This is a genomic window from Deltaproteobacteria bacterium (genome assembly GCA_005879795.1).
Lineage (GTDB): Bacteria > Desulfobacterota > Binatia > DP-6 > DP-6 > DP-6.
Genome location: VBKJ01000129.1, coordinates 1 through 110,514, shown reverse-complemented (window position 1 = coordinate 110,514; position 110,514 = coordinate 1). Strand labels below are relative to the sequence as shown.

At 72.9% G+C, this 110,514-nt stretch carries 115 protein-coding genes and 1 riboswitch (1 of these 116 only partly in view); of the genes, 61 read left to right on the top strand and 54 right to left on the bottom strand.

Annotated features, from left to right (window positions below):
• Positions 1-253 carry the 5' portion of a hypothetical protein gene (locus E6J59_07950; GenBank protein TMB20759.1) on the bottom strand. 1,013 nt of this gene lie to the left of the window's left edge, so 253 of the gene's 1,266 nt are visible here — the first part of the coding sequence; its start codon is at positions 251-253; its stop codon lies off the left edge, out of view.
• Positions 254-349: 96 nt separating this feature from the next.
• Between E6J59_07950 and E6J59_07945 the strand changes: the two genes are divergently transcribed.
• On the top strand, positions 350-1,138 hold the full coding sequence (locus E6J59_07945) for an enoyl-CoA hydratase/isomerase family protein (GenBank protein ID TMB20758.1): 789 nt from the start codon (positions 350-352) through the stop codon (positions 1,136-1,138).
• Between the two features lie 7 nt (positions 1,139-1,145).
• On the top strand, positions 1,146-1,682 hold the full coding sequence (locus E6J59_07940) for a hypothetical protein (GenBank protein TMB20757.1): 537 nt from the start codon (positions 1,146-1,148) through the stop codon (positions 1,680-1,682).
• 43 nt (positions 1,683-1,725) lie between these two features.
• On the opposite strand, the gene E6J59_07935 is transcribed toward E6J59_07940, so the two are convergent.
• Entirely contained in the window at positions 1,726-3,669 is a 1,944-nt protein-coding gene (locus E6J59_07935) for a thiamine pyrophosphate-binding protein (protein ID TMB20756.1), read from the bottom strand.
• 161 nt (positions 3,670-3,830) lie between these two features.
• Here E6J59_07935 and E6J59_07930 point away from each other — a divergent pair, with 161 nt between their 5' ends.
• From E6J59_07930 to E6J59_07920, 3 genes are all read left to right on the top strand, one after another.
• A complete protein-coding gene (locus E6J59_07930) occupies positions 3,831-4,196 on the top strand; it encodes a hypothetical protein (GenBank protein TMB20755.1) in 366 nt (121 codons plus the stop codon).
• 78 nt (positions 4,197-4,274) lie between these two features.
• The gene (locus E6J59_07925) at positions 4,275-4,721 is read left to right on the top strand and encodes a hypothetical protein (GenBank protein TMB20754.1); all 447 of its coding nucleotides are present in this window, start codon (positions 4,275-4,277) and stop codon (positions 4,719-4,721) included.
• Between the two features lie 46 nt (positions 4,722-4,767).
• On the top strand, positions 4,768-5,901 hold the full coding sequence (locus E6J59_07920; protein ID TMB20753.1) for a D-alanyl-D-alanine carboxypeptidase: 1,134 nt from the start codon (positions 4,768-4,770) through the stop codon (positions 5,899-5,901).
• Positions 5,902-5,904: 3 nt separating this feature from the next.
• On the opposite strand, the gene E6J59_07915 is transcribed toward E6J59_07920, so the two are convergent.
• The 4 genes from E6J59_07915 to E6J59_07900 all read right to left on the bottom strand — a co-directional run bounded on the left by E6J59_07915 (position 5,905) and on the right by E6J59_07900 (position 9,638).
• Positions 5,905-6,132 carry a hypothetical protein gene (locus E6J59_07915; protein TMB20752.1) on the bottom strand — a complete coding sequence of 76 codons (228 nt, stop codon included), beginning with the start codon at positions 6,130-6,132 and terminating at the stop codon, positions 5,905-5,907.
• Between the two features lie 226 nt (positions 6,133-6,358).
• A complete protein-coding gene (locus E6J59_07910) occupies positions 6,359-7,390 on the bottom strand; it encodes an adenylate/guanylate cyclase domain-containing protein (GenBank protein ID TMB20751.1) in 1,032 nt (343 codons plus the stop codon).
• 119 nt (positions 7,391-7,509) lie between these two features.
• Entirely contained in the window at positions 7,510-8,223 is a 714-nt protein-coding gene (locus E6J59_07905; protein TMB20750.1) for an HAD family hydrolase, read from the bottom strand.
• A complete protein-coding gene (locus E6J59_07900) occupies positions 8,223-9,638 on the bottom strand; it encodes a hypothetical protein (protein TMB20749.1) in 1,416 nt (471 codons plus the stop codon). Before E6J59_07900 ends, E6J59_07905 begins: the two co-directional genes overlap by 1 nt.
• Positions 9,639-9,954: 316 nt before the next feature.
• Here E6J59_07900 and E6J59_07895 point away from each other — a divergent pair, with 316 nt between their 5' ends.
• From E6J59_07895 to E6J59_07855, 9 genes are all read left to right on the top strand, one after another.
• Positions 9,955-11,175: a transposase gene (locus tag E6J59_07895; protein TMB20748.1), complete on the top strand. Its 1,221-nt coding sequence runs from the start codon at positions 9,955-9,957 to the stop codon at positions 11,173-11,175.
• Complete coding sequence (locus tag E6J59_07890; GenBank protein TMB20747.1) at positions 11,111-11,416, top strand: hypothetical protein; 306 nt, start codon at positions 11,111-11,113, stop codon at positions 11,414-11,416. Before E6J59_07895 ends, E6J59_07890 begins: the two co-directional genes overlap by 65 nt.
• Before the next feature lie 469 nt (positions 11,417-11,885).
• On the top strand, positions 11,886-12,092 hold the full coding sequence (locus E6J59_07885; GenBank protein ID TMB20746.1) for a hypothetical protein: 207 nt from the start codon (positions 11,886-11,888) through the stop codon (positions 12,090-12,092).
• Positions 12,077-12,517 carry a type II toxin-antitoxin system VapC family toxin gene (locus tag E6J59_07880; protein TMB20745.1) on the top strand — a complete coding sequence of 147 codons (441 nt, stop codon included), beginning with the start codon at positions 12,077-12,079 and terminating at the stop codon, positions 12,515-12,517. The genes E6J59_07885 and E6J59_07880 overlap by 16 nt, the downstream gene beginning before the upstream one ends.
• Positions 12,518-12,989: 472 nt before the next feature.
• On the top strand, positions 12,990-13,202 hold the full coding sequence (locus E6J59_07875) for a hypothetical protein (protein ID TMB20744.1): 213 nt from the start codon (positions 12,990-12,992) through the stop codon (positions 13,200-13,202).
• A gap of 24 nt (positions 13,203-13,226) precedes the next feature.
• Positions 13,227-14,339, top strand: coding sequence for a DNA recombination protein RmuC (locus E6J59_07870; protein TMB20743.1), 1,113 nt, complete (start codon positions 13,227-13,229; stop codon positions 14,337-14,339).
• Between the two features lie 18 nt (positions 14,340-14,357).
• Positions 14,358-15,491 (top strand): DGQHR domain-containing protein, encoded by a 1,134-nt coding sequence (locus E6J59_07865; GenBank protein TMB20742.1) that lies wholly within the window; start codon positions 14,358-14,360, stop codon positions 15,489-15,491.
• Positions 15,488-16,276, top strand: a complete 789-nt coding sequence (locus E6J59_07860) for a glutathione S-transferase family protein (GenBank protein ID TMB20741.1) — start codon at positions 15,488-15,490, stop codon at positions 16,274-16,276. The genes E6J59_07865 and E6J59_07860 overlap by 4 nt, the downstream gene beginning before the upstream one ends.
• A 32-nt stretch (positions 16,277-16,308) precedes the next feature.
• On the top strand, positions 16,309-16,614 hold the full coding sequence (locus tag E6J59_07855) for a Rieske 2Fe-2S domain-containing protein (protein ID TMB20740.1): 306 nt from the start codon (positions 16,309-16,311) through the stop codon (positions 16,612-16,614).
• A 40-nt stretch (positions 16,615-16,654) separates the two neighbouring features.
• Here the strand turns inward: E6J59_07855 and menB are convergent, their stop codons facing one another.
• Together menB and E6J59_07845 are read right to left on the bottom strand one after the other, a co-directional pair.
• Entirely contained in the window at positions 16,655-17,440 is a 786-nt protein-coding gene (gene menB / locus E6J59_07850) for a 1,4-dihydroxy-2-naphthoyl-CoA synthase (protein ID TMB20739.1), read from the bottom strand.
• 75 nt (positions 17,441-17,515) lie between these two features.
• Positions 17,516-18,661, bottom strand: coding sequence for a 4-hydroxybutyrate CoA-transferase (locus E6J59_07845; protein TMB20738.1), 1,146 nt, complete (start codon positions 18,659-18,661; stop codon positions 17,516-17,518).
• On the opposite strand from E6J59_07845, the gene E6J59_07840 reads away from it, so the two are divergent.
• The gene (locus E6J59_07840) at positions 18,654-19,922 is read left to right on the top strand and encodes an aminomethyl transferase family protein (protein ID TMB20737.1); all 1,269 of its coding nucleotides are present in this window, start codon (positions 18,654-18,656) and stop codon (positions 19,920-19,922) included. The two genes, E6J59_07845 and E6J59_07840, sit on opposite strands and share 8 nt — an antisense overlap.
• A 3-nt stretch (positions 19,923-19,925) precedes the next feature.
• Here E6J59_07840 and E6J59_07835 read toward each other — a convergent pair whose 3' ends face one another.
• Positions 19,926-21,725: a hypothetical protein gene (locus E6J59_07835; protein ID TMB20736.1), complete on the bottom strand. Its 1,800-nt coding sequence runs from the start codon at positions 21,723-21,725 to the stop codon at positions 19,926-19,928.
• A 53-nt stretch (positions 21,726-21,778) separates the two neighbouring features.
• Between E6J59_07835 and E6J59_07830 the strand changes: the two genes are divergently transcribed.
• From E6J59_07830 to E6J59_07800, 7 genes are all read left to right on the top strand, one after another.
• Positions 21,779-22,828, top strand: coding sequence for an enoyl-CoA hydratase/isomerase family protein (locus E6J59_07830; GenBank protein ID TMB20735.1), 1,050 nt, complete (start codon positions 21,779-21,781; stop codon positions 22,826-22,828).
• Positions 22,825-24,363: a long-chain fatty acid--CoA ligase gene (locus E6J59_07825; GenBank protein TMB20734.1), complete on the top strand. Its 1,539-nt coding sequence runs from the start codon at positions 22,825-22,827 to the stop codon at positions 24,361-24,363. Before E6J59_07830 ends, E6J59_07825 begins: the two co-directional genes overlap by 4 nt.
• Positions 24,360-25,172 carry an enoyl-CoA hydratase gene (locus E6J59_07820; GenBank protein ID TMB20733.1) on the top strand — a complete coding sequence of 271 codons (813 nt, stop codon included), beginning with the start codon at positions 24,360-24,362 and terminating at the stop codon, positions 25,170-25,172. The genes E6J59_07825 and E6J59_07820 overlap by 4 nt, the downstream gene beginning before the upstream one ends.
• A 21-nt stretch (positions 25,173-25,193) precedes the next feature.
• Positions 25,194-25,313 carry a hypothetical protein gene (locus E6J59_07815; GenBank protein ID TMB20732.1) on the top strand — a complete coding sequence of 40 codons (120 nt, stop codon included), beginning with the start codon at positions 25,194-25,196 and terminating at the stop codon, positions 25,311-25,313.
• 69 nt (positions 25,314-25,382) lie between these two features.
• Positions 25,383-25,598, top strand: a complete 216-nt coding sequence (locus E6J59_07810; GenBank protein TMB20731.1) for a hypothetical protein — start codon at positions 25,383-25,385, stop codon at positions 25,596-25,598.
• On the top strand, positions 25,595-26,098 hold the full coding sequence (coaD, locus tag E6J59_07805) for a pantetheine-phosphate adenylyltransferase (protein ID TMB20730.1): 504 nt from the start codon (positions 25,595-25,597) through the stop codon (positions 26,096-26,098). The genes E6J59_07810 and coaD overlap by 4 nt, the downstream gene beginning before the upstream one ends.
• A 47-nt stretch (positions 26,099-26,145) precedes the next feature.
• Positions 26,146-27,282: a pyridoxal phosphate-dependent aminotransferase gene (locus E6J59_07800; protein ID TMB20793.1), complete on the top strand. Its 1,137-nt coding sequence runs from the start codon at positions 26,146-26,148 to the stop codon at positions 27,280-27,282.
• A gap of 76 nt (positions 27,283-27,358) precedes the next feature.
• Here E6J59_07800 and E6J59_07795 read toward each other — a convergent pair whose 3' ends face one another.
• On the bottom strand, positions 27,359-27,598 hold the full coding sequence (locus tag E6J59_07795; protein TMB20729.1) for a hypothetical protein: 240 nt from the start codon (positions 27,596-27,598) through the stop codon (positions 27,359-27,361).
• Positions 27,599-27,866: 268 nt separating this feature from the next.
• Entirely contained in the window at positions 27,867-29,498 is a 1,632-nt protein-coding gene (groL, locus tag E6J59_07790) for a chaperonin GroEL (protein TMB20728.1), read from the bottom strand.
• 287 nt (positions 29,499-29,785) lie between these two features.
• On the opposite strand from groL, the gene E6J59_07785 reads away from it, so the two are divergent.
• Entirely contained in the window at positions 29,786-30,277 is a 492-nt protein-coding gene (locus E6J59_07785; protein TMB20727.1) for a CarD family transcriptional regulator, read from the top strand.
• Between the two features lie 108 nt (positions 30,278-30,385).
• On the opposite strand, the gene larE is transcribed toward E6J59_07785, so the two are convergent.
• The gene (larE, locus tag E6J59_07780; GenBank protein ID TMB20726.1) at positions 30,386-31,195 is read right to left on the bottom strand and encodes an ATP-dependent sacrificial sulfur transferase LarE; all 810 of its coding nucleotides are present in this window, start codon (positions 31,193-31,195) and stop codon (positions 30,386-30,388) included.
• Positions 31,195-32,139 (bottom strand): cysteine synthase A, encoded by a 945-nt coding sequence (gene cysK, locus E6J59_07775; GenBank protein ID TMB20725.1) that lies wholly within the window; start codon positions 32,137-32,139, stop codon positions 31,195-31,197. The genes larE and cysK overlap by 1 nt, the downstream gene beginning before the upstream one ends.
• Before the next feature lie 45 nt (positions 32,140-32,184).
• Here cysK and E6J59_07770 point away from each other — a divergent pair, with 45 nt between their 5' ends.
• From E6J59_07770 to mutM, 7 genes are all read left to right on the top strand, one after another.
• A complete protein-coding gene (locus tag E6J59_07770) occupies positions 32,185-33,159 on the top strand; it encodes a glycosyltransferase family 9 protein (GenBank protein TMB20724.1) in 975 nt (324 codons plus the stop codon).
• A gap of 48 nt (positions 33,160-33,207) precedes the next feature.
• A complete protein-coding gene (locus E6J59_07765) occupies positions 33,208-34,056 on the top strand; it encodes a protease HtpX (protein TMB20723.1) in 849 nt (282 codons plus the stop codon).
• 20 nt (positions 34,057-34,076) lie between these two features.
• Positions 34,077-34,505: a DUF1844 domain-containing protein gene (locus E6J59_07760; GenBank protein TMB20722.1), complete on the top strand. Its 429-nt coding sequence runs from the start codon at positions 34,077-34,079 to the stop codon at positions 34,503-34,505.
• A 23-nt stretch (positions 34,506-34,528) separates the two neighbouring features.
• Positions 34,529-36,004 carry a DegQ family serine endoprotease gene (locus tag E6J59_07755; GenBank protein ID TMB20792.1) on the top strand — a complete coding sequence of 492 codons (1,476 nt, stop codon included), beginning with the start codon at positions 34,529-34,531 and terminating at the stop codon, positions 36,002-36,004.
• Position 36,005: 1 nt separating this feature from the next.
• Positions 36,006-37,031: a tRNA (adenosine(37)-N6)-threonylcarbamoyltransferase complex transferase subunit TsaD gene (tsaD, locus tag E6J59_07750; protein TMB20721.1), complete on the top strand. Its 1,026-nt coding sequence runs from the start codon at positions 36,006-36,008 to the stop codon at positions 37,029-37,031.
• Positions 37,032-37,116: 85 nt separating this feature from the next.
• On the top strand, positions 37,117-37,947 hold the full coding sequence (rsmA, locus tag E6J59_07745) for a 16S rRNA (adenine(1518)-N(6)/adenine(1519)-N(6))-dimethyltransferase RsmA (protein ID TMB20720.1): 831 nt from the start codon (positions 37,117-37,119) through the stop codon (positions 37,945-37,947).
• Positions 37,948-37,949: 2 nt separating this feature from the next.
• Complete coding sequence (gene mutM / locus E6J59_07740) at positions 37,950-38,762, top strand: bifunctional DNA-formamidopyrimidine glycosylase/DNA-(apurinic or apyrimidinic site) lyase (protein ID TMB20719.1); 813 nt, start codon at positions 37,950-37,952, stop codon at positions 38,760-38,762.
• Position 38,763: 1 nt separating this feature from the next.
• Here the strand turns inward: mutM and E6J59_07735 are convergent, their stop codons facing one another.
• The 5 genes from E6J59_07735 to E6J59_07715 form a co-directional block, all read right to left on the bottom strand.
• On the bottom strand, positions 38,764-40,236 hold the full coding sequence (locus E6J59_07735) for a flavin monoamine oxidase family protein (protein ID TMB20718.1): 1,473 nt from the start codon (positions 40,234-40,236) through the stop codon (positions 38,764-38,766).
• Positions 40,237-40,585: 349 nt separating this feature from the next.
• The gene (locus E6J59_07730) at positions 40,586-41,773 is read right to left on the bottom strand and encodes a cation:proton antiporter (GenBank protein TMB20717.1); all 1,188 of its coding nucleotides are present in this window, start codon (positions 41,771-41,773) and stop codon (positions 40,586-40,588) included.
• A 225-nt stretch (positions 41,774-41,998) separates the two neighbouring features.
• Entirely contained in the window at positions 41,999-42,823 is an 825-nt protein-coding gene (locus tag E6J59_07725; GenBank protein ID TMB20716.1) for an ABC transporter permease, read from the bottom strand.
• Positions 42,813-43,739 carry an ABC transporter permease gene (locus E6J59_07720; GenBank protein TMB20715.1) on the bottom strand — a complete coding sequence of 309 codons (927 nt, stop codon included), beginning with the start codon at positions 43,737-43,739 and terminating at the stop codon, positions 42,813-42,815. Before E6J59_07720 ends, E6J59_07725 begins: the two co-directional genes overlap by 11 nt.
• Complete coding sequence (locus E6J59_07715; GenBank protein ID TMB20714.1) at positions 43,736-45,223, bottom strand: ABC transporter substrate-binding protein; 1,488 nt, start codon at positions 45,221-45,223, stop codon at positions 43,736-43,738. The genes E6J59_07720 and E6J59_07715 overlap by 4 nt, the downstream gene beginning before the upstream one ends.
• Before the next feature lie 113 nt (positions 45,224-45,336).
• On the opposite strand from E6J59_07715, the gene E6J59_07710 reads away from it, so the two are divergent.
• The 13 genes from E6J59_07710 to E6J59_07650 all read left to right on the top strand — a co-directional run bounded on the left by E6J59_07710 (position 45,337) and on the right by E6J59_07650 (position 58,326).
• Positions 45,337-46,761 (top strand): hypothetical protein, encoded by a 1,425-nt coding sequence (locus tag E6J59_07710; GenBank protein TMB20713.1) that lies wholly within the window; start codon positions 45,337-45,339, stop codon positions 46,759-46,761.
• Between the two features lie 125 nt (positions 46,762-46,886).
• Positions 46,887-47,531, top strand: a complete 645-nt coding sequence (locus E6J59_07705) for a bifunctional precorrin-2 dehydrogenase/sirohydrochlorin ferrochelatase (protein TMB20712.1) — start codon at positions 46,887-46,889, stop codon at positions 47,529-47,531.
• Between the two features lie 3 nt (positions 47,532-47,534).
• Positions 47,535-48,353: a c-type cytochrome biogenesis protein CcsB gene (locus E6J59_07700; protein TMB20711.1), complete on the top strand. Its 819-nt coding sequence runs from the start codon at positions 47,535-47,537 to the stop codon at positions 48,351-48,353.
• A 3-nt stretch (positions 48,354-48,356) separates the two neighbouring features.
• A complete protein-coding gene (locus E6J59_07695; GenBank protein ID TMB20710.1) occupies positions 48,357-49,658 on the top strand; it encodes a glutamyl-tRNA reductase in 1,302 nt (433 codons plus the stop codon).
• A 4-nt stretch (positions 49,659-49,662) separates the two neighbouring features.
• Positions 49,663-50,562 (top strand): hydroxymethylbilane synthase, encoded by a 900-nt coding sequence (gene hemC, locus E6J59_07690; GenBank protein ID TMB20709.1) that lies wholly within the window; start codon positions 49,663-49,665, stop codon positions 50,560-50,562.
• A complete protein-coding gene (cobA, locus tag E6J59_07685) occupies positions 50,559-52,109 on the top strand; it encodes a uroporphyrinogen-III C-methyltransferase (protein ID TMB20708.1) in 1,551 nt (516 codons plus the stop codon). The genes hemC and cobA overlap by 4 nt, the downstream gene beginning before the upstream one ends.
• A gap of 212 nt (positions 52,110-52,321) precedes the next feature.
• Entirely contained in the window at positions 52,322-53,302 is a 981-nt protein-coding gene (hemB, locus tag E6J59_07680) for a porphobilinogen synthase (protein TMB20707.1), read from the top strand.
• The gene (locus E6J59_07675; GenBank protein ID TMB20706.1) at positions 53,299-54,723 is read left to right on the top strand and encodes a tetratricopeptide repeat protein; all 1,425 of its coding nucleotides are present in this window, start codon (positions 53,299-53,301) and stop codon (positions 54,721-54,723) included. Before hemB ends, E6J59_07675 begins: the two co-directional genes overlap by 4 nt.
• Before the next feature lie 33 nt (positions 54,724-54,756).
• Positions 54,757-55,563 carry an SDR family oxidoreductase gene (locus E6J59_07670; protein ID TMB20705.1) on the top strand — a complete coding sequence of 269 codons (807 nt, stop codon included), beginning with the start codon at positions 54,757-54,759 and terminating at the stop codon, positions 55,561-55,563.
• 1 nt (position 55,564) lies between these two features.
• The gene (locus E6J59_07665; GenBank protein ID TMB20704.1) at positions 55,565-56,677 is read left to right on the top strand and encodes an amidohydrolase; all 1,113 of its coding nucleotides are present in this window, start codon (positions 55,565-55,567) and stop codon (positions 56,675-56,677) included.
• The gene (locus tag E6J59_07660; protein TMB20703.1) at positions 56,674-57,144 is read left to right on the top strand and encodes a VOC family protein; all 471 of its coding nucleotides are present in this window, start codon (positions 56,674-56,676) and stop codon (positions 57,142-57,144) included. Before E6J59_07665 ends, E6J59_07660 begins: the two co-directional genes overlap by 4 nt.
• 1 nt (position 57,145) lies before the next feature.
• Positions 57,146-57,892, top strand: a complete 747-nt coding sequence (locus E6J59_07655; protein ID TMB20702.1) for an SDR family oxidoreductase — start codon at positions 57,146-57,148, stop codon at positions 57,890-57,892.
• Positions 57,889-58,326 (top strand): hypothetical protein, encoded by a 438-nt coding sequence (locus tag E6J59_07650; GenBank protein TMB20701.1) that lies wholly within the window; start codon positions 57,889-57,891, stop codon positions 58,324-58,326. Before E6J59_07655 ends, E6J59_07650 begins: the two co-directional genes overlap by 4 nt.
• A 71-nt stretch (positions 58,327-58,397) precedes the next feature.
• Here E6J59_07650 and E6J59_07645 read toward each other — a convergent pair whose 3' ends face one another.
• Together E6J59_07645 and E6J59_07640 are read right to left on the bottom strand one after the other, a co-directional pair.
• Positions 58,398-61,064: a hypothetical protein gene (locus E6J59_07645; protein ID TMB20700.1), complete on the bottom strand. Its 2,667-nt coding sequence runs from the start codon at positions 61,062-61,064 to the stop codon at positions 58,398-58,400.
• Between the two features lie 46 nt (positions 61,065-61,110).
• Complete coding sequence (locus tag E6J59_07640; GenBank protein TMB20699.1) at positions 61,111-61,368, bottom strand: type II toxin-antitoxin system RelE/ParE family toxin; 258 nt, start codon at positions 61,366-61,368, stop codon at positions 61,111-61,113.
• Positions 61,369-61,566: 198 nt separating this feature from the next.
• Here E6J59_07640 and E6J59_07635 point away from each other — a divergent pair, with 198 nt between their 5' ends.
• A complete protein-coding gene (locus E6J59_07635) occupies positions 61,567-62,022 on the top strand; it encodes a hypothetical protein (GenBank protein ID TMB20698.1) in 456 nt (151 codons plus the stop codon).
• A gap of 1 nt (position 62,023) precedes the next feature.
• Complete coding sequence (gene hisC, locus E6J59_07630; protein TMB20697.1) at positions 62,024-63,076, top strand: histidinol-phosphate transaminase; 1,053 nt, start codon at positions 62,024-62,026, stop codon at positions 63,074-63,076.
• A 40-nt stretch (positions 63,077-63,116) separates the two neighbouring features.
• Here hisC and E6J59_07625 read toward each other — a convergent pair whose 3' ends face one another.
• From E6J59_07625 to E6J59_07610, 4 genes are read right to left on the bottom strand one after another with little or no spacing between them, the layout of a single operon-like run.
• Positions 63,117-64,583 carry a DUF4340 domain-containing protein gene (locus E6J59_07625; protein ID TMB20696.1) on the bottom strand — a complete coding sequence of 489 codons (1,467 nt, stop codon included), beginning with the start codon at positions 64,581-64,583 and terminating at the stop codon, positions 63,117-63,119.
• Positions 64,562-66,160, bottom strand: coding sequence for a hypothetical protein (locus E6J59_07620; GenBank protein ID TMB20695.1), 1,599 nt, complete (start codon positions 66,158-66,160; stop codon positions 64,562-64,564). The genes E6J59_07625 and E6J59_07620 overlap by 22 nt, the downstream gene beginning before the upstream one ends.
• Positions 66,151-66,924, bottom strand: coding sequence for an ABC transporter permease (locus E6J59_07615; protein ID TMB20694.1), 774 nt, complete (start codon positions 66,922-66,924; stop codon positions 66,151-66,153). The genes E6J59_07620 and E6J59_07615 overlap by 10 nt, the downstream gene beginning before the upstream one ends.
• Positions 66,925-66,926: 2 nt before the next feature.
• The gene (locus E6J59_07610) at positions 66,927-67,673 is read right to left on the bottom strand and encodes an ATP-binding cassette domain-containing protein (protein TMB20693.1); all 747 of its coding nucleotides are present in this window, start codon (positions 67,671-67,673) and stop codon (positions 66,927-66,929) included.
• Positions 67,674-67,803: 130 nt separating this feature from the next.
• Here E6J59_07610 and polA point away from each other — a divergent pair, with 130 nt between their 5' ends.
• The 4 genes from polA to E6J59_07590 are packed head-to-tail and all read left to right on the top strand — an operon-like array spanning position 67,804 to position 72,281.
• Positions 67,804-70,401 (top strand): DNA polymerase I, encoded by a 2,598-nt coding sequence (gene polA / locus E6J59_07605; GenBank protein TMB20692.1) that lies wholly within the window; start codon positions 67,804-67,806, stop codon positions 70,399-70,401.
• Positions 70,402-70,437: 36 nt separating this feature from the next.
• Positions 70,438-71,040 carry a sigma-70 family RNA polymerase sigma factor gene (locus E6J59_07600; GenBank protein ID TMB20691.1) on the top strand — a complete coding sequence of 201 codons (603 nt, stop codon included), beginning with the start codon at positions 70,438-70,440 and terminating at the stop codon, positions 71,038-71,040.
• 19 nt (positions 71,041-71,059) lie between these two features.
• The gene (locus tag E6J59_07595) at positions 71,060-71,986 is read left to right on the top strand and encodes a hypothetical protein (protein ID TMB20690.1); all 927 of its coding nucleotides are present in this window, start codon (positions 71,060-71,062) and stop codon (positions 71,984-71,986) included.
• A 1-nt stretch (position 71,987) separates the two neighbouring features.
• Complete coding sequence (locus tag E6J59_07590) at positions 71,988-72,281, top strand: hypothetical protein (protein TMB20689.1); 294 nt, start codon at positions 71,988-71,990, stop codon at positions 72,279-72,281.
• 7 nt (positions 72,282-72,288) lie between these two features.
• Here E6J59_07590 and E6J59_07585 read toward each other — a convergent pair whose 3' ends face one another.
• The 14 genes from E6J59_07585 to E6J59_07520 form a co-directional block, all read right to left on the bottom strand.
• Complete coding sequence (locus tag E6J59_07585) at positions 72,289-73,548, bottom strand: sulfate adenylyltransferase (GenBank protein TMB20688.1); 1,260 nt, start codon at positions 73,546-73,548, stop codon at positions 72,289-72,291.
• A gap of 34 nt (positions 73,549-73,582) precedes the next feature.
• Positions 73,583-73,984: a type II toxin-antitoxin system VapC family toxin gene (locus E6J59_07580; GenBank protein ID TMB20687.1), complete on the bottom strand. Its 402-nt coding sequence runs from the start codon at positions 73,982-73,984 to the stop codon at positions 73,583-73,585.
• Positions 73,981-74,217 carry an AbrB/MazE/SpoVT family DNA-binding domain-containing protein gene (locus E6J59_07575; GenBank protein TMB20686.1) on the bottom strand — a complete coding sequence of 79 codons (237 nt, stop codon included), beginning with the start codon at positions 74,215-74,217 and terminating at the stop codon, positions 73,981-73,983. Before E6J59_07575 ends, E6J59_07580 begins: the two co-directional genes overlap by 4 nt.
• An 86-nt stretch (positions 74,218-74,303) precedes the next feature.
• Positions 74,304-75,671 carry a DASS family sodium-coupled anion symporter gene (locus E6J59_07570; GenBank protein TMB20791.1) on the bottom strand — a complete coding sequence of 456 codons (1,368 nt, stop codon included), beginning with the start codon at positions 75,669-75,671 and terminating at the stop codon, positions 74,304-74,306.
• Between the two features lie 107 nt (positions 75,672-75,778).
• Positions 75,779-76,960 carry a hypothetical protein gene (locus E6J59_07565; GenBank protein TMB20685.1) on the bottom strand — a complete coding sequence of 394 codons (1,182 nt, stop codon included), beginning with the start codon at positions 76,958-76,960 and terminating at the stop codon, positions 75,779-75,781.
• Positions 76,957-77,583, bottom strand: a complete 627-nt coding sequence (locus E6J59_07560; GenBank protein TMB20684.1) for a hypothetical protein — start codon at positions 77,581-77,583, stop codon at positions 76,957-76,959. The genes E6J59_07565 and E6J59_07560 overlap by 4 nt, the downstream gene beginning before the upstream one ends.
• Positions 77,583-77,867 carry a ferredoxin gene (locus E6J59_07555; GenBank protein ID TMB20683.1) on the bottom strand — a complete coding sequence of 95 codons (285 nt, stop codon included), beginning with the start codon at positions 77,865-77,867 and terminating at the stop codon, positions 77,583-77,585. The genes E6J59_07560 and E6J59_07555 overlap by 1 nt, the downstream gene beginning before the upstream one ends.
• On the bottom strand, positions 77,864-78,790 hold the full coding sequence (locus E6J59_07550; GenBank protein TMB20790.1) for a cysteine synthase family protein: 927 nt from the start codon (positions 78,788-78,790) through the stop codon (positions 77,864-77,866). The genes E6J59_07555 and E6J59_07550 overlap by 4 nt, the downstream gene beginning before the upstream one ends.
• Positions 78,791-78,863: 73 nt before the next feature.
• Complete coding sequence (locus E6J59_07545; GenBank protein ID TMB20682.1) at positions 78,864-79,142, bottom strand: MoaD/ThiS family protein; 279 nt, start codon at positions 79,140-79,142, stop codon at positions 78,864-78,866.
• A gap of 25 nt (positions 79,143-79,167) precedes the next feature.
• Positions 79,168-80,421, bottom strand: a complete 1,254-nt coding sequence (locus E6J59_07540; GenBank protein TMB20681.1) for a threonine synthase — start codon at positions 80,419-80,421, stop codon at positions 79,168-79,170.
• Positions 80,418-81,134: a HesA/MoeB/ThiF family protein gene (locus E6J59_07535; protein TMB20680.1), complete on the bottom strand. Its 717-nt coding sequence runs from the start codon at positions 81,132-81,134 to the stop codon at positions 80,418-80,420. The genes E6J59_07540 and E6J59_07535 overlap by 4 nt, the downstream gene beginning before the upstream one ends.
• Before the next feature lie 52 nt (positions 81,135-81,186).
• A riboswitch (SAM riboswitch) is annotated at positions 81,187-81,298 on the bottom strand.
• 62 nt (positions 81,299-81,360) lie between these two features.
• A complete protein-coding gene (bamD, locus tag E6J59_07530; protein TMB20679.1) occupies positions 81,361-82,230 on the bottom strand; it encodes an outer membrane protein assembly factor BamD in 870 nt (289 codons plus the stop codon).
• A gap of 39 nt (positions 82,231-82,269) precedes the next feature.
• A complete protein-coding gene (locus E6J59_07525; protein TMB20789.1) occupies positions 82,270-82,827 on the bottom strand; it encodes a DJ-1/PfpI family protein in 558 nt (185 codons plus the stop codon).
• Positions 82,824-83,366 carry a CPBP family intramembrane metalloprotease gene (locus tag E6J59_07520; GenBank protein ID TMB20678.1) on the bottom strand — a complete coding sequence of 181 codons (543 nt, stop codon included), beginning with the start codon at positions 83,364-83,366 and terminating at the stop codon, positions 82,824-82,826. Before E6J59_07520 ends, E6J59_07525 begins: the two co-directional genes overlap by 4 nt.
• Before the next feature lie 85 nt (positions 83,367-83,451).
• On the opposite strand from E6J59_07520, the gene E6J59_07515 reads away from it, so the two are divergent.
• The 3 genes from E6J59_07515 to E6J59_07505 are packed head-to-tail and all read left to right on the top strand — an operon-like array spanning position 83,452 to position 86,656.
• Complete coding sequence (locus E6J59_07515) at positions 83,452-84,228, top strand: QueT transporter family protein (protein TMB20677.1); 777 nt, start codon at positions 83,452-83,454, stop codon at positions 84,226-84,228.
• Positions 84,225-85,907 carry an energy-coupling factor ABC transporter ATP-binding protein gene (locus E6J59_07510; protein ID TMB20676.1) on the top strand — a complete coding sequence of 561 codons (1,683 nt, stop codon included), beginning with the start codon at positions 84,225-84,227 and terminating at the stop codon, positions 85,905-85,907. The genes E6J59_07515 and E6J59_07510 overlap by 4 nt, the downstream gene beginning before the upstream one ends.
• Positions 85,841-86,656: an energy-coupling factor transporter transmembrane protein EcfT gene (locus E6J59_07505; protein ID TMB20675.1), complete on the top strand. Its 816-nt coding sequence runs from the start codon at positions 85,841-85,843 to the stop codon at positions 86,654-86,656. Before E6J59_07510 ends, E6J59_07505 begins: the two co-directional genes overlap by 67 nt.
• Positions 86,657-86,715: 59 nt before the next feature.
• On the opposite strand, the gene E6J59_07500 is transcribed toward E6J59_07505, so the two are convergent.
• Positions 86,716-87,750, bottom strand: a complete 1,035-nt coding sequence (locus tag E6J59_07500) for a TIGR03560 family F420-dependent LLM class oxidoreductase (GenBank protein TMB20674.1) — start codon at positions 87,748-87,750, stop codon at positions 86,716-86,718.
• Positions 87,751-87,804: 54 nt separating this feature from the next.
• Here E6J59_07500 and fabF point away from each other — a divergent pair, with 54 nt between their 5' ends.
• Genes fabF through E6J59_07485 form a run of 3 tightly spaced genes read left to right on the top strand, consistent with a single transcriptional unit; the run spans position 87,805 to position 91,205 of the window.
• Positions 87,805-89,067, top strand: coding sequence for a beta-ketoacyl-ACP synthase II (gene fabF, locus E6J59_07495; GenBank protein ID TMB20673.1), 1,263 nt, complete (start codon positions 87,805-87,807; stop codon positions 89,065-89,067).
• A gap of 3 nt (positions 89,068-89,070) precedes the next feature.
• Positions 89,071-90,033, top strand: a complete 963-nt coding sequence (locus E6J59_07490; protein TMB20672.1) for an ArsA family ATPase — start codon at positions 89,071-89,073, stop codon at positions 90,031-90,033.
• A complete protein-coding gene (locus E6J59_07485; protein ID TMB20788.1) occupies positions 89,415-91,205 on the top strand; it encodes a hypothetical protein in 1,791 nt (596 codons plus the stop codon). Before E6J59_07490 ends, E6J59_07485 begins: the two co-directional genes overlap by 619 nt.
• Positions 91,206-91,221: 16 nt before the next feature.
• Here E6J59_07485 and E6J59_07480 read toward each other — a convergent pair whose 3' ends face one another.
• From E6J59_07480 to E6J59_07440, 9 genes are all read right to left on the bottom strand, one after another.
• Positions 91,222-92,031, bottom strand: coding sequence for a glutathione S-transferase family protein (locus E6J59_07480; protein ID TMB20671.1), 810 nt, complete (start codon positions 92,029-92,031; stop codon positions 91,222-91,224).
• Positions 91,962-93,266, bottom strand: coding sequence for a tetratricopeptide repeat protein (locus E6J59_07475; GenBank protein ID TMB20670.1), 1,305 nt, complete (start codon positions 93,264-93,266; stop codon positions 91,962-91,964). Before E6J59_07475 ends, E6J59_07480 begins: the two co-directional genes overlap by 70 nt.
• A 13-nt stretch (positions 93,267-93,279) precedes the next feature.
• Positions 93,280-93,681: a ribosome silencing factor gene (gene rsfS / locus E6J59_07470; protein TMB20669.1), complete on the bottom strand. Its 402-nt coding sequence runs from the start codon at positions 93,679-93,681 to the stop codon at positions 93,280-93,282.
• On the bottom strand, positions 93,678-94,334 hold the full coding sequence (gene nadD, locus E6J59_07465) for a nicotinate-nucleotide adenylyltransferase (GenBank protein ID TMB20787.1): 657 nt from the start codon (positions 94,332-94,334) through the stop codon (positions 93,678-93,680). Before nadD ends, rsfS begins: the two co-directional genes overlap by 4 nt.
• Before the next feature lie 5 nt (positions 94,335-94,339).
• Positions 94,340-95,602, bottom strand: coding sequence for a glutamate-5-semialdehyde dehydrogenase (locus tag E6J59_07460; GenBank protein TMB20668.1), 1,263 nt, complete (start codon positions 95,600-95,602; stop codon positions 94,340-94,342).
• Between the two features lie 75 nt (positions 95,603-95,677).
• A complete protein-coding gene (proB, locus tag E6J59_07455; protein TMB20667.1) occupies positions 95,678-96,856 on the bottom strand; it encodes a glutamate 5-kinase in 1,179 nt (392 codons plus the stop codon).
• Positions 96,853-97,896, bottom strand: a complete 1,044-nt coding sequence (obgE, locus tag E6J59_07450) for a GTPase ObgE (protein TMB20786.1) — start codon at positions 97,894-97,896, stop codon at positions 96,853-96,855. Before obgE ends, proB begins: the two co-directional genes overlap by 4 nt.
• A gap of 95 nt (positions 97,897-97,991) precedes the next feature.
• Positions 97,992-98,867, bottom strand: a complete 876-nt coding sequence (locus E6J59_07445; GenBank protein ID TMB20666.1) for an alpha/beta hydrolase — start codon at positions 98,865-98,867, stop codon at positions 97,992-97,994.
• A gap of 4 nt (positions 98,868-98,871) precedes the next feature.
• The gene (locus tag E6J59_07440; protein ID TMB20665.1) at positions 98,872-100,083 is read right to left on the bottom strand and encodes an FAD-dependent oxidoreductase; all 1,212 of its coding nucleotides are present in this window, start codon (positions 100,081-100,083) and stop codon (positions 98,872-98,874) included.
• Positions 100,084-100,164: 81 nt separating this feature from the next.
• Here E6J59_07440 and E6J59_07435 point away from each other — a divergent pair, with 81 nt between their 5' ends.
• Complete coding sequence (locus E6J59_07435) at positions 100,165-100,881, top strand: prolyl 4-hydroxylase subunit alpha (GenBank protein ID TMB20785.1); 717 nt, start codon at positions 100,165-100,167, stop codon at positions 100,879-100,881.
• A gap of 38 nt (positions 100,882-100,919) precedes the next feature.
• On the opposite strand, the gene E6J59_07430 is transcribed toward E6J59_07435, so the two are convergent.
• From E6J59_07430 to rplU, 3 genes are all read right to left on the bottom strand, one after another.
• Complete coding sequence (locus E6J59_07430; protein ID TMB20664.1) at positions 100,920-101,108, bottom strand: hypothetical protein; 189 nt, start codon at positions 101,106-101,108, stop codon at positions 100,920-100,922.
• 374 nt (positions 101,109-101,482) lie between these two features.
• On the bottom strand, positions 101,483-101,746 hold the full coding sequence (locus E6J59_07425) for a 50S ribosomal protein L27 (GenBank protein TMB20663.1): 264 nt from the start codon (positions 101,744-101,746) through the stop codon (positions 101,483-101,485).
• Positions 101,746-102,057: a 50S ribosomal protein L21 gene (gene rplU / locus E6J59_07420; GenBank protein TMB20662.1), complete on the bottom strand. Its 312-nt coding sequence runs from the start codon at positions 102,055-102,057 to the stop codon at positions 101,746-101,748. Before rplU ends, E6J59_07425 begins: the two co-directional genes overlap by 1 nt.
• 77 nt (positions 102,058-102,134) lie before the next feature.
• Here rplU and E6J59_07415 point away from each other — a divergent pair, with 77 nt between their 5' ends.
• Genes E6J59_07415 through E6J59_07395 form a run of 5 tightly spaced genes read left to right on the top strand, consistent with a single transcriptional unit; the run spans position 102,135 to position 105,324 of the window.
• Positions 102,135-102,380, top strand: coding sequence for a glutaredoxin family protein (locus E6J59_07415; protein ID TMB20661.1), 246 nt, complete (start codon positions 102,135-102,137; stop codon positions 102,378-102,380).
• Between the two features lie 25 nt (positions 102,381-102,405).
• The gene (plsX, locus tag E6J59_07410; protein TMB20784.1) at positions 102,406-103,401 is read left to right on the top strand and encodes a phosphate acyltransferase PlsX; all 996 of its coding nucleotides are present in this window, start codon (positions 102,406-102,408) and stop codon (positions 103,399-103,401) included.
• On the top strand, positions 103,398-104,498 hold the full coding sequence (locus E6J59_07405; protein ID TMB20660.1) for a hypothetical protein: 1,101 nt from the start codon (positions 103,398-103,400) through the stop codon (positions 104,496-104,498). The genes plsX and E6J59_07405 overlap by 4 nt, the downstream gene beginning before the upstream one ends.
• Before the next feature lie 32 nt (positions 104,499-104,530).
• On the top strand, positions 104,531-104,863 hold the full coding sequence (locus tag E6J59_07400; GenBank protein TMB20659.1) for a divalent-cation tolerance protein CutA: 333 nt from the start codon (positions 104,531-104,533) through the stop codon (positions 104,861-104,863).
• On the top strand, positions 104,830-105,324 hold the full coding sequence (locus E6J59_07395) for an NUDIX domain-containing protein (GenBank protein TMB20658.1): 495 nt from the start codon (positions 104,830-104,832) through the stop codon (positions 105,322-105,324). Before E6J59_07400 ends, E6J59_07395 begins: the two co-directional genes overlap by 34 nt.
• A 50-nt stretch (positions 105,325-105,374) precedes the next feature.
• Here E6J59_07395 and E6J59_07390 read toward each other — a convergent pair whose 3' ends face one another.
• The 3 genes from E6J59_07390 to E6J59_07380 form a co-directional block, all read right to left on the bottom strand.
• Positions 105,375-106,373 (bottom strand): hypothetical protein, encoded by a 999-nt coding sequence (locus tag E6J59_07390; GenBank protein ID TMB20657.1) that lies wholly within the window; start codon positions 106,371-106,373, stop codon positions 105,375-105,377.
• Between the two features lie 537 nt (positions 106,374-106,910).
• Positions 106,911-108,032 (bottom strand): hypothetical protein, encoded by a 1,122-nt coding sequence (locus tag E6J59_07385; protein TMB20656.1) that lies wholly within the window; start codon positions 108,030-108,032, stop codon positions 106,911-106,913.
• A gap of 1,173 nt (positions 108,033-109,205) precedes the next feature.
• Positions 109,206-109,460 carry a hypothetical protein gene (locus E6J59_07380; GenBank protein ID TMB20655.1) on the bottom strand — a complete coding sequence of 85 codons (255 nt, stop codon included), beginning with the start codon at positions 109,458-109,460 and terminating at the stop codon, positions 109,206-109,208.
• Positions 109,461-110,514 lie beyond the last annotated feature (1,054 nt).

The following is a 110,514-nucleotide window of genomic DNA, read 5'->3' as shown; positions in this document are numbered from 1 at the left end:
CCTCGATGCGGTCGGCCTCAGCGACGTAGAGGACGGGTTTGCCGAGGACGTCCTTCCCGACCAGCACGCGCCGCGGTAGCCGGCCTTGCGTGCCGACCTGCACACTGGGGCTGGCGGCGAGCGCGCCGTCCGCCCCCAGGCAGAAGCCGTCGATCCGCTGCTGGCTGGCGGCGGTCGCGTAGAGGATCGAGCCCGCCAGCGCCGGCTCGGCGACGAGCAGCGCGACGAAGAGTCCATCGATCACGGAGCGCATGAGGCGGCGACTTATAGCAACCGCGCCGGGGTGCGTGAAGCGATTGCGAGCGGCGCACCGGCCGCGCATAATCCTGACTTCGACCGAGGAGGTGCCATGCCCGCGCTCGTCACCAGCCGCCGCGAGGCGGCGCTGCTCTACGTGGCGCTCAACCGGCCCGAGAAGCGCAACGCCATCCACCGGGAGTTGCTGCTCGCGCTGGTCGACGCGATCGCGGCGGCCGAGCGCGAGCCGGACGTGCGCGCGGTCGTGGTCTACGGCGAGGGGCCCGTCTTCTCCGCGGGCGTCGACTTCGCGATGCTCGCGGGCGATGTCAGCGGGGAGCGCGCGCTCCCGTTCCGTGCGCTCGTCGGCGACATGCAGGCGGCCCTCTCCCGCCTGGAGGCGCTCGAGAAGCCGGTCGTGGGCGCGCTCCATCGTTACGTGCCGGGCCTCGGGCTCGAGCTGGCGCTGGCCTTCGATCTACGCGTCGCGACCGCCGACTGCGAGCTCGGACTGCCCGAGGTGCGGGTCGGCCTCGTGCCCGACGTGGGCGGTACGACGCGCCTCGTGCGCACCGTGGGCTACGCCAGGGCGAAGGACCTCATCCTGACCGGGCGCATGATCGGGGCTGCGGAGGCGCTCGCGATCGGCCTCGTCAACCAGGTCGTGCCGCCGGGCGAGCACGTGGCGGCCGCCGCGCGGCTGGCGGAGGTGATCGCGGCCAACGCCCCGCTCGCGGTCGGGCTCGCCAAGCGCCTGGTCGATCTCGGCAGCAACGTCGACAAGCACACCTTCCTCGCCATGGAGCTCCTCGCGCAGAGCGTGCTCCTGCGCAGCGAGGACGCGCGCGAGGGGGCGCGCGCGCTGGCCGAGCGCCGTCCACCACGTTTCACCGGCCGCTGAGGACCCCGTGGGCTCCTGGAACGTCCTCGCCACCTCGCTCGAGGGCCGGCGGGACGCCCTCCTGATCGCGCTCCGGCGCCTCGGAAAGTTCCGTCGCGGCGGCTACCGCAACGTCGTGGTCGGCGAGGTGGAGCGCGTGGACGAGTTCCTCGCCTGCGTGCGCGCGGCGCTCGAGGTCGATCCGCTCCTCCCCACCGCGCTCGCCCGGATGGTCCCCATCGAGGCGACGGTGCGCTTCGAGGGGCCGACCGCCGTCGAAACCCTCGCCGCCGCCGCCGCCCCGTTCATCCAGCGTCTCGCGGGCGGCTCCTTCTTCGTCCGCCTCGAGCGCCGCGGCTTGAAGGGCCGGCTCCACACGCCCACCGTCGAGCGGGCGCTCGGCGACCACGTCTGGCGCGCCCTCGAGGCGCGCGGCCACACCCCGCGCGTCGACTTCAAGGACCCGGACGCCGTGCTGGTGATCGAAACCATCGGCGACGAAGCCGGAATCGCCGTCGTCACACGCGCGCTCCGCACGCAGCACCCGTTCGTGAAGATCCGCTAGGCGACCCGCCGCCACACCGCGCCCCGGCAGCTCGTCCGCGCGCCTAGCTCTCGATCGTGGTCGACCCGAGCAGGTTCCCGCCGAGCCGCGCGTGCCCGACGCGAGGATCGCCGATCACGTTGATCACCGACGCCTTCCCCGCCGCGAAGGCGCGCTCGAGCGCCGGCCGGATCTCCTCCGGGCGCGTCACGTGCTCGCCGTGGCAGCCGATGGCCTCGAACATGCGATCGTAGCGGAGCTCGGGCAGCATGTCGAAGGGATCGACGCGGCCGCGCAGCATCGGCATCTCCTCGAAGCCGGGGCCCCACGAGCTGTTGTTCCAGAGGAGGGTCACGATGGGGAGCCGGTGCTTGAGCGCGGTCTCGAGCTCCATGCCGCCGATGCCGAAGCCGCCGTCGCCGATGACGACGATCACCTGCTTGCCCGGGCGCGCGAGCTGGACGCCGATCCCCATGCCGATGCCGTGACCGACGGGCGCGAGCGGCCCTGCGTCCACGATCTGCCCTGCGAAGCGCGCCCCGAACCACTGCGAGAGCCAGCCCGAGAGCGTGAAGCTGTCGATCACGAGCGTCGCGTCACGGTCCATCAGCTCGAGCAGGTCGCGCGTCACGCGCGCGGGATGGATCGGGGTGCGCTCGTGCACCTCGGCCTCCTGCGCGCGGAGCGCCTGGTCGAACTGCGCGCGCATGCCCGCCACCTCGGCCAGCCAGGCGCCGCCCTGGCGCGCGATCCGGCGCGCAGCGGCGAGGTCGCAGAGCTGCCGGAGCACGAGCTTCGGATCGCCGACGATCGGGATCTCGGCGGGCACGTGCCAGCCGACGCGCTCGGGCGCCGCGTCGACCTGGATGTAGGTTGCCTCGGCGTTCCACGTCGGCGGCTGGCCGAAGTGCTCGCCGCTCCAGAACTTGAAGCCGACGGCGAGGATCAGGTCGGCCCGCCCGGTGAACGGCTTCTTCCATGCCCCGCGCACGGCGAGCCGGTCGTCCTCGGGGAGCGCGCCCTGACCCGCGCGACGGGTGTAAACGGGAACCTGCAGCCGCCGCGCGAGTTCGCCCAGCTCGGCCGCCGCGTCCGACCAGAACACGCCGTCGCCGGCGACGATGAGCGGACGCTCGGCGCGGGCGAGCGCCTCCAGCGCGCGCTCGACCGCCACGGGGTTGCCAGCGCTGCGCAGCTCGGCGGGCGCGTAGACGCGCGCGCCGCGGCGCTGCTTCGCCGGTTCGTCGTGGTGGTAGAGGATGTTGGTCGGGATCTCGACCAGGGTCGGACCGGGCGGCGGGCTCATCGCCTCGCGGAAGGCGAGGCGGACGTCCGCGGCGATCGTCGACCAGGCAAGGACGCGCTTGGTGAACTTGGAGAACGTGCGGCAGATGTCCACGCCGTACGCTTCCTGGAACGAGCCGAGCTGGTCCTCGGTGGTGGGGTGCTGCCCGGCGAGGCAGACGACGGGGCTGCCGGTCAGGCCGGCGACGCAAAGTCCCGTCACGGCGTTGGTGAGCCCGCAGCCCGCCGTGACCGAGAGCACGCCGGGGCGGCCGCTCGTGCGGGCGTAGGCGTCGGCCGCGTAGGCGCACGACTGCTCGTGGCGCATGTGGACCATCTGGATGCCGTGTTCGCGGAGGTGCGAGAGGATCGGCCAGATGTGACCGCCGTTGATGGTGAACAGGTGGCGGACCCGCTGCTCCGCGAGCACCTGGCCGACGAGCGCGCCGCCGTCGACGTGCGCCGCGCCGGCGGCGGCCGGCTTCGCCAGCGACTCCCCCATCTTGCGTGTGCCGTCCATACACCGGCTGTACCAAGCCGGGTGCGCCGCTCGCAAGCTACCGCGGGCGGGAACGGCGGCGGCGGTCCTCGCGGGGCGCGGCTCGGTCGAGGATGCGCTCGAGACGTTCGATCGCTTCCTCGGTGCGGGTGGCGGCCGACTCCGCGCGCGCCGCGGCAGCCTCGGCCCGTCCCGCGGCAGCCTCGGCCCGCGCGGCCGGGTCATCGCCGTGCGCCCGCCCGGCGAGCGCCACCAGCAGCGCAGCGGCGGCGCTGGCCGAGCCTAAAGCGCCGAAGCGCATCGATCGACGCTAGGCGGTGCGCGCGGAGGAGTCAACCGGCGCAGGGGGTGACAGACGGGCGCCGCGTGGCTAGACTTTGGCGCCAATGACCGGACGCGAAGCCCTTTTGCGAGCCTTCGATCGCCTCTTCGACGCCGCCGCGAAGAAGCTGAACGTCGTGTGCACTCCCGAGGAGCGAGCCGAAGCCAAGGAGCAGTTCGCGAGCCGCTTCGAGCACGCGCTCGCCCTCGCCCAGAAGGTGGAGATCGGGGAGCTGCCCGACGGGGTCCTCGATGCGATGGAGGTGGCGATCGCTCAGCTCTCTCCCGCCGAGCTGGCCGGCGTGATCGCCTCGGTCCCGCTGGCCCAGCAGACCCAGGAGATGCTGCGCGCGATCGCCTTCCGGCAGGCCGAGCAGCGCCTGCTGGAGCACTTCGCACTGCAGGCGGACGCGCGCTACGGCGGGAACTAGTTCGACCCCCGTGGTGCCGTCTTTTTTGCGTTGACCTCGCTCGGGCCGCTCTGGTACGGTCCGCGCGCTTTGCAGGATATGCAGCGCGCCAAGGTCATCCCGGTCGACTTCGCGGCCCGGCGCCGCATGCGCGCCGCGGCGCGCGTGCGCGCCCCCGTGCCGTCCCCGCTTCCGCTGCCGGCGCTGCAGGCCCTCGGACGCTCTTCCGGCTTCCTCGTGTTCTGGCGGCCGCCTGCGCGGTACAGCGCGGCCGAGTACCTGGGCGGCCGGTGGGACTGGGGCTGGACGATCTTCGTGTGGACGAACGACGCCGCCGTGGGGCCCGTGTGGTGCGAGCTGGTGAACGGGCGGGGCTACGTGGCCCAGCGGCTCACGCGCCAGGGGTTCGTCTCGTTCCTGCGCCGGGCAGGCGACGTGGGCGGGCTCCTGCTGGACGGCGAGCTCGACGGCGACGGGCACGTGATTCGAGCCGAGCCCGACCAGCTCGTTCGGCGGACGGACGCGCTCTCGGCTCTCGGCTCCTGAGCCCCGCGCCCGGGTGGTGGGCGCCGGCGGTCGCGGAGGGGAAGTGATGCGGAAGGTGGCGGCTCTGGCGGTGCTGATCGCGGCGGCGCGCGTGGTGCTCGCGCGCGAGACGGCGGCGCCCGTGGCCTACGTCGTCATGGATGCTGAGAGCGGCACGATCCTCGCAGAGCACGAGGCGCACAAGCGCTGGCCGCCCGCCTCGATGGCGAAGATGATGACGGTCCTCGTCGCCATGGAGCGGGTGCGCGACGGCGCGCTGTCGCTCGACACGCCGGTGCGCACCTCGGCGTGGGCGAGCCGCATCGGCGGCTCGCAGGTCTATCTCGCCGAGGGCGAGACGTTCCCGCTCGGCGAGCTGCTGAAGGCGGTGATGATCGAGTCCGCCAACGATGCGGCGGTGGCGGTGGCTGAGCACATCGCGGGCTCGAGCGCGGCGTTCGTCCAGCTCATGAACCCGCGTGCCGCGGCGCTCGGGCTCGCGGACACCACCTATCAGAGCCCGCACGGCCTCCCGCCCGGCAAGGGGCAGACGGCAGACCTGACCAGCGCGCACGACCTGGCCGTTCTCGCCCGCGAGCTCATGCGCTTCTCCGAGGTGATGCGCTGGGCCGGGACGGCGAGCGCCGGCTTCCGCAACGACACGCTCGTGATGGCGAATACGAACCACCTCATCCGGACCTATGCCGGCGCGACCGGCCTGAAGACCGGCTACTACCGCGAGGCCGGCTTCTCCGTCACGGCGACCGCCATCCGCAACGACCTCGACCTGATCGCGGTCGTGCTCGGGCTCCCTACCAAGCAGGAGAGCTTCACCGAGGCGGCGCGCCTGCTGAACGAGAACTTCGCCGCCTACCGGGTCGTGGCAGCGGCGCGCCGGGGGGCGCCGGTGGGGCAGGTGCCGGTCGCGGGCGGGAGCGAGCCGAGCGTCAAGGCGGTGGCTCTGAGCGATCTCCGCGTGCTCCTGAAACGCGGCGCGGACAAGGACGTGGTCGTCGAGGCGCACGTCCCGCGCCAGCTCCAGGCGCCGGTCAAGGTGCGCCAGCCGCTGGGCGACGTTGTCGTCCGCCGCGGCGAGGAGGAACTCGGGCGCGTGGCGGTGGTGGCGGACCACGAGGTGCCGGCGACCGGCTGGCTGTCCTGGCTCTGGAACCGCGGGCTGACGAGCGCGACGGCGCGCTGACAGCTAGGTGTCCTTGCGGGCGCTGGGCTCGGGCCCGGGGTCGAGAACGACGTCGTCGGGCAGCACCATCAACGACTCCCCCGAGTCGAAGTCGACGTGCACGAGCGTCCGGCCGAGGTTCTCGGTCGTGTAACGTATGGTGCCGGCCAGCTTCCCCGGCAGGTAGCCCCCGTGATGCGCGATCGGGCGCGCGGTGAGGCAGCGAAATCCGCCAAGGCTTCGGTCGAGCATTTTCTCAACCCTCACTCGCTTAGGAAGCAAGCCTCGTGCCGGGCGGTGCGAGGCCGAGGTGCGGCGAACGCCGGCGCTCCTCCCCCCGCTGCGGGCGGAATGATACGCACGGTGCCTCGTTTTCGAGCAGTCGAGACGTTGTAAAATCGACATTCAGGGTTCAAGCCCTTGCAAGCGTGCGGGGAGTGCGCCGGTGCGCGAGAACGCCCTGCGCCCGCCCGGGCTGCTACGGGCTCTCGGCCGGCGAGGGCAGCTGCGCGGTCGGCAACCAGACCGGTCGCTGGGCCCCGTAGTGGAGGCAAGCGGCCTCGAGTCGCTGCCGGAGCTTGCGCGACCGGAGGCGCACCGTCTTTGCGCGTAGCGGCTCGAAGCCGGCGCGCTCGAACGAGCCCCGATCGACCAGCACCGTCCCGGCCTCCGCCTCGGCGCAGAGAATGGCGGCGAGATTCACGGGCTCACCGAGCGCGCCGAACTGCTTCTTGCCGTAGGGGCCGATGTAGCCCATCGTGACCCGGCCGAAACTCAAGCCGGCCCCGAGGCCGACGGCGACCTGCGGCCGTCCTGCCGCCTGCCAGTCGGCCCGCCAGCGCTCTCGGAGCGCGTCGAACTCCCGGTGGAGCACCGGGCACATCTCGTTCACCAGGCGATCGAGCATTCTCCCGGGTGGCCCACCGGCCAGTTCGGCGATGAAGAGGGCGAGCAAGCCGTCACCCGTGTACTGGAAGACCAGACCGCGATGGCGCTCCACCACGGCGGTCAGCGCGGTCAGGTACTCCTCGAGAAGACCGGCAAGGTCGTCGGTGTCGCCCAGGGCCAGGGTGAGCTGCGAGAAGCCGCGCATGTCGACCGCGAGCACGCCCGCGTCGTGCGCGTGTGGCACGAGCAGCCCGGGATGCGCGCGAGCGCGCAGCGCGCTCTCCAGGATGAGGGCGCTCAGTCGATCGGCGGCCGCGGCGGCAACGCCCGAAGAGAAGCGGACGAGCGCCGAGGCGGTGGGCCCGAAGCAGCGCGCCGCAACGGCCGCAACCGACCGGACGCCCCGGTGCGGGAGGTCGAGCCACCGCGCCACAGACGGCCGCGCCAGAAGCGCGGCGACGCCGTCCACCCAGCGCTGCGAACCGTCGGCCTGGGTTGCGCTGCAGGCCATGAGGAGCTTCACGTGCGCGGGCTGGTAGCGAACGGCGTCCACTGCGCTGCGGGCTGCCGACCACGCGAGCCTGTCGACGGCCATATCTTTGAACTGGCTCAGGAAATACATCGGTCAAAGCACCTCCTTCAGCCTTCCCGTTCTGCACGGGTCGGAGTCCTATATGACGCAGCGTGCCATGGCCATACCGGCATCCGGGCCTTCGCCCAGCGGCGCGGCCGACGGCGTCGTCAGTCGAGCCCGAAGACGAGCGCGGGCAGCTCGCTCAGCGTCGTGATCCTGCTCACGCCGGCGGGGAGGCGCGGACGCTGGTCGCGGCGGTCGACGAGGATGGCGCGAAGCCCGGCGCGGCGGGCGCCCTCGACGTCGGCCACGAGGCCGTCGCCGGCGTGGACGGTCGCGGCTGGCGCGACGCCGAGCGCGCTCGACGCGCTCCGAAAGATCGCCGGGTCCGGCTTGGCCGCAGCCGCGGCGGTCGAGTGGAGCACGAGGTCGAGGAGCGGGCGCAGGCCGAGGGCGGCGAGGAGGGGCGGGAGGCGTCCATCGAAGTTGGAGACGACGGCAAGCTTGAGGCCCTGCGCGCGGAGCAGGCGGAGCGCCTCCGCCACCTCGGGGAAGACCCGCCACGCCTCTCGGCGGCCGTAGTGGGCGAACAGCTCCGCGAAGCACGTCTCGAAAGACGGCCGTTCCGCGGCGGGCCCGAATGCCCGGCGCACGACCGCGTGCCACCACGCGCGCTCGCGCTCGGCGAGACGGGCGCGGCCGACACCGGGGAAGGCGAGCGAGGGGGCGGCGACGAGCGCCTCGCCGAAGTCCCTCTCGGCCCGAGCGGGCGCGAGCGTGATTCCGTGCCGGGCCGCGAAGCGGGCGTAGGTCCGCCCGACCGGCTCGGCCACCGCGAAGAGCGTGCCGACCGCGTCGAGCGTGACCGCCTCGAGACGCATCAGGGTCGTCGCGGCCCGCCGAACTCGGGCTCCTCCCAGAACTGGATCAGCACGCCGTGCGCGTGGCGCGGATGGATGACGGCGGTCCGGCGGCCCCCCGGTATCTCCGCCCTGCCGATCAGCTCGATGCCATCGGCCTCCAGGCGGCGCACCAGTGGGTCCAGCCGGTCGACGTCGATCGCGAGGTGATGAAATCCCTCGCCGCGGCGGGCGAGGAAACGCTCGACGAAGCTCGCCGGGCGCGCGCTCTCGATCAGCTCCATCTTGCAGCCCGCGAGCCAGAACCTCTGGAAGGCGTGCGCGCCGTCCCAGCCGCGCTGCTTCGGCCGCGGCGCCTCGATCGGGAAGAGGCGCCGGAACCAGCCGAGCGTCGCGTCGATCGAGCGCACGGCGAGCGCCACGTGATCGACACGGAAGCGCACCCCGTCGCGCGCCGCGACCGGGTCGGTCGGGTGATCCGCGGGCGGCGCGCCGTGGAAGCCCGGCACCTGCCAGAACTGGATCAGGATGCCCGGCGCGGTGCGCGGCGAGATGAAGGCGGTCTCGTCGCCGTTCCCGTAGTCGCCGCGGTCGACGATACGGAGGCCCGCGCGCTCGAGGGCCGCGGTGTAGGCGCCGAGCCGGCCCTCCTCGACATCGATCGAGAGATGATGCATGCCCTCGCCGCGGCGGGCGAGGAAACGCTCGACGAAGCTCGCCGGGCGCGCGCTCTCGATCAGCTCGAGCTTCCAGTCGCCGACGAGGAAGTCGGTCCACACGAACTGGTCATCGTACCCGGAGCGTGGCTCGACACGCATGCGGATGGGGAGCACGCGCCGGAAGAAGGCGAGGGCCGGGGCGATGGCCCCGACCGCGATCGACACGTGGTCGACTCGGAGAGCGGGAAAGGACGGGCCCACCGGGGTCAGGCGCCTGCGGCGCGGAAGTTCCGGAGCTCGGCCGTCAGGCCGTCCGCGCCGTTCTCGACCACGACGTAGCCGCCGTCGCGCAGCGGGCCCGCGTTGAGCACGAGCGTCTCGCCCACGCGCTCGGTGCCCCGTCCCTCGTGAATGTGCCCGACGACGGCGAGGTCGGGCCGCCGCACCTCGATGAAGGCGCGCACCGCCGGGCTTCCCACCGGGCGGCCGTTCATGAGGCGATCGAGGCGCGTGTCGAAGGGCGGCGCGTGGCAGACCATGAGGCGCCGGGGCGCGTCCGCCACCGCCGCGTGGCCGCGCTCGAGGACGGCCCGCAGCTCGTCCTCCTCGAGCTCGGTCGGCGTGTCCATGGGGGTGATGTTCGAGCCGCCGCAGCCGAAGATGCCGAGGTCGCCGAGCCGCCGTCCCTCGCCGTGGAGCGAGATGCCCTCGGCCTCGAGCGCGTCGATCACCGACGGCATGTCGAGGTTTCCAGTAACTGCTAGCACGCTTGGGCAAAACTGCCTGACCGCATCGACGACCCGGAAGGCGTCGGGAGGGTCTCCGAAGTGGGTGAGGTCGCCGGTGAGGATCGCGCACTCGGCCTCGCGGAGCACGGGGCCGAGTCGTTCGATGGCCCGGAAGGCCATGTGAATGTCACCGAAGCAGACGAGTCGCACCGACCGCGGTTTTAGCTGCCGCCCGATGTCGTCGCAACGAGCCGTGGCGTGTTCCTTCGGGGTAACGGATCGTTTCGCCGCGCGGCGGATGAAACTTCGCGCCCGTTGAGACCGCTCGCCCGGGGCTGGCCGCTCGCCCGCTACGGGCGCTCTGCATGGCCGCCGTCTACGTGCCGCGATCGCCGACGACCGGCGTGCTCTACGGCGTCGTGCGCACACACCTCACCGATTTCCTCGCCGCCGTAGACGCACAGACGGATGGCAGTGGCCTCCCCGGGTTTGTCGTGAACGAGTTCCGAAAATTCCTCCGCTGCGGGGTGTTGGCCCACGGCTTCGCGCGAGTACGCTGCGGGCACCGTGCGTTCGAGCGCCTGGTTCCCTTCTCGTGCAAGGGCCGCGCGGTCTGTCCGAGCTGCGGCGGACGGCGGATGGCCGAGCGCGCGGCACACCTCGTGGATCGCGTGCTGCCTGCCGACGTGCCGGTCCGCCAGTGGGTCCTCTCGGTCCCGCACCGGCTGCGCTACCGGCTCGCCTACGATCACCGCCTGTGTCGCACCGTGCTGCACGTCTCCGTGCGCGCGCTGCGCAGCGCCTATCGCCGCCAGGCGCGGCGTCAGGGGCTGGCGGGCGGAGAGACCGGCATGGCGACGAGCGTGCAGCGCTTCGGCGGGGCCGTGAACGTGCACCTTCACTTCCACACGCTCGTCCTCGACGGCGTCTTCGTGCGCGACGGGGACGGCACGCTGCGCTTCCGCCAAGCGTCGCCGCCCACGGACGAGGACGTGCACCGCGTCGTCGCGCGCGTGCGGCGGCGGCTCGAGCGCCTCGGCGTGACGGGGACGGCGAGCGCTGCCGAGGACCCTGATCCGCTCGCGGACGAGTCCGCGGCGCTGGCGGCCCTCTCCCGGGCGGCGATCCTCGGCCGGGGCGCCCTGGGCCCGCGCGCGGGGCGGCGGCCCGTGCGGATCGGCGCGGACCCCGATGCGCCGTGGGTCGAGCGCCACGTGCCGCTTCACGCGCACGAAGCCGGCTTCGACCTGCATGCCGCCGTGCACGTCGCCGCGGGCGACCGCGAGCGGCTCTGCCAGTACCTCTGCCGTCCGCCGCTCGGGCAGGGGCGACTGCACCGGCTGCGCGACGGGCGGATCGCCGTCGCCCTGCAGCGCCCATGGGCAGACGGGACGACCCATCTCGTCTTCACACCGGTGGAGCTGCTGGAGCGGCTCGTCCCGCTGGTGCCCCGGCCGCGGACCAACCTGATACTTCTATCACGGCGTCCTGGCGCCGAACGCGCCGTGGCGCCGGGCGGTGGTGGCGCGCGCCGAACCCGAGGCTGGCACGGTCCCATCGCCGCCGCCCGCCGACGACCCGCGTGACGATGCGACGCATCGTCGCGCGCGCCCGAAGTATCGCGCCTGGGCCGACCTCATGCGCCGGGCGTTTGAAGCCGACGTCCTCGCCTGTCCGAAATGCGGCGGGCGCATGATCGTGCTGGCGACGATCGAGGACCCCGCGGTGATCCGGCGGATCCTCACGCACCTCGGGCTGTCCATGGAGGCCGGAGAGGCATTACCGCCTGCGCGGGCGTCGCCGTGGGCCGACAGCCCCTCGGAATAGAAGCTGGCCCGCTCCCCCGCCCGCCACGCATCGCTTCGCCCGGAAGCTGGTGCCAGGATCGGCTCTCCCGTTCACCCCGTGTCCCGGAGCACGCAGACTTCACAACGCGCCGTGTCTGTGACCACGTCGCCTTGGGCATTATACGCCCCGCGCGAGCCGGGGGGCCTTGGGGCGAGGGTCTGACTTCGGACGTTACGTAGACTTCCCGGTTTAACCCACATCGCGACAGCACATCGTTGCAACGTGCGACGCGCCACCGCCATCGATGACCTCTGGAGCGGCCCTCGGTGCACGAAGGGTCGGCGCGAGTCCGACCGCCCGCGCAACGAAGTGTTTCGGCGCGGGGCGGATGGAACACCATGCCGCGTAACCGCGCGAGACGGGGGAACTGCATTCACTTCCAGCGTCAGGGCCAGCCGTTCTTGATCGCCCAGGTCTGTTCGTGTACACGTCATGTACACGAGGCCACATGCGGACGTCCGCGGTTCGCCACAAGCACCTGAAGCTCGACCAGAGCAAAATCGACTTCGCGAAACGGTACTTCGGTGTCGACTCGGAGCAGGAGGCGATCGAACGAGCGCTCGCGCTCCTGATGGATGAGGAGCGGATCGGTCGGCGCCTGAGGCCGCTCAAGGGAATCCTCAAGGGTGACGAGCGGCCGTGGCCGTACCGGTAGGTCGCAAGGTCCTCCTCGACACCAACGTCTTCATCGACTACCTGCGCCTGGGCGCGCACGCCCAGTGGGTCACCGGCCCGGCGCAGCGGACCGTGCGCTTCCTCTCCTCGGTGGTGCTCATGGAGCTCCGTCTCGGGGCGGACACCCTTCCACGCCGTCGTGCGGTCGATCGGATCAAGGGAGCCTTTCCGGCGCAACGGCTGATCGGTCCGGCGCCCGATCTGTTCGACCGTGCCGCGGTCCTCTTCAGGGCCCTCCACGGTGACGGACGGGGGCTGCGAGACCGGCTCGGCATCGTGAACGACCTGCTGATCGGGCTGAGCGCGTGGAGGATCGGCGCCACGGTCGTCACCGCGAACGTCGACGAGTTTGCCAGGATCCAGCGTCACCTTCCGGGTTTGTCGGTCGTGCCGCCGTCGCCCTGACCGTGTCCCGGGTGGATCCTCTTGCCAGGACGCCGTTGCTACCGCCCTGCTACCACGGCATCCGAACCACCCCGCACTCAACGAGTAGGCGAGGAGCGTTCCAACCCTGAAATTGTGCGGGGCTGTTGCTCGGCGTGCTGCTGAGTTCGTCCCTCAAACGAAGTCGAGGTTCCCGGTGACGGCGAGCACCTGCGGGCAGAACGCGCGCACCGCTGCGATGCCCCGGAAGGCATCCGCCGGGTCGCCGAAGTGCGTCAGGTCGCCCACGAGGATCGCTGCGTCGGCGGTCGAGAGCTCTGGCGCGAGCCGTCCGATGGCTCGAAGTGCCATGTGAATGTCACCGAAGCAGACGAGCCGCACGGTATCCTTGTAACCCGCAGCCCCAACTGGATCAACGTGGGGATGACAACGAGACAGCGCCGCCGGAGACCTGCTACAACTCCGCGCACGGCCATGGTAGGGTACGCCGGCCGTGGGCGAGGTGATCGCATTCGCGGAGATCGTCCGCATGCGACGGCAGCGCGTCGCACGTGCCGTGCACGCTCGCTGCCGGATCCTGATTGCGGCGGCGATCACGGCGGCGCGGGCGGAGCTGGTTGGCGCGCCCGCACCCGAGCGGCCGGTGCGGATTGCCCGCCTGCGGAAGCTCGAGCAGCTCGAAGAGTACGCGAGCGCCCTGGGGTAGGGGCCGCCCGGGCGGGGAGGGGTGGTGACGATCGAAGCGTGGATGGTCGCGGCGGCGATCGTGGTGGGCGGGGCGCTCGTGGTGCTCGCCCGGGAGGTTCGCCGCACCCGCGCCCCGCGCGACGACACCGGGGCGCTGCTCCTCCTCCAGCAGCAGCTCGACGCCCTCCGCGCCCAGGTGGCGGAGGCGCTCGCCGGCCAGGGGGAGCTCGTCGGTCAGCAGCTCGCGCGGCTCACGGGGCAGATGAACGACCGCCTGCGCGAGAGCCTCGAGGTGGTGCAGTGCAGCCAGGCCGCCGTCGGCGAGCGGCTCGATAACACCTCGCGCGTGGTGGGGGAAGTGCAGAAGGGCCTCGGCGAGTTGCGCGAGGCGGCCTCCAAGGTCTACGAGGTCGGGCGCGACGTCGCCTCGCTGCACGACATCCTGCGCGCCCCGAAGCTCCGCGGTGGACTGGGCGAGTTCCTCTTGGGGGACCTCCTGGCGCAGGTGTTGCCCTCCGCCCACTTCACGCTCCAGCACGCCTTCCGGAGCGGCGAGCGGGTCGATGCGGTCGTCCGCCTGGGCGACGGGCTCGTCCCCGTCGACGCCAAGTTCCCGCTCGAGGACTTCCGGCGCCTGCTCGAGGCCGCGGACGACGACGAGCGCGCGCGCGCCCGCAAGGCCTTCGTCGCCCGGGTGCGGAGACACGTCGACGACATCGCGACCAAGTACGTGCTCCCGGACGAGGGCACCTACGACTTCGCCCTGATGTACATCCCGGCCGAGAACGTCTACTACGAGACCATCATCCGCGACGACGAGCCCGGCCTGGCCGCCTACGCCATCGCCCGAAAGGTCATCCCGGTGTCGCCCAACTGTTTCTACGCCTACCTCCAGGCGATAGCGCTCGGGCTGCGCGGCCTGCGCATCGAGGCGCGCGCGCAGGAGGTGATGGGTCTCCTGGCGCGTCTCGGAGGCGACCTGGGTCGCCTGAAGGAGGACTTCCGCCTGGTGGGCAAGCACCTGACCAACGCGGCGGCGGCGTACGGGGCGGCCGAGCGCCGCATGGAGCGGCTGGGCGGCAAGCTGACGGCCATCGGCGGTGAGGAGCCCGCCGAGGACGCGCCGCGGCAGGCGCTCCTGCTCCGCTCGTCGTAGAGAGAGGAGGCGTGCAGCATGATCAGCGTCCCGGCCGTCCGGCTCCACCAGTTCGGCGTCTTCCTCTACCAGGCGATCCTCGGCGCGCGTGACGTCGACCGGCTGGTGCGCTTCGAGGTGCTCTCCTACGACACCACTGGGCACCCGCCGGGGGACGCGAAGCGCAAGTCGAAGAAGGCCGCGCGCGTCAACTGGGAGCTGCTCGAGAAGCGCATCGCGGCCAGCGCGGAGGCCTACCAGCGCCCGATCATCAAGAAGAAGATCGCCGAGCTGGTCGACTACTACACGCAGTGCTCGGAGACCGGGAACCTGCCCGCCATCCCGGGCGCCGTCCTCCTGGTCGCGGACCGGCGCCTCGAGTTCACGCCCACCAGCTCGCACCGCGTGCTCGGAGTGCTCGAGATTCCCTCCGAGGAGGGCGTGCTGCGTGCGCTCGACGGCCAGCACCGCCTGCTGGCGCTGCACCAGCTGATCGCCGCCGGGCAGGCCGAGGACGTGCAGGTGCCGGCCGTGATCTTCGACCGCCTGACGCCGGACCAGGTGGTGGAGCTGTTCGTCACCATCAACGCCAAGCACACGAAGCTGAACCCGTCCCACCTGATCAGCCTGGCCGGGCGGCGCCTCTACCCCGACAAGCAGCTCGCCGCGAGCCACGACATCATCCGCACCCTGAACGAGTACGCGGACTCGCCGCTCCACGGCGACATCAAGCTCTTCGGCGTCGGGCACGGGCGGGTGGCGCAGGCACCGCTCGCCGAGGAGTTGAAGGGCATCTTCACCGCCCTCGACGCCCTGGGCGGCCGGCAGTCGGACCGCTTCCGGGAGTCGGCGCAGCGCTTCTTCTTGAACTACTTCAAGCAGATCGCGGCCGTCTTCCCGCGCGCCTGGGTGGGTCGCAAGTACAGCATCAAGACCGGTGTGGCGCTGCGCGCCTTCCTGCGCGTGGTGCCCGACGTGCTGAAGACGATCCGTGACGGCGGCGGCGACCCGCTCGACGCGCACGCCATCCGGCAGACGATCAAGCCGTGGGGGCTCCTGGTCGGCGACGCCCGCTTCGAGACCGAGGGCGAGTGGCGCCAGAAGCAGGCCGGCGGCACGCGCGGCACGGTCGAGCTGCTGGCGCGCGAGCTGCGGACGGCGCTGCGCGGATGAGGCCGGCCCACCCGATGCCGGAGGAGCCGCCTGTTCCGGAAGCGGTGCCGTCGCGGCGCTCCGTCGTCTTCGTCCCCGACGAAGCGCTGCTCTACGAGCTGAGCGACTCGCCGTTCTGTCTGAAGGCGCGCATCTGCCTCCAGCTGAAGGGCGTGCCCTTCCGCCGCGTGACCGTGACCCTGGGCCGGCGCCGGGAGCTCCGCCGCTTGAGCCCGCTCGGCCGGGTGCCCGTCCTGGTGCACGGCGAGACGGTCATCGCGGACCAGAGCCGCATCGCGCACCATCTCGACGAGGTGTACCCCGAGCCGCTGCTCGTCCCGCTCGGTGCCGAGGCCCGGGCGTACGCCGGGCTCGTCGAGGAGTGGGCGGATGGGGTGCTCGCCCCCGTGGTCGGGGCGTGCAAATGGCTCAACCCCGAGAACCGGGTGGCCGCGCTCGCGAACACCGTGACCGAGATGGCGAGCGCGCCGCTTCGGCCGCTGCTCGGCCGGCTCCTCGTGGCATGGATGCGCCGACGCCATGCTGCCGCCGGCTACACGGCCCACTCGCTCGACCGGCTCGAGGATCGCCTGCGCGCGAGCCTGGCCGGGCTCGCCACCCTCCTCGCGGGCAAGCCCCATCTCCTCGGGCGGACTCCAACGATTGCGGACGTGGCGGTCTTCGCCCAGCTCGCGGGCCTGCGGGGCTACGCCGAGGCCCGGCTGGTCGAGGAGGTCCCCGTGGTCGTCGAGTGGCTCGACCGCCTGGGCACGCTCCCGCCCATCGCCGCCGCGCTCGCGTCTTGACCGGTCCCGGGGCGCGTGTCAGAAGCCGCCCCATGCCGAATTTCGTGAAGGTCGCCGCCGCTGGCGACGTCCCGCCGGGGACGGGCAAGTGCGTCGAGGCGGGCGGCAAGCAGATCGCGCTCTTCAACGTCGGCGGCGCGTTCCACGCCATCGACAACACCTGCCTCCACCGCGGCGGCCCGCTCGGCGAGGGCGAGCTCGAGGGGGCGATCGTCACCTGCCCGTGGCACGGCTGGCAGTACGACGTCACCACCGGTTGCAACACCATGGACGAGAGCGAGCGGGTGGAGAAGTACGACGTGAAGGTCGAGGACGAAGCGGTCCTGGTCGCGGTCTAGCTAGCCCGCTAGAGCACGTGTCGCCGCGCACGATCGCCCCTCATGAGCGCGGCTTGCGGAACCGGGGCGGGCGCCTCTCGAGGAAGGCGTTGCGCCCCTCGAGCGCCTCCTCGGTCTGGTAGTAGAGCTGGAGCGCGCTGAAGCCGAGCTCGGTGATCCCCGCGATGTGCTCGGTGTCGGCGTTGAACGACTGTTTGGCCAGGCGGAGCGCCGTGGGACTCTTCTCGAGCAGGTCGCGGCACCAGCGCTCGGTCTCGGCGCGCAGCTCCGCGGCCGGCACGACCTTGTTCACGAGCCCCATCGCGAGCGCCTCCGCGGCGCTGTACTGCCGGCAGAGGTACCAGAGCTCCCGCGCCTTCTTCTCGCCCACGATGCGCGCGAGATACGCGGTGCCGAAGCCGGGGTCGACGCTCCCGACGCGCGGCCCCACCTGGCCGAAGACGGCGGTGTCCGCGGCGAGCGTCAAGTCGCAGAGGACGTGGAGCACGTGCCCGCCGCCGATGGCGTAGCCGTTCACCATCGCGATCACGGGCTTCGGGATGGCGCGGATCACGCCGTGGAGCCCGTGCATGTCGATCCCGATCCCGCCCGCACCGCCATAGCCGCTTCTCGTGCGCTCGCGCTGGTCGCCGCCCGCGGAGAACGCCTTGTCGCCGGCGCCCGTCAGGACGACGACGCCGACCTCGGGGTCGGCCCACGCGGCGCGGAAGGCTGCGATCAGCTCGTCGACCGTCTGGGCACGGAAGGCGTTGCGGACCTCGGGGCGGTTGATGGTGATCCAGGCGACGCCGTCGCGGGCCTCGTAGAGGATGTCGTCGTAGGGCATGGGGTCTCCTGGCTCGCGGCCTGTTACGCCGGCCCGGCCGCGTACGACATATCATGCTCCCCCGAGGCGTTTCGTCTAGCAGCGATAGAGCCGTCTCGCCTCCGCCCGCAGCTCCGTGCGGAAGTCCGGATGGGCGACCGCCACCAGCTCCCCCACCCGCTGCCCGAGCGTCTTCCCCCCGAGCGTCGCGATCCCGTGCTCCGTCACCACGTGGTCGACGAACCCGCGCGCTAGCGTGACCGGCGTCCCCGGAGGCAGCACGGGCACGATACGCGAGCGCAGCCCCTCCGCTGTCCGGTGCGCCGAGGGCAGGACGAAGATCGCGCGCCCGCCGGGCGAGTACGCCGCCGCGATCGCGAACGCCGTCTGGCCGCCGACGCCGGACCAGAGCTGGGTGCCGATGCCCTCGGAGGCGACCTGCCCGGTCAAATCGACGAGCAGCGCGTTGTTCACGGCGGTGAGGTTCCGCTCGCCTACGAGCACGGTCACGTCGTCGGTGGTGCCGAAGCTGTAGAGTGCGAATCCCGGGTGCCCGTCGACGAAGGCGAGGTCCTCGGGCGTGAGGCCCGTCATGAACGAGCCCACCACGACGCCCGGGTGGAGGACCTTGTGCCGCCCGGTGACCACGCCCTTCCGCACCAGGCTCGGGATGCCCGCGGTGATCGCCTCGGACTGCACGCCGAGGTCGTGGCGATGATCGAGGTAGAGCCCGAGGGCGGAGGAGACCGTGCCGATGCCGATCTGGAGCGTGTCGCGGTCGCGCACCAGCTCGTGTGCGACCAGGGTGCAGATGACCTCCGTGGCGGCGGTCTCCTCCTCGGTCCGCGGCGCCGTCGTCGCCGTGCCGGTCGGCTGGTCGGCGGTGACGAGGTAGCGGAAGCGCTCGACCGGCGCCCAGCTGTCGCCGCCGGTGCGGATGAAGTCCTCGTGCACCTCGCCGATGACGGTACACGCGGCGCGGCAGTAGACGGGCGAGAACCACGCGCCGGTGCCGAAGCTGCAGCGTCCCGCGACGTCGGGCGGCGACACCGGCACGAGGTAGACGTCCGGGGTCGGCGACACGCCGGGCGGGAGGGCATCCGCGTGCCAGTGGCTGATGGGAAGATACCCGACGCGCCCGGCGTTCACCGCGACGCGGTCGGCGGCGGTGGCGTAGTTGGTGGTGAGCGCGAAGGCGTCCGCGTCCCAGGGAAAGAGCGAGGCGAGATGATCGATGCGCACGCCGCCGAGCTCGCCCGCGCGCGCGGCGAGCGCGCGGCAGAGCGTGTACGGCGTGTTGCTGAACGAGGCGACCGCGACCGAGTCGCCCGCGCGGACGACGCGGAGCGCCTCCTCCGCGGTCACGAGCCGCTCGCGCCACCCCACGGGCGCGGCATCGCCCGGCATGGGTCGCTTGTCAAGGCGGACGGGGCGGCGCATAGCTTCAGGCGCGATGCTGGAGACCGCGCTGCACTCGCATCTCGCCGCACGCGGCGCCGTGCACGCCGAGGAGCGTGGCGTCGCCCTGCCGCGCCGCTTCGGTGACGACCCTGCGGCCGAGTACGCGGCGCTGCGCGAGGACGCGGCGCTCGTCGACCTGGGCTTCCGCGTCGTCGCGCACGCGACGGGCGCGGACCGGGTGACGTTCCTGCAGGGCATGCTCACCAACGACGTCGCGTCACTCACGCCCGGCGCCGGCTGCCCCGCGCTGCTCCTCACCATCCAGGGCCGGGTCACGGCCGACCTGCGTGTCCTTGCGCTCGCGGACCTAGTCCTCCTCGACGTGGACGTGCGGGCGCGAGGGGCGCTCGTGGAAGCGCTCGAGAAGCTCATCATCGCGGACGACGTCGAGCTGGGGGAGCCGGGCGAGCCGCTCGCCCTGATCGGGGTCGAGGGACCCGGCGCCGCGCGGCTGCTGCCCGATGCCGCGGGCCTCGCCCCCTACGCGCACGCCGTGGTCACGCTCGGGGGCGTGCCGGTGCGCGCGCAGCGCGCGAGCGAGGTGCGCGGCCCGGGCTTCGTGCTCCAGGTGCCGGCGGTGCGCGCGGCCGCGGCGTGGGACGCACTCAGCGCCGCGGGGGCGCGGCCGTGCGGCATGGAGGCGCTCGAGTCGCGGCGGATCGAGGTCGGCGTGCCGCGTATCGGCGTCGACATGGACGGCGCGACGCTCGCGCTCGAGGTGCCGGTCGAGGACGCGATCAGCGCGACCAAGGGCTGCTACCTGGGGCAGGAGGTGGTCGCGCGCGGGACGGCGCGCGGGCACGTGAACCGCCGCCTGGTCGGGCTGCGCCTGGAAGGGCCGGAGCCCCCGCCCGGCGCACCCCTCGTGCGCGACGGGAAAGAGGTGGGCCGGCTCACGTCGGTCGCGCGCGCCTTCGCCGCGGGCGGCCTGGCCGCCCTCGGCTTCGTGCGCCGCGAATGCTGGGAGGCGGGCACCGAGCTCCGGGTCCGCCACGGGCACGCCGTGACCGTCGCCCGCGTCGCCGAGCTCCCGCTCGCGTGACGCCTACGGGCAGGTCACGACGATATCCGACCCGATCATCGAGAACGGCGCCCGGAGCGGCCTGGGCGCCGGATCGCCGGGCAGGAGGAGGCCGCAGTTCGTGCACTCGACGTTGGTCCACGCCGGCGTGCCCGCGAGCATCGCGTTGAGCCAGTCGACCAGCGTCGGCACGCCGCCCGTCGTGTCGGTGTAGACCTTGTCGCTGCCCCACATCGTGTGCCGGCTTCCGGTCCCGATGTAGTAGCGGTAGTTCGAGGGGACCGCGGCCGCGGTCGCGAGCGCCTGCGCCACCATCTGCGTGTTGAACGCGCAGCTCGCGTTCCACCAGGTCACGGCGGCGATCGGGTCGTTGTCGTTCAGCATGATGTTGTAGAAGCTCGTCTGGCCGCCGAACCCCCCGTCGTACGCCGCCGAGTACTGCGCCCAGCGTGTGCGCGGGAAGAAGTTTGCGACGACCTCCGTGTAGCCCACGATGCCGGTGCCGTTGGTGAGCACGTCGGTGAGCCCCGGGATGTCCGTCGGAATGTTGGCCGCGAAGTTCCAGTTCGGGAAGTAGTTGTCGAGGAAGCTCTGGGTGATGACGCCGTTGCCGGCGTCGGCGAGCACCTCGAACTTCGAGGCGGGCCACACCCGCTCGTGCAGCACCGCGTTGAACCAGGCGCCGTACGCGCCCGCGCTGGAGCCGGTGACGAACACCTGGTCGGGGTCGACGAAGTGCTCGCGCGCCCACTTCTCCACCACCCGCGAGTTCTGGTAGCCCCGGTGCTCGACGTGAGGGGGATAGTCCTTCGCCGAGTCCCCGAAGTGGACGTCGCAGCTGCAGTACGATACGAAGACGATGTTCCAGTCCCTGAATGGGTTGCTCGGGTTGGCGAGATCGGCGAACCCCGCGTGGTAGTTGTTCGGGTTGTCCGAGCCGGTCGGGCTCGGGTCCACCGTCGCGTCGCAGGAGGGAAGCCCGCACGTCAGGCTGTCCCAGCACGCACCGCCGCCCTGGTAGTACACGACGAGCTTGTTCACGGTGCCGCGCTTGGCGAAGAAGTAGTACGGCGAGCCGTTCATGCAGATCGGGGTGAAGTCCCTGCCGAGGTAGCGCGTCGTCCCGGTTGCGGGATAGGCCGTGAACTGCGTGTCGTCGACATTCGGCGACACGACGGTATCGAAGACGAGGTCGGCGGTGACGCCGTCGATCTGGCTCCCGAGGTCCGCCTGCGCGGCGGTGGTTGGGCAGCCGGCGCTGATCTGGGCCGTCCAGGCCCTGCCGAACGCTGCGCTGGCGGCGGCGCGCGCGGCATCGCGTGCGGTCCCGTCGGCATCTCCCTGGAGGTCCCTGACGTGAGCGCCCTCTGCCGCGAGGATGCGGCCACACTCGAGCGCCGCGGCGTTCAGGAGCGCGCTCCCGCAGCGCGCGTTGCCCGCGCGGCGGAGGTCGAGACCCGCGTTGATCGCGGTCGCCACGCCGCCCGCTGCCCCGTCGATCAGGCTCTGCGCGGCCCCGCTCGAGAGCGTCGTCTCGGCGCAGTCCGTTCCCTGGCCGAGGGCGTCCGCCTCGGCCCGCGCCCAGCGGGTAGCGAGCTGCTTGGCGGCATTCGCGAGCGAGCGGTCGCGCTTCCGGTCGTTCTGGCTCCTATCCCAGGCGCTCCAGGCGCGAAGGACGGCCTTGCAGTACTTCCCCGCCTCCTTCTGCTTGCGACCGACGCACGTGTTGGCGGGGTAGGGGGCGGTCCGGGCTGGCTCGCCTGCGAGCGTGCTCCCGGTGACCGCCAGGGCCAGGCAGATCGCAGATGCTCGGGCTCGTCTCATCTGTCGTCGCCTCCGTGGGGTGCGGATGAGCGTCGCCGGGTGCACATGACCGTATGTCCGCGCCGCGGGATGCGTCAAGCAGGAGTCCGGCCCCCCGTCGATCGCGAGGAGAGATCTGGATTGCAGCGCTCACGGCCCATGCGGCGCTCGATGGGCGGCCGCCTTCCCCGCCGGGGCGCTTTCTGCTAACCGGCCGCCATGGCCACACAGCTCGGCAAGCGCTACCTGTGCGACACCTGTGGGACCGAGATCCTGTGCAACAAGCCTGGGACGGGCAGCGTCACGTGCTGCGACCACGAGATGAAGGTCAAGGAGGCGAAGCCGCTGCCCTCCTCCGACTGAATCGTCGGCTGCTCGAGAACGCGCGGGTCGTGACCCTCGTGAGGCCGTTCGCGACCCTGCGCTACGAGAAGCGCGGGGCGGTCGCGGTCGTGGCCCTCGACCGCCCCGAGGTGCTGAACGCCTACAACGTCGCCATGCGCGACGACCTCCACGCCGCCCTCGGGGCCGCCGACGAGGACCCCGAGGTGCGCGCGCTCGTGCTCTGTGGCCGCGGCCCGGCCTTCTCGACCGGCGGCGACGTGCGCGAGTTCGGGACGGCGCCGTCACCCTTCGTCGCGCGCGCCGTCCGCTGGCGGCGCGACGTGTGGGGGCGGCTCCTCGAGCTGCGGGCGGCGACGATCGCCGCCGTGCACGGCTACGCCGTGGGCGGCGGTATGGAGATGGCGCTCCTCTGCGACCTGTGCGTGGCGGCCGACGACGCGCGCTTCGCGCTGCCAGAGACCGGGCTCGGCATGATCCCGGGCGTGGGGGGCACGCAGACCCTGCCCCGCAAGGCCGGGGCGGCGCGCGCGCTAGACCTCGTCCTCACCGGACGCTGGCTCGATGCCCGCGCGGCGCTGGCGGCCGGCCTCGTCCAGCGAGTGGTGGCGCGCGCCCGGCTCGAGGCGGCGGCGCTCGCCCTTGCGCGCCGCCTGGTGCGCCTCGATCCGGCCGAGGTGCAGGCCCTCCGCCGCGCCGTCCGCGGCGCGCACGACCTGTCGCTCGAGGCCGGCATCGCCCTTGAGCGCCGACTCGCGCTCGCGCTACAACGCCGCCCGTGAATGCGGCGGCCTTCCTCTCCATCCCGGCGGGTATCGTGCCCGGCCAGGAGGCGCTGGTGTGCGAGGGAGCCCGCTTCACCTATGCCGAGACGTGGGCGCGCGTCCGCCGGCTGGCGTCCGCCCTCGCGCGCCTCGGCGTCGGGCGCGGCACGCGCGTCGCCGCGCTCAACGTGAACTCGCACCGCTACGTCGAGGCGTACTACGCGACCGCGCTCCTGGGGGGCGTCTTCGTCCCGCTCAACTACCGCGCCAAGACGCCCGAGCTGGAGCACATGCTCGCGACCGGGAAGCCGCGCGTCCTCCTCGTGGGCGAGCGCTACCTCGAGCTGGTCGAGTCGGTGCGGTCGAAGCCGGCGGTCCTGATCGCCTTCGACCGCCCGGCACTCGGTCACGCGGGCTACGAGGAGCTGATCGCCGGCTCCGCCGAGCACGAGGAGGAGGCCGAGGTCGAGGACGACGACCTAACCATCCTCATGTACACGAGCGGCACGACGGCGCTCCCCAAGGGCGTCATGCTGACGCACCACGACTTCACGGCCTACGTGACCGCCAACGTCGAGCTGGCCGACGGCACGCCGCGCGGCGCGGCGCTCCTCTGCGTACCGCTCTACCACATCGCCGGTGCGACCAACATGATGACCACGCTCTGGACGGGGCGCCGGCTCGTCCTCATGCCGCAGTTCGACCCGCGGGGCTGGCTCGAGATGGTGGAGCGCGAGCGCATCACGCACGCCTTCCTCGTGCCCACCATGCTGAAGCGTCTCCTCGACGAGCCGGACCTCGGGCGGCGCGACCTCTCGAGCCTGGAGATCCTCTCCTATGGCGGCGCGGCGATGCCGTTCCCGGTGATCCGCCGTGCGATCGAACGCTTCCCCCCGAACGTCGGCTTCGTGAACGCCTTCGGGCAGACCGAGACAACCTCCACGCTCACGATTCTCGGCCCCGACGACCACCGCCTCGAGGGTACGCCGGACGAGATCGAGAAGCGGACGAAGCGCCTCACCTCCATCGGGCGTCCGCTGCCCGACGTGGAGGTGCAGATCGTGGGTGACGACGGGACGATCCTCCCGCCCGGCGCGGTGGGCGAGATCTGCGTGCGCACCCCGCGGGTCATGAAGGGGTACGCGGGCGGCGAGTCGCCGCTCGTGCGCGACGGCTGGCTCCCGACGCGGGACATGGGCTGGGTCGACGAAGACGGCTACCTCTACATCGCCGGGCGCAAGGACGACATGATCATCCGCGGCGGCGAGAACATCGCGCCGGCCGAGGTCGAGGCGACGCTCCAGTCCCATCCCGCCGTGGAGGAGGCGGCGGTGGTCGGCGTGCCCGACCTCGAGTGGGGCCAGCGCGTGGCGGCCTTCGTCGTGCTCCGCCCAGGGGCATCGCTCAGCGCCGAGGCGCTCGGCGACTTCTGCCGCCAGCGGCTCGCGACCTTCAAGAAGCCCGAGGTGATCCGCTTCGTCGCCGAGCTGCCGAAGAACCCGATGGGCAAGATCCTCCGGCGCGACCTGCGCGCGCAGCTCGAGAGCGTGTGAGGCCCGGCCGCGGCCCGAGCCGCGCGCGGCGACCCCCGAGCCGCCATCCGCGCCCCGCCTCCGGTCCCGCCGTCGAGCTCGTGGTGCGCGACGGCGTCGCCTGGATGACGCTCGCCCGCCCGGCGTCGGGCAACCGCCTGGACGCAGAGCTGCTCGGCGCCCTCGTCGAGGCCGCCGCCGCGGCCGAGGACGACGACGGGGTGCGCGTCGTCGTGCTGGGGGCGCGCGGGCCGGCGTTCTCGCTCGGGCTGCCGCGCAGGTGCCGCTGGCCGGAGCGCTCCTGGCCCGACGGCGTGGGCGCGCTCGGGACTCTCACCAAGCCCGTGATCGCGGCGATCCAGGGCGCCGCGGTCGGCTGGGGCCTCGCGCTGGCGCTCGCCTGCGACCTCCGCGTCGCGTCCACGGCGGCGGTGCTGGCCGTGCCCGAGATCGGCGAGCGGCGCTTTCCCGGCGGGGGGGTGACGCAGCGGCTGCCGCGCATGATCGGCACGGCGCGCGCCATGGAGCTCGTGCTCCTCGGCACGCGTCTCCCGGCGGCCGCCGCGGCGGCGTGGGGTCTGGTGAGCGCGGCGGTGACGCCGGCCCGCTTCGTCTCCACGGTCGAGGAGACAGCGCGCACGCTCGCACAGAAGGGGCCGCTCGCGCTCCGGCTGGGGAAGGAGGCCGTGTTGCGGGCCCTTGACCTCCCGCTCGCGGACGGGATCAGGTTGGAGCACGACCTCTACGTGTTGCTCCAGACCACCGCGGACCGGCGGGTGGGAATCGAGGCCTTCCTCGCGCGCCGGAAGCCCCGCTTCGGCGGGCGATAGAAGGAGGAGGACTTCGGGCGCATGGCGAACCAGATCGGCAAGATCTACGTGTGCTCCAAGTGCGGCGCGCAGGTCATCGTGACCAAGGGGGGCGCCGGCACGATCAAGTGCTGCGGGACGGAGATGCAGCAGAAGAAGTGACGCCATGCGCCGCTCGTGGAATGTCGGTTGCGGGCGCGCGGGCAGCCCTGCTATGAGCCCGTCCCGCCAATGGCCATGGCTCTTCGGGTGATCGCCGGCCGCGAACAACGTGGATGGCTGGCCCCCCTCGGCGAGGCGGACGTGCTCGCGCCGGGCGCCTGGGTGGCCCTCGAGCACCGGCTCGACGAGGCGCCGGCGGCACCGGCGGAGTTCGCCGTCGTGCAGTCGCGCCGCCACGGGCGCACCGCGGTGACGCTGCTCGCCCGGCGGGAGGGTCCGCGATGAGCACGACGGCCGTCTACCCCGGTTCCTTCGACCCCATCACCAACGGGCACGTCGATATCGTGCGGCGGAGCCTCCAGGTCTTCGACATGGTGATCGTGGGCGTGGCCTTCAACCCGAACAAGGACTCGTCGTGGTTCACGCCCGAGGAGCGCGTCGCCATGATTCGGGAGACCTTTCGGAAAGAGGGCAGCCGGATCGTCGCCGACGCCTTCTCCGGGCTGACGGTCGACTTCGCGCATGCCAAGGCAGCCAAGGTGATCGTGCGCGGGCTCCGCGCGGTCGCGGATTTCGAGTACGAGTTCCAGATGACGATGATGAACCGCCATCTCACGCCGCAGGTCGAGACCATCTTCATGATGACCGGCGAGTCGCACTTCTACACCAGCTCGCGCCTCGTGAAGGAGGTCGTGAGCCTGGGCGGCAACGTGGCCGGCCTCCTGCCCGACAACGTGGTCCCGCTCCTGGTCGAGCGGGCGAAGCGCTTCAAGGCGGGGACGTGAAGACCTCCGCGCGGCTCGGGGTCGTGAAGCCGTCGGCCACCTTTGCGATGGCGGCCGAGGCGACCGTGCTCCGCAAGCAGGGCCGGGACGTCGTCGACCTGTCGGTCGGCGAGCCCGACTTCGACACGCCCGAGCACGTGAAGGCCGCGGCGCGCGAGGCGATGGCGCGCGGCCTCACCAAGTACACGCCGATCGGCGGCACGGACGAGCTGAAGGACGCCATCTCGACCAAGCTCCGGCGCGACAACGGTCTCGAGTACGGGGTGACGGAGGTGATGGCGAGCTGCGGCGGTAAGCACGCGCTCTACACCGCCTTCCACGCCCTCTTCGACGAGGGCGACGAGGTCGTGCTGCCTGCGCCGTACTGGGTGAGCTACCCCGAGATGCTGGCGCTCGCCGGGGCGGTGCCGCGCATCGTGACGACGGCGGTCGCGCGCGGCTTCCGCATGTCGGCCGAGGAGCTCGAGGCGGCGCTCGGCCCGCGCACCGTGGCCGTCATCCTGAACAGCCCGAGCAATCCGACCGGCGCGGCCTATTCGGCCGACGAGCTGCGCGCGCTGGGCGAGGTGGCGCTGCGGCGGAAGCTGGTCGTGGTCACCGACGACATCTACGAGCGGCTGACCGCGCATCCCGTGGCGCACATCGGCACGCTCGTGCCCGCGCTCCGGCCGAATCTGGTCGTCGTCAACTCCGTCTCCAAGTCATACGCGATGACCGGCTGGCGTATCGGCTACACGGCGGCGCCCGCAGAGCTGATCCGCGCCATGACCGTGCTCCAGGGGCAGACCACGACCAACCCGACCTCGATCGCGCAGGCAGCCGCGGCGGCAGCGCTCACCGGCCCCCAGGACAGCGTCGCGGTGATGGCGCGCGAGTTCACGCAGCGGCTCGCGCTGATGGTCGAAGGGTTCGGCACGATGCCGGGCGTGCGCCTGGCGCCGCCGCAGGGCGCGTTCTACGTCTTCCCGGACGTGAGCGGGTTCTTCGGGCGGCGCGGCCCCGATGGCGCGATCGGAAGCGCGACCGATCTCTCCATGTACCTCCTGCGCCGCGCCGGCGTCGCCAGCGTGCCTGGCGAGGGCTTCGGTGCCCCCGCGCACGTCCGCTTCTCCTACGCCGCCGCGCGCCTGCTTCTGGAGGAGGGCCTGGCGCGCGTCAAGCGGGCGCTGGCCGCGCTTCGCTAGCGCCCCGTACGCCACCGACAAAAAAGGCGACGGCCGCCAAGCCGTCGCCTTTTTCGGGCTCGCATGTCCGAGCCGCTTACTTCCGGACGTGGTGCATGAGGGCCCGCTCGGCCTTCTCCGCCGCCGCCTCGGCGCGGCTCGCTGCCGCCTCGACACGGCTCGCCGCGGATTCCGCCCGCTTGGCGGCGTCCTCGGCCCGGGTCGCCGCCTGCTCGGCCCGGGTGGTCGTCCCCTTGTCCTCGTGCGCGCACCCAGCACCAATCACCGTCACGAGCATCAGGCTTGCTACACTGGCACCGATCGACCGTAAGCGCATCCCGCTACCTCCCTGTTGTTGGTCACCCCAGCCGGGGGGCCGGAAAAAGCGCCCCCCTCTTGTCACAAAAGGCGTGGCCGAGCAAGGCGATCCCCGCCCGCAAAGCTAGTGTCCCGGACCCGAAGTCCGTTGCCAAAGTCGGGGGTGGATCGGCGGCGCTGGCCAGGCGCGACGACGAGGAATAGTCGGCGCTATTCCGAGGAGGAGCAACGCAGCCAGCGTCGCCGAGACGCCCCCGACTTTGGCAACGGACTTCGGGTCCGGGACACTAGTAGTCGTCGTCCAGGTCCTCGCCGCCGGGCGCCGCGCCGGCGCCCTTCTTCTTCTCCGGCTTCTCGGCGATCGCCGCCTCGGTGGTGAGGAGCAGGCCGGCGACGCTGGCGGCGTTCTGGAGCGCCGTGCGCACCACCTTGGCGGGGTCGATGACGCCTGCCTTCACGAGCGGCTCGTAGGTCTCGGTGACGGCGTTGAAGCCGAAGTCGTCCTTGCCATCGCGCACGCGCGCCAGGACCACCGCCGGCTCGTGCCCGGCGTTGGCGCTGAGTTGCTTGAGCGGCTCCTCCATCGCGCCGCGCACCACCGCCACGCCCTGGGCGCGATCGCCCTCGAACTTCAGGCCCTCGAGCGCCTTCTGCGCGCGCACGAGGGCCACGCCGCCGCCCGGGACGATACCTTCCTCGACCGCCGCGCGCGTGGCGTGCATCGCGTCCTCGACGCGCGCCTTCTTCTCCTTCATGGCGACCTCGGTGGCCGCGCCCACCTTGATGACCGCGACGCCACCCGCGAGCTTGGCGACCCGCTCCTCGAGCTTCTCGCGATCGTAATCGGACGTCGTCTCCTCGATCTGCGTCTTGAGCTGCCGGATGCGTCCCTGGATGTCTGGCTTCTTGCCCGCGCCGCCGACGATGGTGGTGTTGTCCTTGTCCATGACGACGCGGGTCGCGCGTCCGAGGTCCTTGGGGGTGACGTTCTCGAGCTTGGCCCCGATCTCCTCGGCGATGAGCCGCCCGCCGGTCAGGATCGCCATGTCCTCCAGCATCGCCTTGCGCCGATCGCCGAAGCCGGGGGCCTTGGCGGCCGCGCAGCGGAGCGTCCCGCGCAGCTTGTTGACGACCAGCGTGGCCAGCGCCTCGCCGTCGACCTCCTCGGCGACGATCACGATCGGCTTGCCGGCCTGCGCGACGCGCTCGAGCAGGGGCAGGAGGTCGCGCATGCTCGAGATCTTCTTCTCGAAGAAGAGGAGGAAGGGATCCTCGAGCTCGACCGTCATCCTGTCGGGGTTGGTCACGAAGTAGGGCGACAGGTAGCCACGGTCGAAGCGCAGGCCCTCCACCACCTCGAGGGTGGTGTCGAGCCCCTTCGCCTCCTCGACCGTGATCACGCCGTCCTGACCCACCTTGTCCATGGCCTCGGCGAACAGCTCCCCGATGGTGGCGTCGCCGTTGGCGGAGACCGTGCCGACCTGGGCGATGCGCTCCCGCTCCTTGACCGGCTTCGCCTGGGCCTTCACCGCCTCGACCGCCTTCTCGACGGCCGCGTCGATGCCGCGCTTCAGCTCCATGGCGTCGAAGCCCGCGGCGAGGAGGCGGAGGCCCTCGCGGAAGATGGCGCGGGCGAGGATGGTCGCGGTGGTGGTCCCGTCCCCCGCGACGTCGGAGGTCTTCTGCGCGACCTCGCGCACCATCCGGGCGCCGATGTTCTCGAACCGGTCCTCGAGCTCGATCTCCTTGACGACCGTGACCCCGTCCTTGGTCACCGTGGGGGCGCCCCAGCTCTTCTGGAGCATGACGTTGCGCCCGCGGGGCCCGAGCGTCACCCGCGCGGCGTCGGCGAGCAGGTTCACGCCGGCCAGGATGCCCTCACGGCTCCTGGCATGAAGCAGCACGAGCTTGGCAGGCATCGCTCCTCCTCCCTGGTCCCGGGCGGGTGCCGGGGTGCCCCCTTTTAGCACCGGGATGCCGGCCGCCAAGCGTTCCGAGCGGAAAGACCGGCTGGCGCGGGTGAGCCGCCGATCGACGATACATCCAAGACGCTTTTTTATTCGGAGGTTGTGGAGCCGGACCTCATGTTCTTCCTGGATGGGAGAGGCGTGCCCCATCCACTGCCTTACTGGAGCCAAAGTATCGTTGACGGAAAGGGGTTAAGCCCCTAGAATGGGTTGGCTTTACGGCGTTGGAGGCCCGCGGAATGGTCGGTACGTTCAAAGTTGGTGAGAAGGTCGTCTACCCGGCGCACGGCGTCGGCGTCATCGAGGGGGTCCAGACCAAGGTCATCTCCGGCAGCGAGCGTAAATTCTACATGCTGCGCATCATCGACAGCGACATGACCATCATGATCCCGACCGAGAACGTCCAGTCGGTCGGGCTCCGCCGCATCATCGGCAAGGACATGGTTGCCAAGGTCTACAAGATCCTGCGCGACAAGAAGGTCGAGATCGACCAGCAGACCTGGAACCGCCGCTACCGGGAGTACACCGAGAAGATCAAGACCGGCAGCGTGCTCGAGATCGCCAAGGTGCTGCGCGATCTCTTCGTGCTGAAGGGGGACAAGGAGCTCTCCTTCGGCGAGCGCAAGATGCTCGACACCGCCCGCAACCTCCTCGTCAAGGAGCTCGCCATTGCGAAGTCGCACAGCGAGGAGAAGATCATGGAGGAGCTGCGGGGCATCTTCGCGAACTGAACTGGTCCGTCCCGCGTGCCTAGCGGATGCGAGGGGCCGGGGGTCGATCCCCCCGGCCCCTCGTGTATGTAGGGACCCCGCCTTCGACGCCGTCGCGTCTCGGCGCGCTTATGAGCGCAGGGGCTCGTTGAGGCTGCCGCTGCGGAAGCCCTGGAGGTCTAGGGCGACGTAGGTGAAGCCGAGGCGTTTCAGCTCGCGCACCACCTCTTCGCGCATCGTCGGCTCGAGGAGGCGGGGCATTTCGGCGACGGGAACCTCCAGGCGCGCGACCTGATCGTGGAAGCGGACGCGCAGCTCGCGGAGGCCCCGGGCCCGCAGAAAGCGCTCGGCGGCCTCCACGCGCTGGAGGTCCTCGAGCGTGATGCGCGTGCCGTACGGGAAGCGCGAGGAGAGGCATGGGCTCGCCGGCCGGTCCCAGGTGGGGAGGCCGAGTGCCCGGCTCGCCGCCCGGATGTCGGCCTTGCCGAGCCCGGCCTCGACCAGCACGTGCCGGACGCCGCGCTCGGCCGCCGCCTGGAGGCCCGGCCGGTGGTCGCGCAGGTCGTCGAGGTTGGCGCCGTCGAGCACGGCCGCGAGCCCGCGCCGGCCCGCCTCGGCCACGCAGATGGTGAACAGGTGGTCCTTGCAGAAGTAGCAGCGGTTGGCCGGGTTTTCCGCGTAGCCCGGAATGTCGAGCTCGTTCGCCTCGACCAGGAGGTGCGCGACGCCGAGCCGTGCCGCCAGCTCCCTGGCCGCCGCCAGGTCGTCCGCCGGCATGGTCGGCGAGACGGTGGTGAGCGCGAGGCAACGCTCGCCGAGCACCTCGTGGGCGACGCGCAGGAGGAAGCTCGAATCGACCCCGCCCGAGAAGGCGACCAGGGCGGAGGGCAGGTCGGCGAGGAGCCCGCGCAGCCGGTCGAGCTTCGGCGCCACCTCCATCAGATTCCCTCGGCGTGGAAGAGGTCGGTGGTGAGGTAGCGCTCACCGGTGTCGGGGAAGACGGTGAGTACCACGGCGCCCCGTCCGAGCTTCCGCGCGACGCGGGTCGCCGCCGCGCACGCTGCCCCGGAGGAGATGCCGACCAGGAGCCCTTCGTAGCGCGCCAGCGCGCGCGTGTGCTTTACGGCTTCCTCGTCCGGGACCGCGATCACCTCGTCGTAGATGGCGGTGTCGAGGATCTCGGGCACGAAGCCCGCGCCGATCCCCTGGATGTGGTGAAAGCCCGGCTCGCCGCCCGAGAGCACGGGCGACGCGGCCGGCTCGACGGCGTAGATACGCACGTCGGGACGCTCGCTGCGCAGTACCTGCCCGACGCCGGTGATGGTGCCGCCCGTGCCGACCCCGGCCACGAAGGCGTCGACCTGCGGGAGCTGGGCCAGGATCTCGCGCGCGGTCGTGCGGCGGTGGATCTCCGGGTTGGCGGGATTCGTGAACTGCTGCGGCATGTACCAGTCGGGGTGCTCGGCGAGCATCTCCTCGGCCTTGCGGATGGCGCCGTGCATGCCCTTGGTGTCGGGCGTGAGCACGAGCGTCGCCCCGTAGGCGACGAGGAGGGCGCGACGCTCCTCGCTCATGGTGTCCGGCATGGTGAGCACGAGGCGGTAGCCCTTGACCGACGCCACCAGCGCGAGGCCGATGCCGGTGTTCCCGCTCGTCGGCTCGATGATCGTGCCGCCCGGCCGGATGAGCCCGTCGCGCTCGGCCGCCTCGATCATGGCGCGGCAGATGCGGTCCTTCACGCTCCCGGCCGGGTTGAAGTTCTCGAGCTTCGCCCACACCTGGGCGCCGACGCCGTCGAGCTGCGGCAGGCGCGTCAGGCGGACGACCGGCGTCGAGCCGATCAGGTCGAGGGGTGAGCGGGCGACGTAGGACGGGAGCGGCATGCGCGCTGCGTTGCGGACGCTGGAGGCGCAGATCATATAGATGGGGTGCGCGGGGAGTCAATTGAACGCGTCGTCATCGTCTTCCCGGGAGCGCTCGGCGACCTGCTGCTCGCGCTGCCGGCGCTGCGCGCGCTGCGGGCGCGCCACGCCGGCGCGGGCGTCACCGCGGTGGTTGGTGAACCCCTGCGCGCGCTGGTCGAGCTCGCGGGCGTCGCCCACGTGACCGCCGCGCTCGAGAGCGCCGACACGGCGCTCCTCTTCGGCGGCGAGCGGCTGCCGTCCTGGCTCGACGGCCGTCCGTTCGTCTACAGCTGGCTCGGCGGCGGGGACGACGAGATGCGCGCGCGCGTCGCGGCGGCGGCGAGCGGCGCCCGCTTCTTCGGCGTCGAGCGCGGACGGTCAGCGATGCACGCGGCCGTCGCCTACGCGCGCGCCGTGGGTGCGCCGGCGGACGCCGACGCGCTCGCGGCGGCCACGCGGCTCGTTCCCGCGCCCTCGGTCGCGGCCGACGCGCTCTGCGCGCAACTCGCTGCTCCGATCCTCGCGCTGCATCCCGGTGCGGGCGGGCGCGCCAAGCGCTGGGACATCGCCGGCTTCGTGCAGGTGGCGCACTGGTGGCGGTCGCGCGGCGGGTCGGTGGCCACGATCGCCGGGCCGGCCGAGGCCGGTGAGCCCCCGGCCCTCGGTGCGCCTGAGGTGCGGGACTGGCCGCTCGTGGACCTCGCCGCCGTCCTCGCGCGCGCGGCGCTCTACCTCGGCAACGACAGCGGCGTGAGCCACCTGGCCGGCGCGGTCGGCGCGTCGGGCGTGGTGCTCTTCGGGCCGACGGACCCGCGCCGCTGGCGGCCGCTCGGCCGGCGCCTGGTGGCGCTCGGCGCGCGCGGCGGCGGTCCCGACGGGATCCCGCTCGCGGCCCTACCGGCGGCGCGGGTGATCGCCGCGTGCGCGCGGCGGTTCGCCTTGACAAGGGGGGACCCCGACACTAACGTCCGTACGTACGACCTCACCGGACGCTCCTGACGGCCTCAAATGAACCGCCGTCGCCCCCGTCTAATGAAAGCGTAGCCCATGTCGAACACCCTGAAGACGACGCTTTTGCTCGGCCTGCTGACCGGGCTCCTGATGTGGATCGGCCAGCTCCTCGGCGGCACGCAGGGCCTCGCCGTATTCTTCGTGTTCGCGGTCGTGATGAACTTCGGCAGCTACTGGTTCTCCGACCGGATCGTCCTCGCGGCCTACGGGGCCCGTGAGCTGCCCGAGCAAGATGCCCCCGACCTCTTCCGCATCGTGCGCGAGCTGGCCGTGGGCGCGCACATGCCGATGCCGCGAGTGTACCTCATCCCGAGCGAGTCGCCGAACGCCTTCGCGACCGGCCGCAGCCCCGAGCACGCCGCCGTCGCGGTGACCGAAGGCATCCTGCGCCTCCTCACCCTGGACGAGCTGCGCGGGGTGCTCGCGCACGAGCTCTCGCACGTGCGGAACCGCGATACGCTGACCAGCGCCATCGCCGCCACGCTGGCGGGCGCGGTGATGATGGTGGCAAGGATGGCGCAGTGGGCGATGCTGTTCGGGGGCTGGCGGCGTGACGACCGGGAGGAGGGTAGCAGCGGGCTCGAAGCTCTCGTGATGATCATCGTGGCGCCGCTCGCGGCGATGCTGATCCAGCTCGCCATCTCGCGCGCGCGCGAATATCAGGCCGACGCGAGCGGCGCCCAGCTCTCCCACGCACCGCATTCGCTCGCGGCGGCACTCGAGAAGATCGGGGCCGTCTCGGGCCGCGTCCCGCTCCCCGCGGGGCCCGCGACGGCGCACCTCTGGATTGTGAACCCGCTGCGCGGCAACTGGCTCGCCGGCTTGTTCAGCACCCATCCCCCCATCGAGGAGCGCATCCGGAGGCTGCGCGCGATGGCATACTGACCTGCGCCGGCAGCGTTTCCATGGCCGAGGACAAGGAGGAGCGACGCGGGTTCCAGGTGAGGGACCGCCGCCGGTTCTCCGACAGCGGAGAGGCGCGCTCCGACGCCGCCGAGGAGACGCCCGCGCCCCCGCTGCCCGAGCCGCCGCCCGCCGAACGCGCCGCGCCCGCCGCCGAGCGCGCCGATGAACCGGTCACGTTCTCGACCTTCGTGCTCGGGCTCAGCACGCAGGCCCTCCTCCACCTGGGTGAGATCCCGAACCCGATGACGCACGCTCTCGAGCGCGACCTGGGCGCGGCCAAGCAGGTGATCGACATCCTCGGCATTCTGCGGCAGAAGACACGAAGCAACCTCGAGCCGGGTGAAGAATCGCTCCTCGACTCGGTGCTCTACGATCTGCGCATGCGGTACGTGGAGCTGGTGCGAGGTGGCATCAAGGAGGGGAGATGACTCCGCGTACGGGTCGCTTCGCCATGGTGGCGGTGGCGCTGATCTGCTTCGCCGTCGGCGTGGTTCTGAGTGCACGCCTCGATCTGTCCCCGCGGAGCGAGGCGATCAGCATCTTCGGTGGAGCCGAGAAGCCGAGCGGTGGGGGTGGGGCCACGTCCTCCCCGTCCGTCAACCTGCCGGATTTCGCCGGGCTGACCGAACACGTGGCGCCGTCGGTGGTGAACATCTCGAGCACCCAGGAGGTGAAGGGCGGGCCCCTCGGGCAGGGCGCCCCCGGCGGCGAGGACGACCCCTTCCACGAATTCTTCGGCCCCTTCGAGCGCTTCTTCGGCCCGCCGCGGCGGATGCCCTTCAAGGCGAAGAGCCTCGGCTCCGGCTTTGTCATCGACCCGACCGGCTACATCCTCACCAACAACCACGTGGTCGAGAATGCCGACGAGATCGTCGTCAAGCTGCCGACCGGCAAGGAGTTCAAGGCCAAGGTCGTGGGGCGCGACTCGAAGACCGACATCGCGCTCATCGAGATCCACGGCGCCACGGATCTCGTGCCCGTTGTGCTCGGCGACTCCGACGAGCTCAAGGTGGGCCAGTGGGTGGTCGCGATCGGCAACCCCTTCGGCCTCGAGAACACCGTGACCGCGGGGATCGTGAGCGCCATGGGCCGCCACATCAACCAGGGGCCGTACGACAACTTCATCCAGACCGACGCCGCCATCAACCCGGGAAACTCGGGCGGGCCACTGCTCAACACCCGTGGCGAGGTGGTCGGCATCAACACCGCCATCTTCAGCCGGGGCGGGGGCAACATCGGCATCGGTTTCGCCATCCCGATCAGCCTCGCCAAGGAGATCGTGCCGCAGCTGAAGGCGAAGGGGCACGTCACGCGCGGCTGGCTCGGCGTGATGATCCAGAAGGTGACGCCCGACATCGCCGAGTCGCTCGGCCTCCCCGAGCCCAAGGGCGCCCTGGTCGCCGACGTGGTGAAGGACGGCCCCGCCGAGGCCGCCGGCGTCAAGCAGGGCGACGTGATCGTCGAGTTCGACGGTAAGCCCGTGACCGACTCGGCGGAGCTGCCGCTGCTGGTGGCGCGCACGCCGGTCGGCAAGAGCGTCAAGGTGAAGGTGATGCGCGGCAAGGGGACGGAGAGCTTCACCATCAAGGTCCAGGAGCTCAAGGAGGAGGAGACCGCCGAGCGCGGCCCCGGCACGACCGAGGACCTGGGCCTGGCCGTGCAGACGCTCACCCCCGACCTGGCCGAGAACCTGGGCGTCGACCGGAGCTTGAAGGGCGTGGTCGTCACCCAGGTCGATCCCGGGGGGCCGGGGGCGGAGGCGGGTCTCCGGCGCGGGGACGTGATCCTCGAGGTCAACCGCCAGCCCGTGAAGGACGCGGACGGCTACCGAAAGGCGCTCAAGGCCGGCGGCAAGGGCAAGAGCGTCCTCTTCCTCGTGCGGCGCGGCGACAACACGATCTTCCTTGCGGTGAAGCCGTCCTCCTAGGGTGGTCGTCCTCGGGATCGAGAGCTCGTGCGATGACTCGGCGGCGGCGGTGCTGCGTGACGGCGAGCTCGCCGCCTCGGTCGTGTCCTCGCAGGACGCCGTGCACGGGCCCTACGGCGGCGTCGTGCCCGAGCTCGCCTCGCGCCACCACATCCGCAACCTCGTGCCGGTGATCGACGCCGCGCTCGCGCGCGCCGGGGTGGACCTCTCCGAGATCGCGGGCGTCGCGGTCACCTGCGGCCCCGGGCTGGTCGGCTCGCTGCTCGTGGGCCTCACGCTCGCCAAGGGGATCGCGCAGCGCCGGCGGCTGCCGCTCGTAGGCGTGAACCACCTGGAGGGCCACCTCCTCGCGGTGAACCTCGAGCGCCCGACCGGCGATCCGCTCCCCTTCCCGTTCCTGGGGCTCATCGTGTCGGGCGGCCATACCGGCCTCCATCTCGCCCGCGGCGCGGGCGACTACGCCTGCCTCGGGCGGACGCGCGACGACGCGGTGGGGGAGGCGTTCGACAAGGCGGCGAAGCTGCTCGGCCTCGGCTACCCGGGCGGGCCGGTGATCGACCGCCTCGCGCGCGACGGCGACCCGAAGGCGATTCGCTTCCCGCGCGCCACGCTCAAGCGCGGGCGCTTCGACTTCAGCTTCAGCGGGTTCAAGACCGCCCTGCGCGAATACCTGGGCCGGCATCCCGCGGCGCCCGAGGCGCTGCCCGACGTGGCCGCCAGCCTGCAGGAGGCGCTGGTCGACATGCTGGTCGACGGCACGACCGAGGCGCTCGCCGCAACCGGCGCCGAGCGCCTCGTGGTCGCGGGCGGCGTGGCGGCGAACCGCCGGCTGCGGAGCCGCATGAGCGAGGCGGTGGCCGCCATGGGCGTCGAGGTCTTCTTCCCGCGGCCCGCGCTCTGCACCGACAACGCGGCCATGATCGCGCTCGCCGGCGCGCCGCGGCTCGCGGCCGGCGCCCACGACGGGCTCGACCTGAACGCCGAGGCCGACCTCGCCCTCGGCAGCCGCTGGAGCGCGTCGGCGTGAGCGAAGGACGTCCGTGAGCGTGAGCGAAGGATATCCGTGAGCGTGAGCGAAGGATATTCGTGAGCGTGAGCGAAGGATATCGCTGATGGGAGCGCGCCGCGAGGCGCGCGAGGCGCTGGCCGCCGCCGGGCTCCGCCCGCGCAAGCGCTGGGGCCAGCACTTCCTGTGCGACCCCGGGGTCGCGCGGCGGATCGTCGACACCGCGGAGCTCGGGCCCCGCTCGGTCGTGCTCGAGATCGGCCCCGGGCTGGGCGCGCTCACGGACGAGCTCGTGGCGCGCGCCGGGCGCCTCTACCTGATCGAGATCGACCCCGGCCTCGCGACCCGCCTGGCGGCGCAGCACGCGAACGACCCGCGCGTGCGTGTCGTCGAGGGCGACGTCCTCGCGCTGCCGCTCGCGGAGATCGTGCGCGAGCCGGCGGTCACGGTGGTGGCGAACCTGCCCTACAACATCGCGACGCCCGTCCTCTTCCGCCTGCTCGATCTGCGGGCCCGCTTCCCGCGCGCCGTGGTCACGCTGCAGCGGGAGATGGCGGCGCGGCTCGCCGCGCGCGCCGGGAGCGCCGCCTGGGGCGTCACCTCGGTCCTGGTGCAGGCCTTCGCCGAGGTGCGCGTGGCCTTCGGCGTGTCGCGCCGGAGCTTTCTCCCGCGCCCGGACGTGGACTCGGCGGTCCTCGACATCCGCTGGAGCGCCGGGCCGCGCGCGGACCTCCACGACGTCGACCTCTTCCGGGAGGTCGTGCGCGCCGCCTTCGGGCAGCGGCGGAAGATGCTGCGCAACGCGCTGGCCGGGCTGGCCGCGCGGCGGGGTGTCTTGCCCGAGGCGGCCCTGGCGCGTGCCGCCGTCGCCCCCACCGCGCGCGCCGAGACGCTCGATCTGGCGGCCTTCGGGCGCCTCGCGCGCGCCCTCGCGTAGCCGTGCCCGAGCTGCCCGAGGTCGAGACCGTCGTCCGCTGCCTCGCCCCCGAGCTGACCGGACGCTGCGTGGCGAGCGTCTCCGTGCGCGACGTCCGCCTGCGCGGCGGCGTGGCGCCCGACTTCGCCGCGCGCCTGGCCGGCCGCCGCATCGAGGGCCTTGCCCGGCGCGGCAAGTACCTCCTGGCCGCGCTCGACGACGGCCGGCTCTGGCTCGTGCACCTCGGCATGACGGGGCGGCTCACGCTGGCCGCGCCCGGGCGCGCCGACGAGCGGCACGATCACGTCGTCGTCGGGCTCGACGACGGGCGCGTGCTCACCTTCAACGACGCGCGGCGCTTCGGGCGCGTGGCGGTGATCGAGCGGGCGGCGCTGTCGGCCGAGACGGGCGACGGGATCGACCCGCTCGATCGGGGCTTCACCGCCGACGCGCTCATCGCGCTGACGCGCGGCCGGCGCACCCCGATCAAGGCGCTCCTCATGGATCAACGTCGGGTGGCCGGCCTCGGCAACATCTACGTGAACGAGCTCCTCTTCCGCGCCGGCATCCGCCCGGGCCGGCGGGCGTCACGCCTGGGGCGCGAGGAGTGCGCGCGCGTGGTGCGGGCGACGCGCGCCGTGCTCGCCGAGGCGATCCGGCGCGGCGGCTCGTCGATCTCCGACTACCGCGACGGCCTCGGCCGCCCGGGCTGGTTCCAGCTCCGCCACCGCGTCTACGACCGCGCCGGCGAGCCGTGCCCGCGGTGCGCCGGCCCGATCCGCAGGCGGCTGATCGTCGGGCGAACGAGCTTCTACTGCCCGCGCTGCCAGCTGTAGCTCAGAGCGCTGCCAGCGCCTCCTGCGCCGCCCGCTCACCCGAGCGCACCGCGCCGTCCATGTACCCGTTCCAGAAGGTCGAGGTCTCGGTGCCGGCCCAGTGGATGCGCCCGGCCGGCGTACGCAGCACGGCTCCGAAGTCGATCAGCGTTCCCGGCCCGAGGATGGCGACCGGGCAGCCGCGGTTCCAGGGTTCGGCGGACCAGTTGAACTCCACGATCCCGCCCGGGCTGAGGGCTTCGTCGCCGAAGTAGTTGGCGAGGTTCCGCAGCGCGGCGGCGCGGCGTTCGTCGTCGGACCGGTTCTCCCACACGCGCGCCTCGTGACCGCCGATGAAGCCCATCATGATCCCGACGCTGCCATCGGCCGGCGACGTGTCGAAGGTGACCTTGATCGGACCGATCTCGCTGACGGTCTGGCCGGAGAGGCCCTTGGCGCGCCAGAAGGGCGTCGTGTAGATCGCCTCGAACTTCATCAGCGTCCCCTGCGGCATGTGCTGCATGAGCTGGTCGCGCAGCGGGGGCAGCGGCGGGTCGTAGGCGATCCTTCCCGCGAGGGTGGGCGGGATGGCGACGATCACGCGCTGCCCGGTCACAGTGGAGCGGTCGGAGACGACGGTCACGCCGGAGGACGACTGCGTGATGCGGCGCACGGGCGCGCTCAGCACGACGCGCTGTCCGAGCTGGGCGGCGACCCGCAGCGCGACCGTCTGCGCGCCCCCGACGAAGCGGCTCTCCTGGGCGCCGCCGGCGGTGTCGAAGTTGCGCTCGAAGGTTCCCGGGTTCTGCTCGTTTCCCGAGGCGGCGATGTAGAAGAGCGTGTAGAGGAGCGAGAGCTCGCGCGGCTCGCAGCCGAAGATCGCCTCGGTGGCCGCCGACGAGAGCGCCATGAACTCGTCGCTGCCGCTCGTGTTCGCGCGCAGCCAGGTGTCGAGCGTCTGGCGGTCCCACTCCTCGGCGCTCGAGGAGTCCCAGGGCCGGTCGACGGGCACGCTCGTCGACATCTGGTCGAGCTGGGCGACGGCCAGCACGATGTCGGGATCCACGACGGGGTCGACCGGCGCCGTGCCGAAGGGGGTGTCGTTCGGATACTCCTCGCGCCCCCTGGGCCCGTAGAAGACGTTGTTGCCGGTGTTGTAGGTCGGGAAGGTCCCGACGCCGACCGCCGCGGCGAGCGCCTGGATGTGGTCCTGCGTCGGCCCGATGAACATGCCGCCGAGCTCGGTGTAGGCGCCGTTGGCGAGCGCGTGGTTGAGGACGCGACCTCCGACCCGGTCGCGGGCTTCGAGCACGATCACCGAGCGGCCGGCGTTGACGACCGTGCGCGCCGCCGTGAGCCCGGCGAGCCCCGCGCCGACGACGATGACGTCGGCATAACGCACGGCCGCGCGGGCAGACCGTGGGAGTGCGGCGACGGCCGCGCCGGCCGCCGCACCGCCGATCAGGCCGCGACGCGTGATTCCTCTGCGTTCCATCTCCGTTCCCTCACGCTTTCGCTGCGATGCAGCGCTGATGGTGGGTCGGGTTTGCCAGAGGCTGACCGCGGACTCTGCCCTGAGATGGTCCGGCGCTCTCCGCGGCCCATCACGCGGAGGCCGAGAGGCGGATTCCCGCATCGCTGCGCCGGCCTCCTCTCCCGCTGGGTTCGCGCGACACGCGATCGCATAACACAGGGGTTCCAGGTTGCGGTCTAGCACGTCGACACGGGAGTCGCGGGTGAAAAAACGGGGGAGCCTGCGGTCGCACCCTGGGTAGCGGGCGCGGTAGGCGCGCCGCGTCCGTCGGCAGCGATCTGGCGCCGGAGAGAGTGGACGTCGCCGCCGGCTACGTGCGCTTCGGCCGTGGCGCCGCTGGCGGCTCGAACTCCTCGTCCTCGACCTCGGCCATCTCGTCCACGGTGAGGGCATGGACCGGCGGCGAGAAGAAGCGTTGCGCGAGATACGTCGGCACGACGGCGGAGAGGATCACCGTCGTGACGAGCACCGAGAACTGTGTCCGATCGATGATCCCCGCATTGAGTCCGTAGAGCGACGAGATCGTTCCGAACGTGAGCCCGGTGCTCATGAGGAGTGTGGTGTACGCCGCATGAGGCCGGACGTATCGGAGCGCGACGGGCAGCACACCGAGGAACTTGAGCGCGACCTTCGCGACGAAGAAGCCGATGAGGAGAGGGAGACTCGCGGCCAGCGCCGCGAGGCTGACGTTCAAGCCTCCCTTGAAGAAGAAGAACGGAGTCAGGAGCGAGAAGGCGACCACCCGGAAGCGCCGCTGCTCCTCCGGGTGCTCCTTGAAGATGCGCGCCACCGCGAGGCCGAGCAGAAACGCCGGGAGCACGGCGTGGCTCTTCGCCAGGTCGGCTGTCCACATGAGCAGAAAGAGCACCGCGAACGCTCCCTTGATCTCCGGTTCGATGACCCTGCGGCCGTAGCGCGCAAAGAACCAGGGCTGCAGGAGGACCATGCCCGCGACCGAGACGGCCGAAACCGCCATGAAGACGACGAAGTAAGCCGAGGGCTGGATGAAGAGCGCGGAGAGAGCCACCGCGGTCCCGAGATCGGTCACGAAGGTCGCCGCCATGATGATCTTGCCGATCTCCGCATTCGTGAGCCCGGTCTCGACGAGGACGGCGTAGACGACGGCGAGCGAGGTCGTGGAGAGCGCAACGCCAGCGATCTCCGCCGGGCGGAGGTCCCAGCCCGCCACGCAATACGCGAAGAGACCCACGCCGATGAACGGTAGAAGGAAGGAGAGGCCGCCGATCAGGAGCGACTCCTTGAGCTTCTCGCGCATGAGGCGGGGATCGACCTCCGCACCGGCGAGAAACGTCAGGAGGATCCCGCCGAACGAGGCGAGGAAGTCGATCCAGGGTGTCGTGGTCACGCCGAAGAAATTCCCGGCGACCACGCCGAGCGTGATCTCGATGATCGCGACCGAGATGCCCAGCTCGACGCTCAGCATCGAGGCACCGAGGATCGAGAACCCGAGGACCGTCGCCGTTGCCAACGTGCTCATGCCCTCTTCCTCCTCGTTGTTCCGGGAGGGGCTCGAGCCGGGCCCCTACCCGTTTGACCGGTAGAGGCCATCAGCCGCGAAGGCGGCGGTTCAGGCGAGCCTCATCGCCTTCCTGCTGCGCGACCGACTAATAGCCGGCGGAAATGCCAGTGTCGACGCGGCGCCGCGACGACCCGCCGAGCGCTCCGGCCCGCACCTGGGTCGCGGGCGGCCGCCGACGGCCTCCTAGGGACGATCCGGGACCCGCGACCGCACGTCGAGCAGGTCCCGCAGCCCGTCCCCCACGAGCTGCAGCGCGAGCACGGTCGTCGCGAGCGCGATCCCCGGCCAGACCACCACCTGCGGCGCCACCAGGAGGAACGGCCGCCCCTCGTCGATCATCGCGCCCCACGAGGCGAGCGGCGAGGGCGCGCCCAGGCCGAGGAAGGACAGGCTCGACTCGGCGACGATCGCGCCGGCCATGCCGAAGGTCGCCTGCACGAGGAGGACGGGTGCGGCGAACGGGAGCAGGTGGCGCGCGACGATGCGGCTCGGCCCCGCGCCGAGGGCCTCCGCCGCCCGCACGAATTCGCGCTGCCGGAGCGCCGCCACCTCGGCGCGCGCGAGGCGCGCGTAGCCCGTCCAGCCGAGCAGGCTGAGCGCCAGCACGACGTTCCCGAGACTCGGGCCGAGGACGGCGGCGAGCGCGATGGCGAGGAGCAGCCCCGGGAAGGCGAGGAGCACGTCGATCACGCGGGCGACGGCCTCGTCGAACCACCCGCCCAGGTAGCCCGCCGCCGCGCCGACCGTCACCCCGAGGAGCAGCGAGAGCGCGACCACGGTCGCGCCCACGGCGAATGAGATGCGCGCGCCATGCATCACGCGCGCCAGCACGTCGCGCCCCAGGCTGTCCTGGCCGAGCGCGTGGCCGGGACGGGGGAGCGCGAGCCGGGCGCGGAGATCCGTCGCGTAGGGGTCGGGCGCCAGGAGCGGTGCGGCGGCGCCCGCGAGCGCGAGCGCGAGGAGCACCGCGGCCCCGGCGGTCACCGCGCGCCGGCCCCTAGCGGGCATCGCGGAGGCGCGGGTCGATCGCGCGCTGGAGCAGGTCCGTCGCCGTGTTGATGCCGACGTAGGTGAGCCCGATCGCCAGCACGCAGCCCTGGACGAGCGGATAGTCGCGCGCGTCGATCGCCTGCACGAGCAGGCGCCCGAGCCCGGGCCAGGCGAAGATGGTCTCGGTGATGATCGCGCCGGCGAGCAACGCCCCGGCCTGGAGGCCGGCCACGGTGGTGACGGGGAGGAGCGCGTTGCGCAGCGCGTGCACCGCGACCACGCGCCACTCGGGAGCGCCCTTGGCGCGGGCGCTGCGCACGAAGTCCTCGCCGAGCGCTGCGATCATGCTCGTGCGCACCAGGCGGACGAGGATGGCCGACATGCCGAGCCCGAGGGTCGTGGCGGGGAGTACCAGGTGGGCGAGCCCGCCGCGACCCGACACCGGGAGCCAGGCGAGGCGCAGCGAGAAGAGCAGGATGAGGAGCGGGCCGAGCCAGAAGCCCGGCAGGCACGCGCCGGCGAGGCTCACCAGGCGCGCCCCGCGATCGACCGCCGACCCGGGCCGGAGCGCGGCGGCTACGCCGAGCGGCAGGGCCAGGCCGAGCGCCAGGGCGAACGCGGCGCCGGCCAGCTCGAGCGTCGCGGGGTAGCGGCCGGCCACGGCGCGCGCCACGGACGTGCGGAGCACGATCGACCGCCCCAGGTCGCCGCGCGCCGCCCGCGCGAGGAAGCGGGCATACTGCGCCGGGAGCGGTCGGTCGAGCCCCAGCTCGCGGCGCAGCGCTGCCACGTCCGCCGGCGCGGCCGACTCACCGAGCATGATCTCCACCGGGTCACCAGGGACGAGGTGCAGGAACGCGAAGACGAGGGTCACGATGCCCAGGAGCGTCGGGACGAGGAGCACGAGGCGACGGCGGAGGAGCGAGCCGGTCATTCCATCCACGCGCGCGCGAGGGTGTGGAGGTCGCCGTCGGGGGAGGGCTCGAAGCCCCGCAGCCGGCGGCTCTGCACCACCACGCGGTCCTCCCACCAGAGCGGGACGACGGGCAGGTCGTGTGCAGCGCGGCGCTGGATGCGCGCGTAGATGGCGCGCCGCCGCTCGACGTCGAGCACCCGCCGCCCGCGCTCCGTCAGCCGATCCATGACCGGGCTCGCGTAGCCCCCTCGGTTGTAGCCCGCGGGCGGGCGCATGGTCGAATGGAAGGCGAGATGGTAGAAGTCGGGATCGCCGATGCCGACCCAGGCGAGGGCGCAGAGCTGGAAGTTGCCGCTGCGCACGTCGGCGAAGAGCGTGCCCCACTCGTAGGTGCGCACCTCGACGGCGATCCCGACCCGGGCGAGCGCGGCCTGGATCGCCCCGGCGAGCGGGCGTCGCTCGGGCTGATTCGAGGTCTTGTAGACGAGGTGGAAGCGGGGCAGGGGCCCGGGGCCGTCGGGATCCGGGTAGCCGGCGCGATCGAGCAGCCGCCGCGCCCGGGCCGGGTCGGGACGGTGGGTGGGGACCGGTGCGTATGCCCAGTGCTCGGGCGCCAGGAGCCCGCTCGCCGGCCGGGCCGCGCCGCCGAGGATGAAGCGTGCCAGCGCGTCCCGGTCGAGGGCGAGTGCGATCGCCTGGCGCACCCGGCGCTGGGCGAGGCGCGGGTCGCGGAGGTTGAGCGCCAGGTAATCGACGCTGGTCCCGGGGCTCCGCCGGACGATCAGGTGGGGAAAGCGCGCGAGCCAGTCCACCATCTCGGGCTCGGGCGCATCCTCGATCAGCTGGACCCCGCCGCGCCTGAGCTCGAGCACCCGCACCACCTCGTCGGGCACGATGCGGACGACGAGCGGATGGAGCCGGGGCGGGCCGCCGGGGTAGCCCGGGTTCGGCTCGAGCACGACCCGCTCCCCCCGCTCGGCCCGGACGACACGGAAGGGGCCGGCTCCCACCGCTACCTCGCCCGCATCGCGGGCCCGGGCCGCGGGCAGGACGCCGAGGCCGGTCGCCTCCAGGAAGGGCGCGAAGGGCTCGCGCAGGTGCATCACCACCGTCGCCGGATCAGGTGCCTCGATCGACGACAGCATGGCAAGTGCCGCGCGCTTCGGCGAGGCGAGTGCAGGGTCGAGCACGGCGAGGTAGGTTGCCCGCACGTCGGCCGCCGTCACGGGCGCACCGTCGGCGAAGCGAAAATCGCGCCGCAGGTGGAAGACAATCGTCAGCGGATCGGGCACTTCCCACCTCTCGGCGAGCTCCGGGAGCCGGCGGGCGGCCGCGTCGGGCCGGGTGAGCGCCGCGTGCAGCAGATCGGCCAGGCGGGAGGCGTTCGCGTCGGTTCCGAAGCGCGGGTCGAGACTCTGCGGGTCGCTCTGGAGCGCCAGGACGAGGCCCGTGGGCGGCACGGGCGCCTCTCCGCAGGCGGCGACCAGCGTCACCCAGAGCATCGCGAGGGCCGCCAGACCCCTTTTGCGATTGACTCCCGTGCGAGACGGCTGGTACCATCCGGGTGCGGAGAGTGCAGCGAACCCGGGGACGGGCGGAGAAGGCGGGGGAGCCAATGCGGATACGTGCTCTTTTTCTAGCAACGTTGCTCACCACCCTGGCCCCCGCCGGTGCTCGCGCCGCCGAAGCCGAGCTCACCGCCGACGCGCGTCACGCGAGCCTCTTCCCACGCCCCGCGCAGCTGGAGCCGCAGGTCCGCTTCTGGCGCGCCATCTTCACCCAGTACTCGGCGCACCAGGTGGTTCTGCACGACGCGCTCCGCCTCGACAAGGTCTACAAGATCCTCGACTTCCGCTCCCGCCTGGACGACGGCTTCGGCGAGGGCGAGCTCGCGAGCCTCGAGCGCTTCGAGACCGACCTCGAGCTGGACCGGCTGCGGGCGACGCTGCTCCGCCTCCACGCCCTCGGCTCGCACCCGGAGTCGCTCACCGCGGAGGAGCGTGCGGTCTACGACCTCTGGGCCGACGACCCGGCGCCGGATCGTTTCCTCGCCGCCGCGGACGACAAGCGGCTGCACAGCCAGCGCGGGCTGCGCGAGCGCTTCGCCGAGGGCATCCGCATCTCGCGCCGCTATTTCCCCGAGATGGAGCGCATCTTCCGTGAGGCGGGCCTCCCGGTCGAGCTCATCCGCCTCCCGCTCATCGAGTCGTGCTTCAACCTCCGCGCATACTCCAAGGTGGGCGCGGCCGGCATCTGGCAGTTCATGCCCAGGACCGGACGGCTCTTCATGCGCGTCGACAACCTGGTCGACGAGCGCCGCGATCCGATCTCCTCGACGCGCGCCGCGGCCCGCTTCCTGGTGCGCGTGCACGACATGCTCGACACCTGGCCGCTCACCATCACCGCCTACAACCACGGCCCCGACGGGATGGCGCGCGCCGTCGCCGAGGTCGGCACGACGGACATCGCGACCATCGTGCGCGACTACCGCGGCAAGGCGTTCGGCTTCGCGTCGCGGAACTTCTACGCCGAGTTCCTGGCCGCGCTCGACGTGGAGCGCGACTTCAAGACGTACTTCGGCGAGGCGCCCGAGGAGCCGGCGCTGCGCGTGCACGAGCGGCGCCTCGAGCGCGCGCTCGGCATGGAGGCGGCGGCTCGGCTCGCGCGCACCAGCCGCGCCCAGCTGGCGAGCCTGAACCCGGCCCTCTCGACGCTCGTGGTGAGCGGCCGCCGGCCGATCCCGGCCGGCTACCAGCTTCGCCTCCCGGAGTCCGCCGGCGCCGCCTTCCAGAGCCGGCTCGCGGAGTTCGCCGCCGAGCAGCGCGTGACGGGCAGCGCGTCGCCGCGCCCGGTCCGGGTCGCCGCCTCCGCGAGTGGCCAGGTCCGCTCCGCGATGCTCACCTACCGCGTGCGCCGCGCCCAGACGGTCTCGCGCACTGGAAAGAAGCACAGAGTGAGCGCCCAGAGCCACCGTCCCGGCAAGAAGGCCAAGCCCCGCTCCCGGCAGGTCCTCAAGATCCGCGCCCAGAGCGCGGCCTAGGCAGCGCGCCCCGGCGGCCGCAGCGTTCCGGCGGAAGGCCCGGAAGGCCGCACCCCGCCGCAGCCGGCCGCGCCTGTGGCCCCGCGTTTCCGCGACCTTGGGCATCTGGTACGATCCCCGGCCGGATGCGCACCCACCCGGTTTTCCTTCGTCTCGAGGGCCGGCGCTGCGTGATCGTCGGCGGTGATGCGCCGGCCGTCGCCAAGGCGAGGGGGTGCGCGGAAGCCGGCGCAGAGGTCACCGTGGTCGCGCCCGAGGTCGGCGCCGATCTGGCCGGCATCCGTCACGTCGACCGCGAGTACCGGCCGGGCGACCTGGCCGGCGCCGTGCTGGCCTACGCCTCGACGCGCGACCCGGAGCTGATCCGCCGGCTCACCGACGAGGCGCAGCGCGAGCGCGTCCTGCTGAACGTGATCGACGTGCCCGAGGCGTGCACGTTCATCGCACCCGCCGTCGTCCGCCGCGGCGACCTCCAGATCGCGATCGGGACGGGCGGGGCAAGCCCCGGCCTGGCCGCGCGGCTCCGGCGCGAGCTCGAGGCGCGGCTCGGACCGGAGTGGGCGCCCTTCGTCGCCATCCTGGGCGGCGTGCGCGCCGCGCTCGCGGGCGACCCGGCGCGCACCGAGGTGGTGCGGAAGCTCCTCGCCTCGCCACTCCTGGAGCTGGTGCGCCAGGGGCGGTCCCAGGAGGTCGACGCGCTCCTCGCCCGCGAGGCGGGCGCCGGGTGCACGCTCGTGCGGCTCGGTGTCGCGCTCGGAGGGGAGGGCTGAGGGATGGAGCTCGGGTGCCTGCGCCTCGCGGTCGCCCTCTACCTCGCCGGCACGCTGGCGGCGCTGGTCGGCATCGCGGTCCGCCGGGACCTGCCCCGCACCCTCCTGCCGCGGCTCCTGTGGGCCGGCTTCGTCGCGCACGGGCTCTCCATCGCCGTGCGCTCGTGGACTGCCGGATACATGGCGGTCGCCACCTTCGACGAGGCGCTCTCGTTCCTGGGGCTCCTCCTGATGGCGGTGTTCCTGGTCGTGCAGCTCCGCCGCCCGCTGGTCGCGCTCGGTGCGGTGGTGAGCCCGCTCGCCTTCGGGCTGACGCTCGCGGCCGACGCGGTCTACCGCGGTGCCCGCCCGCTCCCGCCCGTGCTCGACAGCGCCTGGCTGCCGATCCACGTCGTGCTCTCCGTCCTGGGCGACGCGGTTTTCGCGCTCGCCTTCAGCGCGAGCCTCCTCTACCTGGTGCAGGAGCGGCGGCTGAAGGCGCGCCGAGCACCCGCGGCGCTCCGCTACCTGCCTTCGCTCGAAACCCTCGACCGGGTCAACTATCGCTGCCTGGTGTGGGGGCTCATCCTCCTCACGCTCGGCATCGTGAGCGGCATCGTGTGGGCGCACACGGCATGGGGCCGGTTCTGGTCCTCGGACCCGAAGCTCGTCTTCTCGCTCGTCACCTGGGGCATCTACGTGGTGCTTCTCCAGGGACGGATGACCGCCGGCTGGCGCGGGCGCTGGGCGGCGACGCTCACCATCGCGGGGTTTGCGGTGATCGTGCTCTCGCTGGTGGGAGTGAACGTGCTCGCGCTCGGGAACCACGGCAAGGCGTTCTGAGCCATGGAGCGCGGCATCGTCCTGGTCGGGCTCAACCACCGCACTGCGCCGGTCGAGGTGCGCGAGCGCGTCGCGTTCGCGAACGGGCGCCTCGAGCCCTCGCTCGGCCGGCTGATGGCGGTCGAGGGTGTGGCCGAGGGCGCCATCCTCTCCACCTGCAACCGGGTCGAGGTGCTGGCCTGCGGAGCCGATCCCGCGGCGATCGGTGCCGCGCTGCCCGGCTTCCTCGCGCGCGAGCACGACGTGCCCGAGGGCGCGCTCGCCGGGCACCTCTATACCCACACCGACCGCGAGGCCGTGCGCCACCTCTTCCGCGTTGCCGCCAGCCTCGACTCGATGGTGGTGGGTGAGCCACAGATCCTGGGCCAGCTGAAGGAGCACTACGCGGTCGCGGCGGCCGCCGGCGCCTCGGGGCAGATCCTCCATCGCTGCTTCCACCGGTCGTTCTCGGTCGCCAAGCGCATCCGGCGCGAGACCCGCATCGCCGAGAAGGCCGTCTCGATCGGCTCGGCCGCGGTCGAGCTGTCGCGCGTCATCTTCGACCGGCTGGCCGACAAGAGCGCGCTCCTCCTCGGCGCCGGCACGATGGGCGAGCTCACGGCGCGCCAGCTCCTCGCCCAGGGCGTGGGCTCGGTGATGGTGGCGAACCGCACCTTCGACCGGGCGATCGATGTGGCGCGCGCGCTGGGCGCCACGCCCGTGCCCTGGGATCGCCTGCCACGCTATCTGCCCCTCGCCGACCTGGTCATCGCGGCGGCGAGCGGCGGGGAGTTCCTGCTCACGCGCCCGGCGGTCGAGGAAGCGATGCGCGAACGCCGCCACCGCCCGATGTTCCTGATCGACCTGGCGGTGCCGCGCGCCCTCGACCCGGCCGCGAACCAGCTCGACAACGTCTACCTCTACGACATCGACGACCTGGAGGGTGTGGTCGCCCGGAACCGCGGCGCCCGCGCGCGCGAGGCCGACAAGGCGGAGACCATCGTGGACGCCGAGGTCGAGGCCTTCTGGCGCTGGTTCACGAGCCTCGACGTCGTGCCCACCATCGTCGCGCTGCGCGAGCGGGTGGAGGTGATTCGCCGGCGCGAGGTCGAGCGCGGCCTGGCGGGGCTCGGCGCGGTCGACCCGCAGCAGCGCGAGGCGATCGAGCGCTTGACGCAGGCGATCGTCAACAAGGTCCTGCACGCCCCGCTGACTGCGCTCCGCCGCCACCGCGCCGACCCGGCCGAGGCGTTCTACGTCGAGGCGGCGCGCCGCCTCTTCCGCCTCGGCACCGAGGAGGTCGATCCCGACGACGAGGACGCATAGCGGCGTGCTGCGCCTCGGCACGCGCGGGAGCGCCCTCGCGCGCGCGCAGGCGGCGCTGGTGCACGACGGGCTCGTGCGCCGACATCCCGGCCTCCGCGTCGAGACGGTCCACATCCGCACCACCGGCGACCGCGGCGCGCGCGCGCCGCAGGGGCCGGGCGGGAGGAAGGGCCTCTTCGTGAAGGAGATCGAGGAGGCGCTCCTCGCGGGCGAGATAGACGTCGGCGTCCACTCGATGAAGGACCTGCCGGCGCGCCTGCCCGCCGGCCTGGTGGTCGGGGCCGTGCCCGCGCGCGCCGCGGCGCACGACGTGTTGATCGGCGCGGGCGGCCTGCGCGAGCTTCCCTCCGGCGCACGCGTCGGCACCGCGAGCGTCCGCCGTCGGGCGCAGCTCCTCGCGCGCCGGCGGGACGTGGTCGTGACGCCGCTCCGCGGCAACGTCGACACCCGGCTCCGCCGCTGGCGCGAGGGCGCCGTCGACGCGCTCATCCTCGCCGCCGCCGGGCTCGAGCGCCTCGGCATCGCCGAGCCGGCGGCGCTCGCGCTCGCGCCGGAGGAGTTCCTGCCCCCGGTCGGGCAGGGCGCCCTCGCCCTCGAGTGCCGGGCCGACGCGCCCGCAACGCGCGCGCTCCTGGCCGCGGTGGAGGACCCGGCGGCGGCGACGGCGGTGGCGGCCGAGCGCGCGTTCCTCCTCGCCATCGGCGGCGACTGCAACACGCCGCTCGCGGCGCATGCCACCGTGGCCGATGGGCAGGTCGCGCTCCGCGCCCTGGTGACCGACCGGGAAGGGCAGCACTGGCTCGAGGACGCGGACAGCGCTCCCGCCGCGGAGGCGGAGGCGCTCGGCCGGGCCCTCGCGGAGCGCTTGCTCGCGGCCGGCGCGCGCGGAATCCTCGAAGGATGACCGGGCGCGTGTACCTGGTGGGGGCCGGGCCGGGCGATCCGGGCCTCCTCACCCGGCGCGGTGAGCGCTGCCTGGCCAGTGCCGACGTGGTCGTGCACGACCGCCTGGTCGGCCCGCGCCTGCTCGAGCTCGTCCGCCCCGGGGTGGAGGTGGTCGCCCTTGGCCGCTCGCACGACGACTCCGACCGGCCGAGCCAGGCGGCGGTCGAAGCGCTGCTGGTCGAGCGCGCGCGCGCCGGCAAGACCGTTGTGCGCTTGAAGAACGGGGATCCCTTCCTTCTCGGCCGCGGCGGCGAGGAGGCGGAGGCGCTGCGCCGCGCGGGCGTACCGTTCGAGATCGTCCCCGGCGTGTCGTCCGCCTTCGCGGTGCCGGCCTACGCCGGCATCCCGCTCACGCACCGCGACCATGCCTCGCTGGTCACCATCGCGACCGGGCACCAGGCGCGCGTGGGCGACGAGGTGGTGCCGCCCGCGCTGCCCTGGGAGACGCTCGCGCGCCACGGCGGCACGCTCGTCTTCCTCATGGGCATGCGGCAGATGCCCGCGATCATGGCGGCGCTCATCGCGCACGGGCTCCCCCCCGACACCCCGGCCGCCGCGATTCAGAGCGGCACGACGGGCGCACAGGCGACCGTGGTCGCGAGCGCGGCGACGCTGGCCGCGCGCGTGCGCGCGGCGGGGCTCGTGGCCCCGGGGGTCGTCGTCGTCGGGAGCGTGGTCACGCTCCGCGAGCGGATCGCCTGGTTCGAGGAGCGCCCGCTCTTCGGCCGGCGCGTCGTCGTGACCCGGCCGCGCGCGCAGGCGGGCGCGCTGGCGGACCTGCTGGAAGCCGAGGGGGCGGAGGTGATCCCGTTCCCGACCATCGCGATCGTGCCGCCGGCCGATCCCGCGCCCCTCGAGCGCGCGGTGGCGGCGGCGGGCGGCTACGACTGGATCGTGTTCACCAGCGCCAACGGCGTCGAGGCGTTCTTCACGCGCTTCGCCGCCGCGCGGCGCGACGTACGCGAGCTCGAGCCGGTGCGCCTCGCCGCCATCGGGCCCGAGACCGCGGCCCAGCTCGAGCGCCGCCTCCTGCGCGTCGCGGTGGCGGCCGAGGACTACCGCGCCGAGGGGCTGGTCGCGGCGCTCGCGGACGAGGACATGCGTGGCCGCCGCGTCCTCCTCCCGCGGGCCGCGGGCGCGCGCCCGGTCCTCCCCGAAGCGCTCCGCGCGCGCGGCGCGCGGGTCGACGAGGTGGTCGCGTACCGCGCCGTGCCCCCGGGCGAGGCGGACGTGGCCGGCCTCACGGCGGCGCTCGAGGCGGGAGCCGTCGATGCCGTCACCTTCACGAGCAGCTCCACGGTCAGGAACTTCGTCGAGCTGCTCGGCCGGCCGGCGGCGGCGCGCCTTGCCGGCGACGGCGGCCCGGCGGTCGCCTGCATCGGTCCGGTGACGGCCGCGACGGCGCGGGACCTCGGCCTGCGTGTCGACGTGATGCCGGCCGCCTACACGGCCGCCGCGCTGGCCGCAGCCCTCGCCCGGCACTTCGGCAGGGACGCGGCGGCGTAGCGGGCGTGAGACTCGATGGCGAGGTCCTCACCGGCATACAAACTGGTTGCAGGTGAACGCACAGCGGATGAGCCCCACGTCGCACTGCGCCATCCTGAGGGCGCTCGATGAAGGACCTCTCGTACCAGGGCCGCGTCGCTGAGGCGAGGCCATGATGGCCGGCGGGGCCGTTTCCAGAGGCCGCGCTCCGATGCTTTAATGCGGGCTCCGTCATGAGCCGCTTTCCCGCCTACCGCCCCCGGCGGCTGCGCCGGACTGAGGCGCTCCGCCGCCTGGTACGGGAGACGCACGTCGACGCGGCGCAGCTCGTGCAGCCGCTCTTCGTCGTTCCCGGCCGTGGGGTCGAGAAGCCGGTCGGGTCGATGCCGGGCATCGCGCAGCGCTCGGTCGATCGCGCGGCCGAGGAATGCCGGCGCCTCGGGGACCTGGGCGTGCCGGCCGTCATCCTCTTCGGCGTGCCGGAGCGGAAGGACGCGCGCGGCAGCGGCGCCACCGATCCGGGCGGCATCATCCCGCGCGCGCTCGGGGCCATCCGCGAGGCGGCGCCGGGGCTCGTCCTCGTGACCGACGTCTGCCTCTGCGAGTACACCGACCACGGCCACTGCGGCGTGGTGAAGGACGGCGAGGTCGACAACGATCCGACCCTCGAGCTGCTCGCGGCCGAAGCGCTCGCGCACGCGCGGGCCGGGGCGGACGTGATCGCGCCCTCCGACATGATGGACGGCCGCGTGGGGGCGATCCGCACGGCCCTCGACGCGGCGGGCTTCGCTCACCTCCCGATCATGGCCTACGCGGCCAAGTTCGCCTCCGCCTTCTACGGCCCGTTCCGCGACGCAGCCGAGTCGGCGCCGCAGTTCGGCGATCGGCGCTCCTACCAGATGGACCCCGCGAACGCCGAGGAGGCGCTGCGCGAGGTGGCGCTCGACATCGAGGAGGGCGCCGACATCGTCATGGTGAAGCCCGCGCTCCCCTGTCTCGACGTCGTGCGCCGCGTGAAGGAGCGCTTCGGGTACCCGGTCGCCGCCTACCAGGTGAGCGGGGAGTACGCGATGGTGAAGGCCGCGGCGGAGCGCGGCTGGATCGACGAGGCGCGCGTGGTCGAGGAGAGCCTGGTGGCCATCCGCCGCGCGGGCGCCGACATCATCATCACGTACTTCGCGCAGGACGTGGCGCGGGGGCTCGCACGGCGATGAGGCGCCGGGGCTCCACCCTCGCGGCGGCGCTCGGCGTTGCCATGGCGCTCGCGGGCCAGGTCGCGGCCGGCGAGGGCGGCGAGAGCGAGCTCGGCCGGCGTTTCTTCCTCGCCGCGCGCTCCGAGCTCCCGCTGGTCGAGGACCCCGCCGTCACCGAGTACGTCGGGCGTATCGGTGCTCGGCTGGTGAAGACGCTCGGGGCGCAGGAGTTCGACTACCGCTTCTACGTCGTCCAGTCCCCGGTGCTGAACGCCTTCGCCGTCCCGGGCGGCTACGTGTTCATCTTCTCGGGTCTCCTCGCGCGGGTCGCCAACGACGACGAGCTGGCGGGCGTGCTCGGACACGAGATGGGCCACGTGAGCGGGCACCACATCGTGCGCCAGCAGGAGAAGGGGCAGGTGTGGTCGGCGGCCGCGCTGCTCGGCCTCCTCCTCTCGGCCGTCAACCCGGTCGCCGGCGCCGCCGGGATCGCCGCGGCGGAGACCGCGCAGCTCAAGTTCTCGCGCGAGTTCGAGCAGGAGGCCGACTACCTGGGGCTCCGCTACGCGAGCCAGGCCGGCTACGACCCGCACGCGATGGGCTCGTTCTTCAAGACCCTGCTCACCGAGCAGCGCATCAACCCGGCCGGGGTGCCGGCGTACATGCTGACGCACCCGGTGACCGAGGACCGCGTCTCGCACGTCGAGACCACCATCAACGCGCAGAGGCTCAAGACTCCCGCCGGCCGCCCCGCCGGGTCCGCCGAGCTGGCGGAGACCCAGGCGGTGGCGCGCGCGATCGCGGACCCGCCCGACGTGGTCATCCCTCGCTATCGCCGGCTCGCCGAGGAGAAGCCGGACGACGCCGAGCGGCAGCTCCTCCTCGGACGCGTCTACCAGACCGTCGGCCAGCTCGAGGCAGCGCGCGGGGCGCTCGAGAAGTGCCGTGACCTCGGGGGCGTCGGTGGTCGCGTCGATCGTCCGCTCGGGAGCGTGTACGTGGCGCTCAAGGAGCCGGCCAAGGCGCGCGAGGCGCTCGAGCGCCACCTCGCCCGGCATCCCGACGATGCCTTCGCGCACACCCAGCTCGGCAAGGCGCTCAACGACGCCGGGGACAGCCCGGCCGCGCTCACCGAGTTCCAGCGCGCGCTCGGCCTCGACCCCGACTCCGACGAGGCACAGCGCCTGACCGGCATCGCCCTCGGGCGCAAGGGCGACGAGGCCGAGGGCTTCTACCACCTGGCGCTCGCCTCGCGGCTGCGCGGCGAGCTCGAGCAGGCGCTCAGCCAGTTCCAGCACACCGACCGCCTGGTCACGCCGGGCAGCGCGCGGCAGGCCGAGGTCGAGCGGGCGATCGCGGAGCTGGAGCCCCTGGTGCGCGAGCGGGCGCGCGAGCGGCAGGAGCGCCGGCGGACGGGCCGGCGCGGCCTCGGGACGCCTTGACGGCGCGCGCACGCCGGCCGTAGACAGGCGCGCATGTCGGAGGGCACGAGCCTCGCCGGCCGCGTCGCGCTCGTGACCGGCGGCGGGCGCGGCATCGGGCGCGCGATCGCGCTCGCGCTGGGCGCCGCCGGGGCCGACGTCGCGGTCGCGGCGCGCAGCACCGACGAGCTGGACGAGGTGTGCCGCGTGCTCCGCGCCCGCGGCCGGCGCGCGCTCGCCCTCCCGACCGACATGCTCCAGCACGCGCGGGTGATGGCCGCCGTCGAGCGCGCGGCGCGCGAGCTCGGCCGCCTCGACGTGCTGGTGAACAACGCGGGCGGCCCGGTCGTCCTGACCGGCGATCCGCGCGGCCTCTGGGTCGAGACCCACGACGACCCCTCCTGGGACGCGACCCTCGTCCTCAACCTGACGAGCTGCTACTGGGCCGCCAAGGCGGCGCTCGGGCCGATGCTCCGCCAGGGCTACGGGCGCATCATCAACGTCGGCTCCGGCTACTCGCTGGTCGGCGCCTCGGGGCTCTCGGCATACACGGCGGCGAAGCACGGTCTCGTCGGCTTCACGCGCGCGCTCGCCATGGAGGTCGGGACGCGCGGCGTGACCGTGAACCTCCTCCGCCCCGGCTGGACCAACACGCGCCTCGTCGACTGGAGCATCGTGGGCCTGATGACGGGCCGCACCGCGGAGGAGGCGAAGGCGCACGCCGAGAGCCTGGCCGCGCAGAAGCGCATCCTCGAGCCCGAGGAGGTGGCGCCGCTCGCTGCCTTCCTGGCCTCGCCCGCTGCCGGCGGTATTACCGGGCAGGTGCTCTCCGCCGACGGCGGTTACATGATCGGGGTGTGAGATGGCGACGGTCGATGCCGACGGCCACGTGATCGAGCCGGCGGACCTGTGGGAGCGCGAGCTGCCGCCGCGGTTCAGCGCGCGCGGCTTCCACATCCGCTGGGACGCGGAGACCGAGCAGGAGCAGGTGTGGGCGGAGGAGCGGCTCCTCCTGCCGGTGGGCATCGTCGGCGTCGGTATGGCCGGGCGTCCGTTCGAGGACGTGGGCAAGGGCGTGCGCTACGCGGAGCTCATGCCGGGCGGGACGGATCCGCGCCAGCGGCTCCGCGACATGGACCGCGAGGGCATCGACGTCGCGGTCCTCTACCCGTCAGTGGGGCTCTTCCTGGAGGCGATCGAGGACGCGGCGCTCGCCGAGGCGTGCTGCCGCGTCTACAACGACTGGCTCGCCGACTACTGCCGCACGGACCCGCGTCGGCTGATCGGCATCGCCGGCCTGCCGCTGCAGGACGTGGGCGCGGCCGTGCGCGAGGTGCGCCGCGCCGTGGGGGAGCTCGGCATGCGCGGCGTCTTCGTGCGCCCGAACCCGTGCCGCGGCCGCGCCCTCCACGACCGCTGCTTCGACCCGCTCTGGGCCGCAATCGCCGAGGCGGGCGTGCCCGTCGGCCTCCATCCCTCGGGCGCGGGCGATCTCCCCGGCGCGCTCCAGGGCCTCCGGCTCGACGCCCCCATCATGGGCCACCCGTCGATCTTTTTCATCGACGACCTGATCGGCTTCTCGCACCTCGTGTGCGGCGGCGTCCTCGAGCGCCACCCGCGGCTCACCGTCGCCGTGCTCGAGGCGGGCGGCGGCTGGCTCGCGCACTGGTTCGACCGCTTCGACCACTTCGCGCACGTCTACGGCTGGATGGCGCCCGAGCTCGGGCTCCGGCCGAGCGAGTACTTCAAGCGCCAGTGCTACATCTCCTTCGATCCCGACGAGACGACGCTCCCGCTGCTCGCCCCCGTGATCGGCGAGGACCGCATCGTGTGGGCCTCGGACTACCCGCACCTGGACGCGACCTATCCCGGCGTCGTGCGCGAGCTGGAGGAGCAGCTCGCCCGGCTCCCGCCCGCGGCGCGTGAGAAGGTGCGGGGCGGGAACGCGGCACGGCTCTACGGGCTCCCGGCATGAGGAACGCGCGCCTCCTCCACTACTCCCACTGCGTCTCGGACCTCGCGCGCTCGCGCCGCTTCTACACCGACGTGCTCGGCTTCGAGGTGGTGGCCGAATTCGATTTCGACGACGCGGCGACGGCGCGCGTGATGGGTCTGCCGCGCGCCCGGTTCAAGGGCGTCTTCATGCGGCGCGATGGCATGCGCATCGAGCTGATCGGCTTCAGCGACCCGCCGCCCGAGCGCAGCGTGCGGCCGCGGCGCTCGAACGAGATCGGCCACTCGCACCTGAGCTTCTACGTCCTGAGTCTGGACGAGGCCCTGAGCGAGCTCCGCTCGCAGGGCGTGGAGATGGTGGACGGGACGCGTGCCGTCCTTGCGAGCGGCGTCGAATGCTGTGTCGTGCGCGACCCCGACGGCTTTCCGATCGAGATCGTGCAGATGCCGAGCCTGGCGCTCCTCCCCTACGAGGGGTGGGAGGGCTGAGATGGCCGGGCGGCTCGCGGGCAAGGTCGCCGTCGTGACCGGCGGGGCGAAGGGGCAGGGCGAGGGCGTGGCGCGCCTCTTCGCCGCCGAGGGCGCGCGCGTCGCGGTGCTCGACGTGCTCGACGACCCGGGCGCCCGCGTCGCGGCCGCGGTCGGCGGGCGCTTCTTCCACTGCGACGTGGCGCGCGAGGAGGAGGTGGCGGCCGCGATGGACGCTACCGTCGCCGCCTTCGGCGGCCTCGACGTGCTTTACAACAACGCGGCAATCATCGCCTACGGGCGAAGGATCGCCGACCTCCGGGCCGAGGATTGGGACCGGACGATCGCCGTCAACTTGCGCGGCCCCTTCCTGTGTGCGAAACACGCCTTGCCGCACCTCGTGCGGCGGGGCGGCGGGGTGATCGTCAACGTCTCGTCACACGGCGCGTTCCAGGCGTCGCCGACGGGGATCGCGGACTATGCGGTGGCGAAGGGAGGGCTGGTGACGCTGACGTACTACCTCGCGTCGGAGTACGGCGCGGCCAACGTGCGCGCCAACTGCATCGCGCCCGGGCCGGTGCCGACGGACCTGAACCGGCCCTTCCTCGGCACGCCCGAGGGGCGGGCGATGACCGCGTCGTTCATCCCGCTCGGGCGGGTGGGCGAGATCGACGACGTGGCGCGGGCGGCGCTGTTCCTCGCCTCGGACGAGGCCAGGTGGATCACGGGGGCGGTGCTGCGGGTGGACGGCGGCATCGTGGTGCAGTGAGGCGCGCGACCACGTCCGCCGTGCTCGCGTTGCTCGCGGGCTGCTCCACCACGAGCGTCGGCCGCCCGCCGTGCGCGAACCACGTGCTGCGCGAGTCCGTCGCTCCCGGGGGGAATGCGAAGGCGGTCATCTTCGAGCGGGACTGCATGATCGCGGCCACCATCCAGGTCTCGCTCGTGCCCGCGGACGCGCGACCCCCGCGCGAGAGCGGCAACGTCTTCACCATTGGAGCGGGCAAGCACTCGTTCCAGGGTCGGCCCGTCGTCTCGGTCGCGTGGTCGGGGCCCGACAGGCTCACGATCAGCTACACGAGGGGCGCGGCGGTGATGAAGAGCGAAGGCCGGGTGGGCCCGGTCGAGGTCGACTACGCCTTCCTCGGCGGCGCAGCCGACGCTCCGCCCGGGCAGCCGCCGCAGGACCACCGGGGGCGCTAGCTAGGCGGGAGGCGCCGCTGCTCGGCGGTAGCCGCAGCTCACGCTACCCGCGGTGACCTGCTCGCCTGCGCCTACGGCCCCGCGCACGCCCGCCGCGCCAGATAGATGTCGCTCGTCCCATTGCGGTCGTCCTCCCACACCACGTAACATAGCCGCCGGTTGCCCCTCCGCGCGAGCGCGAGGCTCGGCCGGCTCTGCTCGCTCGCGCCCGCGCCCGTGTCGTCCACGCGCTCGGCGGGCGCGAACGTCGCGCCGCCGTCGAAGCTGGTGGTGAAGAAGACGTCGTCGTTGCCGAGGCGATCGTCCTGCCAGGCGACGAAGAGCGCCCGGCAGTCGGCGGCGAGGCTCGGGTGCCACTGGTTCGTGGGCGTGTCGTGGTCGACGTCGAAGCCCGTCTTGGAGTCGTCGAGCTGGCGGTTCGGGGTGAAGGTCGTGCCGTGGTCGTCGCTGCGCGCGTAGAAGATGTTCGTGTCGGGCTCGCGCGCGCGCAGATCGGTCCAGACGACGTGCAGCGGGCCGCGGCGGGAGACGGCGACCGAGGGCCGCTCGTCCAGGCGTTCGAAGTCGGCGAAGTCGTCGACCTCGGCGTTCGCACCCCAGGTCATGCCACCATCGTCGCTGCGCGCGAGGAAGATGTCCCAGTTGTAGTTGCGGAAGTCGGCCCACGCCGCGTAGACGGCGGTGCCGACGGCGGCGAGCGCCGGGCCCCACTTGTTGTCGAGGTGGGCGGCGAGGGGATCCGCCGGGCCGGCGTCGACGCGCACGGCGGGATCGAACGTCGTCCCGCCGCCGTGCCCGCGTGCGCTGTAGACGTGCTCGACCGGCTCGCCCTCGAAGCCCCCGTCGCGCTCGTCGACCCAGGCGACGACCGGGTCCTTGCCGACGAGCGCGATCGCGGGGACCCACTTGCCGACGCCGTCGTGGTCGTCGACGCGCACGTCGGGCCCGAGCTTGTTGCCGCGCCCGTCGAAGCGCGCGAGCTCGATGCGCCCGGCATCGTCGTTGCGCCCGGCGGCGAACTCCTGCCACGCCACGAACACCCGGCGGCCGCCCACCGCGATCGCCGGGTTCAGCTCGGCGACCGTCCCGGCCGGGTTGCCACTCACGTGGATGGGGGCCGCGAAGGTCCGGCCCCGGTCGCGGCTGACGGCGAGGAAGACGTTCTCGAGCCCGGCGCTCGCCTCGTGCCAGACGACGTAGACACGCACCCCGTGCGCGGCGACGCGCGGCGCATGCTGCGCCACGGGCACCGGCTCGTCGCCGCTCGCGCGCACGGCGGCTTCGAAGCGCGGAGGTGGGGCGCGGACGGGATCGACGGGCGCGGTGGTGGCGCCCGTCGGCACGTCGATGTCGGCGAACACGACCGCCTCGCGGTAGCCGTTCTCGCACGCGCCCGCGTCGAGCGACCCGCCGCACGCCACGCCCGAGCCCGGTAGCAGCTTCGCGCCGTCCGCGGCGAGCATCGCGCGCCGCTCGGCGCGCGTGAGCGCAGGGTTCGCGATCCCGGGATCGGGCGCGATCCACGGCGCGAGGGTGCGGAAGCCGGTGTCGGGGTTCTGCCCGATCCAGGCGTTGTTCGGGCCGAGCGGGCCGGGGCTCGTCTTCTGCTTGCGTCCGAGCACCGCGCTCTGCCCGTCGAAGGTCACGTCGTCGAAGAGGTTGCCGGTAATGCTCGCGTCGACATTCGCCACCCAGGGCACGTTCTTCTCGAGGTTCGCGAAGCCGCCCTCCTTGAAGATGTCGGGCTGCCACGGCGTGTCGGCGTACGCCCACTCGCTGAACGCCTCGGGCTGGAGGACGACGTTCGCGCCCTTGGCGAGGAAGCGGTCGTTCACGTCGACCATCCAGGCGTCCTTGGAGATGACGATCGCGAGCCGGCCGGCGGGCGTGTCGAGCACCTCCATGTCGCGCACGGGGCCGAAGGCGAGCGAGAGGCCGGCCTGGTTGCCGGGCGGCGGCTCCTCGATCGGCGTGAGATACGCCTTGTTGGTCGAGCCCCGAATGACGCCGCCGGTCGCCGACGGGCTCTCGAGCGTCCCGCCGTTGCCGTCGGGCACCAGCACCTCGCCGTCGGGCGCGAAGACGAGCGTCGTGTTGTGGGGGAAGGGCGACACGGCCTCGTAGGCGTAGGTGCGGGAGGGCTCGTCGGGGTCGCGCAGCAGGGCGACCAGCGCGGGCTCCGTCGCCTCCTCCACCCGGCGCGCGGGCGCCGCGTTGAACGACGCCGCGAGGTAGATGCCGTGCGTCATCGCGAGCTCGCGGAAGGTCTCGTAGAAGCCCCGGTACAGGGTGTCGGTGAGGGCGAGCACCAGGGTCCGGACGGCCGGCTGCCCGGGATACCTGGTCCTGTAGTAGCCGTACGGCGCGCTGTACGGTCCGAAGAGGGCCAGGATTGCGTCGGTCGCCGTCGTCTGCGCACGCGCCGCCGTGCCGCGGCTGCCGGTCAGAGCGGCGACCAGGCCGGTCTCCTCGGGCAAGACGACGAGCGCGTTCTGGGGTGCCGCGGGGTCGGTGGGGAAGAGGTGGCTCGCGACGTCGTCGACGCCCGCCTGCACGAGCGTCACGCGGCCCGGGAAGCCGGCGTCCATGAGCGCCGCCATCTTGTCGTGGAAGCTCGCGTAGGTGGTGGCGTCGGCGGTGCGGACCTTGTGGCCGACGGCGAACATGCGCACGGGCGTGGCCGCGGCCGGCGGGGTGAGGGCGAGCGTCAGGACGAGGGAGAGCGCGGGGCGGTGCACGGGCCGAGGAGTCTACCGCCGCCACCGGCGCCTCGGGAAGTCGCAATCAATGCAGCGGGTGGTACGGGCCGTGGAGGACGCCGAGCACCGTGAGCCCGTCCTCCGCGTCGACGTGGTAGAGGATGTAGTAGTCGTCGATGGCGATGTAGTAGCAGCCGCCGATCCCCTTCAGCAGCGAGGACCCCGGTGGGTGGGGATCATCGGCGAGCCCGATGATGGCCTCCCCGATGTCGCGCAGCGGGCTCTGTGGGATGCTCTCCAGCTCGCGGTAGGCGCTGTACGTGATGTTGAGGCGGGTCGGCATCGGGTCGTGGGGGGGTTATCGGCAGCGCGGGCGACGTTCTTGAGGGGCGGCGTGCACCGGGTCGCCCCTGCAACCCTCGGATCATGCAGGTGCTTTGTGGTCGTCGGGCGCCGCGCCGGTTGCAATGGCCGGGGAGCGTCGGTTAAGCTGTTTCGGTGGCGGAGTGCTGGTTTTTGGAGCTGAGGAGACTGCCCATCGATGCCTGCCAGTGAGTCCGAAGTGCTCGTCGGGCGCCGCTATCTGGAGCGGTCGTTCCTGGACGCGGCCATGCGGCTCTTCGTGCGCAACGCGGAGCTGGTCACGGCGGCGGACTGGACGCAGCTCGCGGAGCGGCTGCTCGAGCGGCACCGCATCCCCGATGCCGTGCGCGTGTGCGAGCTGGGCGGCGTGCCGCTCCCGCGCGAGCGCATGCTCGCCGCCGCCGACGCGTGCCTGAAGCGCAAGGACGTCGACGGCGCCATGCGCCTCTACGAGCTCGCCGGCGCCGATCGCGAGCGCTGGACGAAGCTGGTCGACGTGCTGACGGCGCTCCCCGATCGCGAGCGGCAGGCGGTCGAGATCGTCGACCGCCATCTGGGCGGCGAGTCACCGGAGCCGCGGCTCCAGGAGGCGCGGACGAAGGCGGCAGGGCGCCAGATCAAAGCGGTGAAGTAGCCTGGCCGGCCCCGCCGACTGGCTCCGACCGGCCGTCCGGAGCGCCGCCCCCTACGTCCCCGGCGAGCAGCCCGGCCCTGGCCGTCGGGTGATCAAGCTCAACACCAACGAGAACCCGTACCCGCCCTCGCCGCGCGTGCTCGAGACGCTCGGGCGGGAGGCGAACGCGACCGTCCGCCTCTACCCCGACCCCGAGGCGCGCGCGCTGCGCACGCGGGCGGCGGAGGTGTACGGCGTGCCGGCCGACCACATCCTGGCCGGCAACGGCTCGGACGAGCTGCTCGCCCTCCTCCTGCGCGCGACCATCGATCCGGGTGAGCGCGTCGCGTTCCCGGTGCCAACCTACAGCCTCTACGGCACGCTGGTCGCCGTGCAGGGGGGCGAGGCGGTGCGCGTACCCTGGCCGGAGGACTTCTCGCTCCCGCCCGCGCTCGCCGCCGCGCGCGCGCGTGTCACCTTCCTCTGCAACCCGAACTCCCCCTCGGGGACGCTGGTGGCGGTCGCCGCGGTCGAGGCGCTGGCGCGCGCGCTGCCCGGCATCCTCGTCGTCGACGAGGCGTACGTCGACTTCGCCCGCGAGCACGCGCTCGGGCTCGTCGGCCGGCTCGCGAACGTGCTCGTGCTGCGCACGCTCTCCAAGTCCTTCTCGCTGGCCGGGCTGCGGGTCGGGCTCGCCTTCGGCCACCCGGAGCTGCTGGCCGGGCTGCGCACCGTGAAGGACTCGTACAACCTGAGCCGCCTCTCGCAGGCGGCGGGCGAGGCGGCGCTCGGCGACCTCCCGGCGATGCGGGCCAACATCGCCCGCATCAAGGCGACGCGCGCGCGGCTCAGCACGGGGCTCGCGCGCCTGGGCTTCCGCGTGCCGCCGTCCGAGGCGAACTTCGTCTTCGCGCGGCGACCGGGAGTGGACCTGGGCCCGGTCGCCCGCGCGCTGGCGGCGCGTGATATCCTCGTCCGCCACTTCGCCGTGCCGGGCGCGCACGACGCGCTCCGCATCACGGTGGGGACGGACGCGGAGATCGACGCGCTGCTCGCCGCGCTTCGAGAGCTGTAGGCAGGGGGCCGGCGCTGAAGAGCTGTTCGAGACCGCCCGGCTAGTCGGCGCCGTCGTCGGCGTCGTCGCCCTCGTCCGCCTCGCCCGGCTCGGGCGGGGGCGGCTCGGTCGTCGTGGTCGCCGTCCCGCCCTCGACTGCCGCCCCCGGCTCCTCGACCAGGTCCTTCGGCTGCTTGTCGAGGCGCGCGTACATGTAGTCGCGCGCCTCGAAGACGGTCTCGCTCCCGGCGCGCATGACGTACGCCTTGCCCTCGTGCTTGGCGGCGAGGACGGTGCCGATCGGCTGCCCCTCCTTGTCGGTGAGGGTGATGCGGAGGTCGGGGTGGTCGAGCCCCCAGGCGGCCAGGTCCTTCGCCGGCTCGGCGGCGATGTCGGCGCCGCGGAGGTCGCGGAGGTCGTCCAGGAGGGTCGCGATCGCTGAGTCCTTGGGCTTCTTCCCCTCCGCGCCCTCGAGCGCCCACTTGCCCTCGCCGCGCGCGAGCCTGAGCGGGCCCCCGTCCTTCCGCTCGAACGCGAGCTTGCCGACGCGCGTTGGGTCGAAGCCGAGCACGGTCTTGTCGCGGAACTGGCTCGGCGGCTTGGCGAGGGTGCGGAACGTCCAGTCGCCCAGGGCGTACACCGTCGGCTGGTCGCCGCGCTTGGCGTAGATCTGCTTCTGCGTGCCCTGGGTCGTCTCGCCTCCGACCAGGAGCGCCTGGCTCGCGGCGCCGTCCGTGCCGGTCGTCACCGTGACGGCGAGCCGGGGCGCGGCGAGCCCGTACTTGCCGAGGTCGTCCGGGTGATCGTCCGGGAAGTCGACCGCGCGCGTCGAACGCAGCGAAGAGAGGTACGAGCGCACCTCGGTCGTGTCGCCGGGGTGGTCGCCCGGCTCCACCGTCCACGACTCCTTGTCCTTGCGGACGAGCGTCACGGTGTCGCCGTTCTCCGCCCTGATCTCGACCCGGCTCACGTCCTCGTCCTTGAAGGCGAGGATCGCCTTGTCGCGCAGGTCCTTGGCCTGCTTGTTGAGGCCGTAGCCGAGCGCCGAGGTGGTGAGGTAGAGCTTCGGCTCGTCGTCCTTGCGCACGTAGGCCTTGGCGCCGATGGCGGTGTTCTTGCCGACCACGAGGGGCGGCGGCTGCGAGCCGTCCTTGAGCGTGAGCTTGACCGTGACGGTCGGCTTGTCGAGACCGAAGTCGGCCAGGTTCGCCGGCAGCTGGTCGAGCGTCTTCTGCACCTCAGCGTCGGCGAGCGTCGAAAGGACACCCCCCACCACCGTGTCGTCGGCGGGCGCCTCGGCGGGCCGGACGAGCCGCCAGCCCTTGTCGTCCTTCCTGAGCTCGAGCTCGCGGTCCGGATAGGCGAGGACGAGGCCGGTGACGGCGTCCTTGTCGACGCCGAGCAGCTTCGCCTTCTTCCCCTCGCGCGCAGCCTCGGGGAGCTCGTAGACGTAGAGGTAGATGCCGAGCGCGGCGACCAGGACCAGGAGGATGAGGATGCGGCGGATCACCGGGACTTCCGGCGCCACCACACGGCGATGCCGGTCGCGATCATGAGCTGCGGGACGATGAGCACGGAGAGGTAGAAGACCTGCACGGCCTGGTCCCGGGTCAGCTCGGCACGCGAGGCGCGCACGGTGCGGCTGCGGATCGCAACCAGCTCCTCCTGGCCGACGAGCCAGCCGATGGCGTTCAGGAAGAGGTCGCCGTTGAGCCGCGCCTCGGCGAGCTGCTGGTTGTTGGCGAACATGGGCGTGCCGAAGACGACGAGCCGCGCCTCCTCGGGAGCCTTCTTCCCTTCCGGTGCCGGGGGCGGCGTGATCCCCAGGTCGTGCAGCTTGGCCTCCACCGCGACCGCGACGCTGAGCGGGCCCTTGCGGTCCTCGGGATCGAGCGACGCGGTCGGGTTCTGGCTGAAGACCTGGTCGACCTTCGTCTCCGCCCAGCTCGACGCGCTCGTCTTCACCAGCGCCGTGGCCGTGAGGCCCTTCTTGCCGGCCGAGTCGGGCTCGACGGTGCGGGTCTGCGGGTAGACGGTGTAGTCGCGGAAGTTCTGCGTGATGGGGTGCGTGCCGTAGGTCTTCGTGATCGGCTGGACGCCGAGCGTGGGGCCCTGGAAGAGACGCACCACCTGGTCGATCACGATGTCGTTGCCGAGCTTGGCGCCCCAGTCGGCGAGCAGCTTGGGCACCCGCTCGTCGCCCTGGCGTGGGCCGACGAGCGCGAGCAGGTGCCCGCCGCGCTTCAGGTACGCGTCGAGGATCTGCACCTCGTGCTCGCTGAGCGGCCGCTGCATCCCGGCGATCACGAGCGCGCTCGCGTCGTCGGGGATCTGCTCGGCCGAGGGCAGCACGAGCGGCTTCACCTCGTAGTTCTCCTGCTCGAGGGCGAGCTTCGCGCTGGCGTAGCCCTTGGGGTCCTCCTGGTTCGCGATGTCCGCCTCGCCGTCGCCCTCGGCGAAGTAGACGAGCTTCTTCGTCGTACCGGAGACGCGGATGATGCCGTTGGTGACCGTCTCCTCGGTGGGGTTGGCGACCACGAACGACTCCTTGCCGTACTGGAGATGCACGCTGCGCAGCGCCGTGATCTTCATCTGCTCGACCAGCGCGGGCTCCTTGTCCGGGTCGATGAGCCGGAACTTCACGTGGCTCGGGGCGGCGTACTGGTAGCTCTCGAGCAGGCTCTGGACCTGCGGGTCCTGCCCGCCCTCGACGAAGCCGGTCATGGCGAGGTCCTCCTTGAGGGCCTCGACCACCTTCTTCGATTGCGGCGCGAGGGTGTAGATGCCCGCCTCGGTCAGGTCCCAGCGATGGTGACGGCGCGCGGAGATGTAGTTGCCACCCCCGACCAGCAGGACGAAGAGGAGCGTGTAGACGAGCGCGCCGGCGCCGTAGCGCGTCGAGCGCTGGCCGAGGAGGCTGCGGAATTCCTCGAGCCCGAAGGACACGTAGGCGACGAGGAGCCCCGCGCCCGCGATCAGGTTCACCACGACGTAGGGGTCGTGCAGGGGCCGCTCGATGACGAAGGCCCCCGCGAAGCCGAAGGCGAGAAAGAGGAGGCCGAGGAGGCCGAAGAGCGAGCCCGAGCGGCGCACCGCTACCTCCAGCGCACGGACTCGACCGAGCGCAGCGACAGGAAGAGGCCGATCAGCAGGAGGGTGGCGAAGTAGACCAGGTCCTTCGTGTCGACGATCCCCTTGGTGAGCTCGCCGAAGTGCTCGGTGATCGAGGCGTAGCGCACGATCCGCCCCGCCGCGCCCTGCGTCGTCTCGCCGAGCCAGCCGATCGTGTAGAGGACGAGGAGCGCGAAGAGGGCGCCCACGTAGGCGATGACCACGTTGTCGGTGAACGACGAGACGAGCGTCCCGACGGCCAGGAACACCGTCGCCATGAGCGCGAGGCCGAGGTAGCCCGACAGCATCATCGGCACCTCGGGGTTGCCGTAGCGGACGAGCAGGAGCCCGAACAGCCCCGAGAGCGCCACCATGAGGAGCACCAGCGCGAGCCCGCCCAGGAACTTGCCGAGCACGATCTCGCCGACGCGCACCGGCGAGGTGAGGAGAAGCTCGTAGGTGCCCGAACGCTTCTCCTCGGGGAACATCCGCATGCTGATCGCGGGCACGATGAAGATGAGCAGCACCGACATGTTGTGGAGGAGCGGGACCACGACCATCTGGTTCAGGTTGAAGCGCGTGAGCATCTCCGGGTTGCGCATCATGCTGTAGATCTGCAGGGTCTGGTTGAAGGCGGAGAGGAGCGCGAAGAAGAAGTAGCCGGCGAGCGCCAGGTAGGCGGCGAGGAGCACGTAGGCGACCGGCGAGGAGAAGTACGAGCGCAGCTCCCGCCCGGCGATGGTTAGGACGTTGCGCATGCTCACGCGTCCGTGGCGGCCGCGGCGCCCGGGCCGTCGCCCGTGTCGCGCGAGATGGCCTCGAGGAAGACGTCCTCGAGCGTCCGCCCGCGGGTCAGGTTCGCGAGCTGATCCTCGACCACGATGCGGCCGTCGTTGATGATGACCACCTTGTCACAGACCTGCGACACCTCGGGCAGGATGTGGGTCGAGAGGACGACGGTGCGCTTGCCGCCGAGCGTCTTGATGAGGCTCCGGATCTCGATGATCTGCCTGGGGTCGAGGCCGAGGGTGGGCTCATCGAGGATCAGGACCGGCGGGTCGTGGATGAGGGCCTGGGCGAGCCCGACCCGCTGCCGGAACCCCTTGGAGAGATGGCCGAGGAGCCGGTCGCGCACGCCCACGAGGCCGCAGGTCTCGAGCACCCGATCGAGCGCGCCGGCGAGGTCGGCGCGCGCCATGCCCTTCAGCCTGGCGACGAAGCGCAGGTAGCCGGCCACCGTCATGTCGTTGTAGAGGGGCGGGCTCTCGGGCAGGTAGCCGATGCGGCGGCGGACCTCGCTCGAGTGGGTGAAGACGTCGAAACCCTCGACCCGGACCGTGCCGCTGGTGGCGGGCAGGAAGCCGGTGATGATGCGCATGGTGGTGGTCTTGCCCGCGCCGTTGGGGCCGAGGAAGCCCAGGATCTGCCCGGCGGGCGCCGTGAACGAGGCGTCGCGCACCGCGGCCAGCTCGCCGTAGCGCTTGCTCAGGTTCGCGACCTCGATCATCGATCGGTCTTGGACTCCGGAGGCAGCCGAGAAATTCGACCGGCGTATGTAGCGACGGCCCGGCGCGATTGCAAGTCGGTGTGCTGGTTGGACTCGCCCGGACCCCTCTGCTAGCGTCCGGGCGCGGCACATGGGATCGGCCTCGCCGGCTCTCCGGCCGCGCCTCTACCTGATCGACGGCAGCGGGTACGTCTATCGCGCCTTCCACGCGATCCCGAGCCTCGGGACCTCGCGCGGGGTCCCGACCAACGCCGTCTACGGCTTCACCAACATGGTCGCCAAGCTCCTGCGCGAGGAGGGGCCGCGGTACCTGGCGGTGGTCTTCGACCTGCCGGGCGAGACCTTCCGCGACCAGCTCTACGCCGGCTACAAGACCTCGCGCGCGCCCGTGCCCGACGAGCTCCGCCCGCAGATGGGCTACGTGCGCAAGGTGGTCGAGGCGCTCCGCCTCCCGGTGGTCGAGGTGCCCGGGGTCGAGGCCGACGATGTGATCGGGACGCTCGCCCGCCAGGCGAGCCAGGCCGGCGTCGAGACCGTGATCGTGACCGGCGACAAGGACCTGATGCAGCTGGTCGACGAGCGGACCACCTGGCTCGACACCATGCGCGACCGCCGCTGCGGCCCGGCCGAGGTGCGCGAGCGCTTCGGGGTCGAGCCGGCGCTCGTGCCCGACGTGCTCGGGCTGATGGGCGACCCCATCGACGACATCCCGGGCGTGCGCGGCATCGGCGAGAAGACGGCGGCGACGCTGGTGCGGGAGGTGGGGCCGGTGGAGGAGATCCTCGCCCACCTGGACGCGGTCGAGCGCACCGGCCTCCGCGGCGCGAAGAAGATCCGCGAGGCGCTCGCGCGCGAGGCGGAGACGGCGCGGCTCTCGAAGCAGCTCGCGACCATTCGCCGTGACCTGCCCGTCGCGCTCGACCTGGAACGGCTCCGCTGGCAGGGCCCGGACACGGAGAAGCTCCGCCCGCTCTTCGCCGAGCTCGAGTTCACCTCGCTCCTGCGCGAGCTCGCGCCGAGCGGCGCGGTGCCGGAGGTCGAGCACACGACCCTGCGGCGGCCCGAGGAGGTGCGCACCGCGCTCGGAGCCCTCGCCGCGGCGGGCGCGGTTGCCATCGTCCCGGTGGGTGCCCGGCTCGAGGCGCTCGCGCTCGCGGGGCCGAGCGGCCCGGTCGTCGTGATCGCCGAGCCCGACGCACCGGGCGCGCTGGCGGCGCTCGCCCCGCTCGTGGGCGACCTCGCCGTCACCAAGCTCGGCGCCGACCTGAAGGCGCTCCGCGTGGCGCTCGCCCGCCGCGGCGTCGCGCTCGCGGGCCCCGGCTTCGACATCGCGCTGGCCTCGTACTGCCTGAATCCCTCGCGCGCCGAGCACGGGATCGCCGCGCTCGCCGAGGAGCTCTTGGGCGTGGGGCGCGACGACGGCGCCGACCCGACGCTCGCCGCCTGCCGCGCCGCCGGCGCGGCGCACGCGCTGAGACCGCTCCTCGAGGAGCGCCTGCGGGCGCACGCGATGGAGCGGCTCTTCTACGAGCTCGAGATGCCGCTCGCCGAGGTGCTGGCCGAGATGGAGCTGGCCGGCATCCGGATCGACGTCGCGGCGCTCGGGGCGCTGTCGGCCGAGCTCGGCGCGGCGCTCGGGCGCCTGATGGCGGAGATCTACGCGCTCGCCGGCTCCGAGTTCAACGTCAACTCGCCGCCACAGCTCCGCACGGTGCTCTTCGAGCGCCTCGGCATCTCGCCCCGCGGCGTGCGCCGGGGGAAGACCGGGCTCTCGACCGACGTGGACGTGCTCACCCGCCTCGCCGAGCAGCACCCGCTGCCCGCCAAGGTCCTCGAGTACCGTGCGCTCGCCAAGCTCAAGTCGACCTACGTCGACGCGCTCCCCGCCTTGGTCGATCCCGCGACCGGCCGCCTCCACACCTCGTTCAACCAGACCGTGGCCGCGACCGGGCGGCTCTCGAGCTCCGACCCGAACCTCCAGAACATCCCGATCCGCAGCGAGGAAGGGCGCCGCATCCGCGCGGCCTTCGTCGCCGCGCCGGGCCACCGGCTCGTGTCGGCGGACTACTCGCAGATCGAGCTGCGCGTCCTGGCGCACCTCTCCGGAGACCGGGCCCTCATCGACGCCTTTGCGGCGGGCGAGGACATCCACGCGCGCACGGCCGCCGAGGTGTTCGCGGACCGCCCGCCGGCCGAGGGCCGGCGGCTCGCCAAGGTCATGAACTACGGCATCGTCTACGGGATGGGGGCGGCGCGGGCGGCGCGCGAGATCGGCGTCTCCCAGGCCGAGGCCGCGGCGTACATCGATCGCTACCTCGGCCGCTACCCCGGCGTGCGGGCCTTCATCGACTCGACCGTCGCGGAGGCGCGCGCGCGGGGCTACGTGACCACGGTCCTCGGGCGGCGTCGCTACCTCCCCGAGCTCGGGGCCCGCGACCCCGCCGTGCGGCAGTTCGCCGAGCGGGCGGCCACCAACACCCCCATCCAGGGCTCGGCCGCCGACCTGATCAAGCTCGCCATGCTGGAGGTCCGGCGTCGCCTCGCAGCCGCGGGGGGCGGGGCCCGCCTGCTCCTCCAAGTGCATGACGAGCTCGTGCTGGAGGTCCCCGCGGATCGGCTCGCTGCCGTCGAGTCGGCCGTGCGGGAGGCCATGGAGCACGTCTACCCTCTGCGGGTCCCGCTCGAGGTGGACGTGCGCCACGGCGCCACCTGGGCGGAGGCCCATTGACGCCGCCCGCGGTGCCCCGCCGCGCCCGGCGGCTGAATAGCCCGGGCGGCGGCCCGTCCTATCTGGCACGAGCGTTCCGTGGCTCCTAGCGACTGGGAGCTCGTCCAGCGCGCGCGGACGGGTGACCACGACGCCTTCCGCGAGCTGGTCGAGCGCTACCAGCGCAAGATCGCCGCGCTGGCGCTCGGCATGCTGCGCAGCCGCGAAGACGCCCTCGACATCGTGCAGGAAACGTTCACGAAAGCCTACCAGAGCCTCGACCGCTTCAAGGGAGACGCCGCCTTCTACACCTGGGTGTACCGCATCGCCTACAACCTGTGCGTGGACCACCAGCGGCGAGCTGCCAAGGGGCCGCAGATCGGCCTCGACGCCGAGGAGGACGCCCCGTCGGCCCGCGCCGACGGCCCCCACCCTGACGAGCCCTTCGCGCGGGCGCGCGATGCCGAGATCGCCCGCCGGGTGCGCGCGGCCATCCAAGATTTGACCCCCGATCACCGAGCGGTCATACTCCTGCGCGAGTTGGAGGGGCTCTCCTACGCGGAGATCAGCCAGGTTCTCGAGTGTCCCAAGGGGACGGTGATGAGCCGTCTCCACTACGCGCGCCGCCAGCTCCAGCGGCGTCTCCGGGAGCTCCTGTGAGGATCGCACCGGTGATGACGTGCGGCGAGGTTGCCGGGTTGCTCGATGCCTTCGTCGACGCCGAGCTGCCCGCAGCCGTGCTGCTCGCGGTTGCCCGCCACGCGGGCGGCTGCAGCACCTGCGACACGGCGGTGCACGAGCTCACGGCGCTGCGCGAGGCGGTCGAGCGCGGCCTGACGGAGGCGGAGGCGCTCGACCTCTCGCGCGTGTGGCCGGCGGTGAGCGCGGGCATCGACCGCCACGATGCCCGCGCCGCGTGGCGCCGACGGCTGCGCACCGCGCCCGCGTGGGGGGTCGCGCTCGCCGCCGCGGCGACCGCCCTCGTCTGGCTGCGCAGCCCGGGGCCCGAGCCCCCGCGCCTCGCGGCCCGGCCGCGCCCGAACCAGGCGGTGATCGAGCGCATCGACTCGAGCGGCCACTTCGAGCTTCGCCGCGAGCGCAAGAACGGCACGACGCTCATCATGGTGAGCGCGGACGGCGACCAGGCGGGTCAGTGACGCGCGAGGCGTGCCCCGTCGCGCTCGGTCTTGCCGCGGGGGCGCTCGTCCTGCTCGCGGTGGCGCGCGCGCTCGCGCTCGAGGTGCAGATCACGACGGTGCGCGCGAGCGAGCGCGGGCCTTCGGATGCGCAGCTCGTCGACCTCCGCCCGCGCCTCCGGCGTCTCGTGGGCTATCGCTCGTTCCAGATCGTGCGCGAGGAGCGGCGCCGGTGCGCGTGGGAGACGAGCGAGGAGTTCGCGCTCCCGGGCGGGCGGCTCTTGCACGTGCTGCCCAAGGGGATGCGCGACCAGGCGGTGGTGATGCAGGTCAAGCTGACGGACGGCTCACGGGCGCTGGTGGACACGCGCGTGCGCCTCCAGAACCGCGGCGTGATGCTCTTCGGCGTCGATCAGGACCGGCGCGCCGCCGAGGGGGCGCTCATCATCATGCTGCGCGCGGAGGACTGAGATGGGAACCTGGGTCGAGGAGATCGGAAATCAGCTCTGGAACGTGGCGGAGGCGTTCGGTGCCGAGGTGCGCGGGGAGGGCGTCCTCTCGCTCCTGCGGCCCATCGCGCCCTTCAACCGCCCGACCTTCCTCGCCCCGGCGGTGACGGTGGGCGCACTCATCACCTTCCTCATGCTCTCGGGCGTCGCGGTGGTGGCGCTCGGCGCGCTGCTCACCGCGCTCCTCGCGCTCTACCTGCTCCTGGTCGAGGTGTTCGGGGTGACGGTCGAGCTGCACCCGTTCGGGGCGCGCTGAGCGGCGGTCAGCCCCCGGTCATCGCCGCCGCGAGGATCCGCGCCGTGCTCGGCCGCATGATGCGCGGGTCCACCTCGCGGCCCTCGAGGAGCGCCCTGCGCACGTCCTTGCCGGAGATGGTGAGCGGCTTCTCGCCGGGATGGTTGTCCATCAGGTCGACGCGCCCGACCGACTCGTAGTAGGCGGCGAAGCCGACCTTGACGGGCTTGATCCCGAGGTCGCCCCGGAGCGAGCCGAAGACCTCCTGCGCGTCGAAGTCGCCCCAGATGGGCGTGCCGTCGTGGAAGGGCGCATCCGCGTGCTTGCGGCCGACGACCAGGTCGGTGAAGCCGAAGTTCTGCCGGTATATGCCGTGCATCACCGCCTCCTTCGGGCCGGCGTAGAACATCTTGATGTCGAGGCCGAGGAGGATGACCCGGTCGGGCACCGACTCGCCGCGCGGCCCCCAGAGCGTGGGATCGCTGTCGCCCTCGCCGAGGGCGCGCGTCTCGATGAGCGCCTCGTAGGTCCGCATGCGCACGTCGGCGTGCACGTCGTCGCCCTTGGTCTCGCCGATGAGGGGGTTGAGAGCCGCGCCCGCGTCGTGCCCGGCCCGGAGCAGGGTCTCGAGCCCGTAGACGAGCGCATACTCGTGCGCGCGGTGGAGCGGATTGCGGGTCTGGAAGGCGACCACGCGGTCCCAGCCCCTGGCGGCGAGCAGGCGGCGCACCTCGCGCGGCGTGAGCACGTACCTCCCGAACGCGGGGTGCGTCGGCTGCGGGAGCACGCGCAGCCGGCCGCCGAGGAGGTGCGTCCTGTCGGCGTCGCCCTTGAGCACCATGTCGGCGCCGGGATGGTCGGTGCGCTCGGTGCCGTAGACGCTGCGCAGGTACTTCGCCTTGTCCCACGGGTAGACGTCGCTGATGGCGAGGGTCGCGACCACGGCGCCGGCGCTGTTGGTCAGCGCGACGGTCTCTCCGCGCCCGAGCTTCCGCGCCAGCTCCGCCGTCACGGGCAGCGCGATCGGGATCGTCCAGGCGTAGAGCCGGCCGCCGCGCTCGATCACGCACTCGTCGAGGACGCGCTGGTAGGTGGCCGCGTCCATCGGGCCGGTGAGCGGGGAGAGCCCGCCGTCGCCGAAGCGATAGACGCTCGAGAGGTCGGAGTCGGAGACCGGCACCCTGGCGAGGCGCGCCGCCTCCGCCCGGAACCGCTCCACCTCGTGCGCGGGGACGGTCAGGGAGACGGGCTCGGTCAGGCCGCCGTGGGGAGGGATCAGATCGGGCATCGAGGATCCTTTCTCGGATGTCGGGCCGTTCGGGCTAACTGACCCAGTTCTCGCACCGCAATCTCGGGACCCGTTTGAACTCACGGACGTTGTTCGAGACGAGCGTCGCCCCGAGGGAGAGCGCGTGGGCGGCGATCAGCGTGTCCATCGCGCCGATCGGACGCCCCCGTCGCTCGAGATGGGCGCGCACCCGTCCATAGCTCGTCGCGGCATCGACGTCGAAGGCGAGCACGTTGATGTGCCCGAGGAAGACGTCGAGCACGCGATGATTCCGCTCCGGAGCGGAGCTCTTGCTCGCCCCGAACCTGAGCTCGGCCGCGGTCACGGCGCTCACGGCGACGTCGGCGGGCGTGAGGCGCTCGAGCCGACTCAGAACCTCGGGCGGCCGGCGCTTCAGGGCGTAGATGCAGATGTTGGTGTCGAGCAGGTACCTCAGGGGAAGGCATCCTCGCGGCGCTCGCTCGCCACGAACTCGGTCCGCTCGACGTCGTCCGAGAGCTTACCGAAGCAGGCCCAGAAGGTATCGTCCCAGCCCTTGTGAACGGGCTCGAGGATCACCTTGTCGTTCGCCCGGCGGATGAGGACCTCGTCGCCGCTGAAGCGGAACTCCTTCGGCAGCCTGACCGCCTGGCTGCGTCCGTTCCAGAACAGCTTCGCTCTCGTGCTCATGCGCTCACCGCAAGTCTATACCCGATATAGATCGTAGCGACAAACCAGGCTGAGAGGCGAGTGGTGGTCGAAGGGGCGAGGCAACTTCACGGCCGCGGCGCGGCGAGCGTGAGCCCGATCAGCGGCCAGTAGTACCGCGCCACCAGGTTGAACGCTGCCCACGCGATCACCACCATGACCGAGCCCGGCACGAGCATGTCGCGCAGGCGGAGATAGCCCGACGAGTACGCGATCGCGTTCCCGGGCGTGCCGACGGGCAGCGTGAAGGCGAGCCCCGCGGGCAGCGCCACCGCCGGCGCCATGACGCGCGGATCGATCCCGAACTGCGCCGCGATGCCGAGGGCCACCGGCATGAGCAGCGCGACCACCGCCGAGTGGCTCATCGCTTCGGTCAGCAGGATGCCCAGGGCGGAGATCATGGCGACGACGGCCAGCGGGCTGTGCGCCCAGCGGCTCACGGTGACGCTCGCGATGAAGGTCGAGGCCCCCGAGCGGTTGAGGGCCGAGCCGAGCGCGATCGCGCCGCCGTACATGAGGAGCACGCCCCAGTTCACGTACTGCTCGATGTCGCGCCAGCTGAGGAGGTCCAGGACGAAGAGGAGCACCACCGCGCCGAGCGCGATGGTGGCGAGCCCGAACTCCTCGCCCCCGACGATCCAGGCGGCGAGGGTGCCGAGCATCACCAGGGCGATCGACTTCTCCTTGCCCGAGGGCCGTCCCAGGCGGAGCGCCTTCTCCGCGATGACGACGTCGGCGTCGCGCACGGAGGTGATGTCGATCGGGAAGAAGCGCACGATCACCTGCCAGCCCACCGCCAGCAGCACCGCCACCAGCGGCCAGGCGGCGAGCGTCCACTGGGCGAAGCTGTAGGTCTGGCCGTTGAAGTCGCGCAGCATGCCGAGCGCGAGCGGCGCCCGTCCGCCGCCGAGGAGGGTCGCGATGCCGCCGATCTGCGTGCCCCACGCCATGGCGAGGAAGAGGGCGCGCCCGTAGTTGCTCTGCTGGCGCGGCAGGCGGAGCACGCGCGCGATCTCGACCGTGATCGGGAAGGTCATGGCGGCGACCGCGTGCTCCGACATGAAGAACGCCATGAAGGCGTTCATCAGGAAGAGCGAGAGGAGGAGCGCGCGCGGCGTGTGGCCGAAGCGGCGCAGCACGGCGATCGCGATCCGGGTCGAGAGCCCGCACTTCATGAGCGAGGCGGCGAGGATGAAGGCGCCCAGGATGAAGAAGACCGCCTCGTTGCCGAAGAGCGCGTAGGTGTCCCGGGCGGGCAGCGCACCCGTGGTCGGCAGGAGCACCATGGCGAGCAGGCTCGTCACCATGAGCGGGATGACGTTCGTCACCCAGTAGACGAGGCAGAGGGCGAAGATGGCGAGCGCGCTCTGCCCGGCGGCCGAGAGACCGGCGGGCGGCGCCATGGCGCGTAGCGCGAGGAAGCCGAGGAGCCCCATCGCCAGCACGACCGGCCGGTAGGTGCGCTCGGCGAGGATGCGCCACAGCGGCCGGGTGTCGATGACGACGTCGGCCGGCGCGTGCTGCCGCTCTTGCGGGCGAGCCACTACAGGTGCGCGGCGTCGAACGACTCGCTCACCTTGCGCACGCGCAGGCGGCGGCGGAAGCGGGCGAGGCCGCGCGCCGCGAGCGCGCCCAGGCGCGAGCGGGTGAGCTGCTGGACGGTCACCGCGAGGCGGGCGCCGTCGCCGGCGAAGTGACGCGCCTCGAGGGGCGTGATGCCGAGCGCCAGGTCGCGCACCCAGCCCATGTTGATGCCGCGGCGCTTGACGGCGCGGTAGAGGTGCGCGAGCAGGGGCGCCACGTCGGCCGGCGCGGGCAGCGGGTGCTCGCCCCGCAGGAGGGCGGCCACCGGCACCACCCCCATCTCGACCAGCGCGTCGATGCCGGCGATCGTCGAGTCCGCGGGCTCGAGGCCGAGCACCAGGTCGCTCCACACCGTGCCGCTCGGGAACACCCTGGCGGCGTGCGCCAGGGACTCGAGGTAGCGCTCGCGCCCGATGTAGCGTGCGCGCCCGATGCAGTGGCGGTTCAACACGTCGGGGTCGAAGATCTCGAGGTTGTAGCTGAGCGCGTCGACCCCCATGGCGTAGGTCTCGTCGATCCAGTGGGTCGCGCGGGGCGGATGGACCTGGGTCGCGATCAGCGTGTCGAAGTGCCGGCGCACCGCCTCGATGTAGGGGGCGAGGAAGGCGATGCCGCCGTCCTCGCTCTCGAAGTGGCTGGTGTTGAAGTACACCAGCTCGCACGCGCCCTCGTCGAACGCGGCGCGCACGACCTCGAGGACGTCGGCCACCGGGACCGCGTCGCGCTCGGCGGAGACGCGCGCACCCTCGACACAGAAGCGGCACGGCGTGCCGCGCACGCTGAAGCCGCACGCGCTGCTCGGGTTCACGAGCAGGTGGCTGCCGCGCACGGTGGCGATCCGCGCCATGGGCGTGCCGCGGCTCGTGCGGCGCTCGTAGAAGCCGGGCCGCGGGATGGGCCGCACCTCGACGCGCGCGCTCTCGGCCCCGCCCGGATCGCGGCGCACGAGGAAGTGCCGGGCGCTGTCGGCGAAGAGGACGAATGGGGAGCGCTCGTCGATCGGGACGCCGACGCGGACGTCGTCGAGCAGGGCGAGCTCGAGGGGGCGCGCCGTGTCACCGGCGCCCAGGCGCGCCGCGCTCGCGTCGAGGCGCACCCCGCGCGCGGCGAGCTCGGGCTTCCAGTGCGCGGGGTGGGTCACGGGCGGCCGCCGCAGAAGGCGCAGCCGGCGGTGGACCTCACCTCGACCGCGCTCACGATGGCGCTCTCGAGCCCGAGGCTGACCAGGCGGCCGCGGGCCGGAGGCAGGAGCAGGACGCGAAGCGCCTCGTTCGCCGCCAGCGCACCGAGCCCGAGCAGCGCCGGCGCGGCGAGCGGCCCGCGGGCGGCGCGGCGCGTTTCCAGGCGCTCCGAGCCGAGGCAGGCGACGCACGGCCGCCCGACCAGCGTCAAGACGAAGATCATCGCTCCGCTGAGGGCGCCGAGCACGCACGGCCGCCCCGCCTGTGCCCGGCGGGCGAGCACGGCGCTCAACGCGGTGTCTGGCGTCAGGTCGACGACGACGCCGGCCGCAGGCGCTTCCTCGAGGCCCGCGTGGCGGCTCACCTGGCAGTCGGGCGACAGCTCGGACAGCGCGCCGGCGCTCGCCTGGAGGTGCAGCGCGCCCACACCCGCGCGGCCGAGGAAGGTGGCGGCCGCCTCCGCCGCCGGCCCGTCACCGGCCAGCACGACGCGCGCCGCGAGCAGCCGCTCCTGCCCGCCCCCGCCCACCTCGGGCAGCACGATCTGGCGGCTGTAGCGCTCGATCTGCGCCTCGGTCAGCATCACTCGATGACGTTCTTCTCGATCGGCTCGACGGTGACGCCCTGGGCGCGGAACCACTCGACGGCGGCGTCGATCTCCCCCTGCCGGCCGTCGAGCTCGAGGGCGATGATGCCGATCTCCTCGCTGACGCTCGCGCTGCGCACGTTGAACACCAGGTCGAACTTCCGGCTCATCTGGTAGATGAGCGGCTCCTTCACGAGCTTCTTCGGGTAGGTGAGGTAGAACTTCCCGCGCGCGACCGGCGCGGGCTCCGCCTTGGCGAGGCGTGGCGGCGGCCGCTTCATGGCGTCGTCCCTCCCAGCTTCTGCCAGCCGACCCACAGGTTGGTCGAGAGGTAGCGGTCGCCGAAGTCGGGGTAGAGGACGACCACCGTCCCCTCGCGGAGTGCGCGCGCCACCTCGAGCGCTGCCACGTGCGCCGCGCCGCTCGACTGCCCGAGCAGCAGGCCCTCCTCGCGGCCGAGGCGGTAGACCATGTTGTAGGCGTCCTCGGTGTCGATCCCGAGCTTCCGGTCGAGCGCCTCCTCGTGATAGATGCCGGGTACGATCGAGGACGCCATGTGTTTGAGCCCCTCGATGCCGTGGAAGGCGTCGGCGGGCTCGGCGGCGATCACCTGGACGCTCCGGTTCTGCTCCTTCAAATGGCGCCCCGTCCCCATGATCGTCCCGCCGGTGCCGATGGTGGCGACGAAGTGCGTGATGGCGCCGGCGGTCTGGCGCCAGATCTCGGGGCCCGTGGTCTCGTAGTGGGCGAGCGAGTTCGCCTCGTTGTTGTACTGGTCGGGCTTGAAGTAGCGGTCGGGGTTCTCGGCCAGTATCTGACGGCAGAGGCGGATCGCCCCGTCGGAGCCCTCGAGCGGGTCCGAGAAGATCGCCTTGGCGCCGAAGGCGGCCACCACCTGCTTGCGCTCCTTGCTCACGTTGCCCGGCATCACCAGCTCGACCGGGTAGCCGAGCGCGGCGCCCACCATGGCGAGCGCGATGCCGGTGTTGCCCGAGGTGGAGTCGAGGATCGTCTTCCCGGGCACGAGCCGCCCGCGCGCGAGCCCGTCCTCGATCATCTTGAGGGCGGGGCGGTCCTTCACCGAGCCGCCGGGGTTGAAGCCCTCGAGCTTGCCGAGGATGCGCACCCCCGGCGCCACGCCGTCCCGCGCGCGCCGGATCTCGACCAGCGGCGTGTTGCCGACCAGCTGGAGCGCGGAGGGCACGGCGAGCGGCCCCGCGGCGGGCGAGGTCGGACGGGCAAGGACGGCGCGCGCGGAGAGCACAGGAGGGCCGCGGCTAGCGGCCTCCGGCGATCGCCGGGACGATCGACAGCTCGTCCCCCGCCTTGAGGGGCGTGTCGAGGTGCGCGAGGAAGCGGATGTCCTCGCCGTTGACGAAGATGTTCACGAAGCGCCGCACCTGTCCCGACTCGTCACAGATGCGCTCCTTCAGCCCCGGGTAGCGCCGCTCGAGATCGTCCACGAGCGCGGCCACCGTCGCCCCCTGCGCCTCGATCCCCCCGGCGCCCCCCGTGTACTTGCGGAGCGGCGTTGGTACCTTGACCTGGACCATGATGACGGTTCCTCCTTCCCGTTGCTAGTCAGACGGCGCTCGCCGCGCGGGCGGCGTTCAGGCGAGCGTGCAGCTCGTCGAAGTCGGCGAGGCGGGCCGGGATGCGGAACGGCTGCTCGACCGTGTCGAGCACCGCCTCGAGCGTCTTGTAGCCGTTGCCCGTGATGCTCACGACGATCGACTCATCACGGGGGATCCTCCCCTGTTCGATCAGCTTCTTGGTGACCGCGACCGTCGTGCCGCCCGCGGGCTCGGTGAAGATCCCCTCGGTGCGGGCGAGGAGCCGGATGCCGGCCACGATCTCCTCGTCGGTCACCGCTTCGCCCCAGCCGCCCGACTCGCGCACGGCCTTGAGCACGTAGAAGCCGTCGGCCGGGTTGCCGATGGCGATGGACTTGGCGATCGTCTGCGGCTTCACGGGGGCGATGAGCTCCGCGCCCTTGTGGAGCGCGTGCACGACGGGGGCGCAGCCCGCCGCCTGCGCCGTGTAGATCTTGAAATCGCCCTCGACCAGGCCGAGGTCGCGCAGCTCGCGGAACGCCTTGGCGACCTTGGGCAGGATCGTGCCGCCCGCGGTCGGGACCACGATGTGCCTCGGGAGCCGCCAGCCGAGCTGCTCCGCGATCTCGAAGCCGTAGGTCTTGGCGCCCTCCGTGTAGTACGGACGCACGTTGATGTTGACGAAGGCCCAGCCGTACTTGTCCGCCACCTCGCTGCACAGCCGGTTCACGTCGTCGTAGGTGCCGCGCACGGCGATGGTGCGCGGGCCGTAGATGGTGGACCCGATCACCTTGCCCTGCTCGAGGTCGTCGGGGATGAAGATGTAGCAGGCGAGGGCGGCGCGCGCCGCGTGCGCCGAGACGGAGTTGGCGAGGTTGCCGGTCGAGGCGCACGACACGGTCTCGAAGCCGAACTCGATCGCCTTCGAGATCGCGACCGAGACGACTCGGTCCTTGTAGGAGAAGGTCGGGTGGTTGACCGAGTCGTCCTTGACCCAGAGCTCCTTCACGCCGAGCACGGCGGCCAGCCGGTCCGCGCGCACCAGCGGCGTCATGCCCGAGTGGAGCCCGACGCGCGGCTCGCCCTCGATCGGCAGGAGCTCGCGGTAGCGCCAGAGGTTGCGCGGGCGGGCGGCGATCTTCTCGCGGGTCAGCGCGCGGCGGATGGCGGCGTAGTCGTACTGGACCTCGAACGGGCCGAAGCACGTCTCGCACACGTGCAACGGCGCGATCGGCGTCTCGGCGCCGCACTCGCGGCAGCGGAGACCCTTCACGTAGCTCATGGGGCGTGACTCCTTTCGGCGGCGCGGGGCACGCACGCCGGGCAGCGCGGACTCGGAGCGACCGGCACGGTGCGCCAGCTCCCCGCCTGCGTGTCGATGGCGAGGAGCGCGTTCGCCCAGGCGGGGGGCTCGCCGGCGAGGAGGCGGATCGCCTCGGCCGCCTCGAGCGCGCCCGCGAGCGCGGCGACCGGCCCGAGCACGCCGGCCTCCTGGCAGGACGGCACATCGCCCGCCGGCGGCGCCTCCTCGAAGACGCAGCGGTAGCACGCGCTTCGTCCCGGCAGCACGGTCAGGAGCTGCGCGCGGAAGCCGAGCACGCCCGCGTGGACGAGCGGCACGCCCGCCGCCACCGCGGCGTCGTTCACGACGAACTTGGCGGCGATGGTGTCCGTGCCGTCGAGGACGACGTCGAAGCCGCGCAGCAGATGGGCGTCCGCCGGGCCGAAGCGCGCGCGCCACGTCTCGACGCGGAGCGCCGGCGCGAGCGCGCCGAGCCGCTCGGCCGCGACCTCGACCTTCGCCCGGCCGACGTCCGCGCTCGTGTAGAGCGGCTGGCGGTGGAGGTTCGAGACCTCGACCGTGTCGGGATCGATGAGCCCGACCGTCCCCACGCCCGCGGCGGCGAGCGCCGTCGCGGCGGGCGCACCGAGGCCGCCGACGCCGATCACGAGGACGCGCCCGCGGGAAATCCTTTCTTCGCTCGTCGTCGACATGCGCAATAAAAAAGCCCCTCTCCAGCAGGAAGAGGGGCTCACCAGCGTGCGAACCTTATCTTTCGCCGCCCGCGCGGGCAGCGTCGGAATTAGCACCAGCGTCCGTTTCAGGACCGGTTGCTGTGGCGTCGCCGGGCCGGGCCCTCAGCCACTCTGGATAAGGCAATGTTTTGTCGTTTCTCTCGGAGCGGAGCTAACCCGAAAGGCGCGCTTGTGTCAATGCGCGCTACGGCGTGGGCGGGGTGGCGCCGGTGATGTCGGGGTAGGCCGAGACCGTGTTCGGGAGCTTCTGGCGGTCGGCCTCGGTGCGCATGTGCACGATGTGGGCGATCAGGAGGTTCATGGGGTCGTCGCCGTCGAGCGAGACGGCGGCGCCGAGGCGCTCCCTGGCCTCGCGCCCGAGCGGGCCGTCGGGGTGGTGGCGCGCCAGGGTGGCGAGCGCGAGGGTCGCGCCCTCGGCCTCGTTGCGGGCCGCGTACACCTGGGCGAAGGCGTACAGGCACTGGGCGGCGGCGTCGGTCTCCGGGTAGTCGGTGAGGAGCCCCTGGAGCCGCGCCTCGGCGGCCTTCAGGTTGCCGATCTTCAAGTAGTAGGCCGCGACGTCCGCCTCGTGCTTGGCGAGCGCCTCGCGGCACTCGCGCACCCGGAGCCGCGCCTTCTCCGCCCACGGGCTCAGCGGGAAGCGGTCGGTCAGGTTGCGGAAGTAGGTGAGCGCGTTGGCATGCGACTGCTGGTCGCGATCGCTGGTGCTCGCCTGGGCGAGGTACGCCATGCCGAGGTGGTACTCGACCGCGGCCAGCTCCGTGCTGGTCGGGTGCATGCGCTCGAAGTCGCCGAAGGCAGCGATCGCCTCGGCCCAGCGCTGTGCCTTGTAGTACGAGAGCGCGATCTTCAGCTCCGCCTCCTCGGCGTGCTGGTCGAAGGGGTGCTGGTCGAGGAGCTTCTTGTAGCGGTCGACGGCGAGCTCGTACGCCTCGATGTTGAAAGCGTCCTCCGCCTCGCCCCAGAGTTTCTCGGGCGGGATGACCGGTTTCTTGCCGGCGCACCCGAGCGCGACGAGCGCGACGGCGAGCGCGCCGATCAGGCGGCGCGGCATGGTGGCGGGACGCTACTGGAAGCGTTTCCCGCAGTCAATTCAACGCGAGGCTGCCGGCACCACCATGTGCTGGCGCAGCCGCTCTGCGGTCGCGCGGTCGACCAGCGTCTCGACCAGGGTGAGCGCGAACTCCATCGCCGTCCCCGCGCCGCGGCTCGTGATGACGGGCCCGTCGGCGACCACCGCATCCTCCCGGTAGGCCGCCCCCGCGAGCTCCCGAGCGACCGAGGGGTGGCTGGTCAGCGCGCGCCCCGCGGTCACACCGGCCGCGGCGAGCACGGTCGGGGCGGCGCAGATCGCGGTCGTGTAGCGCCCGCGCTCGGCGAGGTCGCGCACGATCCGTCGCACCTCCGGGTGCGCACGCAGGTGGAGGGTGCCCGGCATGCCCCCGGGCAGCGCGACCAGGTCGTAGGCGCCCGCGTCGATGCCGGCGAGCGTCCGGTCGGGCGCGACGGTGATGCCGTGCGAGCCGGTGATCGGTCCCGGCTCCGTCCCGGCGACGTCGACCGTGACGCCCGCGCGGCGGAGCACGTCGACGATGGTGATCGCCTCGATCTCCTCGAAGCCGGGCGCGAGCGGGACGAGCGCCCGCTTCACAGGCTCTCCTCGCGCGGGTTGGAGCGCCGCCTGAGGTAGACGAGCGCCAGCAGGTTGTAGACGCCGTGCGCGGCGGCGGGTGCCGCCAGGCTCCCGGTCAGCGCGAAGAGCGCGCCCAGCCCGGCGCCCACGCCGGCGGCCCACAGCACGTAGGCGATGCCGAGCGGGTGGAGGAGCCCAAAGGCCGCGCTCGCCGCGACGATCCCCAGCTCGCGCTGGAGGACGCCCCGGAAGAACACCTCCTCCGAGATCGCCGAGCCGAGGGCCAGGACCAGCACCTCGCGCGCGCCGAGGCTCGGCCCGAGGTCCGTCTCGAGCGAGTCCCAGGCGCGGCGCAGCCCGCGCAGCAGGAGCATGCGATGCGCCCAGGGCGCGGTGACGAGCGGCAGGCTCGCGGTGAGGGCGAGCCCGCACGTGGCACCGACGGCGAGCGCGCCGAGCGACGGCTGGAGGGCGGCGGCGAGGTGCAGGCCGCGGAGTGCGCTCCACAGGGCCGCGAGGCCGAGCAGCACCCCGCTCGCGACGAGCTCGACGCGCACCAGGTATCGTCTCTGTGAGGTGCGCAAGCTTGACCTGCCTCCGGGGCGAGTATAACGCAGCCGCGGTCGCCGTGAAGTGGAAAAAATGCGGGAGCTCTTCGCCATGTGGAGCAACACCCGGATGGTCGTCCTGACCGCCATCTCGGCGGCGCTCTACGCGGCCATCCTGATCCCGTTCAAGGTGGTGGCCCTCATCCCCGGCATCACGGAGTTCCGGCCGGCGAACGCGGTCCCGGTCGTCTGCTCCTTCCTCTTCGGTCCGGCGGCTGCCTGGGGCTCGGCCTTCGGCAACCTGATCGGCGACTTCTTCGGCGGGCTCGGGCCGGGCGACCTCTTCGGCTTCTGGGCGAACTTCCTCTATGGCCTCGTGCCCTACCTCGTGTGGGAGGCGATGACCGACGCCGAGCCGGTGCCGCGCAGCGTCGGGAGCTGGGTCGGGCTCCTCCTCGTGATCGCCCTCGCCGCCACCCTCTGCGCCACGGTCGTGGGCTGGGGGCTCCAGGCGCTCGGCTTCCATCCCTTCACGGTGCTCGGGACGCTCGTGCTCGTGAACAACCTGGGGGTCGCGCTCGTCCTCGCGCCCTTCCTGCTCGCCGTCCTCTACCCGCGCATCCGCCGCGCCCGGCTCCTCTACCGCGACCTGCTCGGGCCGCGAGCGGCGCTGCCCCACTGGCGCGTGGCCCTCGGCGTGACGCTCGTGGTGGCCGGCACGGCCGCCGCCTTCGCGGCGGGCGAGCTGATCGCGAGCGGACGGTGGCTCGCGCCCTGGGCGCCGTACCGGACCGCCACCGGCGCGTTCGAGGTGGGCCTCGGGCTCGTCCCGTTGCTCGGGCTGGCGGTCGCGGGCCTGGCGCTCTTGTGAGCGACGCCGCGGTCGCGGTGCGCGGGCTCGGCTGCGCCTACCCGGGCACCGCGCGGCCGGCGCTCGCCGGCCTCGATCTCGAGCTCCCGCCCGGCGCGCTCGCCGTCGTCATGGGCGCCAGCGGCGCCGGCAAGTCCACGCTGGCGCGGTGTCTCACGCGCCTCGTGCCGTGCTTCGTGCCCGCCGAGGTGACCGGCGACGTCCGCCTCCTGGGCGAGCCCATCCACGGGCGGCGCGTCGGCGAGCTCGCCGGCACGATCGGCATGGTGTTCCAGGACTTCGAGGCGCAGCTCTTCTCGACCGACGTGACCCAGGAGGTCGTGTTCGGGCTCGAGCACACCGCCGTCCCGCCGGCCGAGATGCCGGAGCGCGTCGCGCGTGCGCTCGCGACCGTCGGGCTCGCGGGCTTCGAGGGACGTGACCCGACGACGCTCTCGGGCGGCGAGAAGCAGCGCCTTGCGATCGCCGGGCTGCTGGCGCTCCGCCCACCGGTCATGGTGCTCGACGAGCCGACGACCGACCTGGACCCCGTCGGCCGCGCCGAGGTCCTGCGCACGCTGGCGGGCCTCCGGGGCGACGGGTTGACGCTCGTCGTGATCGAGCACGACACCGCGGCGGCCGCGGGCGCCGACCTGCTCCTCGTCCTGAGCGAGGGCCGGGTGGTCGGGCGCGGGGCGCCGCGCGAGCTGCTCGCCGACGTGGAGGCGTGCGCCGCAGCCGGCATCCGGGCGCCGGACACCTGCTGCGTGCTCGCGGCGCTCGGGCTTCCCGCCCCGCCGCTCGACGTGGAGACGGCGGCGGAGCGCCTGCGTGCGGCGGGCGCCACCCCGAAGCCGCCACGCTTCCTCCCGCCGCCCCGGCCCCTGCGCCCGCCGCTGATCGACGTGTGCGGGCTCGGGCATCGCTACCCGGGAGGGCACGCGGCGCTCGCCGAGGTGAGCCTCGCCATCCGGCCGGGCGAGTTCCTGGCGCTCGTCGGCCGCAACGGCTCGGGCAAGACGACGCTGGCGAAGCACCTGAACGGCCTCCTCGTGCCCAGCGAGGGCGCCGTGCGGCTCGAGGGCCACGACGTGCGCGGCCTCGCCCTCGAGGAGCTCGCCCAGCGTGTGGGCTACGTCTTCCAGGACCCCGACCACCAGCTCTTCGCGGCCACGGTCGAGGAGGAGGTCGCCTTCGGGCCGCGTAACCTGGGGCTCGACCCGGCCGAGGTGGAGGTGCGGGTCGCCGAGGCCCTCGCTGCCGTCGGCCTCGACGAGCGCGACGCCGACCCCTTCCTGCTCGACAAGGGCGTGCGGCAGCGGCTCGCGGTGGCCGCCGTCCTGGCGCTGCGCCCCGACGTCCTCGTCCTCGACGAGCCGACGACGGGCCTCGACTTCGTCGAGCAGCAGAAGATGATGGCGCTCCTCCGCGCGCGCCACGCCGCCGGGCAGACGATCGTCATCATCACGCACACGCCCTGGGTGATCGCCGAGTACGCCGAGCGCGTCGTGCTGCTCGCGGGCGGGCGGCTGCGCTACGACGGGCCGCCGCGGCAGTTCTTCGCCGACGACGAGCTGCTCGCCGCGGCCGCGTTTCGCGCCCCCGACGTGACCCGGCTCGGGCGGCTCCTCGGCTGTACCCCGCTCTCGGTCGCGGAGCTGGTGTCGTGGATGCCGGGGAGACAGGCGCCGTGCCCCTGACCCTCTACGTGCCGGCGGCGAGCCGGCTCCATCGCCTGCACCCGGTGACCAAGGTGGCCGGGCTCGCCGCGTTCATCGTGGCCGCCTTCGTCGTCGATCGCCCGCTCGCCCTGGCCCCCCTCGCGGCGGCCATCGCGGCGCTGCTCGTGCCGGCGGGCGGGTTCCCCAACGTCCGGCGGCTGCGCGTGATGTTCGTCCTGGTGTTCGTCTCCTCGCTCGTGGTGTGGACGCTCTTCTACGGCGGCCGCTTCGGGGCGACCCGGGCGGGCTTCCTCTACGGGCTCTCGACCGCGATCCGTCTCGACACCTTCCTCGCCGCGGGCATCCTCTTCCTCACCACCACGCGCGTCGAGGAGGTGGCCTACGCGCTCGGTCGCCTGGGCCTACCGTACATCGTCGGCTTCACGCTGACGCTCGCCTTCCGGCTGGTGCCGGTCTTCTTCGACGCCGCGCTCGCCGTCGTGCAGGCGCAGCGCTGCCGCGGGCTCGAGCTCGGCCGGGGCGGGATCGTCGCCCGGCTCCGGCGCTTCGTGCCGATCCTGGTGCCGGTCCTGATCGGCGCGCTGCGCCGCGCCGATCGCATGGCGATGGCGCTCGAGCTGCGCGGCTTCAACTCGGGACGCCCGCGCACGACGTACCTGCGGGCGCGGGCCGGCCCGGCGGACGCGCTGGCCGGGGCCGTGCTGGCGGTGACGACGGTTGCGTACGTCGCGCTGTGGACGTCGGGCGTGGGGCTGCTCGCGCGCTAGTGTGAGAGGGCTGACGCCCGACGACGCCCACGCCCACGCCTGGACGACACCTACGCCTGCTAGTCGCGCAGCGCCGGCATGACATCCTTCGCGAAGGCGCGCAGCATGGCCATGTCGTAGGGCGCGGGCAGCGAGACCACGAAGTGCCGGACGCCCACGGCCGCCAGCGCCCGGACGCGGCCCTGCACCTCCTTCGCCGGCCGGCCCGCGATCTCTTTCGGGTGCAGCGTCGTCTGTTTCTCGACCTCGGCCGGGTTCCGGCCGACCTTCTGGCAGAGGGCGTCGAAGCGGGCGATGGTCTCGTTTGCCTGCGCGGGGTCGTCGGGTGCGAAGAAGTTCCAGATGTCCGCATGTCGAGCGACCAGTGGCAGGACGACCTTCGGACCCATCCCGCCGATCAGGATCGGCGGATGCGGGCGCTGCACCGGCTTGGGGTCAAATGGAGCGTCCTTCAGTTGGTAGTACTTGCCCGTGAACGTCGCCCTGTCCTGGGTGAAGAGCGCCTTCACCACCTGCACCGACTCGACCAGGCGGCGGGCTCGCTCGCCCTTGCTGTAAAACGGGATGCCGTAGGCGGTGTGCTCGGCCGCGAACCAGGCGGCGCCCATACCCAGGATCAAGCGTCCGTGGCTCACCTGATCGACGGTGGCCGCCATCTTGGCGAGCACCGCCGGGTACCGATAGGTGTTGCCGGTCACGAGCACGCCAACCTTCACGTGCTTCGTCTGCGCGGCGAGGGCGGAGAGGAGCGTCCAGCCCTCCAGGCAGGGACCGGGCTTCCCGTCGATGGGCATGAAATGATCGAACGTGAACGCCGAGTCGAAGCCGAGCTCGTCGCACGTCTGCCAGCAACGCAGGATGTCGTCGTACGTCGTTTGTTCGGGCCTCGGCTGCACGCCGAAGCGTATCCGCGCCGCGCCGGGAGCCGCCGCACGCACCTGCTCGGCGCCGCCGCCGCGCACCCGAAGCATGCTCGCAGCTGCCACCGCGCCCACGCCCTTGATGAAGCCGCGACGCGATACCGGCATCCCGACCATCGCACCCTCCCGTGTCATGGGCCACGATGCGCGCGCGTGTTCCCGTTGACAAGCCATCCCACCTAGAAGGCGACCTTGACTCCCCCGCACCCGGCGCTAGCATGGCGCCCCTTGAGCGCTGCGAACGGCACACGCCGCCGCGTGGTGGTGACGGGGCTCGGCCTCGTGACCCCGCTCGGCACCGGCACCGAGCCGAACTGGGAGAGCCTGGTCGCGGGCCGCTCCGGGATCGGCAAGATCACCCGCTTCGACGCTTCGCCCCTCCCGGCCCGGATCGCCGGCGAGGTGCGCGACTTCGAGCCCGAGCGCTTCATCGAGCGCAGGGACTTGAAGAAGATGGACATCTTCATCCAGTACGCCGTCGGCGCCGCCGAGTTGGCCGTGCAGGACGCGAGCCTGCCGCTACCGCTCGCCGCGCCCGAGCGGACGGGCGTCATCGTGGGCGTCGGGATCGGCGGCATCGCGAGCGTCGAGGAGGCCTATCTCAACCTGACCGCGCAGGCCGGGCGCCGCATCTCGCCCTTCCTGATCCCGCGCATCATCCCGAACATGGCCTCGGGGCAGATCGCCATGCGCTACGGCGCGCGCGGTCCGAACTACGCCACCACCAGCGCCTGCGCCTCGGGCGCGCACGCGATCGGCGAGGCGCTGGTGCTGATCCGCGACGGCCGCCAGGACGTCATGCTCGCGGGCGGCGCGGAGGCGCCCATCTGCGTCCTCGGTGTGGGCGGCTTCAGCGCCATGCGCGCGCTCGCCACCAACTTCAACGACGAACCCGAGCGCGCGAGCCGTCCCTTCGATGCCCGGCGCGACGGCTTCGTGATCGCGGAGGGCGCGGGCGTCCTCGTCCTCGAGGAGGTCGAGCATGCGCGCCGGCGGGGGGCGCGCGTCTACGCCGAGCTCATCGGCTACGGCGCCACCTGCGATGCGTATCACATGACGCAGCCCGCGCCCGAGGGCGTGGGCGCGGCCGAGTGCATGGGCCGCTGCCTCGACGACGCCGGCATCGAGCCCGGCGCGATCGGCTACATCAACGCCCACGGCACCGGCACGCCCTTCAACGACGAGGCGGAGACGCTGGCCGTGAAGCGCGTGTTCGGGCCGCACGCGGCGCGCCTCGCGATCAGCTCGACCAAGTCGATGACCGGCCATCTCCTCGGCGCGGCGGGCACGGTCGAGGCGGCCTACACCGTGCTCACGCTCGCCCGCGGCGTTCTGCCGCCGACCATCAACCTGGAGGAGCCGGACAAGGCCTGCGACCTGGACTATGTCGCGCGCGAGGCCCGGCCGGCTCGCGTCGACACTGCGCTCTCCAACTCCTTCGGGTTCGGCGGCACCAACGCCGTGCTCGCCTTCCGGCGCGTCGACTCGTAGCCCATGCCGGCCTCGCTCCTCGAGCGCCGGCTGCACTTCGTCGTCGGCAAGGGCGGGGTGGGGAAGACGACCGTTGCGGCGGCCCTCGCGCTCACGCTCGCGCGCCGGGGGCGGCGCACGCTGGGGGTCGAGATGGAGCCGGGGGGGCGGCTCGCGGGTCTGCTCGGCCCGGAGGTGCGCGCCGGCCTGCACGTGCTCCACGTCGACGGGCGGGCCGCGCTCGAGGAGTACCTGAACCTCGTCATCCCGGTGAAGCGCCTGCTCGCCACCGTCTTGCAGAGCAAGATATACCAGTACTTCGTCGCCGCCGCGCCCGGGTTGAAGGAGCTGATGACGGTCGGGAAGATCTGGTACGAGGCGACGCGCACGGAGGGCGGGCGGCCGGCGTGGGACGCGATCGTGGTGGATGCGCCGGCGACCGGCCACAGCCTCCAGTACCTCCGCATGCCGCAGGCGGCGCGCGAGACCTTCGGCGCCGGCCTGGTGCAGCGCGAGGCGACGAAGATCACCAACCTCCTGCGCGACCCGCGCGCGACCGCGGTGCACCTGGTGACGCTCGCCGAGGAGATGCCGGTCATCGAAACGCTCGAGATGCGCGCGCAGCTCACGGGCGCGCTCGGCCTCCCGCTCGGCCACGTGATCGTGAACCGCCTGCACCGCCGGCGCTTCGATCCGGCCTCCGTCGAGCGCCTGCACGCCGCCGCCCGGATGGAGCCGAGCGCCGAACGCGCGCTTCTTCACTGCGTTGCCGAGCGGGCCGCCGAGGAGAGCGGCTGGTCCGACATCAACGCCGCCAACCTGGCCCGCCTGCACGCCGGCATCGGCGACGCGCCGCTCATCGAGCTGCCCTTCCTGTTCGTCGAGGAGTTCGGGTGCGCGGAGCTGGAGCAGACGGCGCGCCTGCTGGAGGCCGGGATGGCGGGACGCGCGGAGCCCGCCGCGCGCCGGCGCTCGAGGTCGTCGTGACGCTGCGCGAGCTGGTCGAGCGGCACCAGATCGTCATCTCGGCCGGGAGCGGCGGGGTGGGGAAGACGACCGTCGCCGCCTCCATCGCGCTCTGGGGCGCGCTCGCGGGACGCCGGGCGGTGGTGATCACGATCGACCCCGCGCGCCGGCTCGCGAGCTCGCTCGGCGTCGAGACGCTCGGCCACGACGCGCGCGAGATCCCCGCCACCTACTTCACCGCGCAGGGGCTCGGGGCGCCGCGCGGGAGCCTCGCCGCGATGATGCTCGACCAGAAGGGCGCGTGGGACGCGCTCGTCGAGCGCCACGCGCCGGCGGAGGCGCGCGCCCGCATCCTCGCCAACCCCTTCTATCAGCACCTCTCGCAGACCTTCGCCGGCTCGCAGGAGTACATGGCGATCGAGCAGCTCTGCGTGCTGGCCGAGAACGGCGCCTACGATCTCATCGTGGTCGACACACCGCCCACGCGCCACGCGCTCGACTTCCTGGAGGCGCCAACGCGGATCGGCGACTTCCTCGACCGCAAGGTCGTCAGGTGGTTCGTGCGCCCGTACTTCTCGGCCGGCTGGTCGGCGCTCCGCGCCATGAACCGGACGGCCGGCTTCCTCCTCCGCCGCCTCGAGCAGGCGACCGGCATGTCGGCGCTGGCGGAGATCTCCGATTTCTTCACCAGCATGAGCGGCCTCTTCGAGAATTTTCAGCCGCGTGTCGAGCGCGCCTACAAGGTGCTGCGCGGCGCGGAGACCGCTTTCGTGCTGGTGACGGGCCCCGAGGAGCAGGTCCTCGGCGACGCCGAGTACCTGTCGACGAAGATGGCCGAGCTGCACATGCCCCTCAAGGGCGTCGTCTTCAACCGGGTCCACCGCGAGTACCGGCCCGCGGGTCGCGGCGCGCGCCGCGGCGAGCTCGGGCCCGAGGACGCGGAACAGGTGGCGCGCGCCGTCGCGAGGGCGCTCGGTGGCGCGACCGGCGAGGCGGCCGAGCTGGCGGCGAACTTCGTCGACTACCAGGCGCTGGCGCGCGGCGAGTCGCTCCGCCTGGAGATGTTCCGTGCCGGCCTCCCGCGCGCCGTGCCGGTGGTGCAGGTGCCGAACTTCGCGCGGGACGTGCACGATCTGGCGAGCTTGGCGGAGATGCATGCGCATCTGTTCGGGGGGAAAGCGACGGTGGGATGAAACCGTGGCCGCCGCGTCACGCACCCGCGTCCGGCGTGACCCGTCCACCCCGGTGCCGCCGGTAGATCCCGTCCCGCCAGGCCCGCAGCGGTGCGACCGCAGGGTCTTCCTCGGGCAGCACCCCGAACATCGCGCGCATGCTCTCCTCGAGCGCGAAGAGCTCGTCGGGCGGGATGCCGATCACGCCCGCCACCATGCACGCCACGGTCAGGTCCGCGCGCGTGAACCCCTCGCCCACGAGGTACGGCGACGAGGCGACCGCGCGCGCGAGATCGGCGATGAGCGCGCTGAGGAGCCGCTCCGTGCGGGCCTCCTCCGCCTCCGACCACCCGTACTTGGCCGCGAAGTGGTCTGCGAAGGGCTGCATGCCGCGCGCCTTCCAGCGCCCGATCATGACCAGCCGGGCTGCGGGCGCCAGGGTCTCCGTCGCCGCGACCTCCCACGCGCGCACCTGCGCGCGCAGCCGCGGGTCCTCGGGCACGAGCGCGGGCGACGGGTGGTGTGTCTCCAGCCACTCGAGCGCGGCGTCGGAGTCGCCGATCACCTCGCCGTCGGCGAGCAGCACCGGCACGGTCGAGAGCCCCGTGGCACGGCGCAGCTCCTCCTCGCCCGCGAGCGGCTGGTACGCCCGCCGCGCGTACGGCACCCGCTTCCACTCGAGGGCCCAGCGCAGGCGCTCCGACCACGGCGAGGGATAGAGCTCGATCAGCGTGAGCCTGGCCATGCGCGCGACCATGGAACGCGCGCACGGCTGGGTCAAGAAGCCTGCTCCACCTCTGCCTCGAACGTCCCCCAGCGCTTGCACTCCTCGCAGTAGCCGCTCCATGTCGCCGCCTCGCGCCGGCAGGCGGCGCAGCGGAACGGCGCCACCAGGCCCAGGTCGGCGCCGAAGGCGCGCGCGTAGGTCTCGGCCGCGAGGCTCGAGTTGCCCCGCTGCCGGTGCGCCTCGGCCCAGAGGACGTGCACGAGGCGATGGCCCGCGGCGGCGGCGGGGAGCGTGTTCAGCGCCGCTTCGGCCTCATCGAGCCTGCCCTGCGCAATCAGATGGCGCGCGAAGAGGAGCGCGACGGCCGCGCTCTCCGGATGGCGCCGCCCGAGGCGCCGGTAGAGCCGCGTCGTACGCTCGGGCTTCCCCTCGCTCGTGTTCAGACGCTCGAGGCGCTCGAGCAGGACCACCGCCGCCCGCCGCCGCGCGCCGCGCTCCCACACCCGTCGCGCCGTGAAGCGGCGGCCCGCGCGCTCGAAGAGGTCGCCGGCGCTTACCGACGCGGGCACGAAGCCCGGATCCTCGCGCGCGATGGCGAGGCAGAGCCGTGCCGCCCGCCGCGGCTCGGGCTCGGCCAGCGCCGCCTGGTAGCGGAGCCCGCGCAGCACCTGCTCCTCGCGCGCGAGCGTGGCCGGGTCGCGGACGCGGAGCAGGATCTCGCCCTGCACGGCGAGGGCCTCGGACCAGCGGCCTGCGGCCGTGTGGACGTCGCGCAGCCGGCGTGCGAGGCGCGGGCTCTCGGGATGGGCGGCCCGCGTGCGCTCGAGCGCGTCGGCTGCCGCGCCGAGGTCGCCCATGCGCTCGGCCGCCTCTGCGAGGAGCGCGAGCAGCCGCGGCTCCGGCCCGGCCTGCTGGAGCCCTTCTTCGAGGAGCCTCCGCGCGCCGGCGGGGTCGTCGTCGTAGAGATGGGCCTCGGCCAGGAGTGCCAGGCGGCTTGCGTCGCTCGGGACGGCGCCGCCCTCGGCGCGCAGGAGCTCGCCGCGCGCCGTCCGGTAGTCGCCCGCCCACACCAGGTGCTGCGCGCGCGCCACCACGGCCGCGCGCCGCGCCTCGCGCCGCGCCCGCTGCGCCGTGCGCCACCGCCGCCAGCCGCGCGCACCGGCGCGCACGCCGGCGAACGAGCCGACGAGCGCGCCACCAGCCGCAAAGGCGCCCAGGAGTGCCGCCGCGAGCGGCAGGTTCGCCGTGCGCGCGGGCGTGAGATGGAGCTCGACCCCGTCGGGATTCAGGAAGGCGAAGTAGCCGGCGCCGAGGACCACCACCGCGCCGACCAGCGCCCAGAGCCAGCGCGTCATGAACGGCGCGCCGTCAGCGCCCTTCGGTGCCGGTCTTCTGGCTGCGCGCCTGGCTCTGGAAGGGCTCGGGCAACTCGACGCGCGGCGCACGCATCCACAAGCGCTCGAGGTCGTAGAATCTCCGCACCGGCACGTAGAAGACGTGGACCACGACGTCGCCGTAATCCATCAGCACCCACTGCGCGTGCGGCAGCCCCTCGACCGACAGCGGGCGCTCGCCGAGGCTGCCCAGGTGCTCCTCGACCGCCTGCGCGATCGCCTGCACCTGGGTGTCCGAACGGCCGCTGCAGATGACGAAGTAGTCCGCGATCGACGTGAGCCGGCCGGTCTCGAGCACCACGAGGTCGTAGGCCTTGTGGTCGAGAGCGGCGCGGGTGCACTCGAGCGCCTGCTCCCAGCCGCCGAGACGGGTCAACGCCGGGCGTCCTCCTCGCGGTAGAGCCGGTGCTCGGCGATGTACGCCTCGACCAGCGGCGGCACCAGGAAGCGGATCGAGCGGCCGGCGGCGACGTTGGCGCGGATCCTGGCCGCCGAGATGTCGAGGGCCGTGATGTGCTGAAGCCTCAGCACGCGCCCCGACTGGTGGTGGAAAACCCCACTGCCCGAGTCGTACCAGAAGGCCTCCCGAGCCGCAAGAGGAATTTCATCCGCGGTGAGGCGGGCCGGCGCGGGCGGGCGCGTCACGACGATGACGTCGGCGAGCGCGAACAGCGCCGCGTGCTCCTTCCAGAGGTGGAAGTCGCGAAACGCATCGAGGCCGAGTGCGAAGACGAGCCGCGACGGTGCGCCCACCTGGGCGCGCACCGCGCGCAGCGTGTCGACCGAGTACGACGGGCCGGGCCGATCGAGCTCGAGGCGCGAAACGCGGAAGCCGGGCACGCCGGCCACGGCGAGCTCGACCATGCGGAGCCGATCGGCCGCCCCGGCGAGCGCCTCGCCCTCCTTGTGGGGGGGGAGCGCGGCGGGGACGAGCCACATCTCGTCCAGGCGCTCCGCCTCGCGCACCTCCTCCGCGGCGCGCAGGTGCCCGAGATGGATCGGGTCGAACGTCCCGCCGAAGATGCCGATGCCGCTCACGCGCGGATCTGGCCGCTGCCCTGCACCTGGTACTTGTAGGTGGTGAGCTCGCGCAGGCCCATCGGCCCGCGCGCGTGCAGGCGGTTCGTGCTGATGCCGACCTCGGCCCCGAAGCCGAACTCGTAGCCGTCGGTGAAGCGGGTGGAGGCGTTCACGAACACCGCCGCGGCGTCGACCTCGGCGAGGAAGCGGCGCGCGACGCGGTAGTCCTCGGTGACGATCGCCTCGGCGAGGCCCGTCGAGTGGCGCGCGATGAAGGCGAGGGCGGCGTCGAGCGAGGGCACGAGCGCGACGCTCAGGATCAGGTCCAGGTACTCGGTGTCCCAGTCGGCGTCGGTGGCGGGTTTCAGGTCGGCGACGATGGCGCGGCTCGCCGCGTCGCCGCGGAGCTCGCAGCTGCGGGCGCGGAGCGCCGCCGCGATGCGCGGCAGGAAGCGCGGCGCGACCGCCTCGTGCACGAGCAGGTTCTCGATCGCGTTGCACACGCTCGGCCGCTCGACCTTCGCGTTGAGACAGATGCGCTCGGCCATGGCGAGGTCGGCGCTCTCGTCCACGTAGAGGTGGCAGATGCCCTCGAAGTGCTTGATCACCGGGATGCGGCTCTCCTCGAGGATCGTGTGCTTGAGCGTCTCGCCGCCCCGCGCGATGACGACGTCGATACGGTCGTCGCGTTTGAGCAGCCCGCGCGTCACCTCGCGTCCGCCCTCGACCAGCTGCACGGCCGCGCCGGGCAGCCCGGCGGCCTCGACCTCGGCGCGAACCGCCGCCGCGATCGCGCGGTTCGTCGCCTGCGCCTCGGAGCCGCCCTTCAGGAGCGCGGCGTTGGCTGTCTTGAGACAGAGGGCCGCCGAGTCGGCGGTCACGTTCGGGCGCGACTCGTAGATCGAGAGCACGACGCCGATCGGCACGCGCACCTGCGCGATCTCGAGCCCGTTCGGCCGCCGCCAGGCGGCGATCGTCTCGCCGACGGGGTCGGGGAGGGCGGCGATCTCCTCGAGGCCGCGCGCCATGGCGTCGATGCGCGCCGGCGTGAGCGTCAGGCGATCGACGAAGGCCGCGCTCTCGCCTGCGGCGCGCGCGCGGGCGACGTCGTCCGCGTTGGCGCAGAGGATCGCGGGGTCGTCGCGGCGCAGCCGCGCCGCGGCGCCGCGCAGCGCGGCGTCCTTGGCCGCCCTGGACGCGCCGGCGAGCACGCGCGCGGCGCCGCGCGCGTCACCCGAGAGCGCGTCCACCATGCGTGCGGCCTCGATCGCCTGCATCGCCGTGGTACTCTAACGGAGGTGGCGGAATGGTGCCACCTCCTGCGCCACGGCCGGGGCGCGCCTCCCGCCCGCTCAGCTCTCGGCGGCCGCCGCTCCGAGCAGCACGAGGTCGTCGCGGTGGATGACCTCGTCGCTGCCCTTGTAGCCGAGCAGGCGCTCGATGTCGCGCGTGTGCGCGCCCTTGATCTTCTCGAGCTCGGCCGCGCCGTAATTGACGAGGCCGCGGGCGAACTCGCGCCCGTCGGGACCGAGGCAGCGCACGCAGTCCCCCACCCCGAAGCCGCCGGCGACCGCGCGTACGCCCGAGGGCAGCAGGCTCCGGCCGCCCTTCGCGAGCGCACGCTCGGCGCCCGCATCGAGGTGGAGGGCGCCGGCGGGCTTGAGGGCGTAAGCGATCCAGTGCTTGCGGTGCGCGAGCCGATCGCCGTCGGCGAGGAGCAGCGTGCCCGTCTCCGCGGCGGGATCGAAGATCGCGGCCAGCACGCCCTCGCGGGTGCCGTCGGCGATCAGGGTCGGAATGCCGGCGGCGGCCGCCTGGCGCGCCGCGGCGAGCTTGGAGGCCATGCCCCCCGTCCCGACGCCGCTCTGCGCGGGCCCGGCGGCGCGCGTCACGCTCGCGTCCTGGGCGCGCGCCACGCGCACGAGCGGGGCGCCGGGGTCGAGGCGGGGATCGCGCGCGTGCAGGCCCTCGACGTCGCTCAGGATGACGAGCAGGTCGGCCTCGACGAGCGAGGCGGTGAGCGCCGAGAGGTTGTCGTTGTCGCCGAAGGCGAGTTCCTCGACCGCCACCGTGTCGTTCTCGTTGACGACCGGCACGATGCCGAGGTCGAGGAGCGTGCGCAGCGTGTGCCGGGCGTTCAGGTAGCGGCGGCGGTCGGCCAGGTCGGCGTGCGTGAGCAGCACCTGCGCCACCTGCCGGTCGTGCGCGGCGAAGGCGCGCTCGTAGGCGGCCATGAGGCCGATCTGCCCCACCGCCGCCGCCGCCTGACGCCAGTCGATGCGGTTGCGCCTCGGGCCCGCGCCCCCGAGGCGTACCGCCCCGGCCGCCACCGCGCCCGAGCTCACGACCACGATCTGCCGGCCGGCGTCCGCCAGCGCTGCGATCTCCGCCGCCAGCGCACGCACGCGCTCACGGCGGAGGCCGCCCGTCCCGGCGAGCACGTTGCTCCCGATCTTCACCACCGCCCGCTTCGCGCGGCGGAGGAGGCGCGCCTTGTGGGCGTGCTGGTCGTCGGTGGCGAGCGCGCTCATGCGGGCGCTGCCGCCGGCATGGCGACCGGCGCCGCCGCGCGCGCCGCGCGCACGGCGCTTCCCACGACGCGCATGAGCGCGGCCCCGCCCTCACCGGTGGCGCCCGAGACGGCGTGCAGCTCGATACCGCGCGCGGCGAAGGCCCGGCGGGCCGCGGGGAGGCGCGCGCGCGTCTCGGCCAGGTCGAGCTTTCCGGCGACCACGATCTGCGGCTTCTGCGCGAGCTCCGGGCTCGCCAGCCGGAGCTCGCGGTTCAGCGCCTCGAAGTCGGCGAGGGGATCGCGACCGGTGAGTCCCGACACGTCGAGCAGGTGCACGAGGACGGCGGTGCGCGAGAGGTGACGGAGGAAGCGGGTGCCGAGGCCGTGCCCGGCGTGCGCGCCCTCGATCAGCCCGGGCACGTCGGCGAGCACGAAGCCCCATTCCGCGTCGAGCTTGACCACGCCCAGGTGCGGCACGAGGGTCGTGAAGGGGTAGTCGGCGACGCGCGGGCGGGCCGCGGAGACGGCGCGGACGAGGGTCGACTTGCCGGCGTTGGGGAAGCCGAGCAGCCCCGCGTCGGCGAGCACGCGCAGCTCGAGCCGGAGCGCACGCCGCTCGCCCGGCGTCCCGGGCTCGGCGTGGCGCGGGGCGCGGTTGGTGGGGGTGGCGAAGTGCATGTTGCCGCGCCCGCCGCGGCCGCCGCGCGCGACCACCGCGCGCTCGCCCGTGGCGCGCAGATCGGCGCGCAGCTCGTCCGTCTCCGCATCGTAGACCAGCGTCCCGGGCGGCACGCGCAGCACGAGGTCCGCGCCGCGCGCGCCGTCCTGGTCCTTGCCCCGCCCGTGCTCGCCGCGCCCGGCGCGCAGGTGCTGCGGGTAGGAGAGGTCCACGAGCGTCGAGAGGCCGGGGTCGACGGCGAGCACGACGTCCCCGCCGTCGCCCCCGTCGCCGCCGTTCGGGCCGCCGCGCGGCACGTATTTCTCGCGCCGGAAGCTGACGCAGCCGCGGCCCCCGTCGCCCGCCGCGACGCGGATCAGCACCTCGTCGACGAACTTCATCGCGCGCGCATGGTAGCCGAAGGCGGGACCCCGCTCCACGCGGGCCGGAGCCGCCGCGCGCGGCCAGGGCACCGCCGCCGCGCGCCCGGCGCGCGCTAGCGCGCGAGGAAGTGCAGCACCTCGTCGCGGAAGCGCTCGGGCTGCTCCAGGTCGGGGAAGTGGCCGGCGCCCTCGAACTCGGCCCAGTCCGCGTGCGGGGCGTACGCGAGGATCGAGCGCTTGTCGGTGCGCCGGTGGGTCCGGTCCGCGCCGCCCCAGACCACGAGCGCGGGCTGGCGGACGGGGCCGAGCCGCGGCGCCGGCGTGCGGCACGCGGCCTGGAAGGCCGAGGCGAGGCAGTAGGCGCCGCCCCGCTCGAACGCCGCCAGTGCCGGCGCGAGGAACGGTGCGGGGTCCGCGCCCGGCGGCAGCGCCGCCCGATACCACGCGCGCGCCACGCGCCGCTTGCCGAGCGACGTCGCCAGCTGCCCGAGCCACGGCGTCTGCATGAGCCCGCGCCGATCGATGCGGCGCACCCAGCCGAGCTCCTCGGACCACGCGGCCGTCTGCACGAAGCAGAGCCCGCGCACCAGCTCCGGGCGGTCGCTCGCGAGCTTCGCGGCGACCAGCCCCGCGAAGCACGGGAAGGCGAGGACGTAGGGGCCGAGCGCGAGCCGCGCGAGCAGGGCGGCCATGGTCGCCGCCTGGCTCGCCAGGCCGAAGTCGAAGCCGGGCGCCGGCCGGGAGAAGCCGAACCCGGGCGCCTCGCAGCAGACGACGCGCGCGTGCGGCGCGAGGAGCGCGATCAGGCCGTCGTAGTGCTCGATCACGTTCGGCGGGTCGGGCACGATCACGACCGCGGCGGTGCCCTCGCCCGCCACGCGCACGCGCAGCGTCGCCTCGCGCAGCTCGACGAAGCGGACGTCGGCCGCGCTCGGCGGTCGTGCGCGCCGGTGAGTCTGCAGGAAGGTCTCGAGTCGCGCGGCGAGCACGGCGCTACGCCGCCAGCCGCACGGTGGTGACGCCGTTGGCGAAGCGGCGGAAGACCGAGCCGGCGACGCGCGTCACGATCCCCAGGCGGGCGAGCAGCGGGAGGAGCGCGCCCAGGAGGAGATCGCTCCGCCACGCGGGGCCGAAGAGGAGCCGCGGCGGGCCCTGCTGCAGGCGCTGGATCTCGGCCACCTCGGGCTCCCGCTCCGCCGCCACGCGCCCCGCGGCCGCGTCGAGCGCGGCGGGCGCCGCGCCGCCGGCCAGCGCCGGGCCGAGGTGGTTCGCGGCCACCAGCGCGTCGCGCAGAGCGATGTTGATGCCCTGGGCGCCGACCGGCGACATGGGATGGGCCGCGTCGCCGAGGAGGAGAAGCCCCGGGAGCCACCAGCGCTCGAGCCGGTCGCAGACGACGTCGAGGAGGAAGGGATGCGTGATGGCGCCCCCCACGGCGCGCAGATGCGCGGCCAGGTCGGGCGAGACGTGGCGCGCCATCTCCGCGATCCAGCCCTCGATGCCGCGGCGGCGGAGATCGCCGAACGAGCCCTTGTCGATGATCCAGCCGATCTGGAGGCGGCCGTCGTAGGAGGGGAAGAGGAGGGCGAAGTGGCGGTGGCCGAGGTAGGCGCGCGCGGTGCCGCGGTCGAGGAAGGCCGGCTGGGGAACCTTGCACCAGACGACGTCGAACGCCTGCTCGGCGTGCCGCGCGCGCAGGCCGGCGCGCGCGCGCAGGACGGAGGCGCGGCCGTCGGTCCCGATCACGAGGTCGCCGCGCACCTCGCGGCTGCCCGCGGGGGTGTCGGCCCGCACGCCGGCCACGCGCTCGGCCTCGCGGACGAGGTCGCGCACCGTGACCCCGCGCTCGAGCCGGAAGCTCGGGAAGCGTGCGGCCTCCGCCACCAGCATCTCGAGGAGCGCGGGCTGGGAGACGATGCGCGGCCCCGGCGCGCCCAGGTCCCGCGGCTCGATGCGGACGAGCCGGCGGCTGCCGCGGAAGATCTCGACCGCCTGGATGTGGGTCTGGGGGAGGGCGTCGAGCGCGGCGCCGAGGCCCATCGCGCGCAGGGCCTCGACGCCGCTCGGCATGAGCCCCTCGCCTCGGAACTCGCGTGCGAAGTCGGTCTGCCGCTCGAGGAGCGTCACGCCGACGCCGCGGCGGGCGAGGAGGTAGGCGAGCGAAGCGCCGGCCGGGCCGGCGCCGACGATCACCGCGTGGGCCACGGGCGAGACTTAGCGCCGTGCGCGCGCCGATGCCAGGAGCCGCGCCTTGACGCCGCCCGGCCGGCGCGCGAGGGTCGGGGCATCGCCCGGCGGTCCATCCAGGAGCGGCTCGCGCGTCTCGACTGGGAGGCGATCGCGCGGAGCCTCGACGAACGCGGCTGCGCGACCACGCCCGCGCTGCTCGACGCCGGGGAGTGCACCGCCCTCGGCCGCCTGTGGGCCGACGAGCGCCGCTTCCGGAGCCGCATCGACATGGCGCGCCTGCGCTTCGGCGTGGGCGAGTATAAGTACTTCGCCGCGCCGCTGCCGCCGCTGGTCGCGACGCTGCGCGCTCATCTCTACCGGCACCTGGCGCCCATCGCCAACCGCTGGATGGAAGCGATGGACGTAGCGGAGCGTTTTCCGCCCGACCTCGGCGCCTATCTCGCGCGCTGCGCGGCCCACGGGCAGACACGGCCCACCCCGCTCCTCCTCCGCTACACGGCCGGCGGCTACAACTGCCTGCACCAGGACCTCTACGGCGCGCTCGCCTTTCCGCTCCAGCTCACCTGCGTGCTCGGCCGCCGGGGCAGGGACTACGCGGGTGGCGAGCTCCTGCTCGTCGAGCAGCGGCCGCGCGCGCAGTCGCGCGCCGAGGTCGTCGTCCTCGAGCGCGGCGAGGCGGTCATCTTCCCGAACCGCCACCGGCCGGTGGCGGGCGCGCGCGGCACCTACCGCGTGACGGTGCGCCACGGCGTCAGCCGGGTGACCGCCGGCGAGCGCCTGAGCCTCGGCATCATCTTCCACGACGCCGAGTGAGGACACCCTTGACCTCCGCCCCCGAGGCGTCCTAGGCGTCACGCGTGCACGCATCGGCGGGGGATCGGGATGGGTCCTGAGGGGTCGTTCTGGAAACGCTGCTCCACCTGCAAGAAGGAGCTGCCGTTCGTCAGTACGTACTGGGCGTGCAACGTCTCGACCTGTAACCGCCCGCGCACGGCACTGGCCTTCTGCTCGGTCGCCTGCTGGGACGCGCACGTTCCCATGCTCCGGCACCGTGATGCCTGGGCCGAGGAGCGTCGATCGCCGACTGCGGCCGAGTCGGCACGACAGCAGCGGGAGGCCGCGGCGAAGGAGCGCCGGCGGGCGGCTCGCGGTCGCGGCGGCTCCCGTTCCTGAGGAGGCGCATGTCGCCACGCGCGGGCTCACCATCAGTGGACAATTCCAGCAGCCGCAAGTAGGAGGCGAGCAGGATGGCCCAGAAGACGAGGAAGACCGCCCGCCTCCGCGCTTCGCTCAAGCACAAGGCGCGCAAGAAGCAGGAACGCAAGTCCGGTCACAAGCGCGTCAAGGGCAGCAGGAAGCGAAGGTAGCGCAGGCCGGGACGGCCGCAGAAACGAAGGGTGCCTGGAGCGCGGGCTCAGGCCTGCGACGCCGGGACGATGCGCGCCCGGCGCCGGTCCTTGCCGAGCCGCTCGTAGAGCACGGTGCCGTCGCAGAGCGCGAAGAGCGTGAAGTCCCGCCCCATGCCCACGTTCGGCCCCGGGTGCACGCGCGTACCGCACTGACGGACGAGGATGTTGCCGGCCCACACGCGCTGGCCGGCGAAGATCTTGACCCCGCGCCGCTGCCCGGCGCTGTCGCGCCCGTTGCGGGTGCTGCCCTGACCCTTCTTGTGCGCCATTACGCGATCTCCGTCACGCGCACCGTCGTGATCGACTGCCGGTGGCCGCGGCGCCGGCGGTAGTTCTTCCGCCGCTTCTTCTTGAAGACGAGGATCTTCCGCGCGCGCCCCTGCGCGAGGATCTGGGCGCGCACGCACACGCCCTCGACCAGCGGGGTGCCGACGCGCACCGCCCCGTCGCCGGCGGTGAGCAGCACCTCGGTGAACTCGACCGGCGCGCCCACCTCACCCGCCAGCCGCTCGACGCGCAGCACGTCGCCGGCTGCCACGCGGTACTGCTTTCCTCCGGTACGAATGACGGCGTAGGCCATGGGCGGATGGACGCGCACTCTTGCCGCGCGAAGCCATCGTCTGTACTGGAGGGGCCGCGGGGTGTCAACCGGCGCGGATGATCCAGCTCACGCTCTACACCCGGGCCGAGTGCCCGCTCTGCCACGAGATGCGCGCCGTCGTAGAGCGAGTCGCGCGCGACGTCCCGCTCGCCCTCGAGCTGGTCGACGTCGACACGGATCCGACCCTCGCGGCCGCGTACGGAGACGAGGTCCCGGTGCTGGCGATCAACGGACGGAAGGCGTTCACGGCGCGCGTCGATCCGGCCGCGCTGCGCGCGTGCCTGGCGCGGGAGCGCTCCTAGCGTGCCCACCATCGCCGTCGACGCCATGGGCGGCGACCACGCGCCGGACGAGGTCGTGAAGGGCGTCGCCCAGGTCTCGCTCGCGACCGACATCGAGTGCCTGCTGGTGGGCGACGAGCGCCGCATCCAGAGCGTGCTCGAGGGGGTCTCCTACAACCCCGAGCACATCGCCATCCTGCACGCGACCGACGCGATCGGCATGGCCGATGAGCCGCGCCAGGCGGTCAAGCGGCGCGACGCCTCGCTGGTGGTGGGCGTGCGCGCCGTCGCCGAGGGGCGGGCCCAGGCCCTCGTCTCGGCGGGCAACACCGGCGCCTGCGTGCTCGCCTGCGCCAGGCACTTCCGCCTCCTGCGGGGCGTCCGGCGCGCGGCGCTGGCGAGCGTCTACCCGCGCCAGCGCGAGCACGGCGGCCAGGACCCGCTGGCGCTCCTCCTCGACGTGGGCGCCACGGTGCGGTGCGAGGCGGAGGAGCTGGTGCACTTCGCGCTCATGGGGAGCGTCTACGCGCGCCGCGTCTCCAAGGTCGCGAGCCCCGCGATCGGCCTCCTCAACATGAACATGGGGAGCGAGGAGATGAAGGGAGGCGAGGTGCTGGTCGAAGCGCACCGCCGCCTGCGCCAGCTCCCGGTGGTCAACTTCGTCGGCAACGTCGAGGGCAACGACCTGGTGCGTGGGCGCGCCGACGTGATCGTGTGCGAGGGCCTGCTCGGCAACGTCGCCTTGAAGCTCATCGAGGGCGTCTCCGAGGTGCTCTACGACGTCACCGGCCGGGCCGGCGAACGGCGGGTGGCGTGGCGGCTCGGCCTCCGCCTCCTCTCGCGCGGCAGCGAGCGCGCGCGGGCGCTCACCGACTACACGCAGTACGGCGGCTCGCCGATCCTGGGCTTCGAGCACGTCTTCATCAAGTGCCGCGGGCGCTCGGGCGCGCGCGCCGTCGCGAACGCGGTCAAGGTGGCGGCCAAGGCGGTGCGCGACCACGTGCCGCGCGAGATCGCCGACGCGCTGGCGGCGGCGCGATGAGGATCCGGCGCGCTCGTCCGGGGGCGGCGCCGCCCGCGTCCGGCGCCCCGCTCCTCTGCCGCTGGGACCTCGACAAGACCTATCTCCGGAGCGAGTTCGACTCGCTGCGCTCGCTCCTGCGCACGGCCTTCGAGCGCGCCGAGGACAAGGTCGAGGTCCCGGGCGTGGCCGAGCTCATCCGGGCGCTCAAGGCCGCGGCCGAGCGGCACGGGCGGAAGGCGCTCGTCTACTTCGTGTCGGCGAGCCCGCCGCAGATCGGCGCGGCCGTCCGGAAGAAGCTCGCGCTCGACGGGGTGCCGTACGACGGGATCGTGTTCAAGGATCAGCTCGCGCACTTGAGGCGCGGCAAGCTCCGCAACCTGCGCGAGCACGTGGGCTTCAAGCTGGCCGAGCTCCTGCGCGGCCGGCTCGCGGCGCCGCCCGGGGCGGCGGAGCTCCTCTTCGGCGACGACTGGGAGCTCGACTCGCTCATCTACTCGCTCTACGCGGACGTGCTAGCGGCCCGCCTCGCGCCCGCGCGCCTGGAGCCCCTCCTGCGCCGCATCCGCGTCGACCCGGGCCTCGCCGACGAGATCCTGGCGCTCGCCGGGCGTGCGGCGGGCGGTGAGCGCGTGGCGCGCATCTTCATCAACCTCGAGCGCCGCTCGCCGCCCGCAACCTTCCGCCTCTTCGGGCCGCGCGTGGTGCCCACCTTCAACTACTTCCAGACCGCCGCCGTGCTCGGCGCCGAGGGGTACCTCGGTGCGGAGGACGTGGCGCGCGTCGGCCGCGTGCTGCTCGAGGGCGCGGGCTACACGGCGCGCGGGCTCGAGAACTCGCTCGGTGACCTCGTCCGCCGCGGTTTCCTCGAGCCCGCCGCGGCGGGCGCCCTCGGCACCCGGCTCCGGGCCACGGGCGTGCTGCCGCCGGCGGATGGACCGCGGGCGCGTTGGCGCCGCGTGCTCGGCGCCCTCGGCCGGCTGCGGCGTCGCCGGCGGATGCGGGCCGGCCGGGCCGCGGCGGGCGAGGCGCCCCCGCTCGATTACGACGCGATCCTGGCGCGCCTGCGCCCCGCGGCTGCGGCGGCGGGCGGGAGGGAGCGAAGGGGAGGGACCTAGATGGGGGGACGAACCTGATAGGGGGAGGACCAATGAAGCCGGAGGACTTCGTCGTGGTATTGGTAACCGCCGCCGAGGCCGAGGAGGCGGCGCGCATCGGGCGCGCGCTGGTCGAGGAACGGCTCGCCGCGTGCGCCAACCTGATCGGCCCGATCCGCTCCGTGTACCGGTGGGGGGGCGCCGTCGAGGAGGCCGCCGAGCACCTGCTCCTCGTGAAGGCGCGCGCGGCGGACGTGCCCGCGCTCGACGCCCGGGTGCGCGCGCTGCACGCCTACCAGGTGCCGGAGGTGCTCGCGCTCGGGGTGTCGGCCGGGTCGGGCACCTACCTCGCATGGCTCGCCGAGTCGACCGCCCGCGACGTCTGAAGGCGGCGCGGCCGCCGCTCGAGCGCGAGTTCTCGGCCGGCGGTCTCGTCTACCAGCGCCGCGCGGGCGCGCTGGCGGTGGTTCTCGCCGCGCGGCGCCACCCGGAGAGCGGGGCCCTCGTGTGGACCATCCCCAAGGGGCACATCGAGCCGGGCGAGTCGTCGGAGGAGGCGGCGGTGCGGGAGGTGCGCGAGGAGACCGGGCTCGAGGCCGAGGCCGAGGCGCGGCTGGGCGACATCACCTATTGGTTCGCGCGGCGCGACGCCGGGGGGCGCGTGGTGCGCGTCTGGAAGCGCGTGCGCTTCTTTCTCATGCGACGCCGTGGCGGGCGCTTCGGCGACCGCGACCGGGAGATGGACGCCGTGCGCTGGTTCTCGCTCGACGAAGCGGAGCGCGCGGCCACGTTCGAGAACGAGCGCATGCTCATGCGCCGAGCCCGCACGCTGCTCGCGAGGGAGTGACACGGCGGCGGCCATGGTCGGAGGAGCCAGCCCGCGGCGTCGACCTCACGTCAGAGCGGGGAGAGGACGCGCCCGCGCGACCCGTAGGTGACCGTGTAGCGGCGGCCGCAGCGCGAACACTGCGCGGGGGGGGCGACCGCCACGCCCCCGAGCGGCGTCCCGCACACGCACACCCAGCCCGCCACCCGGGCCGGTGACCCGACGACCAGCGCGTGCGGCAGCACGTCGCGCGTCGCCACCGCCCCCATGCCGACCATGGCGTAGGCGCCGATCTCGATCCCGGGGCCGATCAGCGCGCCCGCGCCGATCGTCGCTCCGGTACGCACCACGATCCTGGGCGTGGGCGCCGGCGGGCCCGACGGGGCGAGCCGCCTGTGCTCGTCGAAGGCGCGCGGGTAGCGCTCGTTGCTGAAGATCACACCGACGGAGATCATCACGAGGTCCTCGATCATGACCGCGGTGCAGACGTAGACGCGCCCGTTGGTCTTCACGCCGTCGCCGATCGTCACGTCGTGGGCAACGTAGGTCTGCTCGCCGAGGACGCAGTCGCGGCCGATGACGGACGGCCCGCACACGTGCACACCCTCCCGGATCGCCGAGCGGGCGCCGATCGTGACCCCCGGCTCGATGATCGCGGTCGGGTGGATGCTCGGTGCGTCCGCAGCGGCCCGGCCCGGAGCAACCGGGCCGGTGCCTGCGCCCGGCTGCGTCAGGTGGATGGTTACCTCGGGGGGGGCGGACGCACCGGCGCCCTGGCTCTCCGGCGGCGGCCCGGCCGCGCCCGGCCCGGAGCGGCGCGCGTCGCGGCGGCCGCTCACGTGCGGGCCCCGGCAGCCGCCCGGGTCTCTCGCACGGCCATGAGCTCCACACGCATGAGGAATGCCGACGTGGACAGGGGTGGGGACCGTCAGGGCGGGGCCGTCGAGGCAGGGGGGACGTCCCGGACCCAGGTCTCCGGCATCTGCACCCGCGTCTGGCGCTGCGGGATGTCGAGCAGGACGAGCACCCGCCCGCGGGCGGAGACCCGGCGCTCGACGATGGCGCGCCACGACCCGTCGGTGATGCGCAAGGAGGAACCGGACGGCAGCGGGCGGGCGTGGATGACGCCGTCCGGCTCCTCGCGGCTGTGCAGGAAGTCGATGGCCGCTTCGTCGAGCCGCGCTGGCTCGCCGCCGAAGCCGCGAGAGCGTGAGGGGGAGAGTTCTTCGGTAGCGATGTCGCGTGGGCGGCGAGGACGGGAGGTGCGGCGAACGCGGCGGCGATGACGAGCGTGGAGGGGGTCCGCAATCTTGTCAGACATCGGAGAACGATGCCGCTCGGCAGGGCCGCCGCGCGCGCCGCTTGGTATACTGCAATGCGAGTGCCAGCGGCGGACCGCGCCGCGAGGCTGGATGGACGGGGAATGAGCAGCGTGCCCCACTCCACGACGTGTAGAAGCTACAATCCGGCCGCTCTTTTTTTCAGCCCACCAGCTCGTCCCGAACGCTGCCGGCCCCGGGGCAGGGCCGGGAAATACCCTCGCGTTGCGTGGCGTCCTCACGCGGCGAGGGGAAGGACCTCCGCGCGAGTCGACGCCGCCGCAGGGGTCAGGTCGTCTCTTCCAGCGCCTGCTCGAGCAGCACGGCGTTGGGGAGCATGCCGTGGAGGTTGCGGCGCAGAGCGGCCAAAGCCGGCCGGAGGTTGCGGAACGCGAGCCGGCCGCGCAGCGAGGCGAGCCGGCTCGCGTGCTCCTCGAGGAAGTGCGTGAGCACGGTCAGCGACACCAGCTCGAGGCCGCCCAGGTCGATCACGATGCGCTCGGGCGTGCGGCCGAGTATCCGGCGCACGCGGGCGACAAGCTTGCGCGCCGCGCGCGCGTCGATGGCGCCCTCGAGGCGGATCACGAACGCGGCGAGCGGGTCGTCGCGCCGCGCCCGCGCGCGCAGCCAGGCGCTCCGCACCTGCACGCCGCCCGCCTGCACCGCTCCGACCAGGGTCGACACGAAGGGCACCCGCTCGCGGATGCGGATCGGCCGGGCGAGCGCCCGCGCGAGGCGCATGGCCGGCGTCGGCTCGCCTGTCGGCTCGCGCCCGATGGCGCGCCGCAGGCGGTAGTTGGCGACCAGCGCCGCCCGGCGGCCGGCGCTGGCGACGCCCGTGCGCCGCCAGATCGCGCGATGGCCGTGGAGGGTCCGCACGGCCCAGGCGAGGCCGCGCGCGAGCTCGTCGGGGCTCATGGGTCCCGCCCCCTCGTGCGCCGCAAGCCGCGGGAAGGCGACACGCCCGGCGGTCGAGAGCCACACCGCGCGCGCAAAGACACCGGCGTCGTCCCCCTCGCGTCCGAGCGTCAGGTGCACCACCGTGAGCAGCCCCGCGCGGCGGATGCGCCGGAGCTCGGCAGCGGCGGCGCGGAGCGCGCGCGGCTCGTCCGCCTCGCGCACGAGCGGGTCGGGCTCGGGGCCGAGCACTAGCGCGCGGCAGCCGCTCTGACGCGCGAGCCGCAGGAGGCCGGGCTCGCGGGCGATGGGGATCTCGCTCTCCGCCGCCCACGGACGCGGGCGCGCCGCGAGATGGTGGCAGAGGAGCCGCGCGTACGGCACCACCTGGCCGAAGCGATGGCCGGTGAGCAGGAGGCCACCGTCCTCCTCGTCGCACTCGGCGGCCACCTGGCCCGGGGCGCGCAGCCTGCCCGTCGGGCCGACGAGCGACACGGACCGCCACGTGAGCATCCCGTGCCTATAGGAACCTCCCGCCGGCTTTGCAACCGCGTGCCGCGCGTCCGCCGATGATGCCCGGCGTCACGCGCGGCGGCCGCGCTCGTGCGATGCGATTTGGCATCAGCGCGTCGAGTAACGAGACGGCGACCAACCGCGGAGGAGGTCGATGCTTCCCGGCGACTCGGCGGGTCCCGGAACCGCGGGCTTCGGAGGGGAGGTCTCCGAAGCCGGCCGGCCCGGCATCGCGGCCTTCCCTGTCCTGCGGTTGGCACTGACAGTCTTGGTGACCTTCTTCCGAGCGACGTTCTTCGTCGCTTTGCCCTTTGTCCTCTTCCTGGCCATCAACGCCTCCTGTTCCTGGTGCGGTCGTCTGGATCACATAGCACATCGACGACCGCTGTCGGCTATTGTGCCTCGCGCGGCACCTCGCCGGCACCCATCTCGGCGGTGACTTCGACCTGCCGCTCGAAGTCACGGTCCGAGGCATCGACGATGTGCGCCAGGGATCTTGCTACTCAACCTATCCGCTGGCCGAACCGACGTCTCGACTCCCCGACTCGAAGCGTGGCGGGACGGACGGCCGGCGGAGGCGGCGCGGTGGGTGCCGACGAGCTGGCGGCCTCCGTACTGCGGAGGTTGCCGACCGGGAGCCAGCCCTCGAGACCGGAGTCCGTCGCGCGGACGTGGTACTGCGTGGTGCCGGCCCAGCCGGGCCGCCAGGCGAGAATCGCGACCTCGGTGCCGTCGCCCAGGCTCGCGAGAGGCCTCTTGCCGGCGTTGTCCGTTAGCATCACGCGGGCCGATCGGTCTCCCGCGCAAGCAACGTAGACACGCCGACCGACGGCGAAGACGGAAGCGCGGATACGGGCCGGTGCGGGCGCACGAAGCGGGCCCCGGGGGAATCCCATCGTAACCTCCTGGTAGCGGCCTGGGCAGGCGCCAACCGCGCGGAGGCCTTTTCGGGCGCGAGGCGGTCTCGGACTGAGGGTCGGAAGCGAAAGTCCGCCGAGGTCACCCGAGACGAGGGATTATGACCCTAGGCTCAATCATCCTCCCAGTCAAACGCCGCTGATGCACGTCACATCGCTCGATACGCTCCCGCGTTGCGCCGCCATCGCGAGTCCGATACATTGAATGCGAGCCCGTTCAGAGCCCCGCAGCGCGACCTGTGCAGGGGCCCGTTCCCTACCCACGTGTGCTCGGCGCGGACTCCGGAAGGAGAATCGTGCCATGGCCACGGACGACGCCGATGAGCTCGTGCCGTTTGAAGACGTCAGCATCATCAGGTCGACGGCGCCCGCCCTGCTTTGCCAGATCGGGGAGAAGAGCGTCTGGCTCCCGCGCGGGCACATCAGCGGCAAGCTCTGGCGCGCCGGCGATCGCGGCAAGCTCTTCATCCGGCGCTGGGTCGCTCGCGACCGGCACCTGATCGACCTGCACGGGGCAGCGATCACATCCCTGGCGCCATCCATCTCGCGGTCGCGCCTTCCGGTTCAGCTGCACCTGGTGCGAAGAGATCGGGGCGAGCACCATGCCAAGTAAGGGCAGCGCTTGGCGATGGCGGCCTGCCGACTTCGTGTGGATGAACTAGGATGCAGAACCGTCTGCGCGAGGCGCTCGCACGCCTTTGGGCGTCGTTGTGGAGGCGACGCGCTCTTATCGCCGTGAAGACGGACCGCAATGAGGAGGGCGGCGCTTGGGCTGAGGCGCGTGCCCGTTTCTGGACCGAGTTCCGCGAGGGACAGCGTGAGGCCGAAGCGCACAGCTCGAGGCCGCGATGATCCACATCATGCTCCCGATGCACCACTCGAGCCGGGCCGGCGGCGCGGCGGTTATGTTGGCTGCCTCTAGGGTGCGGTCGCGAGGAGCCGGGCTGCTTCCGGCTCGCGGGCTGAGAGCCTGCGGACTCCGGGTGCGGGCGCAGGACGGTTGTGCGAGCCCACACGCGGGCGGCGAGCGCCGCGCCGTCGATTCCCGGAGGTCCCACGAGCACGAGGACCCGCTCCTCGCGCCGCTCGATGCTCGCGTCCGGCACGAGCCCCGGCAGCGCGTCGGCGAACTCGCCCGCGTCGGCGGACGAGTCCCAGGCCGTCATCCACACCAGCACCAGATCGTCGCCGCGCTCGAGCGCGCGCAGGCGATCCCCGCCCCAGCCCTCGGCGACCCCGGCCGCGCGCTGGGCGGGGAGAGCGCGCGCGACGAGCACGCGGATCTCGAGCTCGCCGAGCGTGTCCTCGAGGATGCGCCTGAAGCCGGCCGCCTCGAGCCCGTCCGTGCCGCCGAGCCTGACCGCGATCGGCCGGTCGCGGTCAGCATAGTAGCGCGCCGGGTGGAGCACCTGCTCGGTCGACTCGGGCGGGTCCAGGTGCGCGCGGTCGACCGCCGCCCAGCCGCCCGCGGCGAGGGCCTGGCCCACGAACGCCGTCCCGTCGTCGTACTGGAAGGCGAGCGAGGCGCGCAGCAGCTCGGGCAGGTCGGGATACTTCTTCGCGAG

Bases quoted from the DNA above. Each gene is read 5' to 3' on its own strand.
- E6J59_07945 (TMB20758.1), top strand. From the start codon at position 350: ATGCCCGCGCTCGTCACCAGCCGCCGCGAGGCGGCGCTGCTCTACGTG.
- E6J59_07935 (TMB20756.1), bottom strand. From the start codon at position 3,669: ATGACCCGGCCGCGCGGGCCGAGGCTGCCGCGGGACGGGCCGAGGCTG.
- E6J59_07930 (TMB20755.1), top strand. From the start codon at position 3,831: ATGACCGGACGCGAAGCCCTTTTGCGAGCCTTCGATCGCCTCTTCGAC.
- E6J59_07925 (TMB20754.1), top strand. From the start codon at position 4,275: ATGCAGCGCGCCAAGGTCATCCCGGTCGACTTCGCGGCCCGGCGCCGC.
- E6J59_07920 (TMB20753.1), top strand. From the start codon at position 4,768: ATGCGGAAGGTGGCGGCTCTGGCGGTGCTGATCGCGGCGGCGCGCGTG.
- E6J59_07915 (TMB20752.1), bottom strand. From the start codon at position 6,132: ATGCTCGACCGAAGCCTTGGCGGATTTCGCTGCCTCACCGCGCGCCCG.
- E6J59_07910 (TMB20751.1), bottom strand. From the start codon at position 7,390: ATGTATTTCCTGAGCCAGTTCAAAGATATGGCCGTCGACAGGCTCGCG.
- E6J59_07905 (TMB20750.1), bottom strand. From the start codon at position 8,223: ATGCGTCTCGAGGCGGTCACGCTCGACGCGGTCGGCACGCTCTTCGCG.
- E6J59_07895 (TMB20748.1), top strand. From the start codon at position 9,955: ATGGCCGCCGTCTACGTGCCGCGATCGCCGACGACCGGCGTGCTCTAC.
- E6J59_07885 (TMB20746.1), top strand. From the start codon at position 11,886: ATGCGGACGTCCGCGGTTCGCCACAAGCACCTGAAGCTCGACCAGAGC.
- E6J59_07865 (TMB20742.1), top strand. From the start codon at position 14,358: ATGATCAGCGTCCCGGCCGTCCGGCTCCACCAGTTCGGCGTCTTCCTC.
- E6J59_07860 (TMB20741.1), top strand. From the start codon at position 15,488: ATGAGGCCGGCCCACCCGATGCCGGAGGAGCCGCCTGTTCCGGAAGCG.
- E6J59_07855 (TMB20740.1), top strand. From the start codon at position 16,309: ATGCCGAATTTCGTGAAGGTCGCCGCCGCTGGCGACGTCCCGCCGGGG.
- menB (TMB20739.1), bottom strand. From the start codon at position 17,440: ATGCCCTACGACGACATCCTCTACGAGGCCCGCGACGGCGTCGCCTGG.
- E6J59_07840 (TMB20737.1), top strand. From the start codon at position 18,654: ATGCGCACGCCGCCGAGCTCGCCCGCGCGCGCGGCGAGCGCGCGGCAG.
- E6J59_07835 (TMB20736.1), bottom strand. From the start codon at position 21,725: ATGAGACGAGCCCGAGCATCTGCGATCTGCCTGGCCCTGGCGGTCACC.
- E6J59_07830 (TMB20735.1), top strand. From the start codon at position 21,779: ATGTCCGCGCCGCGGGATGCGTCAAGCAGGAGTCCGGCCCCCCGTCGA.
- E6J59_07815 (TMB20732.1), top strand. From the start codon at position 25,194: ATGGCGAACCAGATCGGCAAGATCTACGTGTGCTCCAAGTGCGGCGCG.
- E6J59_07810 (TMB20731.1), top strand. From the start codon at position 25,383: ATGGCCATGGCTCTTCGGGTGATCGCCGGCCGCGAACAACGTGGATGG.
- coaD (TMB20730.1), top strand. From the start codon at position 25,595: ATGAGCACGACGGCCGTCTACCCCGGTTCCTTCGACCCCATCACCAAC.
- E6J59_07800 (TMB20793.1), top strand. From the start codon at position 26,146: ATGGCGGCCGAGGCGACCGTGCTCCGCAAGCAGGGCCGGGACGTCGTC.
- E6J59_07795 (TMB20729.1), bottom strand. From the start codon at position 27,598: ATGCGCTTACGGTCGATCGGTGCCAGTGTAGCAAGCCTGATGCTCGTG.
- groL (TMB20728.1), bottom strand. From the start codon at position 29,498: ATGCCTGCCAAGCTCGTGCTGCTTCATGCCAGGAGCCGTGAGGGCATC.
- E6J59_07785 (TMB20727.1), top strand. From the start codon at position 29,786: ATGGTCGGTACGTTCAAAGTTGGTGAGAAGGTCGTCTACCCGGCGCAC.
- larE (TMB20726.1), bottom strand. From the start codon at position 31,195: ATGGAGGTGGCGCCGAAGCTCGACCGGCTGCGCGGGCTCCTCGCCGAC.
- cysK (TMB20725.1), bottom strand. From the start codon at position 32,139: ATGCCGCTCCCGTCCTACGTCGCCCGCTCACCCCTCGACCTGATCGGC.
- E6J59_07765 (TMB20723.1), top strand. From the start codon at position 33,208: ATGTCGAACACCCTGAAGACGACGCTTTTGCTCGGCCTGCTGACCGGG.
- E6J59_07760 (TMB20722.1), top strand. From the start codon at position 34,077: ATGGCCGAGGACAAGGAGGAGCGACGCGGGTTCCAGGTGAGGGACCGC.
- E6J59_07755 (TMB20792.1), top strand. From the start codon at position 34,529: ATGGTGGCGGTGGCGCTGATCTGCTTCGCCGTCGGCGTGGTTCTGAGT.
- rsmA (TMB20720.1), top strand. From the start codon at position 37,117: ATGGGAGCGCGCCGCGAGGCGCGCGAGGCGCTGGCCGCCGCCGGGCTC.
- E6J59_07735 (TMB20718.1), bottom strand. From the start codon at position 40,236: ATGGAACGCAGAGGAATCACGCGTCGCGGCCTGATCGGCGGTGCGGCG.
- E6J59_07730 (TMB20717.1), bottom strand. From the start codon at position 41,773: ATGAGCACGTTGGCAACGGCGACGGTCCTCGGGTTCTCGATCCTCGGT.
- E6J59_07725 (TMB20716.1), bottom strand. From the start codon at position 42,823: ATGCCCGCTAGGGGCCGGCGCGCGGTGACCGCCGGGGCCGCGGTGCTC.
- E6J59_07720 (TMB20715.1), bottom strand. From the start codon at position 43,739: ATGACCGGCTCGCTCCTCCGCCGTCGCCTCGTGCTCCTCGTCCCGACG.
- E6J59_07715 (TMB20714.1), bottom strand. From the start codon at position 45,223: ATGCTCTGGGTGACGCTGGTCGCCGCCTGCGGAGAGGCGCCCGTGCCG.
- E6J59_07710 (TMB20713.1), top strand. From the start codon at position 45,337: ATGCGGATACGTGCTCTTTTTCTAGCAACGTTGCTCACCACCCTGGCC.
- E6J59_07705 (TMB20712.1), top strand. From the start codon at position 46,887: ATGCGCACCCACCCGGTTTTCCTTCGTCTCGAGGGCCGGCGCTGCGTG.
- E6J59_07700 (TMB20711.1), top strand. From the start codon at position 47,535: ATGGAGCTCGGGTGCCTGCGCCTCGCGGTCGCCCTCTACCTCGCCGGC.
- E6J59_07695 (TMB20710.1), top strand. From the start codon at position 48,357: ATGGAGCGCGGCATCGTCCTGGTCGGGCTCAACCACCGCACTGCGCCG.
- cobA (TMB20708.1), top strand. From the start codon at position 50,559: ATGACCGGGCGCGTGTACCTGGTGGGGGCCGGGCCGGGCGATCCGGGC.
- hemB (TMB20707.1), top strand. From the start codon at position 52,322: ATGAGCCGCTTTCCCGCCTACCGCCCCCGGCGGCTGCGCCGGACTGAG.
- E6J59_07675 (TMB20706.1), top strand. From the start codon at position 53,299: ATGAGGCGCCGGGGCTCCACCCTCGCGGCGGCGCTCGGCGTTGCCATG.
- E6J59_07670 (TMB20705.1), top strand. From the start codon at position 54,757: ATGTCGGAGGGCACGAGCCTCGCCGGCCGCGTCGCGCTCGTGACCGGC.
- E6J59_07665 (TMB20704.1), top strand. From the start codon at position 55,565: ATGGCGACGGTCGATGCCGACGGCCACGTGATCGAGCCGGCGGACCTG.
- E6J59_07660 (TMB20703.1), top strand. From the start codon at position 56,674: ATGAGGAACGCGCGCCTCCTCCACTACTCCCACTGCGTCTCGGACCTC.
- E6J59_07655 (TMB20702.1), top strand. From the start codon at position 57,146: ATGGCCGGGCGGCTCGCGGGCAAGGTCGCCGTCGTGACCGGCGGGGCG.
- E6J59_07640 (TMB20699.1), bottom strand. From the start codon at position 61,368: ATGCCGACCCGCCTCAACATCACGTACAGCGCCTACCGCGAGCTGGAG.
- E6J59_07635 (TMB20698.1), top strand. From the start codon at position 61,567: ATGCCTGCCAGTGAGTCCGAAGTGCTCGTCGGGCGCCGCTATCTGGAG.
- E6J59_07615 (TMB20694.1), bottom strand. From the start codon at position 66,924: ATGCGCAACGTCCTAACCATCGCCGGGCGGGAGCTGCGCTCGTACTTC.
- E6J59_07610 (TMB20693.1), bottom strand. From the start codon at position 67,673: ATGATCGAGGTCGCGAACCTGAGCAAGCGCTACGGCGAGCTGGCCGCG.
- polA (TMB20692.1), top strand. From the start codon at position 67,804: ATGGGATCGGCCTCGCCGGCTCTCCGGCCGCGCCTCTACCTGATCGAC.
- E6J59_07590 (TMB20689.1), top strand. From the start codon at position 71,988: ATGGGAACCTGGGTCGAGGAGATCGGAAATCAGCTCTGGAACGTGGCG.
- E6J59_07585 (TMB20688.1), bottom strand. From the start codon at position 73,548: ATGCCCGATCTGATCCCTCCCCACGGCGGCCTGACCGAGCCCGTCTCC.
- E6J59_07575 (TMB20686.1), bottom strand. From the start codon at position 74,217: ATGAGCACGAGAGCGAAGCTGTTCTGGAACGGACGCAGCCAGGCGGTC.
- E6J59_07570 (TMB20791.1), bottom strand. From the start codon at position 75,671: ATGGGGCTCCTCGGCTTCCTCGCGCTACGCGCCATGGCGCCGCCCGCC.
- E6J59_07560 (TMB20684.1), bottom strand. From the start codon at position 77,583: ATGCTGACCGAGGCGCAGATCGAGCGCTACAGCCGCCAGATCGTGCTG.
- E6J59_07555 (TMB20683.1), bottom strand. From the start codon at position 77,867: ATGAAGCGGCCGCCGCCACGCCTCGCCAAGGCGGAGCCCGCGCCGGTC.
- E6J59_07540 (TMB20681.1), bottom strand. From the start codon at position 80,421: ATGAGCTACGTGAAGGGTCTCCGCTGCCGCGAGTGCGGCGCCGAGACG.
- E6J59_07535 (TMB20680.1), bottom strand. From the start codon at position 81,134: ATGTCGACGACGAGCGAAGAAAGGATTTCCCGCGGGCGCGTCCTCGTG.
- bamD (TMB20679.1), bottom strand. From the start codon at position 82,230: ATGCCGCGCCGCCTGATCGGCGCGCTCGCCGTCGCGCTCGTCGCGCTC.
- E6J59_07515 (TMB20677.1), top strand. From the start codon at position 83,452: ATGCGGGAGCTCTTCGCCATGTGGAGCAACACCCGGATGGTCGTCCTG.
- E6J59_07500 (TMB20674.1), bottom strand. From the start codon at position 87,750: ATGGCTTGTCAACGGGAACACGCGCGCGCATCGTGGCCCATGACACGG.
- E6J59_07490 (TMB20672.1), top strand. From the start codon at position 89,071: ATGCCGGCCTCGCTCCTCGAGCGCCGGCTGCACTTCGTCGTCGGCAAG.
- E6J59_07480 (TMB20671.1), bottom strand. From the start codon at position 92,031: ATGGAGCGGCTACTGCGAGGAGTGCAAGCGCTGGGGGACGTTCGAGGC.
- E6J59_07475 (TMB20670.1), bottom strand. From the start codon at position 93,266: ATGACGCGCTGGCTCTGGGCGCTGGTCGGCGCGGTGGTGGTCCTCGGC.
- E6J59_07460 (TMB20668.1), bottom strand. From the start codon at position 95,602: ATGCAGGCGATCGAGGCCGCACGCATGGTGGACGCGCTCTCGGGTGAC.
- proB (TMB20667.1), bottom strand. From the start codon at position 96,856: ATGAGCGCGCTCGCCACCGACGACCAGCACGCCCACAAGGCGCGCCTC.
- obgE (TMB20786.1), bottom strand. From the start codon at position 97,896: ATGAAGTTCGTCGACGAGGTGCTGATCCGCGTCGCGGCGGGCGACGGG.
- E6J59_07430 (TMB20664.1), bottom strand. From the start codon at position 101,108: ATGGGAACGTGCGCGTCCCAGCAGGCGACCGAGCAGAAGGCCAGTGCC.
- E6J59_07425 (TMB20663.1), bottom strand. From the start codon at position 101,746: ATGGCGCACAAGAAGGGTCAGGGCAGCACCCGCAACGGGCGCGACAGC.
- rplU (TMB20662.1), bottom strand. From the start codon at position 102,057: ATGGCCTACGCCGTCATTCGTACCGGAGGAAAGCAGTACCGCGTGGCA.
- E6J59_07415 (TMB20661.1), top strand. From the start codon at position 102,135: ATGATCCAGCTCACGCTCTACACCCGGGCCGAGTGCCCGCTCTGCCAC.
- plsX (TMB20784.1), top strand. From the start codon at position 102,406: ATGGGCGGCGACCACGCGCCGGACGAGGTCGTGAAGGGCGTCGCCCAG.
- E6J59_07405 (TMB20660.1), top strand. From the start codon at position 103,398: ATGAGGATCCGGCGCGCTCGTCCGGGGGCGGCGCCGCCCGCGTCCGGC.
- E6J59_07400 (TMB20659.1), top strand. From the start codon at position 104,531: ATGAAGCCGGAGGACTTCGTCGTGGTATTGGTAACCGCCGCCGAGGCC.
- E6J59_07395 (TMB20658.1), top strand. From the start codon at position 104,830: ATGGCTCGCCGAGTCGACCGCCCGCGACGTCTGAAGGCGGCGCGGCCG.
- E6J59_07385 (TMB20656.1), bottom strand. From the start codon at position 108,032: ATGCTCACGTGGCGGTCCGTGTCGCTCGTCGGCCCGACGGGCAGGCTG.